Annotated in this window: 106 protein-coding genes, 1 tRNA gene and 1 riboswitch (2 of these 108 cut by a window edge); of the genes, 49 read left to right on the top strand and 58 right to left on the bottom strand. The window is 70.2% G+C overall.

What is annotated here, in order from left to right; genetic code table 11:
* Positions 1–328: the 5' end (the start) of a DNA polymerase III subunit beta gene (gene dnaN / locus ACGF3I_RS12665; protein WP_393131029.1), read on the bottom strand. 803 nt of this gene lie to the left of the window's left edge; 328 of the gene's 1,131 nt are visible here — the first part of the coding sequence; the start codon lies at positions 326–328; the stop codon falls past the left edge of the window.
* Positions 329–1,200: 872 nt separating this feature from the next.
* Positions 1,201–3,015 (bottom strand): chromosomal replication initiator protein DnaA, encoded by a 1,815-nt coding sequence (gene dnaA, locus ACGF3I_RS12660; protein ID WP_393131027.1) that lies wholly within the window; start codon positions 3,013–3,015, stop codon positions 1,201–1,203.
* Positions 3,016–3,395: 380 nt separating this feature from the next.
* Between dnaA and rpmH the strand changes: the two genes are divergently transcribed.
* From rpmH to ACGF3I_RS12615, 9 genes are all read left to right on the top strand, one after another.
* Complete coding sequence (gene rpmH, locus ACGF3I_RS12655) at positions 3,396–3,533, top strand: 50S ribosomal protein L34 (protein ID WP_006381191.1); 138 nt, start codon at positions 3,396–3,398, stop codon at positions 3,531–3,533.
* A gap of 20 nt (positions 3,534–3,553) precedes the next feature.
* Positions 3,554–3,925: a ribonuclease P protein component gene (gene rnpA, locus ACGF3I_RS12650; protein ID WP_393131025.1), complete on the top strand. Its 372-nt coding sequence runs from the start codon at positions 3,554–3,556 to the stop codon at positions 3,923–3,925.
* Positions 3,922–4,257 carry a membrane protein insertion efficiency factor YidD gene (gene yidD, locus ACGF3I_RS12645; protein WP_078966182.1) on the top strand — a complete coding sequence of 112 codons (336 nt, stop codon included), beginning with the start codon at positions 3,922–3,924 and terminating at the stop codon, positions 4,255–4,257. The genes rnpA and yidD overlap by 4 nt, the downstream gene beginning before the upstream one ends.
* A 3-nt stretch (positions 4,258–4,260) precedes the next feature.
* Positions 4,261–5,565, top strand: a complete 1,305-nt coding sequence (gene yidC / locus ACGF3I_RS12640) for a membrane protein insertase YidC (RefSeq protein WP_393131022.1) — start codon at positions 4,261–4,263, stop codon at positions 5,563–5,565.
* Positions 5,566–5,580: 15 nt separating this feature from the next.
* Positions 5,581–6,090 carry a protein jag gene (locus ACGF3I_RS12635; RefSeq protein ID WP_393131020.1) on the top strand — a complete coding sequence of 170 codons (510 nt, stop codon included), beginning with the start codon at positions 5,581–5,583 and terminating at the stop codon, positions 6,088–6,090.
* A gap of 111 nt (positions 6,091–6,201) precedes the next feature.
* Positions 6,202–6,927 carry a 16S rRNA (guanine(527)-N(7))-methyltransferase RsmG gene (rsmG, locus tag ACGF3I_RS12630; RefSeq protein ID WP_393131018.1) on the top strand — a complete coding sequence of 242 codons (726 nt, stop codon included), beginning with the start codon at positions 6,202–6,204 and terminating at the stop codon, positions 6,925–6,927.
* Positions 6,928–7,217: 290 nt separating this feature from the next.
* Positions 7,218–8,294: a ParA family protein gene (locus tag ACGF3I_RS12625; protein WP_393131016.1), complete on the top strand. Its 1,077-nt coding sequence runs from the start codon at positions 7,218–7,220 to the stop codon at positions 8,292–8,294.
* Positions 8,291–9,403 (top strand): ParB/RepB/Spo0J family partition protein, encoded by a 1,113-nt coding sequence (locus ACGF3I_RS12620; protein WP_393131014.1) that lies wholly within the window; start codon positions 8,291–8,293, stop codon positions 9,401–9,403. Before ACGF3I_RS12625 ends, ACGF3I_RS12620 begins: the two co-directional genes overlap by 4 nt.
* A gap of 305 nt (positions 9,404–9,708) precedes the next feature.
* A complete protein-coding gene (locus ACGF3I_RS12615; RefSeq protein WP_393131012.1) occupies positions 9,709–10,326 on the top strand; it encodes a GNAT family N-acetyltransferase in 618 nt (205 codons plus the stop codon).
* Positions 10,327–10,473: 147 nt separating this feature from the next.
* On the opposite strand, the gene trxA is transcribed toward ACGF3I_RS12615, so the two are convergent.
* The 7 genes from trxA to ACGF3I_RS12580 all read right to left on the bottom strand — a co-directional run bounded on the left by trxA (position 10,474) and on the right by ACGF3I_RS12580 (position 20,126).
* Entirely contained in the window at positions 10,474–10,809 is a 336-nt protein-coding gene (trxA, locus tag ACGF3I_RS12610) for a thioredoxin (RefSeq protein ID WP_393131010.1), read from the bottom strand.
* A 49-nt stretch (positions 10,810–10,858) separates the two neighbouring features.
* Positions 10,859–11,818 (bottom strand): thioredoxin-disulfide reductase, encoded by a 960-nt coding sequence (gene trxB / locus ACGF3I_RS12605; protein WP_393131008.1) that lies wholly within the window; start codon positions 11,816–11,818, stop codon positions 10,859–10,861.
* 139 nt (positions 11,819–11,957) lie between these two features.
* Entirely contained in the window at positions 11,958–12,995 is a 1,038-nt protein-coding gene (locus ACGF3I_RS12600) for a hypothetical protein (protein WP_393131006.1), read from the bottom strand.
* Positions 12,992–13,696, bottom strand: a complete 705-nt coding sequence (sigM, locus tag ACGF3I_RS12595) for an RNA polymerase sigma factor SigM (RefSeq protein ID WP_393131004.1) — start codon at positions 13,694–13,696, stop codon at positions 12,992–12,994. Before sigM ends, ACGF3I_RS12600 begins: the two co-directional genes overlap by 4 nt.
* 26 nt (positions 13,697–13,722) lie before the next feature.
* Positions 13,723–15,456 carry a protein kinase family protein gene (locus ACGF3I_RS12590; protein WP_393131002.1) on the bottom strand — a complete coding sequence of 578 codons (1,734 nt, stop codon included), beginning with the start codon at positions 15,454–15,456 and terminating at the stop codon, positions 13,723–13,725.
* A 128-nt stretch (positions 15,457–15,584) separates the two neighbouring features.
* Complete coding sequence (murJ, locus tag ACGF3I_RS12585) at positions 15,585–17,753, bottom strand: murein biosynthesis integral membrane protein MurJ (RefSeq protein WP_393131000.1); 2,169 nt, start codon at positions 17,751–17,753, stop codon at positions 15,585–15,587.
* A 45-nt stretch (positions 17,754–17,798) separates the two neighbouring features.
* Complete coding sequence (locus ACGF3I_RS12580; protein WP_393130998.1) at positions 17,799–20,126, bottom strand: DUF6049 family protein; 2,328 nt, start codon at positions 20,124–20,126, stop codon at positions 17,799–17,801.
* A gap of 193 nt (positions 20,127–20,319) precedes the next feature.
* Here ACGF3I_RS12580 and ACGF3I_RS12575 point away from each other — a divergent pair, with 193 nt between their 5' ends.
* Complete coding sequence (locus ACGF3I_RS12575) at positions 20,320–21,762, top strand: CCA tRNA nucleotidyltransferase (protein WP_393130996.1); 1,443 nt, start codon at positions 20,320–20,322, stop codon at positions 21,760–21,762.
* A 285-nt stretch (positions 21,763–22,047) separates the two neighbouring features.
* On the opposite strand, the gene ACGF3I_RS12570 is transcribed toward ACGF3I_RS12575, so the two are convergent.
* The 4 genes from ACGF3I_RS12570 to ACGF3I_RS12555 all read right to left on the bottom strand — a co-directional run bounded on the left by ACGF3I_RS12570 (position 22,048) and on the right by ACGF3I_RS12555 (position 25,792).
* Positions 22,048–22,521 carry a hypothetical protein gene (locus tag ACGF3I_RS12570; protein WP_393130994.1) on the bottom strand — a complete coding sequence of 158 codons (474 nt, stop codon included), beginning with the start codon at positions 22,519–22,521 and terminating at the stop codon, positions 22,048–22,050.
* 104 nt (positions 22,522–22,625) lie between these two features.
* The gene (locus ACGF3I_RS12565) at positions 22,626–23,894 is read right to left on the bottom strand and encodes an MFS transporter (protein ID WP_393130992.1); all 1,269 of its coding nucleotides are present in this window, start codon (positions 23,892–23,894) and stop codon (positions 22,626–22,628) included.
* Between the two features lie 81 nt (positions 23,895–23,975).
* Positions 23,976–25,058, bottom strand: a complete 1,083-nt coding sequence (locus tag ACGF3I_RS12560; protein ID WP_365438994.1) for an inositol-3-phosphate synthase — start codon at positions 25,056–25,058, stop codon at positions 23,976–23,978.
* Positions 25,059–25,108: 50 nt separating this feature from the next.
* On the bottom strand, positions 25,109–25,792 hold the full coding sequence (locus ACGF3I_RS12555) for a PadR family transcriptional regulator (RefSeq protein WP_188276669.1): 684 nt from the start codon (positions 25,790–25,792) through the stop codon (positions 25,109–25,111).
* 375 nt (positions 25,793–26,167) lie between these two features.
* On the opposite strand from ACGF3I_RS12555, the gene ACGF3I_RS12550 reads away from it, so the two are divergent.
* Positions 26,168–28,855 (top strand): transglycosylase domain-containing protein, encoded by a 2,688-nt coding sequence (locus tag ACGF3I_RS12550; protein WP_393130989.1) that lies wholly within the window; start codon positions 26,168–26,170, stop codon positions 28,853–28,855.
* 132 nt (positions 28,856–28,987) lie between these two features.
* The gene (locus ACGF3I_RS12545; protein ID WP_393130987.1) at positions 28,988–30,496 is read left to right on the top strand and encodes a glycosyltransferase family 87 protein; all 1,509 of its coding nucleotides are present in this window, start codon (positions 28,988–28,990) and stop codon (positions 30,494–30,496) included.
* 100 nt (positions 30,497–30,596) lie between these two features.
* Here the strand turns inward: ACGF3I_RS12545 and ACGF3I_RS12540 are convergent, their stop codons facing one another.
* The 3 genes from ACGF3I_RS12540 to ACGF3I_RS12530 form a co-directional block, all read right to left on the bottom strand.
* The gene (locus tag ACGF3I_RS12540) at positions 30,597–31,628 is read right to left on the bottom strand and encodes an alanine racemase (protein ID WP_393130985.1); all 1,032 of its coding nucleotides are present in this window, start codon (positions 31,626–31,628) and stop codon (positions 30,597–30,599) included.
* 66 nt (positions 31,629–31,694) lie between these two features.
* The gene (locus ACGF3I_RS12535) at positions 31,695–32,813 is read right to left on the bottom strand and encodes a lipid II:glycine glycyltransferase FemX (RefSeq protein WP_393130983.1); all 1,119 of its coding nucleotides are present in this window, start codon (positions 32,811–32,813) and stop codon (positions 31,695–31,697) included.
* A 147-nt stretch (positions 32,814–32,960) separates the two neighbouring features.
* On the bottom strand, positions 32,961–33,278 hold the full coding sequence (locus ACGF3I_RS12530; protein ID WP_393130981.1) for a hypothetical protein: 318 nt from the start codon (positions 33,276–33,278) through the stop codon (positions 32,961–32,963).
* A gap of 264 nt (positions 33,279–33,542) precedes the next feature.
* Between ACGF3I_RS12530 and rpsF the strand changes: the two genes are divergently transcribed.
* From rpsF to rplI, 4 genes are all read left to right on the top strand, one after another.
* Complete coding sequence (gene rpsF, locus ACGF3I_RS12525) at positions 33,543–33,833, top strand: 30S ribosomal protein S6 (protein ID WP_100575641.1); 291 nt, start codon at positions 33,543–33,545, stop codon at positions 33,831–33,833.
* A gap of 74 nt (positions 33,834–33,907) precedes the next feature.
* Positions 33,908–34,498, top strand: coding sequence for a single-stranded DNA-binding protein (locus tag ACGF3I_RS12520; protein WP_393130979.1), 591 nt, complete (start codon positions 33,908–33,910; stop codon positions 34,496–34,498).
* 43 nt (positions 34,499–34,541) lie between these two features.
* Positions 34,542–34,778 (top strand): 30S ribosomal protein S18, encoded by a 237-nt coding sequence (rpsR, locus tag ACGF3I_RS12515; RefSeq protein WP_005315025.1) that lies wholly within the window; start codon positions 34,542–34,544, stop codon positions 34,776–34,778.
* A gap of 18 nt (positions 34,779–34,796) precedes the next feature.
* Positions 34,797–35,243, top strand: a complete 447-nt coding sequence (gene rplI / locus ACGF3I_RS12510; protein WP_393130977.1) for a 50S ribosomal protein L9 — start codon at positions 34,797–34,799, stop codon at positions 35,241–35,243.
* A 165-nt stretch (positions 35,244–35,408) separates the two neighbouring features.
* Here the strand turns inward: rplI and ACGF3I_RS12505 are convergent, their stop codons facing one another.
* Positions 35,409–36,758: an MATE family efflux transporter gene (locus tag ACGF3I_RS12505; RefSeq protein WP_393130975.1), complete on the bottom strand. Its 1,350-nt coding sequence runs from the start codon at positions 36,756–36,758 to the stop codon at positions 35,409–35,411.
* Positions 36,759–37,181: 423 nt separating this feature from the next.
* Between ACGF3I_RS12505 and dnaB the strand changes: the two genes are divergently transcribed.
* Positions 37,182–38,675, top strand: a complete 1,494-nt coding sequence (dnaB, locus tag ACGF3I_RS12500) for a replicative DNA helicase (RefSeq protein ID WP_359966057.1) — start codon at positions 37,182–37,184, stop codon at positions 38,673–38,675.
* Positions 38,676–38,842: 167 nt separating this feature from the next.
* Positions 38,843–40,243 carry a serine hydrolase domain-containing protein gene (locus tag ACGF3I_RS12495; protein WP_393130972.1) on the top strand — a complete coding sequence of 467 codons (1,401 nt, stop codon included), beginning with the start codon at positions 38,843–38,845 and terminating at the stop codon, positions 40,241–40,243.
* Between the two features lie 163 nt (positions 40,244–40,406).
* On the opposite strand, the gene ACGF3I_RS12490 is transcribed toward ACGF3I_RS12495, so the two are convergent.
* Positions 40,407–40,859 carry a GNAT family N-acetyltransferase gene (locus ACGF3I_RS12490; RefSeq protein WP_393130970.1) on the bottom strand — a complete coding sequence of 151 codons (453 nt, stop codon included), beginning with the start codon at positions 40,857–40,859 and terminating at the stop codon, positions 40,407–40,409.
* Between the two features lie 25 nt (positions 40,860–40,884).
* Complete coding sequence (locus ACGF3I_RS12485) at positions 40,885–41,343, bottom strand: MarR family winged helix-turn-helix transcriptional regulator (RefSeq protein ID WP_393130968.1); 459 nt, start codon at positions 41,341–41,343, stop codon at positions 40,885–40,887.
* 136 nt (positions 41,344–41,479) lie between these two features.
* Here ACGF3I_RS12485 and ACGF3I_RS12480 point away from each other — a divergent pair, with 136 nt between their 5' ends.
* Together ACGF3I_RS12480 and ACGF3I_RS12475 are read left to right on the top strand one after the other, a co-directional pair.
* Entirely contained in the window at positions 41,480–42,694 is a 1,215-nt protein-coding gene (locus ACGF3I_RS12480; protein ID WP_393130966.1) for an MFS transporter, read from the top strand.
* Between the two features lie 48 nt (positions 42,695–42,742).
* Positions 42,743–43,174 carry a heme-binding protein gene (locus ACGF3I_RS12475; protein ID WP_393130964.1) on the top strand — a complete coding sequence of 144 codons (432 nt, stop codon included), beginning with the start codon at positions 42,743–42,745 and terminating at the stop codon, positions 43,172–43,174.
* Positions 43,175–43,263: 89 nt separating this feature from the next.
* Here the strand turns inward: ACGF3I_RS12475 and ACGF3I_RS12470 are convergent, their stop codons facing one another.
* From ACGF3I_RS12470 to ACGF3I_RS12445, 6 genes are all read right to left on the bottom strand, one after another.
* Entirely contained in the window at positions 43,264–44,118 is an 855-nt protein-coding gene (locus ACGF3I_RS12470) for a GNAT family N-acetyltransferase (protein ID WP_393130962.1), read from the bottom strand.
* Between the two features lie 20 nt (positions 44,119–44,138).
* The gene (locus tag ACGF3I_RS12465; RefSeq protein WP_393130960.1) at positions 44,139–44,645 is read right to left on the bottom strand and encodes a DUF2269 domain-containing protein; all 507 of its coding nucleotides are present in this window, start codon (positions 44,643–44,645) and stop codon (positions 44,139–44,141) included.
* A 182-nt stretch (positions 44,646–44,827) separates the two neighbouring features.
* Positions 44,828–45,310, bottom strand: a complete 483-nt coding sequence (locus tag ACGF3I_RS12460) for an NUDIX domain-containing protein (RefSeq protein WP_393130958.1) — start codon at positions 45,308–45,310, stop codon at positions 44,828–44,830.
* A 59-nt stretch (positions 45,311–45,369) separates the two neighbouring features.
* Positions 45,370–46,266 carry a LysR family transcriptional regulator gene (locus ACGF3I_RS12455; protein ID WP_393130956.1) on the bottom strand — a complete coding sequence of 299 codons (897 nt, stop codon included), beginning with the start codon at positions 46,264–46,266 and terminating at the stop codon, positions 45,370–45,372.
* 222 nt (positions 46,267–46,488) lie between these two features.
* Complete coding sequence (locus ACGF3I_RS12450; protein ID WP_393130954.1) at positions 46,489–47,631, bottom strand: cystathionine gamma-lyase; 1,143 nt, start codon at positions 47,629–47,631, stop codon at positions 46,489–46,491.
* A 121-nt stretch (positions 47,632–47,752) separates the two neighbouring features.
* On the bottom strand, positions 47,753–48,133 hold the full coding sequence (locus ACGF3I_RS12445) for a phage holin family protein (protein ID WP_393130952.1): 381 nt from the start codon (positions 48,131–48,133) through the stop codon (positions 47,753–47,755).
* 50 nt (positions 48,134–48,183) lie between these two features.
* Here ACGF3I_RS12445 and ACGF3I_RS12440 point away from each other — a divergent pair, with 50 nt between their 5' ends.
* From ACGF3I_RS12440 to ACGF3I_RS12425, 4 genes are all read left to right on the top strand, one after another.
* Positions 48,184–48,501, top strand: a complete 318-nt coding sequence (locus ACGF3I_RS12440; RefSeq protein WP_393130950.1) for a cupin domain-containing protein — start codon at positions 48,184–48,186, stop codon at positions 48,499–48,501.
* A gap of 149 nt (positions 48,502–48,650) precedes the next feature.
* Positions 48,651–48,866 carry a DUF5326 family protein gene (locus ACGF3I_RS12435; protein ID WP_393131249.1) on the top strand — a complete coding sequence of 72 codons (216 nt, stop codon included), beginning with the start codon at positions 48,651–48,653 and terminating at the stop codon, positions 48,864–48,866.
* Between the two features lie 263 nt (positions 48,867–49,129).
* On the top strand, positions 49,130–49,900 hold the full coding sequence (locus ACGF3I_RS12430) for an IclR family transcriptional regulator (protein ID WP_393130948.1): 771 nt from the start codon (positions 49,130–49,132) through the stop codon (positions 49,898–49,900).
* A gap of 102 nt (positions 49,901–50,002) precedes the next feature.
* Entirely contained in the window at positions 50,003–50,437 is a 435-nt protein-coding gene (locus ACGF3I_RS12425) for an SsgA family sporulation/cell division regulator (RefSeq protein ID WP_393130946.1), read from the top strand.
* Between the two features lie 4 nt (positions 50,438–50,441).
* On the opposite strand, the gene ACGF3I_RS12420 is transcribed toward ACGF3I_RS12425, so the two are convergent.
* A complete protein-coding gene (locus tag ACGF3I_RS12420; RefSeq protein ID WP_393130944.1) occupies positions 50,442–51,833 on the bottom strand; it encodes a YibE/F family protein in 1,392 nt (463 codons plus the stop codon).
* 71 nt (positions 51,834–51,904) lie between these two features.
* Positions 51,905–52,039, top strand: a riboswitch (TPP riboswitch).
* On the opposite strand from ACGF3I_RS12420, the gene thiC reads away from it, so the two are divergent.
* Positions 52,032–53,807 carry a phosphomethylpyrimidine synthase ThiC gene (thiC, locus tag ACGF3I_RS12415; protein WP_393130942.1) on the top strand — a complete coding sequence of 592 codons (1,776 nt, stop codon included), beginning with the start codon at positions 52,032–52,034 and terminating at the stop codon, positions 53,805–53,807. Its footprint overlaps the riboswitch before it by 8 nt.
* A 69-nt stretch (positions 53,808–53,876) precedes the next feature.
* On the opposite strand, the gene ACGF3I_RS12410 is transcribed toward thiC, so the two are convergent.
* The 3 genes from ACGF3I_RS12410 to ACGF3I_RS12400 form a co-directional block, all read right to left on the bottom strand.
* A complete protein-coding gene (locus ACGF3I_RS12410) occupies positions 53,877–54,719 on the bottom strand; it encodes a hypothetical protein (RefSeq protein ID WP_393130940.1) in 843 nt (280 codons plus the stop codon).
* Positions 54,720–54,893: 174 nt separating this feature from the next.
* On the bottom strand, positions 54,894–56,063 hold the full coding sequence (locus ACGF3I_RS12405) for a metallophosphoesterase (RefSeq protein ID WP_393130938.1): 1,170 nt from the start codon (positions 56,061–56,063) through the stop codon (positions 54,894–54,896).
* A gap of 252 nt (positions 56,064–56,315) precedes the next feature.
* A complete protein-coding gene (locus ACGF3I_RS12400) occupies positions 56,316–57,449 on the bottom strand; it encodes a LacI family DNA-binding transcriptional regulator (protein WP_393130936.1) in 1,134 nt (377 codons plus the stop codon).
* A 408-nt stretch (positions 57,450–57,857) separates the two neighbouring features.
* On the opposite strand from ACGF3I_RS12400, the gene hisC reads away from it, so the two are divergent.
* A complete protein-coding gene (gene hisC / locus ACGF3I_RS12395; protein ID WP_393130934.1) occupies positions 57,858–58,937 on the top strand; it encodes a histidinol-phosphate transaminase in 1,080 nt (359 codons plus the stop codon).
* A gap of 84 nt (positions 58,938–59,021) precedes the next feature.
* Here the strand turns inward: hisC and ACGF3I_RS12390 are convergent, their stop codons facing one another.
* Entirely contained in the window at positions 59,022–59,405 is a 384-nt protein-coding gene (locus tag ACGF3I_RS12390) for a cyclophilin-like fold protein (protein WP_393130932.1), read from the bottom strand.
* Positions 59,406–59,647: 242 nt separating this feature from the next.
* On the opposite strand from ACGF3I_RS12390, the gene ACGF3I_RS12385 reads away from it, so the two are divergent.
* From ACGF3I_RS12385 to ACGF3I_RS12370, 4 genes are all read left to right on the top strand, one after another.
* Entirely contained in the window at positions 59,648–61,156 is a 1,509-nt protein-coding gene (locus ACGF3I_RS12385; protein WP_393130929.1) for a cytochrome ubiquinol oxidase subunit I, read from the top strand.
* Between the two features lie 18 nt (positions 61,157–61,174).
* Positions 61,175–62,176: a cytochrome d ubiquinol oxidase subunit II gene (gene cydB / locus ACGF3I_RS12380; RefSeq protein ID WP_393130926.1), complete on the top strand. Its 1,002-nt coding sequence runs from the start codon at positions 61,175–61,177 to the stop codon at positions 62,174–62,176.
* Between the two features lie 91 nt (positions 62,177–62,267).
* Positions 62,268–65,789: a thiol reductant ABC exporter subunit CydD gene (gene cydD / locus ACGF3I_RS12375; protein ID WP_393130923.1), complete on the top strand. Its 3,522-nt coding sequence runs from the start codon at positions 62,268–62,270 to the stop codon at positions 65,787–65,789.
* 19 nt (positions 65,790–65,808) lie between these two features.
* A complete protein-coding gene (locus ACGF3I_RS12370; RefSeq protein ID WP_393130919.1) occupies positions 65,809–67,566 on the top strand; it encodes a GAF domain-containing sensor histidine kinase in 1,758 nt (585 codons plus the stop codon).
* Between the two features lie 124 nt (positions 67,567–67,690).
* Here the strand turns inward: ACGF3I_RS12370 and ACGF3I_RS12365 are convergent, their stop codons facing one another.
* Positions 67,691–68,560 carry a Cof-type HAD-IIB family hydrolase gene (locus ACGF3I_RS12365; protein WP_393130916.1) on the bottom strand — a complete coding sequence of 290 codons (870 nt, stop codon included), beginning with the start codon at positions 68,558–68,560 and terminating at the stop codon, positions 67,691–67,693.
* 222 nt (positions 68,561–68,782) lie between these two features.
* Between ACGF3I_RS12365 and ACGF3I_RS12360 the strand changes: the two genes are divergently transcribed.
* Positions 68,783–69,649, top strand: a complete 867-nt coding sequence (locus ACGF3I_RS12360) for a DUF72 domain-containing protein (RefSeq protein ID WP_393130913.1) — start codon at positions 68,783–68,785, stop codon at positions 69,647–69,649.
* A gap of 35 nt (positions 69,650–69,684) precedes the next feature.
* Positions 69,685–70,584 (top strand): LLM class flavin-dependent oxidoreductase, encoded by a 900-nt coding sequence (locus tag ACGF3I_RS12355; protein WP_393130911.1) that lies wholly within the window; start codon positions 69,685–69,687, stop codon positions 70,582–70,584.
* Here the strand turns inward: ACGF3I_RS12355 and ACGF3I_RS12350 are convergent.
* From ACGF3I_RS12350 to ACGF3I_RS12340, 3 genes are all read right to left on the bottom strand, one after another.
* Positions 70,581–71,045 (bottom strand): hypothetical protein, encoded by a 465-nt coding sequence (locus tag ACGF3I_RS12350; protein WP_393130908.1) that lies wholly within the window; start codon positions 71,043–71,045, stop codon positions 70,581–70,583. The genes ACGF3I_RS12355 and ACGF3I_RS12350 overlap by 4 nt on opposite strands.
* Positions 71,046–71,163: 118 nt before the next feature.
* Positions 71,164–71,754 (bottom strand): RNA 2'-phosphotransferase, encoded by a 591-nt coding sequence (locus ACGF3I_RS12345; RefSeq protein ID WP_393130905.1) that lies wholly within the window; start codon positions 71,752–71,754, stop codon positions 71,164–71,166.
* A 61-nt stretch (positions 71,755–71,815) separates the two neighbouring features.
* Entirely contained in the window at positions 71,816–72,331 is a 516-nt protein-coding gene (locus tag ACGF3I_RS12340; protein ID WP_393130902.1) for a PadR family transcriptional regulator, read from the bottom strand.
* A 116-nt stretch (positions 72,332–72,447) separates the two neighbouring features.
* Here ACGF3I_RS12340 and ACGF3I_RS12335 point away from each other — a divergent pair, with 116 nt between their 5' ends.
* The gene (locus ACGF3I_RS12335; protein WP_393130900.1) at positions 72,448–73,005 is read left to right on the top strand and encodes a hypothetical protein; all 558 of its coding nucleotides are present in this window, start codon (positions 72,448–72,450) and stop codon (positions 73,003–73,005) included.
* Positions 73,006–73,007: 2 nt separating this feature from the next.
* Positions 73,008–74,378 carry a carotenoid oxygenase family protein gene (locus ACGF3I_RS12330; protein ID WP_393130898.1) on the top strand — a complete coding sequence of 457 codons (1,371 nt, stop codon included), beginning with the start codon at positions 73,008–73,010 and terminating at the stop codon, positions 74,376–74,378.
* A 166-nt stretch (positions 74,379–74,544) separates the two neighbouring features.
* Here the strand turns inward: ACGF3I_RS12330 and ACGF3I_RS12325 are convergent, their stop codons facing one another.
* Genes ACGF3I_RS12325 through ACGF3I_RS12310 form a run of 4 tightly spaced genes read right to left on the bottom strand, consistent with a single transcriptional unit; the run spans position 74,545 to position 79,104 of the window.
* Positions 74,545–75,504: a MerR family transcriptional regulator gene (locus ACGF3I_RS12325; protein WP_393131247.1), complete on the bottom strand. Its 960-nt coding sequence runs from the start codon at positions 75,502–75,504 to the stop codon at positions 74,545–74,547.
* Between the two features lie 50 nt (positions 75,505–75,554).
* Positions 75,555–76,487 (bottom strand): metal-dependent hydrolase, encoded by a 933-nt coding sequence (locus tag ACGF3I_RS12320; protein WP_393130895.1) that lies wholly within the window; start codon positions 76,485–76,487, stop codon positions 75,555–75,557.
* Positions 76,484–78,244, bottom strand: a complete 1,761-nt coding sequence (locus ACGF3I_RS12315; RefSeq protein WP_393131245.1) for an SDR family oxidoreductase — start codon at positions 78,242–78,244, stop codon at positions 76,484–76,486. The genes ACGF3I_RS12320 and ACGF3I_RS12315 overlap by 4 nt, the downstream gene beginning before the upstream one ends.
* 11 nt (positions 78,245–78,255) lie before the next feature.
* Positions 78,256–79,104, bottom strand: coding sequence for a M24 family metallopeptidase (locus tag ACGF3I_RS12310; protein ID WP_393130892.1), 849 nt, complete (start codon positions 79,102–79,104; stop codon positions 78,256–78,258).
* Between the two features lie 256 nt (positions 79,105–79,360).
* On the opposite strand from ACGF3I_RS12310, the gene ACGF3I_RS12305 reads away from it, so the two are divergent.
* Genes ACGF3I_RS12305 through ACGF3I_RS12290 form a run of 4 tightly spaced genes read left to right on the top strand, consistent with a single transcriptional unit; the run spans position 79,361 to position 82,915 of the window.
* Positions 79,361–80,380, top strand: coding sequence for an ABC transporter ATP-binding protein (locus ACGF3I_RS12305; RefSeq protein ID WP_393131243.1), 1,020 nt, complete (start codon positions 79,361–79,363; stop codon positions 80,378–80,380).
* Entirely contained in the window at positions 80,370–81,257 is an 888-nt protein-coding gene (locus tag ACGF3I_RS12300; protein ID WP_393130889.1) for an ABC transporter permease, read from the top strand. The genes ACGF3I_RS12305 and ACGF3I_RS12300 overlap by 11 nt, the downstream gene beginning before the upstream one ends.
* On the top strand, positions 81,254–82,165 hold the full coding sequence (locus ACGF3I_RS12295) for an ABC transporter ATP-binding protein (RefSeq protein WP_393130886.1): 912 nt from the start codon (positions 81,254–81,256) through the stop codon (positions 82,163–82,165). Before ACGF3I_RS12300 ends, ACGF3I_RS12295 begins: the two co-directional genes overlap by 4 nt.
* A 30-nt stretch (positions 82,166–82,195) precedes the next feature.
* A complete protein-coding gene (locus tag ACGF3I_RS12290) occupies positions 82,196–82,915 on the top strand; it encodes an ABC transporter permease (RefSeq protein WP_393130883.1) in 720 nt (239 codons plus the stop codon).
* Between the two features lie 84 nt (positions 82,916–82,999).
* Here ACGF3I_RS12290 and ACGF3I_RS12285 read toward each other — a convergent pair whose 3' ends face one another.
* From ACGF3I_RS12285 to ACGF3I_RS12275, 3 genes are all read right to left on the bottom strand, one after another.
* Positions 83,000–83,809: a hypothetical protein gene (locus ACGF3I_RS12285; protein ID WP_393130881.1), complete on the bottom strand. Its 810-nt coding sequence runs from the start codon at positions 83,807–83,809 to the stop codon at positions 83,000–83,002.
* Positions 83,810–84,089: 280 nt separating this feature from the next.
* Complete coding sequence (locus ACGF3I_RS12280; RefSeq protein WP_393131241.1) at positions 84,090–85,451, bottom strand: CynX/NimT family MFS transporter; 1,362 nt, start codon at positions 85,449–85,451, stop codon at positions 84,090–84,092.
* Between the two features lie 238 nt (positions 85,452–85,689).
* Complete coding sequence (locus tag ACGF3I_RS12275; RefSeq protein WP_393130878.1) at positions 85,690–86,364, bottom strand: FadR/GntR family transcriptional regulator; 675 nt, start codon at positions 86,362–86,364, stop codon at positions 85,690–85,692.
* A 95-nt stretch (positions 86,365–86,459) separates the two neighbouring features.
* Here ACGF3I_RS12275 and ACGF3I_RS12270 point away from each other — a divergent pair, with 95 nt between their 5' ends.
* A complete protein-coding gene (locus ACGF3I_RS12270) occupies positions 86,460–87,146 on the top strand; it encodes a rhomboid-like protein (RefSeq protein ID WP_393130875.1) in 687 nt (228 codons plus the stop codon).
* Positions 87,147–87,469: 323 nt separating this feature from the next.
* Here ACGF3I_RS12270 and ACGF3I_RS12265 read toward each other — a convergent pair whose 3' ends face one another.
* The 9 genes from ACGF3I_RS12265 to ACGF3I_RS12225 form a co-directional block, all read right to left on the bottom strand.
* Positions 87,470–88,291 carry an HAD family hydrolase gene (locus ACGF3I_RS12265; protein ID WP_393130872.1) on the bottom strand — a complete coding sequence of 274 codons (822 nt, stop codon included), beginning with the start codon at positions 88,289–88,291 and terminating at the stop codon, positions 87,470–87,472.
* On the bottom strand, positions 88,288–89,577 hold the full coding sequence (gene serS / locus ACGF3I_RS12260) for a serine--tRNA ligase (RefSeq protein WP_393130869.1): 1,290 nt from the start codon (positions 89,575–89,577) through the stop codon (positions 88,288–88,290). Before serS ends, ACGF3I_RS12265 begins: the two co-directional genes overlap by 4 nt.
* Before the next feature lie 571 nt (positions 89,578–90,148).
* A complete protein-coding gene (gene pheA / locus ACGF3I_RS12255; protein WP_393130867.1) occupies positions 90,149–91,084 on the bottom strand; it encodes a prephenate dehydratase in 936 nt (311 codons plus the stop codon).
* Between the two features lie 92 nt (positions 91,085–91,176).
* On the bottom strand, positions 91,177–92,457 hold the full coding sequence (gene efeB, locus ACGF3I_RS12250; protein WP_393130865.1) for an iron uptake transporter deferrochelatase/peroxidase subunit: 1,281 nt from the start codon (positions 92,455–92,457) through the stop codon (positions 91,177–91,179).
* 11 nt (positions 92,458–92,468) lie between these two features.
* Complete coding sequence (locus tag ACGF3I_RS12245; RefSeq protein WP_393130862.1) at positions 92,469–94,454, bottom strand: copper resistance CopC/CopD family protein; 1,986 nt, start codon at positions 94,452–94,454, stop codon at positions 92,469–92,471.
* Between the two features lie 28 nt (positions 94,455–94,482).
* Positions 94,483–94,962, bottom strand: a complete 480-nt coding sequence (locus tag ACGF3I_RS12240) for a copper chaperone PCu(A)C (protein ID WP_393130860.1) — start codon at positions 94,960–94,962, stop codon at positions 94,483–94,485.
* Positions 94,959–95,618: an SCO family protein gene (locus tag ACGF3I_RS12235; protein ID WP_393130858.1), complete on the bottom strand. Its 660-nt coding sequence runs from the start codon at positions 95,616–95,618 to the stop codon at positions 94,959–94,961. Before ACGF3I_RS12235 ends, ACGF3I_RS12240 begins: the two co-directional genes overlap by 4 nt.
* Before the next feature lie 47 nt (positions 95,619–95,665).
* Entirely contained in the window at positions 95,666–96,385 is a 720-nt protein-coding gene (locus tag ACGF3I_RS12230) for a YcnI family protein (RefSeq protein ID WP_393130855.1), read from the bottom strand.
* Positions 96,386–96,491: 106 nt separating this feature from the next.
* Positions 96,492–97,364: a hypothetical protein gene (locus ACGF3I_RS12225; protein ID WP_393130853.1), complete on the bottom strand. Its 873-nt coding sequence runs from the start codon at positions 97,362–97,364 to the stop codon at positions 96,492–96,494.
* Between the two features lie 272 nt (positions 97,365–97,636).
* On the opposite strand from ACGF3I_RS12225, the gene ACGF3I_RS12220 reads away from it, so the two are divergent.
* Complete coding sequence (locus tag ACGF3I_RS12220; RefSeq protein ID WP_393130851.1) at positions 97,637–98,104, top strand: ATP-binding protein; 468 nt, start codon at positions 97,637–97,639, stop codon at positions 98,102–98,104.
* A 33-nt stretch (positions 98,105–98,137) separates the two neighbouring features.
* Here ACGF3I_RS12220 and ACGF3I_RS12215 read toward each other — a convergent pair whose 3' ends face one another.
* Positions 98,138–99,607 carry an aminopeptidase P family protein gene (locus tag ACGF3I_RS12215; protein ID WP_393130849.1) on the bottom strand — a complete coding sequence of 490 codons (1,470 nt, stop codon included), beginning with the start codon at positions 99,605–99,607 and terminating at the stop codon, positions 98,138–98,140.
* A gap of 93 nt (positions 99,608–99,700) precedes the next feature.
* On the bottom strand, positions 99,701–101,188 hold the full coding sequence (locus tag ACGF3I_RS12210) for a PP2C family protein-serine/threonine phosphatase (protein ID WP_393131239.1): 1,488 nt from the start codon (positions 101,186–101,188) through the stop codon (positions 99,701–99,703).
* A gap of 441 nt (positions 101,189–101,629) precedes the next feature.
* Here ACGF3I_RS12210 and ACGF3I_RS12205 point away from each other — a divergent pair, with 441 nt between their 5' ends.
* Positions 101,630–102,292: a bifunctional DNA primase/polymerase gene (locus ACGF3I_RS12205; protein WP_393130846.1), complete on the top strand. Its 663-nt coding sequence runs from the start codon at positions 101,630–101,632 to the stop codon at positions 102,290–102,292.
* Positions 102,293–102,473: 181 nt separating this feature from the next.
* Positions 102,474–103,016, top strand: a complete 543-nt coding sequence (locus tag ACGF3I_RS12200; RefSeq protein ID WP_393130844.1) for a hypothetical protein — start codon at positions 102,474–102,476, stop codon at positions 103,014–103,016.
* Between the two features lie 194 nt (positions 103,017–103,210).
* Here ACGF3I_RS12200 and ACGF3I_RS12195 read toward each other — a convergent pair whose 3' ends face one another.
* The 3 genes from ACGF3I_RS12195 to ACGF3I_RS12185 form a co-directional block, all read right to left on the bottom strand.
* Positions 103,211–104,176: a DUF5926 family protein gene (locus ACGF3I_RS12195; RefSeq protein ID WP_393130842.1), complete on the bottom strand. Its 966-nt coding sequence runs from the start codon at positions 104,174–104,176 to the stop codon at positions 103,211–103,213.
* A 118-nt stretch (positions 104,177–104,294) separates the two neighbouring features.
* Positions 104,295–104,906: an ATP-binding protein gene (locus ACGF3I_RS12190; RefSeq protein WP_393130840.1), complete on the bottom strand. Its 612-nt coding sequence runs from the start codon at positions 104,904–104,906 to the stop codon at positions 104,295–104,297.
* 53 nt (positions 104,907–104,959) lie between these two features.
* On the bottom strand, positions 104,960–105,787 hold the full coding sequence (locus tag ACGF3I_RS12185; protein ID WP_393130837.1) for a glycerophosphodiester phosphodiesterase: 828 nt from the start codon (positions 105,785–105,787) through the stop codon (positions 104,960–104,962).
* Between the two features lie 260 nt (positions 105,788–106,047).
* Between ACGF3I_RS12185 and ACGF3I_RS12180 the strand changes: the two genes are divergently transcribed.
* Together ACGF3I_RS12180 and ACGF3I_RS12175 are read left to right on the top strand one after the other, a co-directional pair.
* Positions 106,048–107,622 carry a S1C family serine protease gene (locus ACGF3I_RS12180; RefSeq protein WP_393130834.1) on the top strand — a complete coding sequence of 525 codons (1,575 nt, stop codon included), beginning with the start codon at positions 106,048–106,050 and terminating at the stop codon, positions 107,620–107,622.
* 50 nt (positions 107,623–107,672) lie between these two features.
* Positions 107,673–107,762 (top strand) — tRNA-Ser (locus ACGF3I_RS12175).
* 240 nt (positions 107,763–108,002) lie between these two features.
* On the opposite strand, the gene ACGF3I_RS12170 is transcribed toward ACGF3I_RS12175, so the two are convergent.
* Both ACGF3I_RS12170 and ACGF3I_RS12165 read right to left on the bottom strand, forming a co-directional pair.
* Positions 108,003–108,446, bottom strand: a complete 444-nt coding sequence (locus tag ACGF3I_RS12170) for a hypothetical protein (RefSeq protein ID WP_393130832.1) — start codon at positions 108,444–108,446, stop codon at positions 108,003–108,005.
* 113 nt (positions 108,447–108,559) lie between these two features.
* Positions 108,560–109,315 (bottom strand): GntR family transcriptional regulator, encoded by a 756-nt coding sequence (locus ACGF3I_RS12165; protein WP_266410280.1) that lies wholly within the window; start codon positions 109,313–109,315, stop codon positions 108,560–108,562.
* A 78-nt stretch (positions 109,316–109,393) separates the two neighbouring features.
* Between ACGF3I_RS12165 and ACGF3I_RS12160 the strand changes: the two genes are divergently transcribed.
* From ACGF3I_RS12160 to ACGF3I_RS12145, 4 genes are all read left to right on the top strand, one after another.
* Positions 109,394–109,672 (top strand): hypothetical protein, encoded by a 279-nt coding sequence (locus ACGF3I_RS12160; protein WP_358872190.1) that lies wholly within the window; start codon positions 109,394–109,396, stop codon positions 109,670–109,672.
* 526 nt (positions 109,673–110,198) lie between these two features.
* On the top strand, positions 110,199–110,423 hold the full coding sequence (locus ACGF3I_RS12155; protein WP_207564452.1) for a hypothetical protein: 225 nt from the start codon (positions 110,199–110,201) through the stop codon (positions 110,421–110,423).
* Positions 110,420–111,163: a GntR family transcriptional regulator gene (locus ACGF3I_RS12150; protein WP_393130829.1), complete on the top strand. Its 744-nt coding sequence runs from the start codon at positions 110,420–110,422 to the stop codon at positions 111,161–111,163. The genes ACGF3I_RS12155 and ACGF3I_RS12150 overlap by 4 nt, the downstream gene beginning before the upstream one ends.
* Entirely contained in the window at positions 111,160–111,468 is a 309-nt protein-coding gene (locus ACGF3I_RS12145) for a hypothetical protein (protein WP_393130827.1), read from the top strand. Before ACGF3I_RS12150 ends, ACGF3I_RS12145 begins: the two co-directional genes overlap by 4 nt.
* 279 nt (positions 111,469–111,747) lie before the next feature.
* Here the strand turns inward: ACGF3I_RS12145 and ACGF3I_RS12140 are convergent, their stop codons facing one another.
* A complete protein-coding gene (locus ACGF3I_RS12140) occupies positions 111,748–112,155 on the bottom strand; it encodes a hypothetical protein (protein WP_393130825.1) in 408 nt (135 codons plus the stop codon).
* Positions 112,156–112,829: 674 nt separating this feature from the next.
* Here ACGF3I_RS12140 and ACGF3I_RS12135 point away from each other — a divergent pair.
* A protein-coding gene (locus ACGF3I_RS12135; protein WP_393130822.1) for a hypothetical protein crosses the window boundary here: on the top strand, positions 112,830–112,977 show its 5' end (the start). Its footprint extends 980 nt past the window's final position; only the first 148 of its 1,128 coding nucleotides appear in the window; its start codon is at positions 112,830–112,832; its stop codon lies beyond the right edge, outside the window.

Raw genomic sequence — 112,977 nt, 5'->3', positions numbered from 1 at the left:
GGAGGGTGTGGAGGGTGAAGCGGGAGGATCCGCAGACCACGGTGGCCCGTACACCGTCTGTGGAAATCTCCACCGGACGGTTGGGCAGGGCGCGGCAGATGTCGGCGAGCAGGCGGCCGGAGACGAGCACCGTGCCGTCCTCGTCGACCTCGGCGTCGACCGAGACCCGCGCCGAGACCTCGTAGTCGAAGCTGGAGAAGCTGAGCGCGCCGTCCTCCGCCTTCAGGAGAAGGCCCGCGAGGACGGGAGCGGGCGGACGGGCCGGGAGGCTGCGGGCCACCCAGGCCACCGCCTCCGCGAGTACATCGCGCTCCACCCGGATCTTCACCGGAACCGCCTCCTGCTGTCGCTGGCTCGCCCTGCTGGCTTTCGTCGTCGGCTGTATCGCCGGGGACCAGTCTGACGTACGCCGCTGACAGTCGGTGCGCGTCGGGGTCAAGTCGCGTCGAGCGGTGCCGGAGGCTCCGGCGGCGAGTTGTGCACAGGCCCCACTTCGAAACGGATTCCCAGCTAACTCTAAGTGGGAGTAGTAGTAGGGGCTGTGGAAACCGTGGATAACCCCGTTTGCGCAGGTCACACCCGCTTTTTTGTCCACCGACCCTGTGGGTGGAACCCGTGGACAACTCGGGGTTTCTGTGGACACCCGAAAGTTCTGCACATCCCGTGCACAGGACAGGGGTAGTTCTCCCCAGCCCTGTCCCCAGCTTTACCCCGGTTCCCCACAGCCCAACCCGTCTCCTTCGTGTGACGGCTTTCACTCGCCCCGGTGAGCCGGGGTGTTTCGTTGCCGAACAGTGGACAGGGCTGTGGAGAAGCTGGGGACAACGGATCAAGACCTGTGGGCCGCCGGTGGACAACGTGATGCACAGGCTGTGGACAGAGGATTCGTCCACAAGCTGTGGAACGGCGATGCCCACAAATCCACAGGCTGTTGACCTGGGGTGATGGAGTATCAGGTGGCTCGCCTGTGGAAGCAATCTGGACAACTTCGCCCTCCCCAGGGTGTGGACGGAAGAAAGTCCTCAGATCTGTGGAGAACCCCCTCTGACCAGCCGGTATTCGAACACCGGCTGGTGCGGCGGACTCGCACACACGCGTCCTTGGCCCGCGTACGCACGGTTCGAAGGGGGCTCCGACAACGCCGAAGGGCGCCCGGGAGTGGCCTCCCGGGCGCCCTTCGGCCGGTCCGTACCGGTCGCGTCAGCCGTTCTTGATGCGGTTGGTGAGCTCGGTGACCTGGTTGTAGATGGAGCGGCGCTCCGCCATCAGGGCCCGGATCTTGCGGTCCGCGTGCATCACCGTCGTGTGGTCGCGGCCGCCGAACTGCGCGCCGATCTTGGGCAGCGAGAGATCCGTGAGCTCGCGGCACAGGTACATCGCGATCTGGCGGGCCGTCACCAGCACGCGGCTGCGCGAGGATCCGCAGAGGTCCTCCACCGTCAGACCGAAGTAGTCGGCCGTCGCCGCCATGATGGCGCTCGCGGTGATCTCGGGCGCCGCGTCCTCGCCGCCGGGGATCAGGTCCTTCAGGACGATCTCGGTGAGGCCGAGGTCCACCGGCTGCCGGTTGAGGGAGGCGAACGCCGTCACCCGGATCAGCGCGCCCTCCAGCTCACGGATGTTCCGCGAGATCCGGGACGCGATGAACTCCAGCACCTCCGGCGGGGCGTTGAGCTGCTCCTGCACCGCCTTCTTGCGGAGGATGGCGATGCGGGTCTCCAGCTCGGGCGGCTGCACATCGGTGGTCAGGCCCCACTCGAAGCGGTTGCGCAGCCGGTCCTCCAGGGTCACCAACTGCTTGGGCGGCCGGTCCGAGGACAGCACGATCTGCTTGTTGGCGTTGTGGAGCGTGTTGAAGGTGTGGAAGAACTCCTCCTGCGTCGACTCCTTGCTCGCCAGGAACTGGATGTCGTCGACCAGCAGGATGTCGACATCGCGGTAGCGCTTGCGGAAGGTGTCGCCCTTGCCGTCGCGGATCGAGTTGATGAACTCGTTGGTGAACTCCTCGGAGCTCACGTAGCGCACGCGGGTGCCGGGATACAGGCTCCGCGCGTAGTGCCCGATCGCGTGCAGCAGGTGCGTCTTGCCCAGGCCCGACTCCCCATAGATGAAGAGGGGGTTGTAGGCCTTGGCCGGCGCCTCGGCCACCGCGACGGCCGCGGCGTGCGCGAACCGGTTCGAGGACCCGATGACGAAGGTGTCGAAGAGGTACTTGGGGTTCAGCCGCGCGTGCGGCTCGCCGGGGCCGCCCTGCGCGGGCGCCCCGCCGGACGGCGAGGGCGCGAGGTGCCCCGAGCCGCCGCGCTGCGGAGGCTGCGCGTCCGGCAGCTCGCGCCGCTCGGAGCGCTGCTCGTGCCGCTGCTGCTCGTACGGCTGCTGCTTGGGCTGCTCGTAGGCGCCGCGCCCCTGGTCGTACTGGCCGTGGTCCTGCTCGTACTGCCCGCGCTCGGGCAGCTGGGGCGAGCGGTAGTCGTGCTGGGGCTGCTGGGGACGGGCGCCGTAGGGCTCGCGCCACTGCTCGTTCGCGCCGTCACGGTCCTGGAAGCCGCCCAGCCGGGGCTGCTGCCAGAGCTCCTCCTGGGCGCGCGGCCAGGCGCCGGGCTCGGGGCGCTGCTGGTACTCGCCGGGGTAGGCGGGGCGCACGGTCGGCAGGCCGTCGTCGGCGGGCCGGCCGTACGGATCGTCCTGGTAGCGCTGCTGCTGCGGGGAGGGCTGCTGGGGCGCGGGCGGCGCGGGTTCGCCCACCGTGTCGTCGACGGTGATCGCGATCCGGATGGTGCGGCCGCACTCGCGGCTCAGCGTCTCGCTGATCAGCGGGGCGAGCCGGCCCTCCAGGACGCGCTTGCCCCATTCATTGGGGACGGCGAGCAGCGCGGTGTCGGCGACCAGCGCGAGCGGCTGGCACCGCTCGATCCACTGCTTGTCCTTGGGCTCGATGCCCTGCTGCCCCTCCCCGAGGAGATGCTCCAGCACCCGTGGCCACACTGCGGCAAGATCGGCAGGTACATCAGCCACAGGGCACGCTCTCTCGCAGGTCCCACGAATGTGTGGTTCTCGGGACGGGATGGGATGGCACAGACAGACAGCAAGGACAGATGGGGAAAAGTTTCGGAGTTCGGCCACGGTAGTCGGGGCCACTGACGTGGTTCAAGTTGTTGTCCACAGCCTGTGCATACCGGGCCCCGCAGAAGGGCCGGTTTGACCGGATGGCGTAGCCGCGCGTACCGTAACCAGGTCGAGTTGTCGATGGCTGCTGCCGCCTGCCTCCGATGGGCAAAGATCACGATCTGTGGTCGTGAAGCGGTGCACACGGGCGTATACGCGAGCTACTCGTGGGCGCACGGTGACAGCCAGGCGATGTCCCGCCGCCAACGAATCATTTCTGGAGCCCCCGAGTGAGCAAGCGCACCTTCCAGCCGAACAACCGTCGCCGCGCCAAGACCCACGGCTTCCGCCTGCGGATGCGTACCCGCGCCGGCCGCGCGATTCTCGCGAACCGCCGTGGCAAGGGTCGCGCCAGCCTGTCCGCGTAAATCAGCTAACAGGTCATGACGTGCTGCCTACCGAGAATCGGCTGAGGCGGCGCGAGGACTTCGCGACCGCGGTACGCCGAGGACGCCGGGCCGGCCGCCCGCTCCTCGTCGTCCACCTACGCAGCGGTACAACGGACCCGCACGCGCCTGGGGAGAGCGCTCCCCCGACGCGTGCGGGTTTCGTTGTCAGCAAGGCCGTCGGCGTGGCGGTCGTCCGCAATCTGGTGAAGCGCAGGCTTCGCCACCTCGTGCGCGAACGGCTGTCCCAGTTGCCCGCCGGTAGCCTGGTGGTCGTACGGGCATTGCCCGGTGCGGGCGACGCCGACCATGCACAGCTGGCCCGAGACCTGGATGCCGCCCTGGCGCGGCTGCTGGGAGGGGGCGCGCGATGAAGTACCCGCTGCTGGCCCTGATCAAGCTGTACCAGTGGACGATCAGCCCACTTCTGGGGCCCGTCTGCCGGTACTACCCGTCGTGTTCCCACTACGGATATACGGCGATCGACCGGCACGGTGCCGTCAAAGGCACAGCCCTGACCGCCTGGCGGATCCTGCGGTGCAATCCGTGGTCGCCCGGCGGTGTGGACTACGTACCGGAGCGCAAGCGACCTCGGTGGCACGAGGCGCTGCGCGCTGCCTGGCGAGGTGACAAGGGCGGTCAGTCCGCCGCTGAGACCGAGACAAGCCCGGCCGCAGAGACCCCGCCCAATGCTCAAGGAGCCTGATTAGTGGACACGATTGCCAGTCTGTTCAGCTTCATCACCTGGCCTGTTTCCTGGGTCATCGTCCAGTTCCACAAGTTGTACGGCGCGATCTTCGGGCCGGACACGGGCTGGGCCTGGGGCCTGTCGATCGTGTCCCTCGTGGTGCTGATCCGTATCTGCCTGATCCCGCTCTTCGTGAAGCAGATCAAGTCGACCCGGAACATGCAGGCGCTCCAGCCGAAGATGAAGGCGATCCAGGAGCGCTACAAGAGCGACAAGCAGCGTCAGTCCGAAGAGATGATGAAGCTGTACAAGGAGACGGGCACCAACCCGCTCTCCTCGTGCCTTCCGATCCTGGCGCAGTCGCCGTTCTTCTTCGCGCTCTACCACGTGCTCGCCGGCATCGCCAATGGCAAGACCATCGGCGTCATCAACCAGCCGCTCCTCGAGAGCGCCCAGAAGGCGCACATCTTCGGCGCCCCGCTGGCCGCGAAGTTCATGGACAGCGCCTCCAAGGTCGAGGGCCTCGGCGCCTCGCTGACCGATGTGCGCGTCGTGACCGCGATCATGATCGTGATGATGTCGGCCTCGCAGTTCTTCACCCAGCGCCAGCTGATGACGAAGAACGTGGACCTGACGGTCAAGACGCCGTTCATGCAGCAGCAGAAGATGCTGATGTACGTCTTCCCGGTCATGTTCGCCGTGATGGGCATCAACTTCCCCGTCGGTGTCCTCGTCTACTGGCTGACCACCAACGTGTGGACCATGGGCCAGCAGATGTACGTCATCAGCCAGAACCCGACGCCGGGCTCCAAGGCGCAGGCCCACTACCTGGACCGGCTGATCAAGAACATCGGCACGCACGGCGAGGTGCGCGGCAAGAAGCGCCGCACCATCGTGCAGGCGATCGTGGCCAAGGGCCCGGACCGCAACGACAACGAGCGCAAGTTCATCACCGGGCTCTCCAAGCAGGGCTTCGCGGCCCAGGCCGACGGCACCGTGGTGAAGAGCGACGTGGCGACGCTCGAGGCGGAGGGCGCCGCGGCTCCCAGGCGCCAGCAGCCCAAGCGTCAGACCAAGGCGCAGCGCCAGGCGGGTACGGCCCAGCAGGACGACGCGGTCGCCAAGACCTCGCTGTCGAAGGACTCCTCCGAGGCCACGGACGCGGCACCCGCGGCGACGCGGGCCGAGAAGAAGGCCGAGCCGCAGGACGCCAAGCCCCAGCAGGACACCAAGCCGAAGCAGGGCAAGCCCACCGCGGGCCAGGCACGAGCCAAGTCGGGTCAGCGCAAGGGTCAGCAGCGGCCCAAGCACCCGTCCAAGAAGTAAGAAGGAGTCCATCCCGTGACGGAAGGCACCACCTCCCCGGCCGCTGAGGGCGTCGACACCCTCTCCCGCCTGGAGCAGGAAGGGGAGATCGCCGCCGATTACCTCGAGGGCCTGCTCGACATCGCCGACCTCGACGGCGACATCGACATGGACGTCGAGGCCGACCGGGCCGCGGTCTCGATCATCAGTGACAGCGACCGTGACCTGCAGAAGCTCGTCGGCCGTGACGGCGAGGTGCTGGAGGCGCTCCAGGAGCTCACGCGCCTGGCCGTGCACCGCGAGACCGGCGACCGCAGCCGTCTGATGCTGGACATCGGCGGCTACCGGGCCAAGAAGCGCACGGAGCTCGCGGAGCTGGGCGCCAAGACGGCGGACGAGGTGAAGAGCACCGGTGCGCCGGTGAAGCTGGACCCGATGACGCCGTTCGAGCGCAAGGTCGTGCACGACGCCGTCGCCGCCGCGGGCCTGCGCAGCGAGTCGGAGGGCGAGGAGCCGCAGCGCTTCGTCGTCGTGCTGCCCGCCTGAGCGGTCATTTGCTTGGTCGGCCCCGTCTGTTCGCAGGCGGGGCCGATCTTTGTCAGCCTGATAGTCAGCCACCACTGTGCGGTAACGCTTAGGTAGGGAAGGACGGTCCCCGTGACGGAGGCAGAGGCAGCAGCGGAGCTTCCCCCGGCGCCCCAGGAGGCGCGGGAGGTCTTCGGGGAGTTCTTCCCCGAGGCCGTGCGGTATGCGGAGCTGCTCGCGGATGCGGGGGTCAAGCGAGGTCTGATCGGGCCCCGTGAGGTGCCGCGTCTGTGGGAGCGGCACCTGCTCAACTGCGCGGTGCTGTCCGAGGTCGTGCCGCAGGGGGTGACCGTGTGCGACGTCGGCTCGGGCGCGGGACTGCCCGGGATCCCGCTGGCGCTGGTGCGCCCGGACCTGAAGATCACCCTGCTCGAACCCCTGCTGCGGCGCACCAACTTCCTCCAGGAGGCCGTGGAGCTCCTGGGCCTCGACCATGTGACCGTCGTGCGCGGCCGGGCCGAGGAGATGCTGGGCAAGGTCACCCCGGTCCATGTGGTGACGGCCCGCGCGGTGGCTCCGCTGGACCGGCTGGCCGGCTGGGGTGTTCCGCTGCTGCGTCCCTACGGCGAGATGCTGGCGCTCAAGGGCGACACCGCCGAGGAGGAGATCGTCGGCGCGCGCGCCGCGCTGAGCAAGCTGGGCGTGGTGGAGACCACGGTGCTGCACGTCGGCGAGGGCGTGGTGGACCCGCTTTCCACGGTCGTACGGGTGGAGGTCGGCGAGAGCCCCGGCGGAGTGCGGTTCGCGGCCAAGCGGGCCAAGGCCGCACGGACGAGCCGGACCCGGCGTCGTCGCTGAAGCCGTGCCGCAAATGGGGCATTCAGTGATGAATGCTCCATAGAAGGCGGCATAGGTACGCATTTCGGAGTGTCGTAACGGACTCCGGGGAGCGCGGATGCATCGTGTTTCACGTGAAACGTCGCTCACTGCTGCATGGAATCATCAGCCGCGGCCGTGCGGCTTCCTCTCCGCGCGACCGTAAACCGTTTGCGGGGGGCCTTGCGTCCTCCGCGGGGGTTACGGAGTTGTCCACAGAGGTGGATTCATCCACAGAAGACCGGGCCTCGCTGGTTCACGACCCCGAAGACATGGGAGGCTCTGTTCACTGCGAGCCTGAAGTCGAGGAGAGTGAATCCGTGCGGTCCGACGCCAACATCGCGGGACCGATGACCGATCCGGTCCCCGGCCCCCGTACCGAATCGGCGGGGGAGGATGTTTCACGTGAAACGCCGCCCCCGATGGACGACACCCCCATCGGTCGTGCCGCCCAGCTGGCGGTGGAGGCTTTCGGCCGTGCCGGCGATGGCCTTCCCCGGCCCGACCAGACCCGGATCATGGTCGTGGCCAACCAGAAGGGCGGCGTAGGCAAGACCACCACCACGGTCAACCTGGCCGCTTCCCTGGCGCTGCACGGCGCCCGGGTCCTGGTGGTCGACCTCGACCCGCAGGGCAACGCCTCGACGGCACTGGGTATCGACCACCATGCCGAGGTCCCCTCCATCTACGACGTCCTGGTCGAGAGCAGACCGCTCTCGGAGGTCGTCCAGCCCGTCCCGGACGTCGAGGGCCTCTTCTGCGCCCCGGCCACGATCGATCTCGCCGGTGCGGAGATCGAGCTCGTGTCCCTCGTGGCCCGGGAGAGCCGGCTGCAGCGCGCCATCCAGGCGTACGAGCAGCCGCTGGACTACATCCTGATCGACTGCCCGCCCTCGCTCGGCCTGCTGACCGTCAACGCGCTGGTCGCGGGGGCCGAGGTGCTGATCCCGATCCAGTGCGAGTACTACGCGCTGGAGGGCCTGGGTCAGCTCCTGCGGAACGTCGATCTGGTGCGCGGCCACCTCAATCCGACACTCCATGTGTCGACGATCCTGCTCACCATGTACGACGGCAGGACCCGGCTCGCCTCCCAGGTGGCCGACGAGGTGCGCAGCCACTTCGGTAAGGAGGTGCTGCGGACCAGCATTCCGCGCTCGGTCCGCATTTCCGAGGCGCCGAGCTACGGGCAGACGGTGCTCACCTATGACCCGGGCTCCAGCGGCTCGCTGTCGTATCTCGAAGCTGCCCGCGAGATCGCCCTGCGCGGTGTCGGTATGCAGTACGACCCCACGCACGCGCATGTGGTCAGCCAGAACAACCAGCACAGCATGTCGGAGGGGATCCAGTGAGTGAGCGACGCAGGGGATTGGGGCGTGGGCTCGGTGCGCTGATCCCGTCAGCGGCACAGGAGAAGCCCGGTTCCGCCGTGGGGACGGCTTCCACGTCCCCGTCGTCGGTGCCCGTACTGACCGCGGAGCGGGGGGTGGCGGCCGCGAAGGTGACGACGCTGCCGTCTGCCTCCGTTCCACGTGAAACAACCCCGGCTCCCGAGCCGGAGGCCGTCACCCCGGAGCCGGTGGGACCGGCCGGTGCGTTCTTCGCCGAGCTGCCGATCGACTCGATCACGCCCAACCCGCGCCAGCCGCGTGAGGTGTTCGACGAGGACGCGCTGTCCGAACTCATCACCTCCATCAAGGAAGTCGGCCTTCTCCAGCCCGTTGTGGTCCGCCAGACGGGGCCCGAGCGCTACGAGCTCATCATGGGCGAACGGCGCTGGAGGTCCTGCCGGGAAGCCGGCCTGGAGCGGATTCCCGCGATCGTCCGGGAGACGGACGACGAGAAGCTCCTGCTCGACGCCCTGCTGGAGAACCTGCACCGGGCCCAGCTGAACCCGCTGGAAGAGGCCGCCGCCTACGACCAGTTGCTCAGGGACTTCAAGTGCACCCATGACCAGCTGGCCGACCGCATCGGCCGCTCCCGGCCGCAGGTCTCCAACACGCTGCGTCTGCTGCGCCTTTCGGCTCCCGTGCAGCGCAGGGTGGCCGCCGGCGTCCTCTCGGCGGGCCACGCCAGGGCTCTGCTCTCCGTGGAGGACACCGGGGAGCAGGACCGCCTCGCCCACCGCATCGTGGCGGAGGGCCTGTCGGTGCGGGCGGTCGAGGAGATCGTCAGTCTGATGGGCTCGGAGCCGCAGGCCGCTCCCAAGGCCAAGGGACCGCGTGCCGGCGCGCGCGTCGCACCCGCGCTCTCCGACCTGGCGCACCGCCTCTCGGACCGCTTCGACACCAGGGTGAAGGTCGACCTCGGGCAGAAGAAGGGGAAGATCGTCGTCGAGTTCGCCTCGATGGAGGATCTGGAGCGGATCCTCAGCACCCTCGCCCCGGGCGAGGGACGGGTCCTGGAGAAGGGTCTCGCCGAGGGCGGCTCGGCGGGCGGCTCGGAGGACGACGACAGCTGAGTCGTCCGGCACCGCGTGAGGGCGGCCCGCGATCCGGTACCCACCGGATCACGGGCCGCCCCTTGCATGCGCACGGTACCCCTGCGCGAAGCGGGTGGATACGATGCGTTCTGGTATGGCAGATCCACCTTGATCCATCCTTGAGGGAGGGCGGGGGCCATGCGATCGGTGAGCCGCACTCGACTGGTGACGGCGGGGCTCGGTCTCGGGGCGGTCGGCGGATTCGTCGGCAGCCTGCTACGGGAGCGGAGCGCGCTGTCGGCCGCGCGAGGTGCGGCAGGCGAGGGAAGTGAGGAACAGCCTCCATGGGGCGACGGCTCGTACCGCTCACGCTGGACAACCTTCCGGACCTCCCCAAGCGCTGCCGCGGCTGCGTCTTCTGGGAACTCGACCCGGTCAGCGGAGAGGCCGCGGTAAAGGCCGGCAGACCCGAGCTGGAGAAGGAGGCCTGGATCTCCGGCGTCCTGCTCGAGTGGGGCTCCTGCGGCCGGGTCGTCTATGTCGACGACATCCCGGTCGGCTATGTGCTGTACGCGCCCCCGGCCTACGTCCCGCGCTCCACCGCGTTTCCCACCAGCCCGCTGTCCGCCGATGCCGCCCAGCTCATGACCGCCTGGATCATGCCGGGCTACCAGGGCCAGGGGCTCGGGAGAGTACTGGTGCAGACGGTGGCCAAGGATCTGCTGCGCCGCAGCTTCAAGGCCATCGAGGCGTTCGGGGACGCGCGCTGGAAGGAGCCCGCCTGCGTGCTGCCGGCCGATCACCTGCTCGCGGTCGGGTTCAAGACCGTACGGCAGCATCCGAGATATCCGCGGATGCGGCTGGAGCTGCGCACCACGCTGTCTTGGAAGGAAGACGTCGAGCTGGCCCTGGACCGGTTGCTGGGCGCCGTTCAGAAGGAGCCCGCGCTGCGGCCTCTGTAGTGATGTTGCCCCGTGTGGTGGGGTGCCCCCTGTAGCGGGGCGGCATGGAAAACGGGCCCGTCCCCCATCAGGGGGCCGGGCCCGTTTCACGTGAAACAGCGAGCGCGTCCCAACGGCACGGGCCTTCGGAACGCGTCGCGGTAGCGCCTACTTCTCGGTGATGAAGCCGTCGAGGTCACGCAGCAGCGCGGCCTTCGGCTTGGCGCCGACGATCGTCTTGGCGACCTCGCCGCCCTGGTAGACGTTGAGCGTCGGGATCGACATCACGCCGTACTTGGCGGCCGTCGCCGGGTTCTGGTCGATGTTGAGCTTGACGATCTCGATCTGGTCGCCGTGCTCGGCGGCGATGGCCTCCAGCGACGGGGCGATCTGGCGGCACGGGCCGCACCACTCGGCCCAGAAGTCCACGAGGACGGGCTTGTCGCTCTTGAGAACGACCTCGTCGAAGTCGGCGTCGGTCACGTGCTTCAGGGTGCCGGCCACGGCAGTCTCCTAAGGGGTGTTGGGGGGAGGGGAAGCTGGATGGGGCGGATCAGACGGCGGCTTCGGCCTTCTCGCTGTCGGCGAGAGCGGCCAGGAAGCGCTCCGCGTCGAGGGCGGCGGAGCAGCCCGTACCGGCGGCCGTGATGGCCTGGCGGTAGGTGTGGTCCACGACGTCGCCGGCGCCGAAGACACCCGTCAGGTTGGTGCGGGTCGACGGGGCGTGGACCTTCAGGTAGCCCTCGTCGTCCAGGTCGAGCTGGCCCTTGAAGAGCTCCGTGCGCGGGTCGTGGCCCACGGCGATGAAGAGGCCCGTGACCGGCAGCTCGGAGGTCTCGCCGGTCTTGGTGTTGCGCAGCGTCAGACCGGAGAGCTTCTGGTCACCGTGGATCTCGGCGACCTCGCTCTCCCAGGCGAACTTGATCTTCTCGTCGGAGAAGGCGCGCTCCTGCATGGCCTTGGAGGCACGCAGGCTGTCGCGGCGGTGGACGATCGTGACCGACTTCGCGAAGCGCGACAGGAAGGTCGCCTCCTCCATCGCGGTGTCGCCGCCGCCGACCACGGCGATGTCCTGGTCCTTGAAGAAGAACCCGTCGCAGGTGGCGCACCACGAGACACCGCGGCCCGAGAGCTTGTCCTCGTTGGGCAGGCCCAGCTTGCGGTGCTGCGAGCCGGTGGTGACGATGACGGCCTTGGCGCGGTGCACGGTGCCCGCGGTGTCCGTGACGGTCTTGATGTCGCCGGTCAGGTCGACCGCGACGACGTCGTCCGGCACCAGCTCGGCGCCGAAGCGCTCGGCCTGGCCGCGCATGTTGTCCATGAGCTCCGGGCCCATGATGCCGTCCTGGAAGCCCGGGAAGTTCTCCACCTCGGTGGTGTTCATGAGCGCACCGCCGGCGGTGACGGCGCCCTCGAACACCAGCGGCTTCAGCGACGCACGTGCGGTGTACAGCGCGGCCGTGTATCCGGCCGGCCCCGAGCCAATGATGATCACGTTACGGACGTCGCTCACGGGTTTCTTCCTCGTCTCTGCGGACTGCCTACTGCCTGTCGGGGCCCCGGTCCAGGACTCTCACCCCACCCAACGGATCCTACGGGGGTTGCATTCCCGAGCCGGACGGCAGCACGCGAACCGTGGCCCGCGCTGTCCCTCAGCCGCGCGGGTAGGAGTGCGTCAGCAGAAGCTTGCCGGGGGCCGCGAAACCGGCGTTCTCGCAGGCCGCGTCGACGATGTAGGCCTTCACGTGCGTGGCGTCCGCTTCGTCGGGCAGCACGACGAGATACACCCTGGTGCCCTCGTAGGTGCCCTGCTCGGCCGCCAGCGGCTGCTGCGCGCCGTGTCCGGTCCCGGCCTGTACACAGGCCGGGATGCTGGGCGCGGAGCGCAGGCTGTCCGAGGGGTTCTCGTTGGCGGGGGCGTTCTTGGTGGACGGCGCGATCTGTGCCGAGGGCGCCTTCCCCGGGTTCTGCCCGCCGTGCTGCGCCAGCAGTGACTGGACCTGGCCCTCAAGCGTGCCCGAGGAGTACACGGTGCCACCGGACGAGGCCGCCTGGGACGAGGCAGGGCGGGCCTGGGGCGTGGAGGAAGGGGACTGGAGGTTCTGCACGAAGAAGATTCCGGCCCCGATGGCGGCGGCGCCGATCACCGCGCTGAGCACGGCCGTCCGCCGGCGGCGCGCCCGTGCGGCCCGTCCGGGGCCCGTCGCGGCACGGGCATGGCCGGTCGGACGATCGGAGGCAGGAGACAGGGAGTCCGCGGCCTTCGCTCCGAGACCTTCAGCCCCATCGGGCGCCGTTGGCTGATCCGACTCGTCGGCGTGGCTGCCTGGCACGGCGGCGGCCTTGCCGGATGCCCCGCTCTCCGCGCCCGGTGTTTCACGTGAAACATGCGTCGTTCCACGCTCCGTTTCACGCGGGCTGTCGCCGGGAGCGGTGGCGTTCAGAAGCGCTTCGGCGGCGAGCGCCGCGTCGATGCGGCCCGCCACGTCGGCAGGCATGCGCTGGGGGCCGGGCAGAGTGCCGAGAAGATCGCGGATCTCTTCGAGCGAGGCCTGGACATCGGCGCACAGGGCGCAGCCCTGAAGGTGCCGACGGAGGTCGGCCGAGCGGGTCGGGGGCAGCAGGCCCTCGGTGAGATCCGAGATCTCCGAGACGTCCGGGTGTTGTGTCGTACCGGTCGTGGATGTCACGCGCGCCCACCTCCGCCCTTCACGGCAGCCGAATCGCTCGGTCCTGCGCTGTTCGTTCCCGACTCCGGTGGGACGGATGTCCCCGGCGTCCGGTTCCTTCCCCCACCGGACTCACCGTTACCCCCCGTATCGGCGCGCAGATGAGTGAGCAGAGGCAACAGCCGTGCCCGGCCCCGTGCGCAGCGGCTCTTCACCGTGCCGGTCGGGACGTCGAGCACCGCTGCGGCCTCGGCCACGGGGTAGCCCTGCATGTCGACGAGGACGAGCGCGGCGCGCTGGTCGGGCGGGAGCGTCCCCAGGGCCTCGATGAGCTGACGGTGCAGATCCTGGCGCTCGGCCGGCGCCTCGGCCGACTCGTGGGGCTCCAAGAGCTGCTCGAGGCGCTCGGTGTCGTCGACCGGGGACGTTTTGCGGGAGGCGGCCTTGCGGGCGCGGTCGAGGCAGGCGTTCACCGTGATGCGGTGCAGCCAGGTGGTGACGGCCGACTGGCCGCGGAAGGTGTGGGCGGCCCGGTAGGCGGAGACGAGGGCGTCCTGAACGGCGTCAGCGGCTTCCTCACGGTCCCCCAGAGTGCGCAGCGCCACCGCCCACAGCCGGTCGCGGTGGCGCCGTACGAGTTCACCGAAGGCGTCGGGGTCTCCGTCGACATGGCGTGACAGGAGGTCCTGGTCGCTGGTCTCGCCCAGTGTGGCCTCGTCCAACGGTGAGCCTCCCCCTGCCGTTTCGGTCAGCCGGCGAACTTCACGTCGGTGATGGCCTGCTTGTAGCCCGGGCCGCTGTAGTCCTCCTGAGGCGCCTTGGGCATGGCCGTCATCCAGACCAGTACGTACCGGGACGAGACGGGAGCGCTCGCCTTCAGATCCGCCTGGGTGCCGGACGTCTGAGACGTGGCGATCTTCTTCATCCCACCGACCGTCCCCGACGGGGAGAGCGAGTCGGCGGCGTACAGCGTGATCGTGGTGTGGTCGCCGGGGTAGCGCAACAGTATCGACGCCGTGGAGATGTTCTTGGCCGATCCCAGGTCGTACACGATGCCCACACCCGTCTTCACCGACGGCACCAGATCGGGGCCGTCGTCGAAGCGCTTGGTGCGCCAGTACGTCTTGCTGTTGCCGTCGTACGTCTTGCTCACGTCGTCGGCCGCCTGCGGCGAACCGTCCGGCGCGAACTCCCGCGCGTCCTGGATCTTGATCGGCAGGGGAGCCTTCGGCTTGTCGCCTTCGTCCTGGTCGGTGGTGCGGGTGTTGCCGGTCTCGTTCGAGCTGCCCTGGTCGTGGTGGAGCAGGGTGTCGGCGAGCTGCCAGCTGCCGAGGCCGAGCGCCGCGATCAGGAGGGCGGAGACGGCCCACTTCAGGGCCTTGCCGGTGCGCCCCTGGAGCGGCGGCGGAGGGGGCACCACGGGCTGGCTGACGGCCGGGCCCGGGCCCGCGGCCGGACGCCCGTACGTCCCCTGCTGGTAGGTCGTGCGCTGGTACTCGGGCGGCGCGGTGAAGGCCGGCTCCGGCGGGCGGATGCGCGGCATCTCCCCGATGGCCTTGACCAGCTCGTCCGGGGTGGTGCACGGCGGTTCCTGGCGGGACGCGGTGGCCCCGTCGTTGACCAGCGCCCGCATGGCGAGCTCCGACAGACCGCGGTGCACACCGGCCCGTACCTGGTCGGGTGCGATCAGGCCGACGCCCTTGGGCAGGCCGTGCAGCCCGTAGGCGTCGCTCTCGTACGGCCACCGCTGGGTGAGCACGGCGTACAGGAGGGCGCCGATGGCCTCGGTGTCGGCGCGCTGCGGGGTGTCGGAGCTGATGCCGCGCAGCGCGGCGGCCACCGCGAGCCCGCGGATGCGGTACTGCCCGGTGGAGGTCCGCAGCACCGCGCTGGGGGTCAGCCTGAGGTGGGCCAGGCCCTCGCGATGGGCGGCGGCCATGGCCTGCGAGATCTGCGTGACCATCTGGTAGGCGTCGTGCGCCTCCAGCGGGCCGAGCGCGAGCAGCGCGGTGAGCTCGGTGGCGTCCGGCAGCCACTCGTGGACGACGTAGACGAGGTCGTTCTCCTCGACGGCGTCCAGGACTTGCACGAAGCGCGGGTCGCCGAGCAGGGCGGAGGAGCGGGCGGCGGCCAGCACGGAGCGCGCCCGCGGGTGATCGGCGGGCAGCAGGTGGACGCCGACCGCCCGGCGGAGCTTCTCGTCGACGGCACGCCAGCTGCTGAAACCGTCCAGACGGGTGACGCACTCCTCAAGGCGGTAGCGTCTGGCCAGCTTGTGGCCGCTGTGCAGTTCGGGCGTCACGATGGACGGCTCCGTGGCCCTGCGCTCGCCGTCGCCGCCGTTCGAACTCTGCTCCGCCGCGTCTGCCGTGTCGATGGACTCCGTCACCCCGTCGGTCGTCGCCTGGTCCGCCTTGGCGGCCAGCGGGCTGTCGCCGCTGTTGTCGGCCACGTCGACGGCAGCCGTGCTACGTTCCGCCACCGTCGCTCCTGCCTCCCCATCCGTTGCGTGCTGTGGGCCAGCCATGCAAAGTCACGCCAATTGTGCCCACAGTCCAGCACTATGCACGACACGCGGTGGCCGGTGATGGTTGTGCGGGGGCTCCGGCCTCAGCGGCCGAGCCGCCCGCGCACCATTCCGACCATCGCGTTCAGTTCTTCGATGCGCATCCGCTTGGCCGCGACGAAGAAGACCCCGAGCAGCGCGGCACCGCCGACGACCAGTGCCACGACTGATCCTCCCGCACCCTCGCCCAGGAACTTCAGCAGGGCGAAACCGATGGCGCCGCCCACGACCGCGGCCGGAACCGCTGCCAGGCACAGCCGGGCGTACGTACGCAGCACGTGCGCGCCGTCCAGGTCGCCGCCCAGCCGGTTGCGCAGCCGCCGCCAGGCCACGCCGACGCCGACGGCGTAGGCGAGGCCGTACGCGGCGGCCATGCCGACGACCGCCCATCGGGCGGGCAGCACTACGTAGCAGACGGCGGAGACCGCCGCGTTGACGGCGGCCACGATGACCGTGTTGTAGAACGGCGTGCGGGTGTCTTCGTACGCGTAGAAGCCGCGCAGCACGACGTACTGCACGGAGTACGGGATCAGGCCGAGCGCGAAGGCCATGAGGATGAAGCCCATGGACTGCGCGGCCTGGAGGCCGCTCGACGCGTACAGCAGGGTGCACATCGGGACGCCGAGCGCGAGGAACGCGAAGGCCACCGGCACGATGGCGACCGCCGAGTTGCGCAGGCCCTGGGAGATGTCGTCGCGGACCGCGCCCGGGTCGTTGTCGTGGGCGGCGCGCGAGATGCGCGGCAGCAGCGCGGCCATGACCGAGACGGTGATGATGGCCTGCGGCATGCCCCAGATCAGCTGGGCGTTGGAGTAGGCGAGGAAGCCCGCCCCGGAGCGTCCGGACTCCTTGCCCGCCGCCGTGGCGAGCCGGGTCACGACGATGACGCCGGCCTGGTTGGCCAGGACGAACATGACGGTCCACTTGGCCAGCTTGACGGTCTTGCCGAGGCCGTGGCCCTTCCAGTCGAAGCGCGGCCGGAAGCGGAAGCCCGTCTCGCGCAGGTAGGGCAGCATCGCCAGGGCCTGCACGACCAGGCCGAGCAGGGTGCCGATGCCGAGGAGCCTGACGCCGTCGTGCGGAATCGTCTGGACGCCCATGTGGGACTCGGCGGAGGTGCCGTAGACCCAGATGAACAGGCCGAACGTGCAGATCATCACGATGTTGTTGAGGACCGGGGTCCACATCATCGCGCCGAACTTGCCGCGTGCGTTCAGGATCTGGCCCATCACCACGTGCACGCCCATGAAGAAGATCGTGGGCAGGCAGTAGCGGGCGAACGTGACGGCCACGCTGTTGGCGGCCGCGTCGTTGCCGATGGTGGGCGACATCAGCTGGATCAGCAGCGGAGCGCCGATGACGGCGAGCGCGACGATGGTGCCGAGCGCGACCATGACGAGCGTCAGGAGGCGGTTGGCGTAGGCCTCGCCGCCGTCCTCGTCGTCCTTCATGGAGCGCACCAGCTGCGGTACGAAGACCGAGTTCAGGCCGCCGCCGACGGTGAGGATGTAGATCATCGTCGGCAGGGTGAGCGCGATGGTGAAGGTGTCGCCGAGCAGCGCCGCACCGAGCGCCGCGGTGATCACGAGGCTGCGGACGAAGCCGGTGAGACGCGAGACCAGGGTACCCGCGGCCATGATGGCGCTGGACTTCATGAGGCTGGAGGCGCGGCCGGCCGGCTTGCGGACCGGCGCGGGGACCGGCTCCGGCGCGGCGGGGGCCGGGGGCTGGCCCGCCTGCTGCTGGTCCCGGTAGAGGTGTGCGAACGCGTCCTGCTCGGGCACCTCGTCACCCGCCTGGGTGACGAGGTCGTCGAGACCCACGAACTGCGTGGTCCGCGCGTCGTCGCCGTAGGGCAGGTGGCGCGAGGGGCCCTCGGGTTCCGGCGGCGGTGTCTGCGCCCAGATCCGAGGATCGGGGGCGTACTGCTGGGCCGCGGGCTGCTGGTAGAGCGGCGCCGGCTCGGCATAGGTGCCGGGGGGCGGCGGCGGGTGTGCCGCGCGGTCGTAGAGCGCCTCGGTCACCGGGTCCTGGGCGGAGAGGTCCTGCGACCGGTACGGGTCGTAGGCGTAGGCGTCCTGGACGTACGGGTCGGGCGCTGACTGCGGTGGCGGGATCTGGCCCGGCTGGGCGGGAGCCGGGGGCATGTCCCCGGAGGGCGCGGCACCGCTGCCACTGCCCTGCCCACGGTCACCGTCGTACGGCGCGTTCATGGTTACCCCACCTCATCGTCCCCGGCCGACCGGCCACGACATAGCTCAATGGTCCACTTTCTCACCCGGGCCGGGTGTGGCCCCGCTTTCCGGACCGGTGTCCGGTGTCGGGTCACTCGGCTGCCCGGGATCGGTGTCCGCCGAACCATTGGACGTGCCCGGACCGTCACCGTCCTCGGGCACCTCGTCGCGGGCCGTGGCGCGCTTGCGGTGGGTGTACATCCGGATGCCGGCGAGCACCAGGAGCAGGACGCCGCCAGCGATGACCAGCATCACCGTCGACGTGATCTCGGAGACCTGGACGGTGAACTCCATCGGCTCACCGTACGGCGTGCCGTCCTCGGTGTAGAGCCGCGCGGTCACCGGCACCGGGCCGTTGGCGTTGGCCGTGGCGGTGAACTTGACCGACTGGCTGCGGTCGCCGTCCACCTTCACGGGCTGCTCGCCGATCGCGGCCCCGTCCTCGCCCAGCTGGAGGCGGGTGGGACTCTTCGGCTGGATCCTCAGCACCAGGTGGTCGACGCCCTGTACCAGCTTGTTCTGCACGGTGACGGCGATGGTCGCGCTGCGGCCCGACATGGTCGCGGTCGACTTCTGGATGAGGTGGACCTGGTCGGCCAGGCCGTTCAGATACAGCTGCACGCCGGAGCGGTAGTTCTGCGCGCCGCCCGAGTTGCCGCGCCAGGACGTCGACATCTCCCGGTTGATCGCGTTGCCGAACGGCGTGACCACCCGGTCCGAGGCGGTCAGGATGACCTTGAAGCGCTCCAGGGTGCCCTGGGTGTTCTTCATGTCCTGGAAGGCGTTGAGCGGCAGTTCCTGCTGGCGCAGCGCGTCGGGGTACGCGCCGGGGCCCGGCACCCGCGTGGTGGCGAGCGGGTCGGGCTTGGCGGTGGCGGCCGCGGTGAGGTCGACCAGCGGCTGGGTCCAGCGCTGCGGGTCGAGGGCGTGCAGGGCGGCGGCCATCGACTGTGCCTGGCTGACGGTCGGCATCCGCTGGGGGGCGACCACGACGGAGCGCTGCTTGTCGGCGTCCTGAAGGGTGATCGCGAGGGTCTGCGCGAGGAACTGCTGCACCGCGAGGGTCGACGTGTTCGCCATCGACATGTCGCCCTGGAAGGCGGTGGAGAGCCGGGCGTCGGCGACCAGGGCGTTGGCTCCTGCGCCGATGGGCCTGGCCGCGGTGGGCGTGTACGACAGGGCGGTGTCGCGCAGGCTGTCGCTGCGTGCGATCACGTTGTGCGCGCCGGCCGAGGTGGCCACGTCGACGATCGAGGGGTCGACGGCGCCGTCCACGGGCCAGGAGTAGTCGACCGTCGGGGTCACGTGCAGGATCGTGTCGATGGTCTTCTGCGCGACCTCGGTGGCCGTCTGCAGATGGCCGAGCGAGCCGGGGACGTCCCGCCCGTGGTGGGCGAGCGAGGCCAGGTCGGGGTCGGCGAACGGCAGCGCGACGACCTTCTCTCCCTGCACCGCGGCTTCCAGCGCGCTCAGCCACGCCTTGGCGAGGTCCTGGCCGGTGCCGTTGACCAGGGTGTCGCCGTCCTTGACCTTGTAGTTGCGGGTCATGGCGTCGACGGTCGCCAGCAGGTCCGGATCGATCACCCAGGTCACCGGCAGCTGCTTGCCGAGCGAAACCATCTGCTCCAGCCTGCCGCCCGGGCCGATGTCCCTGGCCAGGGAGTCGTCCGCGAACACCGGCGTCTGCTGGGCGTCCGAGCCCGTCTGCGCCGTCAGATGGGACGTGGAGATCAGCGGCCACAGGAAGGTGAGCTGGCTCTTCTTGCCCTCGACGGCGTCCGGCTGCCACGGCAGCAGCGTGTGCTGGATGCCCAGCACCTGGTCGTACCGCTGGTGCCCGGTCTGGCCCGAGAGGGCCACACCGAGCTGGTACACCCCGTCGTCGCCCAGGCCGAGCTTGGCGACGGGCACGGAGAGCGTGAACTCCTGGCTGATCCCCGTGTCCAGCTTGGCGAAGGTCACCGTGGGACCGTCGCTGATCTCGGCGCCGTCATTGCCGGACGGGGAGTCGCTGTGGTTGACCGCCTCGTCGATCGCCGAGCGCCCGGACAGCTTCTGTCCCATCCGGATGCCGACATGTGCGCCGGTGACGGCCTGCTTGCCCTTGTTGGTCACCGTCCCGGAGATCGTCAGCGTGTCGCTCTTGACGGGAGCCTTGGGGGCCATCGAGTCGAGGGACACCTGGACGCTCTGGCCGCTCACCGCGTCCTCGGCCGCGTGCGCCGCGGGGGCGGCCGTGGCGGACAGCAGGCCCGCGAACAGAGGGGCGCCGACGAGCAGGGCCGCCGTGCGCCGGAACCACCGGCGGGCAGGAGAGGGAGTCATCCCCTGGGAATCTGCCGCCTCGGCCACGCGCTCGCCCGTCCCTCGCTGTCGTCGCTGTCGGTTGCTGCGTCCACGCATGGTAACGAGGCGGACTGTGGCGAAGTGCCGCGGACTGCTCCACATGATCGGAAGAGTGCCGTACCGACGGCCGGGCCCATTCACCGGGTCCCGCCTTGAACTGTGACGACCCGGTCGGCCGGGCCACGTACCCTTTTCTGTTGTGCCGAACGCCAATGAAGACAATCCCAGTGCACTGAGCCAGGTGCAGCGCCGCGCGGTGAGCGAACTGCTGCGGGTGTCCCCCGTCGCGGACGACCTCGCCCTTCGATTCGAGGACGCGGGGTTCTCGCTGGCCCTCGTCGGCGGCTCGGTCCGGGACGCTCTGCTGGGGCGGCTCGGCAACGACCTGGACTTCACCACGGACGCCCGTCCCGAGGACGTCCTGAAGATCGTGCGGCCCTGGGCCGACGCGGTCTGGGAGGTCGGGATCGCCTTCGGTACGGTCGGCTGCCAGAAGGACGGCTACCAGATCGAGGTCACGACCTACCGCTGCGAGGCCTACGACCGCACCTCCCGCAAGCCCGAGGTGTCCTACGGCGACTCCATCGAGGAAGACCTCGTCCGGCGTGACTTCACCGTCAACGCCATGGCGGTGGCCCTGCCCCGCAAGGACTTCATCGACCCGCACGGCGGTCTCGAGGACCTCGCCGCCCGGGTGCTGCGCACCCCGGGCACGCCCGAGGAGTCCTTCTCCGACGACCCGCTGCGGATGATGCGCGCCGCGCGCTTCGCCGCCCAGCTGGACTTCGAGGTCGCTCCCGAGGTCGTCTCCGCCATGACGGACATGTCGGGCCGGATCGAGATCGTCTCCGCGGAGCGCGTCCGGGACGAGCTGAACAAGCTGCTGATCTCCGCGCACCCGAAGAGCGGGCTGCGGCTCCTCGTGGAGACGGGGCTGGCCGAACACGTCCTGCCCGAGCTGCCGGCCCTGCGTCTGGAGAGTGACGAACACCACCGCCACAAGGACGTCTACGAGCACTCGCTGACCGTTCTGGACCAGGCGATCGACCTGGAGCAGGACGGGCCCGACCTGGTGCTGAGGCTCGCGGCGCTGCTGCACGACATCGGCAAGCCGAGGACGCGGCGCTTCGAGGAGGACGGGCGGGTCTCCTTCCACCACCACGAGGTGGTCGGCGCGAAGATGACCAAGAAGCGGATGACCGCCCTGAAGTACTCGAACGAGATGGTCAAGGACGTCTCGAAGCTGGTGGAACTGCATCTGCGCTTCCACGGGTACGGCACCGGGGAGTGGACCGACTCGGCGGTGCGCCGGTACGTCCGCGATGCGGGCCCGCTCCTGGAGCGGCTGCACAAGCTGACCCGCTCGGACTGCACCACACGCAACAAGCGCAAGGCGAACGCACTGTCGCGGGCCTACGACGGCCTGGAGGAGCGGATCGCGGAGCTGCAGCAGCAGGAGGAGCTCGACTCGATCCGGCCCGACCTCGACGGCAACCAGATCATGGAGATCCTGGGGATCGGCCCGGGGCCGGCCATCGGTCAGGCGTACAAGCACCTGCTGGAGCTGCGCCTGGAGAACGGCCCCATGGATCACGACGCGGCGGTCGCGGCACTCAAGGAGTGGTGGGCGGCGCAGAGCTGACGCCATGTTTCACGTGAAACACGGCGGACGGACGCGGACATGAAGCGGGGGCGGTGTTTGACGGGTAAAACCCCCCCCCCAGGCCTGGGGTTAAGTGCCGGCGCCCCCGCCCAGCGTGGAGGGGTTGGCCGTGGCGGGCCAGGTGTAGGGGGGCGTGGCGTTGGGGTTGGTGGGGGGCTGGTCTTTCTTGTCTCCTGGGGCGGGGGGGGGCGCGCGCCCGCCCCCCCCCCCGCCGCCCCGGCCCCCCCCCCCCCCCCCCCCCCCCCCCCCCCCGCTTCCGTGGCGTTACTTCACGTCGCCCAGGCAGAGCGTGAAGGAGTTGCCCTTCTCGTCCCAGGTGAAGGCGGCCGTGGTGCCCGTGACGTTCTGGCAGGTCAGCTGCGGAACACTGGCGCCGGGGCTCTTCTTGAGCACCTTGTTGGTGGCCTTGGAGTCTGTGCAGTCCACCTGCTGGATGTCGGGCTTGTCGTCGGTGCCCTTGTTGTAGAGGCAGTCGCCCACGGCCAGCTTCTTGGCGTCCTCGCTGTCGTGGTTGAAGTACCAGGCGCCGGCTATGACGACCAGGCCGACGACGATGCCGATGGCCTTGATCACCTTCTTGCCGCTGTTGCGGGTGGGGGTGCCCTGCGGGGCCATGGGGACGCCCTGGTAGGGCGCGCCCTGCGCGGGGAAGCCGGGCTGACCGGGCTGTCCGGGCTGTCCGTACGGGGCGTTCGGGTTCTGGGCGTACGGGTTCTGGCCCTGGGGCGGCGTGGTCACGGAGTGGGTCCCCCTAAAAAGATGGCGATGTATGACGCCCGTAAGTTAGCGGGCGCCTACGACAACGCCGACACCGCAGGCCACTCTGTGTCCCCGATGTGACATCAGGCGCGCGGAAAACGGGTCATAAGCGCTGCTACCGCTGCGTAGATGAGGGAGACCGTGAGGACCAGGGCGGGCGAGCGGCCGTCCTGAGGAAGCATCAGAGCGGCTACCGCGGCGGCGCCGACGAAGGCCATGTTGAACAGGACGTCGTAGAGGGAGAAGATCCGGCCCCGGTAGGAGTCGTCGACGGTGGACTGGATCACCGTGTCGGTGGTGATCTTCGCTCCTTGGGTGACGAGTCCGAGCACGAAGGCGGCGACCAGCATCGGCGCCGGGGCGAAGGGCAGTCCCAGCGCCGGTTCGAGCACGGCGGCGGTCGCCGAGCACACCACGATCCACCGGTACGGGCCGAGCCGCCCCACGGCCCACGGCGTCATGACGGCCGCCGCGAAGAAGCCCGCCCCCGAGATGCCGACGGCGAGTCCGAGGAGTGCGAGGCCGCCGGTCCCGGCGTCCCGGTCGGGGGCGGAGGCCCAGGCATAGCGGCAGAGCATCAGGAGCATGACGGTCAGCGCGCCGTAGCAGAACCGCATCAGCGTCATCGCGATGAGGACCCGGGCTGCGGGCCTGCGGTGGTTCAAGTGCCGTACACCGTCGGCGAGTCCACGGACCGTGGAGCGGATCACCGCGGCGAGCCCGGGCTGTACGGCCCCGGGGTCGGGTCCGAGGAGACCCGGCGGAAGGCGCAGTGAGGCGAGGGAGGCGCAGAGATAGAGGAAGGCGCCGAGCACGACGGTCGCCGCGTCGGCGTCGACGACCAGGCGCAGGGCGAAGGCGAGCCCGCCGCCGGCGGTGGCGGCCAGCGTTCCGGCCGTCGGGGAGAGCGAGTTGGCCATGACCAGGCGATCGGCGTCGACCACGCGGGGCAGGGAGGCGGAGAGCCCGGCCAGGACGAAGCGGTTGACGGCCGTCACGGCCAGCGCGGAGGCGTAGAAGAGCCAGTCGGGCGCGGAGGCGAGCACGAGCAGCGCCGTGCAGCCGGCGAGGACGGCGCGCAGGAGGTTGCCGTGGAGGAAGACCTGGCGTCGGCGCCAGCGGTCGAGAAGTACTCCGGCGAACGGTCCGACGAGCGAGTACGGCAGGAGCAGCACGGCCATGGCGGAGGCGATCGCGCCGGGCGAGGCCTGTTTCTCGGGGGAGAAGACGACATACGTGGCCAGTGCGACCTGGTAGACGCCGTCCGCGGCCTGGGACAACAGCCGTACGGCGAGCAGGTTCCGGAAGTGCTTCAGGCGCAGGAGCACGCGGAGGTCACGTACGACAGGCATGTGAGCAAGCGTCACATATGACGAGGGTCCCCGTACGCACCTGCGCACGGGGACCCTTGGTCGTTCTCGGGGGTGCGAGCTCTAGCGCTCGACCTCGCCCTTGATGAACTTCTCGACGTTGGCGAAGGCCTCGTCGTCGAAGTACTGCACCGGCGGGGACTTCATGAAGTAGCTGGACGCCGACAGGATCGGGCCGCCGATGCCGCGGTCCTTGGCGATCTTCGCGGCGCGCAGGGCGTCGATGATGACACCCGCCGAGTTCGGGGAGTCCCAGACCTCGAGCTTGTACTCCAGGTTCAGCGGAACGTCGCCGAAGGCACGGCCTTCGAGGCGCACGTATGCCCACTTGCGGTCGTCCAGCCAGGCCACGTAGTCCGACGGACCGATGTGGACGTTCTTCTCGCCCATGTCGCGGTCCGGGATCTGCGAGGTGACGGCCTGCGTCTTCGAGATCTTCTTGGACTCGAGGCGGTCGCGCTCGAGCATGTTCTTGAAGTCCATGTTGCCGCCGACGTTGAGCTGCATGGTGCGCTCAAGACGGACACCGCGGTCCTCGAACAGCTTCGCCATCACGCGGTGCGTGATGGTGGCGCCGACCTGCGACTTGATGTCGTCGCCGACGATCGGGACGCCCGCCTCGGTGAACTTGTCCGCCCACTCCTTGGTGCCGGCGATGAAGACCGGGAGGGCGTTGACGAACGCGACCTTGGCGTCGATGGCGCACTGCGCGTAGAACTTCGCGGCGTCCTCGGAACCGACCGGCAGGTAGCAGACCAGAACGTCGACCTGCTTGTCCTTGAGGACCTGCACGACGTCCACGGGAGCCTCGGCGGACTCCTCGATGGTCATGCGGTAGTACTTGCCGAGACCGTCCAGGGTGTGGCCGCGCTGGACCGTGACGCCCTTGTTCGGGACGTCGCAGATCTTGATGGTGTTGTTCTCGCTGGCGCCGATGGCGTCCGAGAGGTCGAGGCCGACCTTCTTGGCGTCGACGTCGAACGCGGCGACGAACTCCACGTCACCGACGTGGTAGTCGCCGAACTGGACGTGCATCAGACCCGGGACCTTGGTGGCCGGGTCGGCGTCCTTGTAGTACTCGACGCCCTGCACCAGCGAGGCGGCGCAGTTGCCCACGCCGACGATGGCTACGCGAACCGAACCCATTCCGGTTGCTCCCTGTTCGATCTCTTCGAAGTCCTGCGTACGCAGGGCCTTCAGTTGGCGGTGTCCTCGGACGGATCCGGCCGGGTGCTGTCCCGGTGCCGGGGCAGGCCGCCCGTCTCTCCTGATGTGTGGTCCTGCTGAGCGGAGCCGGTGGCGGGGCCGGATCGCTGATCCCGTCCCGCCCGCTCGCTCTCGATGAGCTCGTTCAGCCAGCGCACTTCGCGCTCCACGGATTCCATGCCGTGGCGCTGCAGCTCAAGCGTGTAGTCGTCCAGGCGCTCGCGCGTACGGGCCAGAGAGGCGCGCATCTTCTCGAGACGCTCCTCCAGCCGGCTGCGACGACCTTCCAGCACGCGCATCCGCACTTCTCGCTCCGTCTGGCCGAAGAAGGCGAAACGGGCGGCGAAGTGCTCGTCCTCCCAGGTGTCGGGGCCGGTGTGGGAGAGCAGCTCCTCGAAGTGCTCCTTACCTTCCGCCGTCAACCGATAGACGATCTTGGCGCGGCGCCCTGCGAGTGAAGCGGCGAGCGCGTCCTCGGGAGCGCTGCCCGGCTCCTCGATCAACCAGCCGCTCGCGACCAGCGTCTTGAGGCAGGGATAGAGGGTCCCGTAACTGAAGGCCCGGAAGATTCCCAGCGAGGTGTTGAGCCGCTTGCGCAGCTCGTAACCGTGCATCGGAGCCTCGCGGAGCAGCCCGAGTACGGCGAATTCGAGGATGCCGGAGCGCCTGCTCATCCTTCGCCTCCTCGGTCGTCAGGGACCTTTATGCCGTGCTGATGTATCGACTCGATACATCAGCACGATAGAGCGGAGTCGCGGCTGCGACAAGAGGAGCCGTGGTGAACGGCGTCACATCCTCGATTCACAGGCAGTAAGTTGCCTGATTTGGGGTGAACTTCGGCCCTAGGGAGGTTTTGCGCGTGCGTAGTCTGTGCGCCATGCAGATCACTGTGTGCCGAGTGACGTCAGGGGGCGTCGGCGCGTTCAGCGCCATCGGCACACGGGATGCAGCGTGGCCGTGTCCTTCGGGGGGCCGCCGCGTGCACCGGGGGGACAGGAAATCAGCTGCCGTTTCCAGGCGCTCTCGCCTGCCCGAGGAGTAGTCGTTCGATGAGCGAGCACCGTCGCAAACCGCCGCAGCCCCAGGGCGGTGGACGTGCCGCGGCCCGGCGCGCCGCGCAGCAGCCCTCCGGGCGCAGAGCGGCCCGGCCGACGGCCGGATCCCAGGATTCTCCGGCGCACTCGCCGTCCGGTTCCCACGGCTCGCCCGCGGACGAGCCCGCGTACGGCGGGCGGGCCCAGGCGCGCCGGGCCCAGCGCGGCGGTGGTCGCAGGCGCGGCCCGGACGGCGCGGGACCGCCGCCCCAGGGCCCCGGACGGCGGACGGGCCGTGGCGGTGCGGGCGGCGACCGGCCCGGCAAGAAGCGGTTCATCGACTACCCGCGGTTCGGCAAGCAGGGGTGGCGCCGCTGGATGCCGTCCTGGAAGCTCGTCAGCGCGTGCTGCCTGGGCTGCCTCGGTCTGCTGATCGCCTTCATCGGCGTGGCGTACTACATGGTGGCAGTGCCCCAGGTGGCCAAGGCCGCGCAGGCCCAGAACAACGTGTACTTCTGGGCCGACGGCACCCAGATGGTCGCCACCGGCGGTGAGGTCAACCGCCAGATCATCCCGTACGAGCAGATCCCGGCGGCGATGCGGTACGCCGTCATCTCGGCCGAGAACAAGACCTTCGAGACGGACAGCGGCGTCGATCCCCAGGGCATTGCCCGGGCGCTCCTGAACATGGCCAAGGGCGGCCAGACGCAGGGCGGTTCGACCATCACGCAGCAGTACGTGAAGAACGCCCGGCTCGACGACCAGTCGCAGACGATCACCCGTAAGTTCAAAGAGCTCTTCATCTCGATCAAGGTCGGTGCGACCAAGAAGAAGAGCGAGATCATGGCCGGGTACCTGAACACCGCCTACTACGGCCGCGGTGCCTACGGGCTGCAGGCCGCGGCTCGCACCTACTACGGCAAGGACGCCAAGGACCTCGATCCGAGCCAGTGCGCCTTCCTCGCCTCGCTGCTCAAGGGCGCGACCTATTTCGACCCGGCCGGCGCCCCCGAGATCGACCCGGCGGCCACCGCCGAGCAGAACACCAAGAACGCCACCGAGCGCTGGGGCTGGATCCTCGACCAGGAGGTCAAGGACAAGCACATGGACGCCGCCGAGCGCGCGAAGTACAAGGCGTTCCCGATGCCCGACAAGCCCAAGAAGAACGCGAACCTGGGCGGTCAGATCGGCTACCTGGTGTCCCTCGCCCAGGCGTCCGCGAAGAACAGCAACCCCGACATCGACCTGGCCAAGGGCGGCTACCAGATCTACACGACCTTCGACAAGAAGAAGGTCCAGGAGATGGAAGGCGTCATCAAGAAGGTCCGGGACAAGAACATCGACCCGAAGAAGCGGCCCGAGGACACCTTCGTCCAGTTCGGTGCCGCCTCGGTGGACGTGAAGTCCGGGGCCATCGTCGCCATCTACGGCGGCGACGACGCGACCAAGCACTTCACGAACAACGCCGATGAGACCGGTGCCCAGGTCGGCTCGACGTTCAAGCCGTTCGTCCTCGCCGCCGGCATGGAGTACGGCAAGCGCGACCCCGGCAAGCCCGCCTCACAGGGCGACTCGTCCCGCACGCCCGTCTCGCCGGACAGCATCTACAGCGGCAAGAACAAGCTGCGGATCAAGAACTACGACGGGACGGTCTGGAAGGACGAGAACGGCGGTGAGTGGCTCCAGACCAACGACGGCAACGAGTCCTACAACCCGCCGAGCTACGCCATCGACCTGCGCTACGCGATGCAGGAGTCGGTGAACACCCCCTACGTCCAGCTCGGCATGGACGTGGGCACCGACAAGGTGAAGCAGGCCGCCATGGCGGCGGGGCTGCGCGACAACAAGACCAGCATGGCCTCCTCCAGCGTGCCCTCGTTCTCGATCGGCACCTCGTCCCCCAGCGCGATCCGCATGGCCGGGGCGTACGCCACGTTCGCGGCCAGCGGCACGCAGCGCGACCCGTACTCGGTGACCGAGGTGCGCAAGGACGGGAACTCGATCTACAAGCACAAGGACGAGTCCAAGAGCGCCTTCCCCGCGGCCGTCGCCAACAACGTCACGGACGTCCTGAAGGGCGTGGTCGACAAGGGCACCGGCACGAACGCCAAGCTCAGCGGACGCCAGGTGGCCGGCAAGACCGGTACCACCGACGGCAACCGGTCGGCGTGGTTCGTCGGCTACACCCCGCAGTACTCGACGGCCGTCGGCATGTACCGCCTCGACGACAACGAGACCAGTAAGAAGCGCGAGTTCCTGAAGATGTTCGGGACGGGCGGCCAGAAGAAGATCCACGGTGCGTCGTTCCCCTCGACCATCTGGCACGACTACATGGAGCAGGCGCTCGGCAACATGGCCGCCGAGTCCTTCCCGGCGCCCGAGAAGATCGGCGACAAGGTCTACGGCGGCGGCATGTCGCCCAGCCCGACGCCGTCCCCGACGCCGAGCTCCACTCCCTCGCCCACCCCGTCCGCCAAGCCGTCGGTCACCCCCTCGCTGACCCCGTCCCCGACCCCGAGCCGCTCCTGCAGCAAGTGGGACTGGACCTGCGAGGAAACGGCCGGCAGCACCAATCAGGGCCAGACGGACGGCGCCACGGACGGCGGTCCGAGCCCGAGCCCGTCGCCCAGCAGATCGAAACCGGGCGGTGGTCCCGGCGGCGCCGGCCCCGGTGGCGGCTGGTTCGGCGGCACCGGCGGATAACGCGGTCGCACGACGACGGGGGGTGGTGTTTCACGTGAAACACCACCCCCCGTTTCACGTGAAACGGACCTTCGTTTCACGTGAAACACGGCCGCTCCCCGTATTCACAGCGCTGTACGGCAGGATGTCGGCATGACGAGCGAGACGAGCCCCCGTGTGCATGAGGACCGACGCGGAGCCTCCGCGGGAGCCGTCGTGCGCCCCACGGAACAGGACGAGGTCGCTGCGGCGGGCAGCCAGGTGATCGGCGGTCCGCTGGGACGCTGGGCCAGGCCCGGCGGTCACTGGCTCACCCCGATCAGGGTCGTGGTGCTCGTCGCGATCGGGATGTTCGCCCTGGGCATGGTCCAGAAGGTGCCCTGCTACGACTGGGCATGGTTCCAGGGCGCCAATTCGCAGTACACCCACGCCTGTTACTCGGACATCCCGCACCTCTACTCGCTGCGGGGCTTCGCCGACGACCTGGTGCCGTACTTCGACCGCCTCAACGGCGATATGAACTACCTCGAATACCCGGTGCTGACCGGGCTGTTCATGGAGGTCGCGTCCTGGCTCACCCCGGGCAGCGGCGACATGCAGCACCGCGAGCAGATGTACTGGATGGTCAACGCGGGCATGCTGATGGCCTGCACGGCCGTCATCGCCGTCTGTGTCGCACGGACCCACCGCCGACGCCCCTGGGACGCCCTTCTCGTCGCCCTGGCCCCGGCCTTCGCGCTCACCGCCACCATCAACTGGGACCTGTTCGCCGTCGCGCTCACCGCCGCGGCCCTCCTGATGTGGTCACGCGGCCGGGCCCTGGCCTTCGGCATCCTGATCGGCCTCGCGACGGCCGCCAAGCTCTACCCCGTACTGATCCTTGGGCCGCTGCTCGTCCTGTGCTGGCGGGCCGGGAAATGGCGGGAGTTCGGGGCGGCGGCGCTGGGGGCCGCCGGTGCCTGGCTGGTGGTGAACCTGCCGGTGATGATGCTGGCGCCCGAGGGGTGGAAGAAGTTCTACACCTTCAGCCAGGAGCGGTCCGTCGACTTCGGCTCGTTCTGGCTGATCATTTCGCAGCGTACGGGCAAGGGCCTGGACACCGACATGGTGAACACCCTGGCGATGATCCTCATGGTCCTCGCCTGCGCCGGCATCGCGGTCCTCACCCTCACCGCTCCGCGGCGCCCCCGCCTCGCGCAGCTGGCCTTCCTCGTCGTCGCGGCGTTCATCCTCACCAACAAGGTCTACTCGCCGCAGTACGTCCTGTGGCTGATCCCGCTGGCCGCGCTCGCCAGGCCGCGCTGGCGGGACTTCCTGATCTGGCAGGCGGGCGAGGTCGTCTACTTCCTGGGGATCTGGCTGTACCTCGCCTACACGATGAGCGGGGAGAAGCACCAGGGCCTGCCGACCGAGGGCTACCAACTGGCCATCGCGGCGCATCTGTTGACCACGCTCTACCTGTGCGCCGTCGTGGTGCGCGACATCATGCTCCCGGACCGGGACGTCGTGCGCCGGGACGGCTCCGACGACCCCTCGGGCGGAGTCCTCGACGGGGCCCGGGACGTGTTCGTCCTGGGGCACGCGGCACATCCGCCGAAGCACGCCGCCCAGCTGGAACAGGGAGCGCGGGTCGACTGGGGTGCCAGGACTCCGGCCTCCTGACAGGCCCCCGGCCGAGGCCTGCCAAAGCTCGGGCCCCTGACCGACGGCGGCTGTCGTCGGTCAGGGGCCCGATGTCGTCGGCGGCCCGCGCGAGGCGGTGCTAGCGCTCGATGAGGCGGTCGTACTGCGTGGTGGTGTGCCGCAGGTGGGCCACCAACTCGTCGCCCACGTGCGGCTCCTGGGAGTCCGACGGCACGAACAGGATCGACACCTGCATGTGCGGGGGCTCCGCGAACCAGCGCTGCTTGCCCGCCCAGACGAACGGGGACAGGTTGCGGTTCACGGTGGCCAGCCCGGCGCGGGCCACACCCTTGGCGCGCGGCATCACGCCGTGCAGGGCCTTCGGGGCCTCAAGGCCCACTCCGTGCGACGTGCCGCCGGCGACCACGACCAGCCAGCCGTCGGAGGCGACCTTCTGCTGGCGGTAGCCGAACCGGTCGCCCTTGGTGACCCGGGTGACGTCCAGGACGGCGCCCCGGTACTCGGTCGCCTCGTGGTCACCGAGCCACAGCCGGGTGCCGATGCGGGCCCGGAAGCGGGTCTGCGGGAACTGCTGCTGCAGCCGGGCCTGCTCCTCGGCACGCAGATGGCTGACGAACATGGTGTGCAGCGGAAGACGGGCCGCGCGCAGCCGGTCCATCCACGCGATGACCTCCTCGACCGCGTCCGAGCCGTCGGTGCGGTCCAGCGGGAGGTGCAGCGCGAAGCCTTCGAGCCGTACGTCCTCGATGGCGGAGCGGAGCATGCCGAGCTCCTCCTCCTTCACACCGTGGCGCTTCATCGAGCTCATGCACTCGATGACCACGCGTGCCCCCACCAGGGCGTGCACGCCGTCCACCGAGGAGACCGAGCGGATGACGCGGTCGGGCAGCGGCACCGGCTCCTCGCCGCGCCGGAACGGTGTCAGGACCAGCAGATCGCCGCTGAACCAGTCCTTGATGCTGGCGGCTTCGTAGGTGGTGCCGACCGCGAGGATGTCCGAGCCGAAGCGGGACACCTCGTCCGACAACCGCTCGTGGCCGAAGCCGTAGCCGTTGCCCTTGCAGACCGGGACGATGCCCGGGAACTGGTCGATCACGGACTTCTGGTGCGCCCGCCAGCGAGCGGAGTCGACATAGAGGGTGAGCGCCATGGCCGTCCGGACCTTTCTGATGGCTGCGATGTGTCGGAGGTACGAGGAACGAGGTTACGCAACCGCTCAGCGGCGCGACATATACATGTCCAGCGCCTTGTGCAGGAGCTTGTTCAGCGGGAAGTCCCACTCGCCGAGGTACTCGGCCGCCTCACCACCGGTGCCCACCTTGAACTGGATGAGACCGAAGAGGTGGTCGGTCTCGTCCAGGGAGTCGGAGATGCCGCGCAGGTCGTAGACCGTCGCACCCATCGCGTAGGCGTCGCGGAGCATCCGCCACTGCATTGCGTTGGAGGGGCGCACCTCGCGGCCGATGTTGTCGGAGGCGCCGTAGGAGTACCAGACGTGACCGCCGACGACGAGCATGGTCGCGGCCGAGAGGTTCACGCCGTTGTGACGCGCGAAGTAGAGGCGCATCCGGTTGGGGTCCTCGGAGTTGAGGACCGTCCACATGCGCTGGAAGTACGACAGCGGACGCGGCCGGAAGTGGTCGCGCACGGCGGTGATCTCGTACAGGCGCTGCCACTCGGCGAGGTCCTCGTAGCCGCCCTGGACGACCTCGACGCCGGCCTTCTCGGCCTTCTTGATGTTGCGACGCCACAGCTGGTTGAAGCCCTTGAGGACGTCGTCGAGCGAGCGGTTGGCGAGCGGGACCTGGAAGACGTAGCGCGGCTGGACGTCGCCGAACCCGGCGCCGCCGTCCTCACCCTGCTGCCAGCCCATCTTGCGCAGCCGGTCGGCCACTTCGAAGGCGCGCGGCTCGATGTGCGTCGCCTCGACGTCGCGCAGGCGCTTCACGTCCGGGTCCTGGATACCGGACTTGATGGCCGTCGAGTCCCAGCGGCGGATGACGACCGGGGGGCCCATCTTCACCGAGAACGCGCCCTGCTGCTTGAGGTGCGCGAGCATCGGCTTCAGCCACTCGTCGAGGTTGGGCGCGTACCAGTTGATGACCGGGCCCTCGGGCAGGTACGCCAAGTAGCGCTTGACCTTGGGGAGCTGGCGGTAGAGAACCAGGCCCGCGCCGACGAGCTGGCCGTTCTTGTCGAACCACCCGAGGCTCTCCGAGCGCCATTCCGTCTTGACGTCAGCCCACGCCGGGACCTGGCAGTGGCTCGCCGCGGGCAGGCTCTGGATGTACGCCAGATGCTGCTCACGACTGATGGTCCTCAGGGTCAGGCTCATGCGGGGCGCTCCTCGGCAGGTGTGTCCCCATGGGTACAGGGGCTCCGGCTCTCGTGCCGAAGCCTACTGGGCCACAGGAGCGCCGCCGATGGCCGTACGGCCCTGTGCCGTACGGCATTACCCGGAGGTCGGGGGTCCGCGCGGCCGTCAGCCGCCGACGACGCCGCCGAAGAGGCCGCCGTGCGCCATGCCGAGGAAGAAGCCGACGCCGGATGCGCCGAGCCCCAGGATCAGCAGGAACCGCTCGCGCGTCGTCGCCGAGACGAACTGGCCGTACGCGCCGGTGACGATGCCGATGAGCCCGGCCCACGAGCTGATCAGGTGGAGGTTGTAGAACCACGCGGTGGTGAAGGCCAGCACACCCAGGACGACCGTGACGGCCGCGAGCGTGTCCTGCAGGGGATGGGGCTTGCCGTCGGTGGCGAAGAGGGAGACAGAGGCATTCGGTCGCGCTGCTTGTGCCATGGGGTACCTCCTGGCGGAAGGCGGCGAGGGTGACGCCGCACACACCCGATCTGTACAGACTGCGTCCCCCACCCACTGGATTTCAACCGGAAGCGGGTCAACAGGTACTCTGGTGGGTCTGCACCGGTGTCAGCCGTGCCCGCACGCCCTCCCGCTCCTCTCGGAGGGGGATTGTCAGTGGGGGCCGATACCGTTGCTTACGCATCACGACCCTCCTGCCACGGAACGACCGTGGCCGCTGAGTCCAAAGGAGGTGGGTTCCACATGCGTCACTACGAGGTGATGGTCATCCTCGATCCCGATCTGGAGGAGCGCGCTGTCTCTCCCCTGATCGAGAACTTCCTCTCCGTCGTCCGCGAGGGCAACGGAAAGGTCGAGAAGGTCGACACCTGGGGCCGTCGGCGTCTCGCCTACGAGATCAAGAAGAAGCCCGAGGGCATCTACACGGTCCTCGACCTGCAGGCCGAGCCTGCGGTCGTCAAGGAGCTCGACCGTCAGATGAACCTGAACGAGTCGGTCCTCCGGACCAAGGTCCTCCGCCCCGAGACCCACTGAGCTTCCGCTCAGAGGTCATCGGGTCCGAGTAGCAACACAGCAGCCAGCAGCAATCCCCGCCGAGAGGTTCATCCATGGCAGGCGAGACCGTCATCACGGTCGTCGGCAATCTCGTCGACGACCCCGAGCTGCGCTTCACCCCCTCCGGTGCGGCCGTCGCGAAGTTCCGTGTCGCGTCCACTCCCCGCACCTTCGACAGGCAGACCAATGAGTGGAAGGACGGCGAAAGCCTGTTCCTGACCTGCTCGGTCTGGCGTCAGGCGGCGGAGAACGTCGCGGAGTCGCTTCAGCGAGGCATGCGCGTCGTCGTGCAGGGCCGGCTGAGGCAGCGGTCCTACGAGGACCGCGAGGGCGTCAAGCGCACGGTCTACGAGCTGGACGTCGAGGAAGTCGGCCCCAGCCTCAAGAACGCCACGGCCAAGGTCACCAAGACCACCGGTCGGGGCGGCCAGGGTGGCTACGGCGGCGGCGGGCAGCAGCAGGGCGGCGGCAGCTGGGGCGGAGCCCCCAGCGGTGGCCAGCAGAGCGGCGGCGGGGCTCCCGCCGACGACCCCTGGGCCTCCAGCGCGCCGGCCGGCGGCAGCCAGCCGCAGAGCGGCGGCGGCGGCGGTGGCGGCTGGGGCGGAAGCTCCGGCGGCGGCTACTCGGACGAGCCGCCCTTCTAGGGCAGCTCGAATCCCCACTTCTTGATCACACAGGAGAAACACCATGGCGAAGCCGCCTGTGCGCAAGCCTAAGAAAAAGGTCTGCGCTTTCTGCAAGGACAAGACCGCTTACGTGGACTACAAGGACACGAACATGCTGCGGAAGTTCATTTCCGACCGTGGCAAGATCCGTGCCCGCCGCGTGACCGGCAACTGCACGCAGCACCAGCGTGACGTCGCCACGGCCGTCAAGAACAGCCGTGAGATGGCGCTGCTGCCCTACACGTCCACCGCGCGATAAGGGAAGGGTGACCGAAAAATGAAGATCATCCTCACCCACGAGGTCTCTGGCCTCGGCACTGCCGGCGACGTCGTTGACGTCAAGGACGGCTACGCTCGCAACTACCTGGTCCCGCGTGGTTTCGCGATCCGCTGGACCAAGGGTGGCGAGAAGGACGTCGCGCAGATTCGTCGTGCGCGCAAGATCCACGAGATCGCGACCATCGAGCAGGCCAATGAGGTCAAGGCCCGCCTCGAGGGCGTGAAGGTGCGTCTGGCTGTTCGCTCCGGCGACGCCGGCCGTCTCTTCGGCTCCGTCACCCAGGCCGACGTCGCCACGGCGATCAAGGCTGCCGGTGGCCCGGACGTGGACAAGCGCCGCGTCGAGCTCGGTGCGCCGATCAAGACCCTGGGTGCCCACCAGGTGTCCGTGCGTCTGCACGCCGACGTTGTCGCGAAGCTTGGCGTCGAGGTCATCGCCGCCTAAGCGCAGCACAGCACAGCACAGCAGGAAGGGCCGCACCTCCGGGTGCGGCCCTTCTTCGTGTCGGGGGTTCGCAGCGCACGTTCCGCTTCGACGATCGCGTTTCACGTGAAACACGAGACGGCGAGCGTGAACGTGCCCGGCGGTTGGGACTCCCGGATCCGCTGGTCAGCGCGCCGCGCCCGTGACGACCCAGCGTCCCGAACGGGCCCGCCGGCCGAGGGTCGCCATGCGGACCGCCATCATCAGCGCCATGGCCCACCACAGAGCCGTGAGGCCGCCTCCCAGGGTCGGCACCAACAGCGCGACCGGGGCGAAGACGATCAGGGTGACCAGCATGGCCCAGGCCAGATAGGGGCCGTCGCCCGCGCCCATCAGGACGCCGTCGAGTACGAAGACGACTCCGGCGATCGGCTGCGTGAGGGCGACCACCAACAGCGTCGGCAGCAGGGTGTGCTGGACGGTGGGGTCGCTGGTGAAGAGCGGCACGAAGAGCGGCCGGGCGGCCACCACGATCAGGCCGAGCACGATGCCGAAGGCGATGCCCCACTCCACCATGCGACGACAGGCCTGCCGTGCCCCCGTGGCGTCGCCCGCGCCCAGACAGCGGCCGATGATGGCCTGTCCGGCGATGGCTATCGCGTCGAGGGCGAAGGCCATCAGGCTCCACAAGGACAGGATGATCTGGTGGGCGGCGATGTCGGCGTCGCCGAGGCGGGCGGCGACCGCTGTGGCGATCATGAGGACGGCCCGCAAGGAGAGCGTGCGTACCAGCAGGGGAACGCCCGCCCGGGCGCTGTTCCGGATGCCCGCCACATCGGGCCGCAGGGAGGCGTCGTGCCGCCGGGCTCCGCGGACGACCACGACGAGATAGACGGCGGCCATGCCGAACTGGGCGATCACGGTGCCCCAGGCGGACCCGGCGATGCCGAGCCTGGCGCCGTAGACGAGCCCGAGGTTGAGCAGACCGTTGGCCGCGAAGCCCGCGATGGCGACGTACAGCGGTGTCCGGGTGTTCTGAAGCCCACGCAGAACGCCGGTCGAGGCGAGCACCACGAGCATGGCGGGAATGCCGAGGGCGGAGATGCGCAGGTACGTGATGGCGTACGGGCCCGCTGTGTCCGAGGCACCGAAGACGTCCACGAGCCACGGCGCGGAGGGGAGCACCGCGGCGACGACCGCGGCGCCCAGGATCAGGGCGAGCCAGATGCCGTCCATCCCCTGACGGATGGCGGCGCGGAGATCGCCGGCGCCGACCCGGCGGGACACGGCGGCGGTGGTGGCGTACGCGAGGAAGACGAAGATGCTCACGGCGGTGGTGAGCAGGGGCGCGGCAATACCCAAACCGGCCAGTTGCGGGGTGCCCAGGTGGCCCACGATCGCGCTGTCGGCCAGGACGAACAGCGGCTCGGCGACGAGGGCGCCGAAGGCGGGTACGGCGAGGGCCACGATCTCGCGGTCGTGCCGGCGCCGTGAGGTCCGCCGATCGTTCTCGGGTGCCGTGGGGGCCTGTTTCATGGGGTCAATCTAATCTTCCACAGGTAATAGATGCAATGGCCTAGGGATCCTTACGGAAGAGACCGTGTCCGGGTTCTGCCCGCGCGGTTCACCGGGATCTTGAGCCAGTCGGGAAAGTTTTTCTCCCCCACAGCCGGTGGACGGAGAAACTGCAGGTCAGATGGGTCACCGCTCAGGTGCTATGACTTTGTCCACAGTGCTGTCCCCCGGTCCGTGCACAGGTTCCGGAGACTTCTCCACAGCATCCGGTCCTTCGTCCACATGCCCTGTGGATAACCAGATTGGCTGACGCCGCTCGCGGGCCTAACGTGGTCCGGCGCCCGACGCGCCGGAACCGGAGTCGGGCTTCTCGTTTTGTCAGTGTCGTGCCGTAGAAAGAGTGGCACGGCTAGGTCCGCGGTGCGGACGGGAGGAGGTGGCCCGGTGAGCATTCCCGAGCCGTTGGACGAGCCCTGGGCCGAGACCGGTCCCAGTGACCGTCTGCCTGTTTCCCGCCAGCGCGGCGACAGCGAGGTCCGCGGCCGCGGTCGGGGCCGTGGCCGTGACGACCAGCACGACCGGGGCCAGGACGACTGGGACGGCGGGTCCTCCGGCTTCGAGCGGGTGCCCCCTCAGGACATCGACGCCGAGCAGTCCGTTCTCGGCGGCATGCTCCTCTCCAAGGACGCCATCGCGGACGTCGTGGAGATCATCAAGGGCCACGACTTCTACAAGCCCGCCCACGAGACGGTCTACACCGCGATCCTCGACCTCTACGCCAAGGGTGAGCCGGCCGACCCCATCACGGTCGCCGCCGAGCTGGTCAAGCGCGGTGAGATCACCCGGGTCGGCGGCGCGTCCTATCTGCACACCCTGGTGCAGTCGGTGCCGACGGCGGCCAACGCCTCCTACTACGCGGAGATCGTCCACGAGCGGGCTGTCCTGCGACGGCTCGTCGAGGCGGGCACCAAGATCACGCAGATGGGATACGCGGCGGACGGCGACGTCGACGACATCGTCAACTCCGCCCAGGCCGAGATCTACGCGGTCACCGAGCAGAGAACCAGCGAGGACTACCTGCCGCTCGGCGACATCATGGAGGGCGCGCTCGACGAGATCGAGGCGATCGGTTCGCGCAGCGGCGAGATGACCGGCGTGCCCACCGGGTTCACCGACTTCGACTCGCTCACCAACGGCCTGCACCCCGGCCAGATGGTCGTCATCGCGGCCCGCCCCGCCATGGGTAAGTCCACGCTGGCGCTGGACTTCGCACGGGCCTGCTCGATCAAGCACAACCTGCCGAGCGTGATCTTCTCGCTCGAAATGGGCCGCAACGAGATCGCGATGCGTCTCCTGTCGGCCGAGGCCCGGGTCGCGCTCCACCACATGCGCTCCGGCACGATGACCGACGACGACTGGACGCGGCTGGCACGGCGCATGCCGGACGTTTCCCAGGCGCCCTTGTACATCGATGACTCGCCCAACCTTTCGATGATGGAAATCCGCGCCAAGTGCCGTCGTCTGAAACAGCGCAACGACCTCCGCCTCGTCGTCATCGACTATCTGCAGCTGATGCAGTCGGGTGGCTCCAAGCGCGCCGAGAGCCGCCAGCAGGAAGTCTCGGACATGTCGCGAAACCTGAAGCTGCTCGCCAAGGAGCTCCAGCTGCCGGTGATCGCGCTGTCCCAGCTGAACCGTGGCCCCGAGCAGCGCACGGACAAGAAGCCGATGGTCTCCGACCTGCGTGAATCCGGATCCATCGAGCAGGACGCCGACATGGTCATCCTGCTCCACCGAGAGGACGCCTACGAGAAGGAGTCCCCGCGCGCGGGCGAGGCGGACCTGATCGTGGCCAAGCACCGTAACGGCCCGACCGCGACCATCACCGTGGCCTTCCAGGGCCACTACTCGCGCTTCGTGGACATGGCCGCGACCTGAGGTCTGCACCGGGTGCGCGCGGTGCGTGCACTGCGCCGCAGGGTGTGCCATGAGCCTGGTGCCCGGAGCGGTGCGGGAGGCCGCCGACGACCTCGCCGATCCGCTCATCCGTCGACACCTGGGAAAAGAGATCGACTGGGCGCTGGTGTGCGGCTAGACCTGAGGGCATGACCTCACCCCATGCGTCCGTATCGACCCCGCCCTTCGACGAGTTGCTGCCCGGAACCCGTCGGGCCCTGCTCCACCGCATCGCCGTCGCCCAGTCCGAAGGGCGGGCCCCCTCGCTGGTCGCGGGCGTGGTGCGGGACGGACGGATGGTCTGGTCGGGGTCGCGCACCTCGGTCGACGGGCACGGCCCCGACGCCGATGTGCAGTACCGCATCGGGTCGATCACCAAGACCTTCACCGCCGTGCTCGTTCTGCGGCTGCGTGACGAAGGGCTCCTGGATCTCGGGGACCCGCTGGAGAAGCACGTTCCCGGCACCGCGGCCGGATCGGCCACCATCGCTCAACTCCTGTGCCACACGGCCGGGTTGGCGGCCGAGACACCCGCGCCGTGGTGGGAGAGGACGCCGGGGGATTCCCGTCCCGAGCTGACCGATGTGCTGGGCGAGCAGCCGTACCTGCATCCCGCGGGCCGGCTGCACCACTACTCCAACCCGGGTTACACCTTGCTCGGTTCTCTGGTCGAGGCGCTGCGCGGAGTCTCCTGGGAAGAGGCGCTGCGCAGAGAGATCCTGGAACCGCTGGGGCTGGACCGCACGACCACCCGGCCCGTGGCCCCGCACGCGGGCGGCTGGGCCGTACATCCGTGGGCGGACGTCCTGCTGCCGGAGCCGTCCCAGGACCTCGGCCTGATGGCGCCCGCCGGACAGCTCTGGTCCACGGTCTCCGACCTCTGCCGCTTCGCCGTCTTCCTGGCGCAGGGCGATGAGCGGGTGCTGAGCGCCGAGTCGGTGGCGGAGATGCGTGCCCCCGCTGTGGCTCCGGAGGCCGGCGGCTGGGACGGCGGTTACGGGCTCGGTCTCCAGCTCGCCCGGAGCGAGGGACGCGAACTCGCCGGACACACCGGCTCGTTGCCCGGGTTCGTCGCGAGCCTTTGGGTGAGCGTGGTCGACGGGGTGGCCGCCGTGGCGCTCGTCAACGCGACCTCGGCGCCGATGGGCATGCTGGCCGCCGATCTCGTACGGATCGTGGCGGAGGCCGAGCCACGCCTCCCGGAGCCCTGGCGCCCCCTTCCCGAGGTGGACAACGAGCTCCTGGCGCTCACCGGTCCCTGGTACTGGGGCACCCAGTCCTATGGGCTGCGGCTCACCGCCGACCGAGGAGTGGCGCTGGCGCCGCTGCGGGGCAACGGCCGGGCTGCCCGGTTCACCGCGACCGGCGATGGCACCTGGATCGGCCTCGACGGCTACTACCGGGGCGAGACGCTCCGTGTGGTGCGTCGGCCGGACGGATCCGTGAGCCATCTCGATCTCGGATCGTTCGTCTTCACCCGCGAGCCCTACGGTCCCGACGCGACCGCGGTACCCGGCGGCGTGGACCCCGAGGGCTGGCGCGGCGTCTGACGGCGATGTCGTTTCACGTGAAACGTGCACGGGCTCTGTAACCGCAGGCGCCCGGTGCCGTCTGTTGCACACGAACCAGTGCGGTCTGTTTCACGTGAAACAGACCGCACACGGCGGCCGGGGTTCGCCCGCCCCATGCCGAGGCCCGCTGCCCGGCTGTCCGCTACAGCGGCTTCTTGAAGCCGACGTGGGAAGCCTCGAACCCCAGACGCTCATAGAACCGGTGGGCATCGGTGCGGGTGGCGTCCGATGTCAGCTGGACCAGCTGGCAGCCCTGCCGCTCCGATTCGGAGACGGCCCATTCGATGAGCCGGGTCCCGAGCCCGCTTCCGCGTTCCGCCGCATGAATGCGTACGCCCTCGATGATCGAGCGGGTCGAGCCGCGGCGGGAGAGTCCCGGGATGACGGTGAGCTGAAGGGTGCCCACCACCTCGCCACGACGGACCGCGACCACCAGGAGCTGATGGGGGTCGGACGCAAGCCGGTCGAAGGCGGTGCGGTAGGGCGCGAGGTCGTCCGGGGATTCGCGCTGGGCGCCCAGGGGGTCGTCCGCCAGCATCGCCACGATCGCCGGGATGTCCTCGGACGCCGCGGGCCTGATCTCAAGATCGCTCATGGCCCGGAGCGTACGCCCGGTTCTTTCAGGCGGGTACGTGCAGTGCTTCCACCGTGCGCACCAGGGGCGCGAGTTGGGGGTTTTCGGCAGCGTCGTCCAGCGCCTCGCGCAGAGCCTTGTCGTTGGTGGGCCGCGCCTCGGCGAGCAGGGCCAGCCCGGACTCGGTGACGTCGGTGTAGATGCCGCGCCGGTCGGTGTCGCAGAGGTATCGGGTCAGCAGCCCGCGGGCTTCCAGCCGGGTGACGAGCCGGGTCGTGGCCGACTGACTGAGTACTACCGCGTCGGCGACCTGCTTCATCTGGAGATGCCCGCCGGGGCCGCTGTGCTGGCGGCTGAGGACGTCGAGCAGCGAGTACTCGCGCACGCTGAGGTCGTGCCCGGACTGCAGGGCGCGCTCGATGTGCGCGTCGATCTTGCCGTGCAGCAGGGAGAGCGCGCACCAGCCCTGGGCGAGGGCGGTGAGTGCGGGGTCCGTCGCGGTCATGCGTGTCCTCCGTCCGGAGCGGCTTGTCCTCAGGATAGTCCACGAGCGCAATAGCCCGCGTTTGCGATTAGTCGGCGTCTGCAATTATTGTGGACGCTCGTAAAGGGCTCACGCAATCTCCCTGGAAGGTCATCCCATGCCACTCGCCCTCCTAGCCCTCGCCATCGGGGCGTTCGGTATCGGCACCACAGAATTCGTGATCATGGGGCTGCTGCCCGAGGTCGCCGGCACCTTCGCCGTCTCCATCCCGACCGCCGGATTCCTGGTCAGCGGGTACGCGGTCGGGGTGGTGCTCGGTGCACCGCTGATGACCGTCCTGGGCACGAAGATCAGCCGCAAGCGGATGCTGATGCTGCTCATGGGCTTCTTCATCGTCGGCAACGTGCTGTCCGCCGTCGCGCCCGCCTTCGGGCTGATGCTGACCGGCCGCATCGTGGCGTCCCTGGCCCACGGGGCGTTCTTCGGTATCGGCTCGGTCGTCGCCGCGGACCTGGTCGCACCGCAGAAGAAGGCCGGGGCCATCGCGATGATGTTCACGGGTCTGACCGTCGCCAACGTCGTGGGCGTCCCGGCCGGCACGCTGATAGGCCAGCAGGTCGGCTGGCGCGCGACGTTCTTCGTGGTCGCGGCGCTCGGAGTGCTGGGACTGTTCGGCGTCGCCAAGCTCGTTCCGAACATGCCGAAGGCCGAGGGCGTGCGGCTGCGGCACGAGATCGCCGCGTTCCGCAATGTGCAGGTGCTGCTCGCCATGGCGATGACCGTGCTCGGCTTCGGCGGAGTCTTCGCCGCGATCACCTACATCACACCGATGATGACGAACGTCGCCGGCTACGCCGACACCTCGGTCACCTGGCTGCTCGTGCTCTTCGGCCTGGGCATGGTCGCCGGAAACCTCATCGGCGGCCGGTTCGCCGACCGTGCCCTGATGCCCATGCTGTACGTGTCGCTGACTGGCCTCGCCGTGGTGCTGGCCCTGTTCACGTTGGCCGCCCACGACAAGATCGCCTCTGCCGTCATGATCTTCCTGATCGGCGCGCTCGGCTTCGCGACCGTGCCTCCACTGCAAAAGCGCGTCCTCGACCAGGCCGCCGGAGCGCCCACGCTGGCCTCCGCCGTCAACATCGGCGCCTTCAACCTCGGCAACGCGCTCTCCGCCTGGCTCGGCGGCATCGTCATCGCCGCGGGCCTCGGCTACACCGCCCCCAACTGGGTGGGCGCCGCTCTCGCCGCGTCCGCCGTCGTCCTCGCCCTGATCTCCAGCGCGCTGGAGCGGCGGGCCCATGCAGGAGGACGCATCGTCGCGAGCGCCGCTCCCGACGCGGCCCAGGCCCCCGTGGCCGTCCACCACTGACCATTCACCACTGATCAACTGGCAAGTACCACCGAGGAGTTCCTCTTCATGAGCACCCACACCGTCGCCGCTGCCCCGCTGTCCACCCAGGACGCGGAAGCCCTCGTCGAAGCCGCACGCTCCGCTGCCGAGGCGGCCGGCGTCTTCGCCGCGGTCACCGTCCTCGACGCGGGCGGCCATCTGCTCGCCTTCCGCCGGGACGACCGGGCCGTACTGATCGCCGGGGAGACCAGCACCCGCAAGGCCTACACGGCGCTCCAGCTGAACGCGCCGACCGCCGACCTGGTGGACGCGGTTCAGCCGGGCGGTCTGTTCCACACCCTGCCCACTGCCCTCGACCGGCCCCTGCTGTTCATCGCGGGCGGTGTTCCGGTCCACCGTGAGGGCCGGCTGATCGGCGCGATCGGTGTGGGTGGCGGCGCCCCCGACCAGGACCACGGGTTCGCGACCCGTGCGGTGGAGGCGCTGGCAGCCCACTGAGCGCCTGGATACCACGAGGCCGCCCCAACTGAGCCCGCTGGCGCGGTGGTTGGGGCGGCCTTCGAGGCCTCTGGGTGTTCCGCTCTCGGCTAGCCGGCCGCCACTGTCAGGGGGGCGAATCGGCGCGTCCAGTCGCCGGGGAGTGCCGGAATGCCGTACGTCATCACCGCGTTGAAGGCGATCGGCTCCAGACCGGACGCCTTCAGCCAGCACAGCAGCTCCTCATGGCGGACGTCCACGTCCGTACGCAGTGGACGGTCGGTGCCCGCCGCCAGCGAGGCGACCAGTGCCTTCGCGGTCTCCGTGTCGCGGGCGATCAGCGGACCCACGACATGGGTGGCCATATTGGGCCAGGCCGCCGCGAAGCCGGTCAGGCCGGTGGAGTCCTCCGCGACCCGCAGCTGGTCGCAGAAGGCCGGAAGGCGCGTGATCATATGGGTGCGGTCCTCCCCGAACACCTCGGCGTCCAGCCGGAGCACGGCCGGCAGATCCTCTGCGGTGGCGGGCCGGGTGGCCACCGTCGGAGCGGGGCCCGACGGCTGGAAGCGGCCCATGACCATCTCGGCGCGGCCGGTCACCTCGAAGCCGAGCTCCTCGTACAGCGGGCGGCCGTTCGGGGTCGCGTGCAGGGTGACCGGGGTGCCTTCCAGCTCCCGCAGGACGTCCTTCATCAGACGGCGGCCGACGCCCTGCCGGGCGAAGCGCTCGGCGACCAGCACCATGCCGATGGCCGCGAGGCCCGGGCCGTACGAGGTGACGACGCAGGCGGTGACCAGCCCCTTGCCGTCAGGATCGTCGATCCCGAACCCCGTTCCCGCGGTGAGCAGGAGCCCCCATTTGTGCTCCTCGCGTGGCCAGCCCCGGTCCTCCGAGAGGTCGGCACAGGCGGTGAGGTCGTCGATGGTCAGGCGGCGCAGGGGAAGCTCGGCGAGCGGTGAGGGCATGAGGGTCAGGTTGTCCGACGCTACGGCGTGGCGTCCACCGCTTTGCGGCCTGCGGCACGGTGCTCTCGGCCACGCTTGGTCAGCCCCCACGGCTTCAGCACCGAGATGGCCGTCATGAAGAAGTACGCACTGGACGAGACCACGGGGGCTGCCACCAGGCTGATGTCGGGGACGTCGGCCGCGGTGGCGCTGTTGATCTCGGGGCGCAGGAGGAAGGCGGACAGGCACAGCGTGATCAGGGTCAGCCAGAACTTGATCCAGACCCAGCGGTGGCGCGCGAGCCCCCACGGTGTGCCCAGGGACAGGACCACGCCACTCACGAGCGTCGTGAGCGCGATGGGCAGCACCAACCAGTCGCCGAAGACCTTCATGGCGCTGTAGGCCGCCCCGGTCATGGTCGGCGAGTCCGTCGTACAGGCGGTGATGCCGAGGGCGAGCAGGCCGAAGGTGAGGCCCAGCCAGCTCACCGAGACGGCCACATGGGCGACCAGCCATCCCCGTCGGGCCGTCCGCCGGAGATGTTTCACGTGAAACGGCGGCCGGACCGTGCGCGGGACCGTGCGGTCGGATGTCGGGAGCGAAGGATGTTTCACGTGAAACAGCGTGCCGCCGCGTGGCCCCGCAGGCGTCCGACCGAGGGAGTAACCCCGTCTACTGGCGTCGGCGTACGGGACGGGCGGCGGCTGCGGGCGCGCCCGATGGGTGGGGGTCAGCCCAGATCGGGAGCGTGCATGGCGCGGACACCCTCGATGTTGCCGTCGAGGTAGTGCCGCAGGGACAGCGGGACGAGGTGGACCGAGGCAATGCCCACGCGGGTGAACGGGATGCGGACGATTTCGTACTCCCCGCACGGTTCCTCGATCTCGGGACCGTGGCGCAGCGAGGGGTCCATCGAATCGAGGCGGCAGACGAAGAAGTGCTGCACCTTCACTCCGGTGGCGCCTCCGTCGGCGCCGATGTGCTCGATGGTGTCGACGAAGCAGGGCACCACATCGGTGATCTTCGCGCCGAGTTCCTCGTGCACTTCGCGGTGCAGGGCCTGGACGACGGTGGAGTCCTCGGGTTCGACCCCGCCGCCGGGAGTGACCCAGTAGGGATCCACGCCGGGCTTGGTTCGCTTGATCAGAATCAGGTCGTCACCGTCAAGCAGGACGGCTCGTGCGGTGCGCTTGACCACTGGACGTACGGTCATGGGAGAAATGTGGCCCGAAGGGAGAGCCGCGAAACTCTCCGGCTCCGTCGGCCGCGGCCTCAGCCCCACTCGCTCGCGGCGCGCAGCAGCCACTCCTGCGCCCGCGCGATGTGGGTGAGCCCCAGCGTGCCGGTGCGGGCCGCGAGGAAATAGGTGCGCAGCGGTGGCACCGGGGGATCCAGGAGCGCCACCAGTTCGCCCTGTTCCAGGGCCGTCTCGCACAGGTAGCGCGGCAGCACCGCGAGACCGGCTCCGGCGGTCACCGAGGCCAGCACCGCCCTCAGGTCGGGGGCCACCACCGCGCCGCTGGCCGCCGGCTTGGCATCGAACACCGAGGCCCAGTAACGCGTCACCAGCGGCAGGGACTCGTGGACCTCCACCACCGGGATGGGCGCGAGGACGGCGGGCCCGCCGTGGCGCACCGCCCCGGGACCGAGGCGTGCCGCCCAGCGCACCCCGGCGACCAGGACGTGCTCCTCGTCGCACAGCGGGGTCGAGGTCAGCAGATCGCCGCGCGGCCGGGCGGTGGTGATGGCCAGATCGTGATGCCCGGCGGCGAGGCCCTCCAGGGTCTCTTCGGCGCTGCCGAACGAGGCCCGCAGAGTGAGGCCCTGGGGGATGAGCCGGGTGAGCGCGGGCAGGGCGCGCAGCGCCGTGAACTCGGGCGGCCCGGCCAGGTGCAGGGTCCGCCCGCCCGGCTCCTCGCCGATGCCGGACTCGGTGATCTGCACGAGCGCGTCCAGATGCGGCGCGGCCCGCTGGGCCAGCTCGTCGCCGATGGTCGTCGGGGTCACCCCGCGCGCCTGGCGGAGGAAGAGGGGACGGCCCAACTGCCGCTCCAGCGTGCGTATCTGCCCGGTCACCGCGGGCTGGGAGAGCCCGAGCAGGGCGGCGGCCCGGGTGAAGGAGCCCGCCCGGTGCACCGTGACGAACGTACGCAGCAGGGCAAGGTCCATGCGGTGCCCTCCCGTCCTGAACTGCCCCCACGACGCCCCGGCAAGCCACCACTATAAATATGTCGATAGGTCCCTGTCGCCAGGGTGATTGGACACTGACGCAGAGTCAACTAGCCTTGTCCGGACGGTTCCCAGCGCGCGGGAACCGGGACGGTCCGAGCCATGAGGGGGGAGGCTCGGACCGTCCGTCCTAGGTGGCTGACGTGCTCCACGTCGAGGTCATCAGGCCGAAGCCGCCTGGTCGAGAGCACGTTCCACGTCCGCGATCAGGTCGGGGGCGTCCTCCGCGCCGACCGAGAAGCGGATGAAGCCCTCCGCCACCGCGTCGCCGCCCCAGCGCCCGCGGCGCTCGGCCGTGGAGCGCACGCTGCCGAAACTGGTGGCGTCGTCGACCAGGCGCAGCGACGCGAGGAACCGCTCCGCGAAGCCCCGGTCGGGCAGGTCGAAGGAGACCACACAGCCGAAGCGGCGCATCTGGGCCGCGGCGAGACGGTACGACGGGTCCGTGGGCAGACCGGGATAGCGCAGGGCGGTCACCTCGGGCCGCTTCGACAGCGCCTCGGCGAGCGCCAGGGCGTTGGCGGCCTGGCGGTCCGCGCGCAGGTGCAGGGTGGCCAGGGAACGGTGCGCCAGCCAAGCCTCCATCGGGCCCGGGATCGCGCCGACGACCTTGCGCCACTTGCGGACCCGTGCGGCGAGGTCGGGGTCGCGGCACACCACATAGCCGAGCAGGAGATCTCCGTGCCCGGTCAGGCCCTTGGTGCCGCTGGCCACCGCGAAGTCCGCGCCGAGTTCGAGGGGGCGCTGCCCGAGCGGGGTGGCCAGGGTGTTGTCGACCGCCACCAGCGCGCCCGCCTCGTGGGCGGCCCGGGCCAGCCGGCGTACGTCGCACACATCGAGACCGGGGTTGGACGGTGTCTCGATCCACAGCAGCTTCGCGCCGTCCAGGTGCGCCAGTTGCGCGTCGGCGGCGGTCGGCGCGGTGCGCACCTCGATGCCGTACGCCTCCAGCTGTTCGCGCACCAGGGGCAGCGCCTGGTAGCCGTCGTCCGGCAGCACCACGGTGTCCCCGGAGCGGGCCTGGGAGAGCAGCACGGCCGAGATCGCCGCCATCCCGGAGGCGAAGACGATCGCCTCGGCGCCCTCGTCGGGCGACTCGAGTTCGGCTATCGCCCGCTCCAGGTGGGTCCACGTCGGATTGGTGTCGCGGCCGTAGGTGTAGGGCCCGGAGGCCTCGCCGGGCAGATGGAAGTGGGCGGCGAACACCGGCCCCGGCAGGGTGGGCTCATAGGCCACCGGTTCGGGCAGTCCCGCGCGGACCGATCGGGTTCCGTCCCCCGTCGTGCCACGAGCGTCAGCTGTCATGCCACAGGCTCCATTTCCGTACGCGCGGCGCCGAGGAGTCCCTCACGGGCCGCCTCCGCCGTCCCAGGACAGTCGTCGAAACCCTCGTGCCCGCCGTCGGCGGAACAGGGGATGGCCACCTTCAGTCCTTGTCGTCGGGCAGGACGATGTGCATCGCCCAGGACACGATCGAGATGATCAGGGCACCGATCACGGCGGTCCAGAATCCCTCGACGTGGAAGCTCAGGTCGAGCTTGTCGGCGAGCCAGGAGGTCAGCAGCAGCATCAGCGCGTTGACCACCAGGGTGATCAGGCCGAGCGTGAGGATGAAGAGGGGGAACGACAGGAGCTTGACCACGGGCTTCACGACGAAGTTCACCACGCCGAAGAGCAGCGCGACCAGAATCAGCGTCAGGGCCTTCTTGCCGGTGCTGTCACCGGTCAGGGTGATGTCCTTCACCAGCCAGATGGCCACCGCCAGGGCGGCCGCATTGGCGATCGTCTTGACTACGAAATTCTTCATGGGTCTGATCGTGGCAGACGTGATCGGCACGAGCGCAGGGGCAGAGGGCGATGAAAGAATTCCGACTCGATGAGCTGGAGGCGGAGCGGGCCGCCAATGACGGTGCGTATCTGCAGTTCCTGCGGGAGCGGAACATGTCGGCCGGCCTCTACGCGCTCGACGCGGGCGCGCACGACCCCCAGTCCCCGCACGCCCAGGACGAGATCTACTTCGTGGCCAGCGGCCGCGCTTCCATCACCGTGGGCCTGGAGACGACGCAGGTCGCCCGGGGCAGCGTGGTCTACGTGCCGGCCGGAGTGGCGCACAAGTTCCATCACATCACCGAGGACCTGAGGGTTCTGGTCGTCTTCTCTCCCCCGGAGAGGTGAGGGCCACCCCCGGTTCTCCCTAGGGGTTCGGTCAGGGGAGTTCAAGGGGTGCGAGGGCCCCGCCCGCCACCCCCTCGCGCCTAGCATCGGGAGTGTCGAAGGCACACAACTCGTGGGCCGACACCAACGAGCGGAAAGAGGTAGGGACGATGGCGCGGATCTTCGCGGGGATGCCCTGGTGGGTCAAGTGGGTCGCCGTGCCCGTCATCGCCCTGGTGGTGTTCGGCGGGCTCATCGCGAGCGTGGTCGGTTTCCTTTTCGGGCTGCTGTTCAAGCTCCTGGTCTTCGTGGCCCTGGTCGGCGGTCTGATCTATCTGGTGCGCAGGTTCATGTCGTCCTCGTCCTCCTCGCGCGGCGACTGGTGACCGGGCCGCGCGCCGGTACGCGGGTCGCGTCCGGGAGGCCGGGGCATTAGCCCGGCCGGGGGAACGGACCCGATCGGACCCCCTTGGCCCGGCAGGACCGCCATTAGAGTGGCCAGTCTCTGCCGCCCCTGGGAAGCACGGGTCTGACGGCCCCTCACCACTGGTCCGGCCGGCTCGTGGCCCGGCCCCGGGGTCACGGCGGGCGCGCGGGGGCGGCCCCCGCGGGTGGGCGCGTCGCCCGTCAGCACGCCTGGGGGTGACCTGTGGCCACGGCTCCGAACGCCGCCGTCCCTACCCTGATCGGCTCGGTCCAGCGGGCCCTGCGCCTCCTGGAGGCGGTCGGCTCCCACCTGGACGGCGCCCCCGCCAAACAGCTGGCGAGAGAGGCGGGGCTGCCGCTGCCGACCGCGTACCACCTGCTGCGCACCCTGACGCATGAGGGCTATCTGCGGCGCGAGCACGGGGTGTTCCTGTTCGGCCCGGCGGTCGAGCGGCTGGCTCGGGGCGGAGTGCTGCAGAATCGTCGCAGCAAGATCAATGAATCGCTGGCGCGCTGGCGGGACTCCCTCGGGGTGCCCGTCTACTTCGCTGTTTATCGCGAGGGGGAGATCGAGGTCGCCGGCCTCGCCGAGACCCCTGCGGCGCCCGCCGTCGAGGAGTGGGCCGACTTCCGCGAGACCGGGCACGCCCACGCGATCGGCCAGTGCCTGCTCAGCCAGCTCGACGAGCGCTCCCGCGAGGATCATCTGGACCGGCACCCGGTCGCAGCCATCACGCCGTACACCGTGCGGGACCGCCGAGCCCTCGTGGAGCGGCTCGCGGCTACGGAACGTAGCCGACTCGCGGTCGAACGACAGGAATACGTCCTCGGTTCCGTCTGTGCCGCGATCCCCGTCGAGGCCGGTTCCGACCCTGCCGCGCTGGCCATTTCCGTACCCCTTCACCAGCAAGAACGACTGATTCCGGCCATTGAGCGACTGCGGGCGGAAATGGGCGGTCTGCTCGGCTCCCTGGCCTTCTCTATCAGTATCTGAAATATCACTCCTTGTGATCTGCTAGCCGTTCCACCACGATGGCGTCAAGAGGGCCATGGGGGATGATTCCTGGCCAGTTCCGGCTAGAGCGGGGTACGTGCGATGCGTGATTCGGTTCAGGCAGAAGTGATGATGAGTTTCCTCGTGTCCGAGGAGCTCTCCTTCCGGATCCCGGTGGAGCTGGCATACGAGGCCACGGATCCCTACGCGGTGCGCATGACCTTCCACCTCCCCGGCGACGCGCCGGTCACCTGGGCCTTCGGGCGTGAACTGCTCCTCGACGGGCTCAACAAGCCGATCGGGGACGGCGACGTGCGGATCGAGCCCGCCGAACCCGACCTGCTGAGCGATGTGCACATCAGGCTCCGCGTCGGCGCCGACGCCGCCCTGTTCCGGGCCGGCGCCGCGCCCCTGGTGGCGTTCCTCGACCGCACCGACAAGCTCGTCCCGCTCGGGCAGGAGTGGACGCTGGGCGACTTCGACGAGCACCTGGAGGACGCGCTCGGCCGCATCCTGGCCGAGGAGAACGCCGGCTGAGCCGCTACTTGCGGCGTCGGTGACCGCCACCGGAGCGCGCACCCGCCGGACGCGGAACCGGGCGGTCCGCGGACGGGGCGCCGGGTCGGCCCGCCGGGCGGGCGCCGGTACGGCCGGCGGGCCGGTCGGCGGAGACCACCAGGGCCGCCAGCGCCGTGGTCAGCGGTACCGAGGCCACCAGGCCGATCGAGCCGACCAGTGTCCGCACGATCTCCTCGGCGACCAGCTCGCTGTTGGCCACGGTGCCCACGCTGCTCTGCGCGATCGAGAACAGCAGCAGCAGGGGCAGCGCGGCGCCCGCGTAGGCGAGCACCAGGGTGTTCACCACGGACGCGATGTGGTCGCGGCCGATCCGGATACCTGCCCGGTACAAGCCGCGCGGGCCCATCGTGGGGTTCGCCTCGTGCAGCTCCCAGACCGCCGACGTCTGGGTGACCGTCACGTCGTCCAGTACGCCCAGGGAGCCGATGATGACGCCGGCCAGCAAAAGGCCGGACATGTCGATGTTCGGGTAGAGGCCGTGGATCAGGCCGGTGTTGTCGTCGGTGTTGCCGGTGAGGGAGGCCCAGCCGATGAACAGCGAGCCGAGCAGCCCGATCAGCATCAGCGAGACGAGCGTGCCGAGCACCGCGACGGAGGTGCGCGCGGACAGGCCGTGGCACAGGTAGAGCGCGATCAGCATGATGGCGCTCGCCCCGACCACCGCTACCAGCAGCGGGTTGGAGCCCTGCAACACCGCCGGAAGGATGAACAGGGTCAGCACGGCGAACGAGATCACGAGCGCGACCAGGGCCATCACCCCGCGCAGCCGCCCGACGACCACCACCGCGAGCGCGAAGATCCCGGCGAGCAGCGCCATCGGGAACCGCCGGTTCACATCGGACACCGAGTACTGCAGGTCCCGGGGTGCGTCGGGGGCGTAGGAGACGATCACGCCCTGGCCCGTGTGGAGTTGGCGCGGCGCGTCCGGCTGGACGATCTCGGTGAAGGTGCGCCCCTCCTCGGGGCCCGACGTCACCTTGACCGTGGCCTTCTCGCAGATCCTGCGCGGGGCGGCGTCCCGGTCGCGCCGGCTCTCGGCGGTGGAGGTGTCGCCGTTGGACGGGGTCTGCGCGGCATGGACCGACGCGCAGTCGACCTTGTCCACGGCGGTGACCTCGGCCTGCTGGGTCTGGCGGTCGAAGCCGACGCCGGTGCGCTGGTGCGGCGGCGCGCCGCCCGGCCAGAGCACCACGAGCCCCACAAGGACCGCTGCGGAGAAGGGGATCAGCACCGCGGCGATGACCTTCCGCAGGTGCTTGGACACCGGGGCGGCGGGCCCGTGGGCGTGCGAGTGGCCGTGTCCGTGGCCGTGTCCGCCGTGCTGGTGCGCAGGGCGCGGTTCTGGTGAGGTCACCGACCGATCATCGCAAGAACACCGGGGGCCCTCTGTTCAGCGCGCCAGTGAGGACGCTAGCGTGGTGACACCTTTGCACACGCGGGAGCTCGGAGCACCGGGCTGAGAGGGCGCTGAACACCGTACGAACCGTACGGAAACGGCTGCGCCGACCGCCGAACCTGTTACCGGGTAATGCCGGCGTAGGGAGTAGGTCTCATGACCATTCAGGACGCACGCACGCCTGCCTCCAGCACGGAGAGCGGGAAGTCCATCGGCTGGCACAAGGGGTACGTGGAGGGTTCGCGCCCCGACCTCAAGGTGCCGGTGCGCCAGGTGCACCTCACCAACGGCAAGGCCGTCACGCTGTACGACACCTCGGGCCCGTACACCGATCCGACCGTCGAGACCGACGTCCGCCGCGGGCTCGCCCCGCTCCGGGAGAACTGGATCATCGGGCGCGGCGACACCGAGGAGTACGCCGGGCGCCCGGTCCGGCCCGAGGACGACGGCATCAAGCACACCTCGCCGCGCGGCGGCCTCAAGAACCTCGACGCGGTCTTCCCCGGCCGCCCGCGCCAGCCCCGCCGGGGCCGGGGCGGCCAGGCGGTGACCCAGCTCGCCTACGCCCGGCGCGGCGAGATCACCCCGGAGATGGAGTACGTCGCGATCCGCGAGAACGTCTCCCCCGAGGTCGTCCGGGAGGAGATCGCGGCGGGCCGCGCGGTGCTGCCCGCCAACATCAACCACCCCGAGATCGAACCGATGATCATCGGCAAGCGGTTCCTGGTGAAGGTCAACGCCAACATCGGCAACTCGGCGGTCACTTCCTCCATCGAGGAGGAGGTCGACAAGATGACGTGGGCCACGCAGTGGGGCGCGGACACCGTCATGGACCTCTCCACCGGCCGCAACATCCACACCACGCGCGAGTGGGTGCTGCGCAACTCCCCCGTCCCGATCGGCACGGTGCCGCTGTACCAGGCCCTGGAGAAGGTCGACGGCCGTGCCGAGGACCTGACCTGGGAGATCTACAAGGACACCGTCATCGAGCAGGCCGAGCAGGGCGTCGACTACATGACGGTCCACGCCGGCGTGCTGCTGCGCTACGTGCCGCTGACCGCCCGCCGCAAGACCGGCATCGTCTCGCGCGGCGGCTCGATCATGGCGGCCTGGTGCCTGGCGCACCACAAGGAATCGTTCCTGTACGAGAACTTCGAGGAACTCTGCGACATCCTCGCGGCGTACGACGTGACGTACTCGCTCGGCGACGGTCTGCGCCCCGGCTCCATCGCGGACGCCAATGACGAGGCGCAGTTCGCGGAGCTCCGCACGCTCGGGGAACTCAACACGATCGCCAAGCGTCACAACGTACAGACGATGATCGAGGGCCCGGGACACGTCCCGATGCACAAGATCAAGGAGAACATCGACCTCCAGCAGGAGATCTGCGAAGAGGCCCCGTTCTACACCCTGGGGCCGCTGACCACCGATGTGGCGCCCGCCTACGACCACATCACCTCCGGCATCGGCGCGGCGATGATCGCCTGGTGGGGCACCGCGATGCTCTGCTACGTCACGCCCAAGGAGCACCTCGGCCTGCCCAACCGTGACGACGTGAAGACCGGCGTCATCACGTACAAGATCGCCGCGCACGCGGCGGACCTGGCCAAGGGGCACCCGGGCGCGCAGGAGTGGGACGACGCGCTCTCGGACGCCCGGTTCGAGTTCCGCTGGGAGGACCAGTTCAACCTGGCCCTCGACCCGGTCACCGCCCGGGAGTTCCACGACGAGACGCTGCCCGCGGAGCCGGCCAAGACCGCGCACTTCTGCTCGATGTGCGGTCCGAAGTTCTGCTCGATGAAGATCTCCCAGGACATCCGCCGCGAGCACGGCGGCGACCTGGGGTCCGACGAGATCGCGGCCGGAATGGCGGAGAAGTCCAAGGAGTTCGCGGACGCGGGCAACCGGGTCTATCTGCCGATCGCCGACTGAGTCCGTGCGGCCTTCGCGCTGCCCCGGGAGCGGCCGGCTCCCGGGGTCGGTGCCGGCCGGGCCCCCGGTTCAGTCCGGCTGGTGCTCGGGGCCGCCGAAGTCGGGGCTCGTGAAGTCCGGGCTGGTGAAGCCCGCGTGGCGGCTGGGGGAGGCGCCCTCGTCAGGGCTGTCGAAGCCCGGGCGGTCGTATCCGAGGGTGGGTATGCGGCCCAGGGGACGGCGCTGCGCGGGGGCCCCGGGGTCGATGCTCGGGTCGGCGAGCGCGTCGCGCAGGAAAGGGTAGATGCCCCGTTCCACCAGGGCGTGGCGCCAGGCCTCGCGGGCGCGGGCCAGTTCCTGGGTGCGCTCGTCGGGGGCGTCCGCCTCACTGTTCTCGTCCAGGGCGACCACCTGCGTGGCGCCGTTGCGCACCGCGGTGATGAGCAGCCCGACGGCGGCGGCCAGGATCGCGGCGGCGGTCAGGGCGCCGAAGAACCAGCCGGCCGTCAGCATGGTGTCGGCGAAGGCGGGCTGCGGTTTGAGCATCTTCAGGATGTAGCCGACCAGCAGGAATATCGCGGCGGCGGTGCCCGCGAGCACCGGTGCCAGGACGGTGACCACGACGCCCACCCCGGCCCCGGAGGGTTCGAGCGGACTGCTGTCGTGGGTGGACGCGGGGTCGTTCGCGGCGGAGTCGGTGTGCTCGCGCAGCTCTTGGCGCGTCCTGACGTAGTGCTCGTACTCGGCGGCCGCCCGCTCGGTGACGAACGTGCCGGCGGCGAGGACCATGGTGCGCAGCTGCACCGCGTTGAGGCGGTCGCCGATTCCGGAGAGACCGGGCCGTTCGTGCGCGGTGCGCAGTGCCTCGTCGAGGATCCGCTCGAACTCCGGGCGGTCCTCGGTGAGCAGGTGCGGAGCGCTGTTCATGTGCATCCCCCGATGCTCCGTAGGGCCGGGATGCCCGCCTGGTGAACGGGCAGTTGGGCGGAAACGGAGGAGAGCCTGCTACGGATAACCCGATGGTAGAGCCGCTACGGCACGGGGTGACAGGGGGTTTCCGTAAATGGCATACCCCGGCGCTGTGCCGAAGCCTTTCCCGGTCAACCGTCAGCCATGCAGCGGGAGTTGCTGGACCAGCAGCTTTCCGGCCATGGTCACGCCGCCGTCCATGGCGATGGCCAGCCCGTCGGCGTACACGTGCGGACCTTCGACGACGGGCCGCGAGTCCTCCTCGCCGTCCTCGGTGCCGACCTCGCCGAGCAGATACGGAATGGGGCTGTGGCCGTGCACCACGCGCTGTCCGCCGTAGGCCGACAGCAGTTCGCGGGCGGCCTGCGGGCCCGATTCGTCGCGGAAGGCGAAGCGCTTGGTGAACTTGCGGAACAGGTCCCAGCACTCGTCGGCGTCGTTGCGGTTGAGGATGGCGTGGACGGTGTCGTTGACGGCCTCGATGGAGTCGCCGTACTCCAGATAGGCGGTCGTGTCGGAGTGCATGAGCAGGTGGTCGTCCTCCTGCTCGATCGCGTCCAGGCGGGACATCCACTGGAGGTGGACGTCCTGGAGCCGGTCCATGTCGGCCTTCTGGCCGCCGTTGAGCAGCCAGGCGGCCTGGAAGGTGGCCGTGCCCGCGCCGGAGTTGACCGGCGTGTCGGCGAATCTCTTGGCCCCGATGAGCAGCAGCTCGTGGTTGCCCATGAGGGCCTTGCAGTAACCGCCGGCCGCCGCCGCCTCGGCGGACAGCCGCATGACCAGGTCGATGACGCCGATGCCGTCGGGGCCGCGGTCGGTGAAGTCGCCGAGGAACCACAGCCGGGCGGTGCCCGCTGCCCAGTTGCCGGCGTCGTCGACGAGGCCCTGTGCGCGCAGCGCGGCCAGGAGTTCGTCGAGGTAGCCGTGGACGTCGCCCACGACGTACAGCGGCCCGGGGCCGTCGGGTGCCGCGGGCGCGACGGGCTCGACCGTCGGCAGCTTCACCGTGTCGCCGCGCTGTATCACCGGCAGGTCGCGCGCCGTCGGCGTGTAGCCGTCCGGCGGCTCCTCGTCCTGGTAGGCGGCCGGGCCGGGGGGCGCGGGCGGGGCGGGGGGCACGTCCGGCTGCTGCCCGGGGGCGGGCTCCTGCTGGAACACCGGCGCGACCGGCTGCGGCGGCATCACGGGGTCCGGCCCGGCGGCCGGCTCCTCCGGTGGTGGCACGGGGGTCTGTTGCGCGTACGGCGGCACCCGGAAGTCACGCAACGTCTCCGTCCGCACGGGTCCCTGACCGGCCCCCTGAGTCATCGACCCCTCCACCACCGTCGCACCGCCGTACACCGTGGGAGCCGCCAGGTCGGGCGGAGATCCGTGGTGTCGTGCGCCCATCATAGGAATGCGCCTCATGCTGTGTGACGCACCAGGGGTGGTCAATCCGGGTGCGAGCGGTGTTCGCGGGTGGTTATGTCCCCAATGTGGTGGTCAGGGCCGGGCTGATCCCCGCCGTTCTGACCGATCGGGGACCGGGGTTGGCCGGCCGGGCCGCCGCCCGGCCGGAATTCACTCCTTGCCCGGGCCCGTCTGGTTGTCCTTGGCGGGCGATCGGGGCGGGCTGACCGTGGTGCGCGGCGGACGGCGCTGCGATGAGGTGCGCACGATCAGTTCGGTCGGTATCACCTGCTCGATCGGCTGGCCGTTGTCGATCCCCTCGATCGCGTCGATGAGCAACTGCACGACGGCCGTGCCGATTCGCCGCGGTTTGAGCGAGAGCGTGGTGATGGGCGGTTCGGTGGTGGCGTACACGGTGGACTCGCTGCAGCACACGAGCAGCAGGTCCTCCGGTACGCGCAGGCCGTAGCGCCGGGCGGCGGCCAGCAGATCGGTGCCGTTGGGGTCGAAGAGTCCGTAGACGGCGTCGGGCCGGTCCGGGCGGGCGAGCAGCCGGTCGGCTGCGACGGCGCCCGCGCACGGGTCGTGGGCCGGGTAGGACTCGTACACCGGGTCCTGGCCGACCCGTTCGCACCAGGTCAGATAGGCCTCGGTGGAAAGGCGCGTGTAGGTGTCGGTGGTGGTTCCGGTGAGCAGGCCGATCCGGCGGGCGCCGGCGGCGGCGAGATGGTCGAGCAGATCGAGGACGGCGGCCTCGTGGTCGTTGTCCACCCAGGCCGTGACGGGCAGGCTGCCCGCCGGACGGCCGTCCGAGACTACGGGCAGCCCCTGGCGCACGAGTTCGCTGACGACGGGGTCCTGGTCGGAGGGGTCGATGACGACGGTGCCGTCGAGGGCGACGTTCGACCAGACGTCCGCCGGGCTGCGGCGTGAGGTGGCGGGCAGGATGACGAGGGCGTAGCCGCGCGCCAGCGCGGCGGAGGTGGCGGCCCTGGCCATCTCGGCGAAGTAGGCGAATTCGGTGAAGGTGAAAGGTTCATCCCCGTAGGTCGTCACGGTCAGGCCGATGAGGCCCGACTTGCCGGTACGGAGCGTGCGGGCCGCTGCGGATGGGCGGTAGCCCAGCCGGTCTGCGACCTCGCGGACGTGGCGGCGGGTGGCGTCGGGGAGCCGGCCCTTGCCGTTGAGCGCGTCGGAGACGGTCGTGATGGAGACCCCGGCGGCGGCGGCTACGTCCCGAATACCTGCCCGCCCCAGCCGGCGACCGGTCGACCGGCTCACCTGATGCTTCCCTGCTGCTGTCATGGCGAGCCGATAGTAGGGCGATGACGGATGGTTGGCCCGGGTGCATATGCACGCGTTGACAGGCACGTTTTTGCATGATCAAGATTCGTCAATCGCCTTGCTATGCAAGGGAGTTGTGGGGTCTTGCGTTACGGTGCCGCTTGTCGACCGGCAGACCGCTGCCCACTGCCCGGTGGTGCGGAGTGGTCTCAACTCACCTTCATGGGTGATGCGCGCCACGGCGCAGGCCACCGGCGCACGCCAGGCACACGAGCGCTCCCCCCTTGCCGTAAGCCCGCCGGCAACCGTTCTCCGTCGGCTATTCGCAGGGCCGCCGAATCCTCATAAGGTGAGGAGTATTGGATGTGTACGGAGCCGCCCGCGCCGGCGAGCACGGGATTCGTACGGAATGGTCGAGGAGGACCTGCGGTGAGCGAGACGAGCCCCAAGCTGCGCGCCGAGCTGGACGGCATCCCCACCTACAAGCCCGGCAGGCCCGCGGCCTCCGACGGTCCGGTCGCCTACAAGCTGTCCTCGAACGAGAACCCCTACCCGCCGCTCCCCGGTGTGATGGAGAGCGCGGTCGCCGCCGCGGGGAACTTCAACCGCTACCCGGACATGGCGTGCACCGGCCTGATGAACGAACTGTCCGACCGGTTCGGGGTGCCCCTGACGCACCTGGCCACCGGCACCGGCTCGGTCGGGGTCGCCCAGTCGCTGATCCAGTCCACCTCGGGCCCCGGTGACGAGGTCATGTACGCCTGGCGCTCCTTCGAGGCGTACCCGATCATCACCCAGATCAGTGGAGCGACCTCGGTCCGGGTGCCGCTGACCCCGGGTGATGTGCACGACCTGGACGCGATGGCGGACGCGATCACCGACCGGACCCGGCTGATCTTCGTCTGCAACCCCAACAACCCGACCGGCACCGTGGTGCGCCGGGCCGAGCTGGAACGGTTCCTCGACCGGGTGCCCTCCGACGTCCTGGTGGTCCTCGACGAGGCCTACCGGGAGTTCATCCGCGACACCGAGGTGCCGGACGGCATCGAGATCTACCGGGACCGCCCGAACGTGGCCGTCCTGCGCACCTTCTCCAAGGCGTACGGGCTCGCCGGGCTGCGGGTCGGCTTCGCGGTGGCGCACGAGCCGGTCGCGGCGGCCCTGCGCAAGACGGCCGTGCCCTTCGGCGTCAGTCAGCTGGCCCAGGACGCGGCGGTCGCCTCGCTGCGCGCCGAGGACGAGCTGATGGGCCGGGTCGGCGCGCTGGTCGGCGAGCGGGACCGGGTGTACGCGGGGCTGGTGCAGCAGGGCTGGACCGTGCCCGAGACGCAGGCGAACTTCGTGTGGCTGCGCCTCGGGGAGCGCACGGTCGAGTTCGCCGCCGCGTGCGAGGCGGCGGGTGTCGTGGTGCGGCCGTTCGCCGGCGAGGGCGTGCGCGTCACGATCGGCGAGTGCGAGGCCAACGACCTGTTCCTCAAGGTCGCCGAGGGCTTCCGCAAGCAGGCCTGAGCCGGGCCGCGCGGCGGCCACCCGCTCGGGCGGCTGCCTTCGCGCGGCGGCCGGCGGTCCGCGCGGCTGCCTTCGCTCGGCCGCCTACGGGAGGGCGTCGACCCGGATCGGGTCACCGGAGCGCACCGTCGCGAGCTGCCGCGGGTCGCCGTCGACGCGGCCGAGGATGTTGCACGGGCTCGCGAGCCGGCACTCCTCGCCGCGCGAGATGGGCGTGGGGCCGTACGGCAGCGCGAGCGCGTCGCCGTCGGTCCAGAAGGCGACGGTGCCCGGCTCCACCACCTGGCGGGCGTCGGCCTCCTGGGCGGGCGAGACCGGGGTGTCGAAATAGACCTCCTCGCCCCAGGTGTGGGCGGTGGAGGTGATCGGAAGGGCCCCGGCGAGCGCCGCGCTCGTGGGGGTTTCTTCGAGGGTCGCGGTGAGGCTGCCCGCGGGCCATGAGATGCGTATGCGCAGCTGGTTCTCCATGGCGCCGAATTCAACAATATGTTGAAACTCTTGGGAAGAGGGTGTCCACGGGCGCGGTGTGCCCCGTTCCGGGCCGGTGCGGATTGGTAGGGGGACCCCCCTGGAGGTCTCGACAGCCAGTACGACATAATGCTTGTGAATGTGAACGCGTTCACAAGCGTGTCCCGCTTTCTCCCGTGATCACCGGGATTAAAGGGACAGGCCTGCGGCTGTGACCACGGCGATGTAAGGAGAGTGCCGACGTGGACCTGGCTCTGGCGCCGGAAACCCTGGCGCGATGGCAGTTCGGCATCACCACCGTCTACCACTTCCTCTTCGTCCCGCTGACGATCTCGCTCGCCGCGCTCGTCGCGGGCCTGGAGACCGCCTGGGTGCGAACGGGCAAGGACAAGTACCTCAAGGCGACCAAGTTCTGGGGCAAGCTCTTCCTGATCAACATCGCGATGGGTGTGGTCACGGGCATCGTCCAGGAATTCCAGTTCGGCATGAACTGGTCGGACTACTCGCGGTTCGTCGGTGACGTCTTCGGTGCCCCGCTCGCCTTCGAAGCACTGATCGCCTTCTTCTTCGAGTCCACCTTCATCGGACTGTGGATCTTCGGCTGGGACAAGCTGCCGAAGAAGATCCACTGCGCCTGCATCTGGATGGTCTCCCTCGGCACCATCCTGTCCGCCTACTTCATCCTGGCGGCCAACTCCTGGATGCAGCACCCGGTCGGCTTCAAGCTCAACAAGGCCACGGGGCGCGCCGAACTCACCGACTTCTGGCACGTCCTGACCCAGGACACCACGCTGGTCGTGGTCTTCCACACGCTGACCGCGGCGTTCTTGACCGGTGGCGCGTTCATGGTCGGCGTCGCCGCCATCCACCTGCGCCGCAAGAAGCACGTCCCGGTGATGCGCACCTCGCTGCGGCTCGGCCTGGTGACGCTGGTGATCGGCGGACTGCTCACGGCCGTCAGCGGCGACTCGCTCGGCAAGGTCATGTTCAAGCAGCAGCCGATGAAGATGGCCGCCGCCGAAGCCCTGTGGGACGGCGAGAAGTCCGCGCCCTTCTCGATCTTCGCCGTGGGCGATGTGGCCAAGGGACACAACGACGTCGAGATCTCGGTGCCCGGTGTGCTGTCCTTCCTCGCCGACAACAACTTCACCTCGTACGTCCCGGGCATCAACGATGTGAACAAGGCGGAGCAGCAGAAGTTCGGGCTCGGGGACTACCGGCCCAACATCCCGGTCACGTTCTGGGGCTTCCGCTGGATGATCGGCTTCGGCATGACGTCCTTCGTGATCGGGCTGGCCGGACTCTGGCTCACCCGGAAGAAGTTCATGCTGGCACCGGCCATGCGGACCGGTGAGGACGAGGTGCCGAACCTCGTGCTCTTCAAGAGCAGGGCACTCGGCTCCCGCCTGACCAAGTGGTACTGGTTCGCCGCCGTCTGGACGCTCGGCTTCCCGCTGATCGCCAATTCGTGGGGCTGGATCTTCACCGAGATGGGCCGCCAGCCCTGGGCCGTGTACGGCGTGCTGCGCACCCAGGACGCGGTCTCCCCCAGCGTCTCGCAGGGCGAGGTCCTCACCTCGATGATCGTCTTCACCCTGCTGTACGCCGTACTGGCGGTGGTCGAGGTCAAGCTGCTCGTGAAGTACGTCAAGGCCGGACCGCCCGAACTCACCGAGGCCGACCTCAATCCGCCCACCAAGATCGGCGGGGACGACCGCGACCCCGACCGGCCGATGGCCTTCTCGTACTGAGGCCGAGGAGAACGAGGCATGGAACTCCACGACGTCTGGTTCGTACTCATCGCCGTTCTGTGGATCGGCTACTTCTTCCTGGAGGGATTCGACTTCGGAATCGGCATCCTGACGAAGCTGCTGGCCCGGGACCGCACCGAGAAGCGCGTACTGATCAACACGATCGGTCCCGTCTGGGACGGCAACGAGGTGTGGCTGCTCACGGCCGGCGGCGCGACCTTCGCCGCCTTCCCCGAGTGGTACGCGACGCTCTTCTCCGGCTTCTACCTGCCGTTGCTCGTCATCCTGGTCTGTCTGATCGTGCGCGGTGTCGCCTTCGAGTACCGGGCCAAGCGGCCCGAGGAGAAGTGGCAGCGCAACTGGGAGCAGGCCATCTTCTGGACGTCGCTCATCCCGGCGTTCCTGTGGGGCGTGGCCTTCGCCAACATCGTGCGCGGAGTGAAGATCGACGCGCACATGGAGTACGTGGGCAGCTTCTGGGACCTGCTCAACCCGTTCGCGATCCTGGGCGGCCTGGTCACGCTGTCGCTCTTCACCTTCCACGGGGCGGTGTTCGCCTCGCTCAAGACGCTCGGCGACATCCGTGAGCGGGCCAGGGCGCTCGCGTTCAAGCTCGGGCTCGTGACGGCCGCGCTCGCGCTCGGCTTCCTGATCTGGACCCAGGCCACGCAGGGCGACACCAAGAGCCTGGTCGCGACGGTCATCGCCGTACTCGCCCTGATCGGGGCCATCACGACCATCGCCATCGGACGTGAGGGATGGTCGTTCGCCCTGTCGGGCATCACGATCGCGGCGGCGGTGGCGATGCTCTTCCTGACGCTCTTCCCGAACGTCATGCCGTCCTCGCTGAACGATGCCTGGAACCTCACGGTCTCCAACGCCTCGTCCAGCCCGTACACCCTGAAGATCATGACCTGGTGCGCCGGGGTGGCGACCCCGCTGGTGCTGCTCTACCAGGGCTGGACCTACTGGGTGTTCCGCAAGCGGATCGGCACCAAGAACATCGCCGACGCGCACTGACCACTGAGGTCCGCACGGTGCGGCGGGGTGTGTTTCACGTGAAACACACCCTCCGGGCCGACTCTGCATCCTTCCCGTTGAGGTGTTTCACGTGAAACCGATCGACCCGCGTCTGCTCCGGTACGCCCGCGCCACCCGCCTCTTCCTGGCTGCGGTGGTGGCCCTCGGCCTGGTCGGCGCGGGCCTGATCGTCGCCCAGGCGATGCTCATCGCCGAGATCGTGGTCGGAGCCTTCCAGGACGGCCACGGTGCCGCCGGGCTGCGGACACCGCTGTTGCTCCTCGCGGCGGTCGCGGCCGGGCGGGCTCTGGTGTCCTGGCTGACGGAGCTGGCCGCCCACCGGGCGAGCGCGGCGGTGAAGTCGGAGCTGAGGGGACGACTCCTGGAGCGGGCGGCCGGGCTCGGCCCCGAGTGGCTGAGCGGTCAGCGGACAGGCTCGCTCGTCGCCCTGGCCACGCGCGGGGTCGACGCCCTCGACGACTACTTCGCGCGCTATCTGCCGCAGCTGGGTCTCGCCGTCGTCGTACCGGCGGCGGTGCTCGCACGGATCGTCACCGAGGACTGGGTGTCCGCGGCCACCATCGTGGTGACGCTTCCGCTCATCCCCCTGTTCATGATGCTCATCGGCTGGGCGACCCAGTCGCAGATGGACCGTCAGTGGCGGCTGCTCTCGCGTCTTTCGGGGCACTTCCTCGACGTCGTCGCGGGGCTGCCGACGCTGAAGGTGTTCGGGCGGGCGAAGGCGCAGGCCGAGTCGATCAGGGCGATCACCTCGGACTACCGCCGGGCCACGCTGAAGACCCTGCGCATCGCCTTCATCTCGTCCTTCGCCCTCGAACTCCTCGCCACGATCTCGGTGGCGCTCGTCGCGGTCGGCATCGGCATGCGCCTGGTCCACGGCGACCTCGACCTCTACACGGGCCTGGTGATCCTGGTCCTGGCCCCCGAGGCCTACCTCCCGCTGCGCCAGGTGGGAGCCCAGTACCACGCCGCCGCGGAGGGGCTCTCGGCCGCGGAGGAGATCTTCGAGGTCCTGGAGACCCCACTGCCCGAGGGCGGCACGGACGCGGTGCCCGCGGGCCCGGTCCGTATCGAGGTGGACGGTGTGACCGTACGCCACCCCGGACGCACCGAACCCTCGCTCGCGGACGCCTCCCTGGTGGTGGAGCCGGGCGAGACGGTGGCCCTGACGGGGCCGAGCGGCGTGGGCAAGTCGACGCTGCTCAACGCCGTGCTGGGCTTCGTGGCACCGCAGGACGGCGGCCGTGTCCTGGTCTCCGGAACGGACCTCCGGTCGCTGTCCCCCACCCAGTGGCGCGAACACGTCGCCTGGGTGCCGCAGCGCCCCCACCTCTTCGCCGGGACGATCGCGGAGAACGTCCGCCTCGCCCGGCCGGACGCGGACGACGCGGCCGTGCTCGACGCACTGCGGGACGCCGGCGCGCAGGACTTCGTGGCGGCACTGCCGGACGGCACGGACACGGTGCTGGGGGAGGGCGGCGCGGGGCTCTCGGCCGGCCAGCGCCAACGGCTGGCACTGGCCCGTGCCTTCCTCGCGGACCGGCCGGTGCTGCTTCTGGACGAGCCGACGGCAGCGCTCGACGGGGAGACCGAGGCGGCCGTGGTCGACGCGGTGCGACGGCTCGCGGTGGGGCGCACCGTCCTGCTCGTCGTGCACCGCCCGGCCCTGCTCGCCGTCGCGGACCGGGTGGTGGAGCTGCGCCCCGCCGAGGCGCGCCCGCTCGACGCCGTGCCCGTACCGGTGGCATCGGCTCCTGCCTCAACTGCCGTGGCCCGGGCGGCGGTTGAGGACGCTGTCGTGGGCGCGCCCGTATCGGCGGCTCCGGGCGTGCGGAGCCCGCTCGCCCGGGTCCGTGCCGCGGCCCGTGGCCTGCGCGGGCGCCTGGCGCTCGCGCTGCTGCTCGGTGCGCTGGCGCTCGGCTCCGCCGTAGGCCTCATGGCCACGTCGGGCTGGCTCATCTCGCGGGCCGCGCAGCAGCCGCCCGTGCTCTATCTGATGGTGGCCGTCACGGCCACCCGGGCCTTCGGTATCGGCCGCGCCGTGTTCCGCTACGCCGAGCGCCTCGTCTCGCACGACGCGGTACTGCGGATGCTCGCCGAGCTGCGGGTCGCGGTCTACCGGCGACTGGAGCGGATCGCGCCCGCCGGGCTGCGGGCGGCGCGGCGCGGGGACCTGCTGTCCCGGCTCGTCGCCGATGTCGACGAACTGCAGGACTACTGGCTGCGCTGGGCCCTCCCGGCCGGGGTCGCCGTGGTGGTGTCGGTACTGAGCGCCGGGTTCACGGCGTGGCTGCTGCCCGAGGCGGGCGCCGTGCTCGCGGTGGGCCTGTTCGCCGCCGGTGTCCTCGTCCCGGGCGTCAGTGGCGCCCTGGCGAGGCGGGCCGAGCGGCAGCTGGCCCCGGCCCGCGGGGTGCTCGCCACCCGGGTGGCCGATCTGCTCACCGGCACCGGCGAGCTGACGGTGGCGGGGGCGCTCGGCCGCCGGACCCGCGAGGTGCGGGACGCCGATGCGGCGCTGACCCGGATCGCCGCCCGCGGTTCCGCCGCCACCGCGCTCGGCGGCGGCCTGTCCGCGCTGGTCTGCGGGCTCACCGTGGCGGCGGCGGCGCTGGTAGGCGTGCGGGCCGTGGCCGCGGGCCGCCTCGACGGGGTCCTGCTCGCGGTGGTCGTGCTGGTTCCCCTGGCCGCCTTCGAGGCGGTGAACGGGCTGCCGCTCGCCGTGCAGGCGCGCCAGCGGGTGCGGCGCAGCGCGGAGCGCGTCCAGGAAGTCCTCGACGCACCCGCGCCGGTACGGGAACCCGAGGTGCCCGCCGCCGCGCCCGCGTCGCCCTTCCCGCTGGAACTGCGCGGTCTGGGCGCCCGGTACGCAGGACAGGAGCGGGACGCGCTGCACGACTTCGGACTGCGCCTCACCGAGGGCATGCGGGTGGCGGTCGTCGGTACCTCGGGCTCCGGCAAGACCACCCTGGCCCAGGTGCTGCTCCGCTTCCTGGACCCGAGGGCCGGCACCTACGAGGTCGGGGGCAGCGACGCGTGCCTGCTCGACGGCGACGACGTACGCCGCCTCGTCGGACTGTGCGCCCAGGACGCCCACCTCTTCGACAGCTCGGTGCGGGAGAACCTGCGCCTCGCCCGCACCGACGCCACCGACGAGGACTTGCGGACCGTCCTGGAGCGGGCCCGGCTGCTCGGCTGGGTCGACGGCCTGCCCGACGGTCTCGGCACCCTCGTGGGCGAACACGGCGCACGGCTGTCCGGCGGACAGCGCCAGCGGCTCGCCCTGGCCCGGGCGCTGCTCGCCGACTTCCCGGTGCTCGTCCTGGACGAACCCGCGGAACACCTGGACCTGGCAACGGCCGACGCGCTCACCGCCGACCTCCTGGCGGCCACCGAAGGCCGTACGACCGTGCTGATCACGCACCGGCTGCGCGGTCTGGACGCCGTGGACGAGGTGATCGTCCTGGACGAGGGGCGGACCGTGCAGCGCGGCGCGTACCAGGATCTCGCCCTGGTCGAAGGACCGCTGCGGAGCATGCTGGAACGCGAGCGCGAGACCGATGCGCGGCAGCAGCCGACTTTCCTCGCCAAATAGGACTAACTAGTCTCAAGACATGCCAGTCCCGCCAGACCCCACGAGGCCCACCGGCCACCCGGACGTCAAGGACCTGGACCGCCACGAACCGGATCCGCTCGACGCGGCGACCCGGGCCACCCGCAGCCTCCAGGGACTCTCCACCGAGCTCACCGCCCGGGTGCCGCAATTGCTGGAGGCGATGCGTTCGGTCGGCACGGGCCTTGAGCTGCACTCCACACTGGACCGGATCTGTGAGACGGCGGCCGAGCTGGCCGACGCCCGGTACGCGGCGATCGGCGTCGTCAACGAAGAGGGCCGGGGGCTGTCCGACTTCGTCACCTACGGGGTCACCGACGAGGAGGCCCGCGCCATCGGGCACCGGCCCGACGGACACCGCGGCCTGCTGGGGTGGCTCATCCACCACCCGGAGCCGCTGAAGCTCGCCGAGATCTCGGCGGATCCGCGCTCGGCGGGCCTGCCTCCCCACCATCCGCCGATGCGCACCTTCCTCGGCGTCCCCATCCGCGTCCAGGGCGAGATCTTCGGCAATCTCTATCTGACCGACAAGCACAACGGGAGCGAGTTCAACGACTACGACCTCCACATGGTGCGGGTGCTCGCCACCGAGGCGGGGATCGCGATCGGCAACGCACGGCTCTACGAGGCGGCCCGCCAGCGCGAGCGGTGGATTGACGGTTCGGTCGCCGTCACCACGGCCCTGCTGTCGGGCGGCGACGCGGACGACGCCCTGGAGGTCGTCGCCGAACAGGCCCGCCATCTGGCCGTGGCGGACGCGGGCATCGTGCTGCTGCCCGCCGAGGAGGGCGGCTTGGAGATCGTCGCGGTCTCCACCGCCAACCCGCGCGTCTCGCTCGGCGTGGTCATCCCGCCGGAGAGCCCCGTCGTGTCGACCCTCCTTGACGGCGAGGCCGTCTTCGTCGACGACGCCGCCAGCGATCCGCGCATGATCACCAGGCTGTCGGAGCACTACGGACCCAGCATGCTGCTGCCCCTGCAGAGCGGCGGCCGGGTCCTGGGCGCCCTCGCCACGCCCCGGGTGCGGGGCGGGCGGCCCTTCACCGAGGCCGAGCGGACCCTGGCCGGCCAGTTCGCCTCGCAGGCCGCGCTCGCCCTGATGATGGCCGAGGCCCAGCGGGACCGGGAGCGGCTCGCGGTGTACGAGGACCGTGACCGGATCGCCCGCGATCTGCACGATCTCGTCATCCAGCGCCTCTTCGCCACCGGGATGATGCTGGAGGGCGCCCAGCGCAAGTCCGTCGTGCCCGAGGTGCAGGGCGGCATCGGCAAGGCGGTCGACGAACTCGACGTCACCATTCAGGAGATCCGCACCGCGATCTTCGCGCTCCAGCAGGGTCCCGCGGAGGCCCCGTCCGGTCTGCGCACCCGCGTCCTGCGGGAGATCAACATGGCCGCCGTCCCGCTGGGCTTCAAGCCGGCCCATCGCTTCCTCGGCGCCGTGGACACCCTGGTCGGTGAGCTGACCGGCAAGAACCTGATCGCCGCCCTGCGCGAAGCCCTCTCGAACGCCTTCCGGCACGCCGAGGCCTCGCGCATCGAGGTCATCGTCGACGCCACCGCCCAACTGCCGGACGGCAGTTCGGGGGTCCGGCTCTCCGTCGCGGACAACGGGGTCGGCATCCCGCCGGGCGGACGCCGCAGCGGTCTGCGCAACCTTCAGCGCCGGGCCGAGGCGCTGGGCGGATCGAGTTCGTACGGCCCCGGACTCGGGGACGACGGCGGCGGCACGACCGTCGTCTGGGAAGCCCCGCTCTGAGGACCGCGCCGCCGTCCGGGCGGCATGAGGGCGGTGGGTGTTTCACGTGAAACACCCACCGCCCACACGCCGTTTCACGTGAAACATGACGCGGCTGTGGGCCGACCGGGGCTCTGTGGCGGGCTCAGAGCGCCTTGAGGATCTGCTCGATCACAACGGCCACGCCGTCCTGGTTGTTGGCGGCGGTGCGCGCGGAAGCGGTGGCCAGGACGTCGGGGTGGGCGTTGCCCATCGCGTACGAGGTGCCCGCCCAGCTCAGCATCTCCATGTCGTTCGGCATGTCGCCGAAGGCCACCACCTCGGTGGCGGAGATGCCCCGCTCGGCACAGCACTGCGCCAGCGTGGAGGCCTTCGAGACGCCCGCCCCGCTGATCTCGAGCAGCGCGGTGGGACTGGACCGGGTGATCTCGGCACGCGCTCCGACCGCTGTGCGGGCCAGTGCGAGGAAGTCGTCGGGGGCGAGTTCGGAGTGGTGGGCGAGCACCTTGAGCACCGGCTGGTCCGCCGTGTCGGCGTCCTCGGCGAGGAGCTTCTCGGCGGGCGCGATGCTCGCCGCCGGGTCCATGTGCAGTGGCGGGTAGGCGAGTTCGTGGTGGAAGCCGCCGGTGCGCTCGACCGCGAAGGACGTACCCGGTACCGCCGCGCGCAGCAGGCTGACGACATCGAGCGCGGCGGCCCGCTCCAGGGGTCGTACCTTGACGAAGCGGGGCCCGTCGACATCACCGTGCAGATCGACGACCGCCGCGCCGTTCCCGCAGATGGCCAGGCCGTGACCGTGCACATGGGCCCGGACGACGTCCATCCAACGGGCCGGGCGGCCGGTGACGAAGAAGACCTCGATGCCGGCCTCCTCGGCGGCGGCCAGGGCCGCGACCGTACGGTCCGACACGGACTTGTCGTCGCGCAGCAGGGTGCCGTCCAGGTCGGTCGCGATGAGCCGCGGTGCGGTGGGCACGGGGCGGAGGGCCGGGGCGGGATCCGTAGCTGAGGTCACGTGCTCATTGTTCCGTATGCAGGCGCACGGGCGTGCGAGCAGCCGCACAGATGAGAGCGCTCAGCGGTGCGCCTGGGGCACGAGGGGGCGTACATCCCCCGCGCGGAGCCCCAGTTCAGCCCTGTGGCGCGGCCCGAGCGACCCCGGGCCGCCGCAAATCCGACTCTGCCGTCCCTCATGCGCCGCCCGCATTCGTCGGCGGGTCGGGGGAAGGCGGGCGGGATGGGAGAGATCCGGGTCGGCACCTGTTCATGGACGGACCGGGCGCTGGTGTCCAGCGGCTGGTATCCCCCCGGCCGACGCGATGCGGAGGGCAGGCTGCGCCACTATGCGGAGCAGTTCCCGGTGGCCGAGGTGGACTCGGCCTACTACGGCCTGCCCAGCACCCGCAACAGCCTGCTGTGGGCCGACCGCACCCCCGCCGGATTCCGCTTCGACGTGAAGGCGTTCTCCCTGCTCACCGGGCACCCGACCCGGCCGCAGGCGCTCCCCGCCGACCTGCGACCCGCCCTGGCACGCCGGCGGACAGGAGTCGATCCGGGCCTGCTGGACGAGGTGTGGGCCCGGTACAGCGCGGCCGTCGAGCCCCTGCGTGCACAAGGACGGCTGGGCACGCTGGTCTTCCAGTTCCCCCCGCGGCTCATACCGGGCAGGCCCGCGGTGGAGTTCCTGCGCCGCTGCCGTGAGCGGGCCGCAGGCTGGCCGATGGCCGTGGAGTTCCGCCATCCCGACTGGTGGCGCGAAGACCAGGCCGATGCGACGGCCGCCCTTCTGACCGAGCTGGAGGCGACGGCGGTGGCCGTCGACATGGTGCAGAGCCTGCCGTCGTCCATCCCGCCGACCGTGCGGGTCACCACCGCGGACCTCGCCCTCGTGCGCTTCCACGGCCGCAATACGGCCTGGGGGACCGGCACCAAGGAGGAGCGGTTCCGCCATGCCTACACACCCGCCGAACTCGCCGAGTGGGTGCCGCGTGTCCACGCGATGGCTGAGCAGGCCAAGGAGGTCCACGTCCTGTTCAACAACTGCTGCGGCGATGCCGCCGTACGCGCCGCCGAGTCGATGCGGGAGCTGCTCGAGCTCCCGTAGGGCCGCCGCCCCCGGATCTCTCGTAGGGTCGACCCATGCGATTGAGCACTGTGATTCTCCCGCTACGCCGCTGGCACGACGGCGGTCGCGACGAGTGGCTGCGCGCCGAGGAGCTGGGTTTCCACACCGCGTACACGTACGACCACCTGTCCTGGCGGACGTTCCGCGACGGGCCCTGGTTCGGTGCGGTTCCCACCCTCACGGCGGCCGCTGCCGCCACCACCCGGATGCGGCTCGGCACCCTCGTCACCTCGCCGAACTTCCGGCACCCGGTGACCCTCGCCAAGGATCTGATCACGCTCGACGACGTGTCGGACGGCCGGATCACGCTCGGCATCGGCGCCGGCGGCAACGGCTTCGACGCCACCGCGCTCGGTCAGCAGGCCTGGACGCCGCGCGAACGGGCCGACCGCTTCGGCGAGTTCGTACCGCTGCTCGACCGGCTGCTCACCGAGGACTCGGTGACGTACGACGGCACCTTCTACTCCGCCGTCGAAGCGCGCAACCTGCCGGGCTGTGTCCAGCGGCCCAGGATCCCCTTCGCGGTGGCCGGGACCGGCCCGCGCGGCATGCGGCTCGCCGCGAAGCACGGGCAGGCGTGGGTGACGACCGGCGACCCCAAGCTCTTCGAGTCCGGCACCCCCGAGGAGTCCGTCGAGGCGATTCGCGGCCAGCTCACGAAGCTGGGAGCCGCCTGCGAGGAGTCCGGGCGCGACGTGGCGCAGCTCGACAAGATCCTGCTCACCGGCTTCACCCCGCAGCCCGGTCGTCCCCTGGAGTCCCTCGACGCCTTCGTGGACTTCGCCGGGCGCCACTTCGCGCTCGGCATCACCGAGATCGTGCTGCACGCGCCGATCCCGGAATCCGAGTTCGCGGCCGACCAGAAGGTCTTCGAGCGCATCGCGACCGAGGGTCTCGCCCAGCTCGGCCGTTAGCCCTTGCGGCCGCGGACGTGTGCGCTCATCCACGGGGTGAGCGCACCGAGCAGCACCAGCTCCTTGTAGGTCTCGTCGCCGGGCAGTGGCACCACGAGCCACCAGCCGGGCGGGAAGAACCGGCCCCTGACGTGGGCGAGTCCCCCGTAGACCGAGCGCAGGAAGGCGGGCACCGCGGCGCGCGGCAGGTCGTCGAACTGCACGCCGTCGACGGTGACTTGGGCGTCGTCCTCCGGATAGACCCGTACGGACACGGAGGGCGAGCCGCCGAGCTCGACGTAGGCCTCGTGCGGCAGGGAACCGTCCGCGTCGACCACCGCGAACGCTCCGGCAGAGGTGCGGCGGGAGGTGCGGTCGGCCCCGATGTCGTCGGTGACTTCGACCGCGAGCCGGTATTCGTCGGCGACCGCACGGATCGCCGCGACCACGGACTCGGTGGTGGGCAGAGGGGGATGGGTCATGGCACCGATCATGCCAAGTGCGGTGCGGTGCGGTGCGGTGCGGTGCGGTGCGGTGCCGCCGTCCGGCGAGTGCGGTGCGGGCGGCTGAATCGGCGCGGTGTCGTGATGTACCGCGCGCTCAGTTGGGCAGTCGCAGGAATTCCGGCGGTACGGCAGCGGTGAGCCAGACCCCGTTGGCGCTGACGTAGAAGACGTGGCCGACGCGGTGCATGGCGCCGGCATCGACGCTCAGGACCACCGGTCGGCCGCGCCGGGCGCCCACCCGCGTGGCGGTCTCGCGGTCGGGCGAGAGATGCACGTGCCGGCGGTTCATGGGGCGCAGGCCCTCGGCGCGGATCGCGTCCAGGCCGCGGGCCACCGTGCCGTGGTAGAGGTACGCGGGCGGTTCGGCCGGCGGCAGGGCGAGGTCGACGGCCACGGTGTGCCCCTGGCTGGCGCGGATCCGGTCGCCTTCCACCGCGAAGCGCCGCTTGTCGTTGGTGGCGACGACGTGGTCGAGCTCGGCGCGGGTGAAGGGGAAACGGTGGGCGGCCGCGGCGCGCAACAACGCGTCGATCTCCACCCAGCCGTGGGCGTCGAGGGTCAGGCCGATGCGTTCCGGCTGGTGACGCAGGTGCTTCGACAGGTACTTGGACACCTTGACGGTGCGTCTGTCGTCCGGGGCGGCCGGCGCGGACGCGCTCGGCCGGTCCGGCGGGGTGTGTGTCATGCCCTCAGCGTGCCGGTAACGGGGTGCGCGGGGCACCTCCATTTCCCGGGTGACCCGGCCGTCAGGGCGTGAGCTGCTCCGCGGCCCAGCGTGCCCACTCCTCGTACATGGCGCTGTGCCGCTTCCCGTACTCGAGGGCGAGGCGGCCGTGGACCGAGAGCGCGTCGTCCCCCCAGTCGATGGCGGCCTCCGCCTCCTTGAGCCCGTTCAGCTGGTGCGCCGAGCGCTCGGCCTCGCTGAGCAGGTACGTCCGCGCTTCGAGCCGGGTGAGCTCACCGAGGAAGAAGACCCGGAGCAGGGAGTCGCTGCGGCGGGTGCGGATGGGCTCCACTTCGGTGAGCCAGTGGTGCAGTTCGGCCTTGCCCGTCGCGGTGATCGCGTATTCCTTGCGCCCGCGCGGCCCCTCTGCGGACACCTCGACATGACCGGCGTCGGCGAGCTTGCCCAGTTCTCCGTAGACCTGGCTCTGCGTCGCCGTCCAGACGTGGGCGAGCGAGGTCTCGAACCGCTTCATGAGGTCGTATCCGCTGGCCGGACGGTCGGCAAGCAGACCCAGGACTGCGTGGCGAAGGCTCATGACGACCACTCTACCTTCCACTCTTGACACGTCAAAGGCAGAACCTCTACATTCGACATGTCGAAGTTGGAATGTGGCACCGGGTGGAAGCTCTCGCTCGGACAGTAGGGGGACTCATGAACTACCTGCGCGGTTTCATCCCGTGGATCGTCTTCGCCGCCGTCGGCAGCGCGCACTGGCAGTGGGGCGCTCTCGCCGCCCTGGTGATGGGTGGCTACCTCTTCGCGATGGACCGCAAACGCGGGACGAGCGCCGACTCCCTGATTCTGGAACAGTCCACCATCGCCTTCTTCGCGGTGCTGAGCGTCATAGCCTTCGCCGCTCCCGAAAGCGGGCTCCGCGAGTACGGCGGCGCTCTGGCCACTGGCTGGCTCGGCCTGACCGCCTGGGCCACGCTGGCCGTGCGCAGGCCCTTCACCACCGGGATCGCCAAGCGGCAGGCGCCGCGCGAGGTGTGGACCAACCCGGTCTTCCTGCGGATCAACGTCGTCCTGACCTCCGTGTGGGCGCTCGCCTTCACCCTCACTGCCGCGGCCCTCGCCGTCATCGACGCCGAGTCGCTGAGCAGCACCGCCTCGATAGCCGTGCAGGTCGCGGGTTTCGCCCTGCCGGCCGTCTTCACCGCTCAGTACCCCGAGCGCGCCCGTCGCGCCGCCGTCCAGAAGGGAGCCTGATCATGACCGTCACGCCTGGTGCCTCCGGGGCGGCCACGCCCCCGGCCGCACACCTCGCGGGCAACTACGCCCCCGTCACCGAAGAGCTGACCACGCACGAACTGGCGGTGACCGGCGCGATACCGCCCGAGCTGACCGGCTGGTACCTGCGCAACGGTCCCAACCCGCAGGACGCGGCCTCCGCCCACTGGTTCTTCGGGGACGGCATGGTGCACGGCGTCCGGCTGGAAGGAGGCAGGGCCCGCTCCTACCGCAACCGCTGGGTGCGCACCTCGACCCTCACCGACGGCGCACGGGTCCACGACCGGCAGGGGAGGACGGATCTGACCGCGGGGGCGGCCAACACCCACGTGGTCCGGCACGCGGGTCGCACCCTGGCGCTGGTGGAGTCGTCCTTCCCCTACGAACTGGACTGCCGGCCGGGGAGGGAGCTGGAGACGCTGGGGTCCTACGACTTCGACGGCCGCCTCACCACCGCCATGACCGCCCACCCCAAGACCTGCCCGACCACCGGTGAGCTCCACTTCTTCGGATACGGGGTGCTTGACGAGCCGTTCCTCACCTACCACCGGGCCGATGCCAAGGGCGAGTTGGTGGTGAGCCGTCCGGTGGAGGTGGGGGCGGCCACGATGATGCACGACTTCCACCTCACCGCCGCCCACGTCGTGTTCATGGACCTCCCGGCCGTTTTCGACCTGGAGACCGCCACGCGGCCCGGCGGCGGCCTCCCCTACCGCTGGGACGAGGAGTACGGGGCACGGCTCGGCGTGCTGCGCAGGGACGACCCCTACGGCGAGGTGCGCTGGCTGACCATCGATCCCTGCTACGTCTTCCACGCCCTGAACGCGTACGACGAGCCGGGTGAGGGGGACGGGCGCGGGGGGCGGATCGTGCTCCACGTGGTGCGGTACGAGCACCTCGGCGCGAAGCGGCCCACCCTGTGGAAGTGGACGCTCGACCTGTCCGCCGGCACCGTGCGGGAGGAACAGCTCGACGACCAGGTGTGCGAGTTCCCCCGCATCGATGATCGGCTGGCAGGGCTCGACGCCCGGTTCGGGCACGTCACGGTGGCCCCGACACCGTCATCGGGGCCGATACCGGGGGCGCTGGTCCGGTACGACCTGCGGACGGGGCACGCGGAGCGGCACGAGTTCGGGGCGGGCCGAGTCCCGGCCGAGGCGGCCTTCGCTCCGGCGGACGACCGGCCGGGCGGGCCGGGGTGGCTGCTCAGCTATGTCTACGACGCGGCGAAGGACGCCAGCGATCTGGTCATCCTGGACGCGGACGACCTCTCGGCTCCGCCGGTCGCGACGATCCATCTCCCCCAGCGTGTTCCGTTCGGCTTCCACGGAAACTGGCTGGCCGATCAGTAGGCGTGTGCGTGACCTCAATCACCCTATGGATACGCGTAGTTGGGTTTGTTCCACAGCGAAGTCGAGTTATCCACAGGCTATTTGACAGCGCTGTGGACAAGTAGCGTGCCGATATGGGCAATTCGTCAACTTCACCCAGAGATGGGTGACATGCCCGCTTAGCTGGCTACGGGCTGTCGCGAGTTGAGTGCGTCAGGGCGTCCAGCGTGCGTGCCTGCAGCTCGCGTTCGGTGGCCGCGGCGATGAACGCGGCGACGTTGTCGGGGCCCACCAGGTCGCGGACGGCGCGAACTGTGGGAGCCGGAAGCGGCACCGGGCCCGGGTCGGGGGCGCTGGGGAGGGCTGCCGGGGCGCCGAGGTGCTGCTGGAGGTGACGGGTGGCGAACAGGCGCATGGCGCGGGCCAGTTCGGCGTCCACCGTCTGCTGGGCCAGTGGGCGCAGACGGCGTACGAGGTCGGCTGCTTCGGCGGCTTCGGTGTCGGTCGGGGGGTGGTGGTCGAGATAGCGGGCGAAGACATGTTCCGTGGTGAAGTCGAGGAAGCGGGCCGCGATGTGTTCGACCTGACCGCGCAGTTCGCGCAGGTGCCCGGAGATGGCGTGCAGCGGGACGCCGGCTGCGTGCAACTCCGCTGCTACGGCCAGCTCTTGGGGACTGGGGACGAGGAACTCGGTGTCGTTGTCCGGGATGCGTTCCAGGATGCCGAGGTCCACCGCCTCGGCGACGGCGTCGTCGTCGGGGATGCCTCCGAAGGTCGCGTCGAGGTCGGCGCGGGAGATCCTGGCGGCCTCCTCGTCCGTCCAGGGCCCGTTGACCTCGGCGACCAGGCCGAGCACTCCGCCCAGGCCCCGGCCGGCGTCCCAGGCCTCCAGGAGTTCCTTGATGGAGGCCAGGGTGTAGCCCCGGTCCAGGAGGTCGGCGATCTGGTGCAGGCGGGCCAGGTGGGTGTCGCCGTACACGTTGGAGCGGCCGCGGCGTTCGGGGCGGGGCAGCAGGCCGCGGTCCTGGTAGGCGCGGATGGTGCGGACCGTGGCGCCGCTGGCGTGCGCCAGGTCCTCGATCCGATACTCGGCCGAAGCCGAAGCCGAAGCCGAAGCCGAAGCCGAAGCCGAAGCCGAAGCCGGCACCGGTGGCGCTGCCTGCTGGACCGCTGACTGCCCGGACAAAACCACTCCCTCTACCCCAGTGCGGCGCGGCCCACCGCGCCCGCCGCCGCGCGGGCCGCCGGCGAGGTCGCCAGATAGTCGACGGCCTTGCGCAGGGAGCCCTCCTGCGAGGGATGGTACGACCGGCGGAAGTAGCGGGGTATGGCCGAGCCCAGGTCCTTCCAGGAGGGCAGTAGTCCGCGCCGTACCGCGCGGTTGTGCTCGCGCAGCGAGTAGCGCAGACGGCCCGCCAACCGTGGATCGTGGCGGATCAGATAGGAGGCGCCCCACGCCCACAGCCACAGCAGCACCGGAGCGACCACCACCATGCCCTCGACCCGTCGGGCGTACCGGGGCAGGCCATGGCCGCCACAGTGCTGGTACATGTCGAAGGCGACCGCCCGGTGTTCGACCTCCTCCGCGCCGTGCCAGCGCAGCAAGTCGAGCATGACCGCATCCGAGCCGGCCCGGTCGAGGGCCTCCGCGTGCAGCACCCAGTTGCCGAGCACGGCGGTGAACTGCTCGATCGCGGCGATCAAGGACAGCCGGAAGCGCAGCCACTCCCGGGCCGGGACCGGCGCTCCGAGCGGGGGCGTTTCGCCGAGGAGCTTTTCGAAGAGGAAGTCGACGTGCCGGGTGTAGGACTCGGTGTCGAGCCGCTGGTGCGCCAAGTGGTCCAGGACGTAGGCATGTTGGACGCTGTGGGTGGCCTCCTGACCCATGAAGCCCTTGACGTCCTTGAGCAGCACCGGGTCCTCGACCAGCGGCAGGGCCTCCTTGAACACCTTGACGAACCAGCGTTCGCCCGCCGGGAGCAGCAGGTGCAGCACATTGATGACATGGGTGGCGGTGGGCTCGCCCGGTATCCAGTGCAGCGGCGTCTCGCGCCAGTCGAACAAGACGCGGCGCGGGGATATCCGGTAGTGCTCCTCGCCCGGAAGGCCGTCGCGGCGCTCGGTGCTCACAGCGGAGGCTCCAGACGGGCGATCGCGCGCAGCGCCCTCGGTGTGAAGCGGGACATGAGGTGGGCGCCGCGGGCCTCGGGAGTCACCGGCACCACGGCCTGGTTCTTCACCACGGCGCGCAGGACCGCCGAAGCCACCTTCTCCGGGGGGAAGTTGCGCAGGCCGTACAGGCGCGACGTCCTCTTCTGGAGGCGCTTCTCCTCCTGGGCGTCCGCCCCGGCGAAGTGCGTGGTGGAGGTGATGTTGGTGTTGACCAGGCCCGGGCAGATCGCCGAGACCCCGATGCCCTTGCCCGCCAGCTCGGCCCGCAGACACTCGCTGAGCATCAGCACCGCGGCCTTCGAGGTGCTGTACGCGGGCAGCGCGCGGGAGGGCTGGTAGGCGGCGGCGGACGCGGTGTTGACGATGTGGCCGCCCTGGCCGCGGTCGGCCATCTGCTTGCCGAAGACGCGGCAGCCGTGGATGACGCCCCACAGGTTGACGTCGAGGACCTTCTTCCAGTCCTCGGCCGTGGTGTCGAAGAAGGAGCCGGAGAGGCCGATTCCCGCGTTGTTGACCAGGACGTCGACGACGCCGTACTCGGTGGCGACCTTCTCGGCGAGCTTCTCCATCGCCTGCTCGTCGCTGACGTCGACCACCTCGCCCCAGGCCTCGGGGGCGCCGATCAGCCGGGACATCTCCGCGGTCCTGGTCGCTCCCTCGGCGTCGCGGTCCACGGCGACGATGCGCGCGCCGGCCTCGGCGAAGGCGAAGGCGGTGGCCCGCCCGATGCCACTGGCCGCGCCGGTCACCAGGACCAGCTGGCCGCCGAACCGGTCGGCGTACGGGCCGGTGGCGACGGTGTCCTTGGGCGGGGTGCCGTCCTCGTTGGCGCGGACGAACTCGCTGATCCAGGTGGCGAGTTGGTCGGGCCTGGTGCGCGGCACCCAGTGCTTGGCCCGCAGGGTGCGGCGGATCAGCCGGGGCGCCCAGTGCTCGAGGTCGGCATACAGCTTCGGGGAGAGGAACACGTCGTCGAGCGGCGTGATCAGCTGGACGGGTGCGTGCGCGTAGGCGTCGGCGCGGGGGCGGCGCAGCCGGGCGCGGACGTTGTCGCGGTAGAGCCAGGCGCCGTGCGCGGCGTCCTGTGCGAGGGAGGAGGTGGGGTAGCCGTCGGACGGCACGTCCTCCAGGCGCTGGAGCATGCCGGGCCAGCGTTTGCCGAGCGGGCCCCGCCAGGCGAGCTCGGGCAGGACCGGCGTGTGCAGCATGTACACGTACCAGGACTTGGCGCCCTGGCCGAGGAGCTGGCCCACCTTGCGCGGGGTGGGGCGGCTCATCCGGCTCTTGATCCAGTGCCCGAAGTGGTCGAGGGAGGGGCCGGACATCGAGGTGAAGGAGGCTATGCGGCCCTCGGTGCGCTCGGCCGTCGCGAACTCCCAGCCCTGCACCGACCCCCAGTCGTGGCCGACCAGGTGCACCGGGCGGTCGGGACTCACCGCGTCCGCGACCGCGAGGAAGTCGTCCGTCAGTTTCTCCAGGGTGAAGCCGCCGCGCAGCGGGACGGGAGCCGTGGAGCGGCCGTGGCCGCGGACGTCGTACAGGACCACATGGAAGCGGTCGGCCAGTCGCGCGGCGACCTCGGACCACACCTCCTTGCTGTCCGGATAGCCGTGCACCAGGATCACGGTGGGCCGGGACGCGTCGCCCAGCTCGGCCACGCACAGCTCCACGCCTCCGGTGCGCACCCGGCGTTCGCGGGCTCCCTCGATGGTCACGCTCGTCACGCTCACGCCGCCTTCTCCTCCGCCCAGCGCCGCACGTGCGGCAGGTCGTCGTCCAGCCAGAACGCGCTCTGCTCGGGGTCCCGGGAGTCGGTGACGACCAGGATCTCCTCGAACTTCGCGCCCGTACCCCGGAATCCGAGGTGCGGCTCGACCGCCCACAGCCCCGGCCGGGGCGGGTGGTCGGAAAACTTGTAGGGCGACCAGAGCGGCGACCAGCCGTCCCGGTGGCCGTGCAGTGCGTCGCTCGCCAGGCCCTTGAGGGCCTGGGTGCCGAATCCGAAGACGGTCGGCGACCAGCGCCGCTCCCGCACCTCGTCGATCTTGTGGGCGATCACGCCGAAGGGATAGGCGCGGTGCCGGTTGGCGTACCCCTGGCGGACCATGAGCCGGTCCACGTCCTCGTAGATCTCGCGCAGCGGGCGTTTTTCGCGCACCTCGCGCAGGATCAGCGCGCGGTGCGCCTCCAGATCCGCGAGCAGCCGGTCGTGCACCGGGTTGAGGCCGAGACAGCCCGAGTAGCCGATGTCGGCGGTGAAACCCTTGTGGACGGGAGCCATGTCGAGGATGAAGGGCATCCCCGCCTCCAGGCGCCGGCCGGTGGGGAAGAACTGCAGCGGGACACGGAAGTTCGTGAACGCCGTACGGTCCCCGAACCAGGCGAACGGCAGGTGGAACCAGTCCCGCACGCCGTGCTCGCGCAGCCAGTCCCGCTGCATCCGCGCGGCCTCCCGCTCGGTCACCCCCGGCTTGAGCTGGGCGGCCACCGCCTCCGCACACGCGTAGGCGAGGCTCTGCACTTCCCTGAACCCGCGCAGCCGCGCGTCGAGCCCGGCCTTCACTGCCGATGGCATCCATCCACCCCTGTCGCCGTACGCGTGCGTAACTTGACACTGATGAATGTGACAATGCCCGGCGGCTGCGTCAAGGGCCCCGCATCACCCTGTGGACAACGGCCGTCCTGTGGACAACCTCGCCGCCCGGGAGCGTGGCCCATCCACCTCACGTACGGGTTCCCCTACGGGGCCGTACCTCTGGAGTCGGACATCGATCCAGCCGTCTGGTCTGACGATTCGTGTGTCCTGCGCCACTACCGTCGATGACGTGACTGTGATCGCGACCGAAAGCCTGAGCAAGCGGTTCCCCCGGGTGACCGCGCTTGACCGGCTCTCGTTGGACATCGGCCCCGGCGTGACCGGGCTCGTGGGCGCCAACGGAGCCGGCAAGTCCACGTTGATCAAGATCCTTCTTGGTCTCTCGCCCGCCACGGAGGGCACCGCCACCGTGCTCGGCCTCGACGTGGCGACCAGCGGCAGCGCCATCCGCGAGCGGGTGGGCTACATGCCGGAGCACGACTGCCTGCCGCCCGACGTCTCGGCCACCGAGTTCGTCGTGCACATGGCGCGCATGTCGGGCCTGCCGGCCACCGCCGCCCGCGAGCGCACCGCCGACACCCTGCGCCACGTGGGGCTCTACGAGGAGCGCTACCGGCCCATCGGCGGCTACTCGACCGGCATGAAGCAGCGGGTCAAGCTCGCCCAGGCGCTCGTCCACGACCCCCGGCTCGTCCTCCTGGACGAGCCGACCAACGGGCTCGACCCGGTGGGCCGCGACGAGATGCTCGGCCTGATCCGCCGCATCCACACCGACTTCGGCATCTCGGTCCTGGTCACCTCGCACCTGCTGGGCGAGCTGGAGCGCACCTGCGACCACGTCGTGGTCGTCGACGGCGGCCGGCTGCTGCGCTCCAGCTCCACCAGCGACTTCACGCAGACCACCGCCACCCTGGCGGTCGAGGTCACCGACTCCGACAGCCACCCCGACGGCACGGAGGCGGTACGCGCGGCGCTCGTCGCGGCGGGGCTCACCCTGCACGCCGGGGTCGAGGACGGGCTGCCGGGCGCCGGTCACATCCTCCTGGTCGAGGCCACCGGGGACCACGTCTACGACACGGTCCGCGACACCGTGGCCCACCTGGGCCTCGGCCTCGTACGCATGGAACAGCGCCGCCACCACATCGCCGAGGTGTTCCAGACCCCGGCGCCCGAGCCGGTCTCCGAGCGCGCCGCCGCGTGGGCAGCCACCGCGGCCGGCGCCGAGCAGAAGGGAGACGGCCGCGATGGCAACTGACAGCGCCCAGACCCAGATCCACAACATCGGCTACCGCAACTACGACGGGCCGCGGCTCGGCCGGGCCTATGCCCGCCGCTCGCTGTTCTCGCAGTCGCTGCGCGGTGCGTACGGGCTCGGCCGCAGCGCCAAGTCCAAGGTGCTGCCGATGCTGCTGTTCGCGGTGATGTGCGTCCCGGCGGCCATCATGGTCGCGGTCGCCGTCGCCACGAAGGCCAACGACCTGCCGGTGGCGTACACGCGGTACGCGATCCTGCTGCAGGCCGTCATCGGCCTGTTCATCGCGGCCCAGGCACCCCAGACCGTCTCGCGCGACCTGCGGTTCAAGACGGTGCCGCTGTATTTCTCGCGGCCGATCGAGCACGTCGACTACGTCCTGGCCAAGTTCGCGGCCATGGCATCGGCCCTGTTCATCATCACCGGCGCACCCCTGGTGATCCTGTACATCGGCTCCCTGCTCGCCAAACTCGACTTCGCGGACCAGACCAAGGGGTTCGCCCAGGGGCTGGTCTCGGTGGCGCTGCTCTCCCTCCTCTTCGCCGGCCTCGGCCTGGTCATCGCCGCTCTGACGCCGCGCCGGGGCTTCGGAGTGGCCGCCGTCATCGCCGTCCTGACGGTCTCCTACGGCGCCGTGTCCGCGGTGCAGGCCATCGCCTTCAACCAGGGCTCGCCCGGAGCGGTCCAGTGGCTGGGCCTGTTCTCCCCCATCACGCTCATCGACGGCGTACAGACCGCGTTCCTCGGAGCGAGTTCCCAGTTCCCCGGTGGCAGCGGCCCGGGATCCGGCACCGGGGTGGTCTACCTGCTCGTCGTCCTCGCGCTGATCTACGGCTCGTACGCCGTCCTGATGCGCCGCTACCGGAAGGTCGGGCTGTGACCACCATCGACATCGACCACACCTCGCGCTGGTTCGGCAACGTGGTGGCGGTCAACGACGTCACCATGACGATCGGCCCCGGCGTGACCGGGCTGCTCGGCCCCAACGGCGCCGGGAAGTCCACGCTCATCAACATGATGGGCGGCTTCCTCGCCCCCTCCAGGGGCACGGTCACGCTCGACGGGGAGCAGATCTGGCGCAACGAATCCGTCTACCGGAAGGTCGGCATCGTCCCCGAACGGGAGGCCATGTACGACTTCCTGACGGGGCGTGAATTCGTGGTCGCCAACGCGGAGTTGCACGGCCTCGGTGCCCGCGAGGCCGGCCGGGCGCTGGCCACCGTCGAGATGGAGTACGCCCAGGACCGCAAGATCCAGACGTACAGCAAGGGCATGCGTCAGCGCGTCAAGATGGCGTCCGCCCTGGTGCACGAGCCGTCGGTGCTGCTGCTCGACGAACCGTTCAACGGGATGGACCCGCGCCAGCGCATGCAGTTGATGGACCTGCTGCGGCGGATGGGGGCCGAGGGCCGCACGGTGCTGTTCTCCTCCCACATCCTCGAAGAGGTCGAGCAGCTGGCCTCCCACATCGAGGTCATCGTCGCCGGACGGCACGCGGCCAGCGGTGACTTCCGCAAGATCCGCCGCCTCATGACGGACCGACCGCACCGCTATCTGATCCGCTCCAGCGACGACCGGGCGCTGGCCGCGGCACTGATCGCCGACCCCTCCACCGCCGGGATCGAGGTGGACCTCAAGGAGGGCGCCCTGCGCGTCCAGGCCGTCGACTTCGGCCGGTTCACCACGCTGCTGCCGCAGGTGGCCCGGGCGAACGACATCCGTCTGCTGACGGTCTCGCCCTCCGACGAGTCCCTCGAATCCGTCTTCTCCTACCTCGTAGCGGCCTGAGCGCCTCCAGAAAGGAGCGGTGACGTTCCCATGTACAACCCGACCGTCGCCCGGCTCACCTACCGGGCTCTGCTCGGCCGCCGCCGGGCCGCCATCCTCTTCGTCCTGCCGGCCCTGCTGATCGTGATCTCGGTGGCCGTCCGTTCCTTCAGCGGAGCCGACGACCAGGTCACCGCCGACCTGCTCGGCAGTTTCGCGCTCGCCACGATGGTGCCGCTGATCGGCGTCATCGCCGGCACCGGCGCGATCGGCCCCGAGATCGACGACGGCTCGATCGTCTATCTGCTGGCCAAGCCCGTGAAGCGGTCGACGATCATCTTCACCAAGCTGATCGTCGCCATCGCCGTCACCATGGCGTTCTCCGCCATCCCGACGCTGATCGCAGGGTTCGTCCTCAATGGCAACGGCCAGCAGATCGCCATCGCCTACACCGTGGCGGCCCTCGTCGCCTCCATCGCCTACGCCGCGGTCTTCCTGCTGCTCGGCACCGTCACCCGGCACGCGGTCGTCTTCGGGCTGGTGTACGCGCTGGTCTGGGAGTCGCTGTTCGGCAGCCTGGTGCCGGGGGCGCGCACGCTGAGCGTGCAGCAGTGGTCGCTCGCCCTGGCCCAGCGCATCGGCCAGAACGACGTGATCTCCTCGGACGTCGGCCTGCCGCTCGCGGTCGTCCTGCTGGTGGGCGTGACCGCGCTGGCCACCTGGTACGCGGGCCAGAAGCTGCGCACCCTGAAGCTGGCCGGGGAGGAGTGACGGGGGTGTCCTTCCCGGACGGGGGCGGGGCCCGGCAACCGCGGTGCGGTCGCCGGGCCCCGCCTTTCGTGCGCCCGGGGTTCCTTACCTGCGGCGCTTACGGCGCGGGTGCGGGGGGTGCGGGAGCCGACGCTTGAGGTCGACGACGTCCTCGGATACGTCCGTGAGGCGGACGCTCATCGCGCCGACCACGCGGTTGGTGGCGTCGAGCCGGCGGTCCAGTCCGTCGAGGCGGACCTCGACGCCTTCGAGCCGGCGGTCCATCGTCCCCATCCGCTGGTCCATCGCGGCCATCCGCTGGTCCATGGAGGACATCCGCCGGTCCAGGGAGTCCAGCCGCGTCGACATCCGGCTCAGCACCGGACCGAGCTCCTGGAGGGCGGGGCCGATCCGGGCCATGGAACTCTCCAGATCGGTGACCCGGTGGTCGAGCCCGTCGTAGCGGGGGTCGCTGGTGATGACGGTGCGGGGGCGGGCGGACTCCTCGGTGTCGAGGAGGTACGTCCGGACGCAGCGCGCTACTTCGCTGTCGCGAAGGAGCATGGCTATGTTGAGGACGGTTCGGCGGGTGAAGAGGCGGAGGTGCGAGCGCCCCTGTGGATAACTTTCCGGGGTGGCGCAGGGTGGCGTGGTCAACTTGACCACGCCATCGACGCGCAGGTCATCGCCGTTGAGGGTGGTCATTCCGTTGGTGATGAGCTCCTCGCGGTGCCGCCGGACGATGCTGTGGACAGCATCCTTGTGGACAGCGAAGTACTGGGCGACGCCTTCCGTGGTCACATGCAGACCATCGGGTAGCAGCTGCAATGCTTTGACCTTCTCCAGGACGTCGACACGTCCCAGGTGGTCGGCGCGCAGGGTGCGCGATTCGAGTAGGGCGACTTCGGACGGCATGGTCGGGCCTTCCGTTCATGGTCGTTGGTTGCTGATGATCTGGATGCCCTGACCCCGGGCTGCAGGGGTGGAGGTCCGCTCATCTACGCCACTGACTCAATGACCGGTTCTTGTACCGCGACCGGCAATCCCCAAATTCACGAAAGGTACGACGCCACTCACTCCAATTGCCTCCACGCACGGTGGACAACGAGCGGACTTTCGTACAAGTCACGCGTCCGGGGAACGTCTGTTGGGAACAAACGTTTCGGCTCAACCCGACCTCGCCCCGTCCCGCCCCCTACACCGTCCGGTCGCGGGCCGCGAAGAGCCCCACGGCCAGGGCCGCCGCGCACACGCCGAGGACCAGGGCGATCGGTACCGTCCAGCCGCCCGTCGCCTGGTGCACCGCGCCCGCCGCGAGCGGGCCGACGGCGGCCAGCAGGTAGCCGACCGTCTGAGCCATGCCCGAGAGGCGGGCCGCCGTGCGGGCGTCGCCCGAGCGCAGCACGATCATCGTGAGGGCCAGGCCCACCGCGCCGCCCTGGCCGATGCCGAGGATCCCCGCCCACAGCCAGGCGCCGCTCACCGGGGCCACCATCAGACCCGCGTAACCGGCCGCCACCAGCGACGTGACCAGCACGATCAGCGGGCGCTGGCTGCGCATCCGGCCCGCCAGGAGCGGCACCGCGAACGCGCCCGCCACCTGGATTAGGTTGTTGAACGCGAAGATCACGCCCGCCGTGGAGCGGCTCATCCCGTGGTCCGTGAAGATCGTCGGCATCCAGGCGATCAGGACGTACGACCAGAGCGACTGGAGCCCCATGAAGAGGGTGACCTGCCACGCCAGCGCTGACCGCCACACACTCCTCTCGGCGGAGGCGGAGGCGGAGGCGGAGGCGGAGGCGGAGGCGGAGGCGGAGGCGGAAGTGGAAGCGGCATCGGCAGCGGAACGGGCGACGGCGCCGGCCGGGGCCGCAGAAGCGCCGCGCCCGGAACCCGCTCGCCCGGGGCCTCCGACCCGCACCTCGTGCCCCGTACGCCCGCGCGCGATCAGCACCTGCGGCAGCCAGGCCACCGCGGCCAGGACCGCGAGCAGTGACCAGACCGCGAGCGAGCCCTGCCAGCTGTCGCCGAACGCCTTCTCCAGGGGCACCGAGGACGCCGCCACCAGGGTCGCTCCCGCGATCATCGAGCCGGTGTACACGGACGTCATGGACGCGGCCCGGTCCGGGAAGTCCCGCTTGATCAGGCCGGGCATCAGCACGTTGAGCAGGGCTATCGCGGTGCCGACCAGCACGCCGCCGCCGTACAGCGCGACCGTGGACGGGGCCACGCGCACCAGGATGCCGGCGGCCAGGAGCAGCAGCGCGAAGAGCAGCACCGGCTCGCTCCCGAAGCGCCGGGCGAGCCAGGGGGCCACCAGCGCGCCGAGGCCGAGGAAGAGCACGGGAACGGAAGTCACCAGGCTGCTCGCCGTCGAGGACAGGCCGAACGTCGTGCTGATGTCGCCCACCAGCGGGGACACGCTGGCCAGCGCGGCCCGCATGTTGACCGACGCCAGGATGATGCCGATCAGGAGCACCACCGGATGGGCGAGCAGCGCCCGCCGTGCGGCGAGGCCCTCCGGCGACGGCCGTACGTCGGCCTCGGCATCCGGCAACAGCAATTGATCAACATCGGGGCGTGACAAGACGAGCGCCTTTCCGGGGGTGGTGAGGGGTCTTCCGAACGGGGTGTCCGGGGGTTGTTCTCCGAGGGCGTCTCCTGGACGGCGCGGTACTGGACGGCGCGGTACTGGACTACGTGGTCCTGGACTATGTGGGTCCTGGACTGCGCGTCCCGGGCCGCGTGCCCCGACCACGCGCCTCGGCGGCCCAGGCCGCCGGCCGGCGCGGGGTTCAGCGGGCCGCGAGCGCCCGCACCGTCTCCAGAGGTTTGCGCAGCAGTTCGCGCACGGCGCCTTCCGCCGCGGCCGGGTCGCCGCTCTCGATCGCGTCCACCAGCGCCTCATGGGTATCGAGGTCGATCGGGGGCATCTCCTCGTCGCGCAGCGAGGTGATCAGGCTTTCGTGCACCTGGACCGAGAAGAAGCGGTAGACCTCGATGAACGCCGGGTTGTGGGTGGCCTGCACCACGCCCAGGTGGAACGACATGTCGGCGTCGGCGGCGCGGTCGCCGTGTTCGCGCAGGGTCTGCAGGGCGCCGCGCAGCGCCACCATGTCGGCGGTGTCGCGGCGCGCGGCGGCCAGCCGGGCGGCCTCGGCCTCCAGGGCGACGCGGAGTTCGAGCACGTCGAGGGCGTCGGCGGCGCGAATCTCCCGCAGCGCGGCCGAGGGGTCGGCCGTGGAGCGGACGAAGGTGCCGTTGCCCTGGCGGGACTCGAGCAGCCCCGCGTGCACCAGGACGCGTACCGCCTCGCGGACCGTATTGCGGCCGACACCCAGCTGTTCGGCGAGGTCGTGCTCGGTCGGAATGCGGGCGTCGACCGCCCATTCGCCGTTGGTCAGCTGGGCCTTCAGCTGATCGACCACGGTGTCCACCAGGGACTGCCGTCCCGCCGTTCGCAGCGCCACGCCGTCACTCCATTCACCCGGTTGCCCAGTCATCCTACAACTGATGATCCCTGTGTCCTCACGTGATGCACAGCGTTCCGGGCCATCATCTAGGGATGGCGACCTTGCTCCATCGCGGCACCGCGCCCTCAAGGGCGGTCCGTTCCTGGGTGCGTTCCACGCCCGGGACGCACGTCTGGCTGCTGACCATCGCGGTGACCAGCCTCGTCATCCAGCTCTCCACCCAGGGCCTGCAGCGCTTTCTGCTGCACCGCAACAGCAGCAACATCCACGAGCTGACCCGCCACCCGGTGCAGTCCCTGTTCACCAGCGCGTTCTGGATCGAGAACCCGTCCTCGCTCCTGCTCTACCTCGTGCTCTTCGAGGTCGTCCACGGTTCGGTGGAGCGCTGGCTCGGCACCCTGCGCTGGCTGTGCACGGTCGTCGTCGGCCATGTGGTGGCGACCCTGATCAGCCAGGAGTACGTCCTGTGGTCCATCCAGAACCAGCATCTGCCGCGGCGGCTCGCGCACGCGATGTCGCACGTCGTGGACATCGGCGTCAGTTACGGGCTCGCCGCGTCGGCGGGCATCCTCGTGTACCGGCTGCCGAACCCCTGGCGCTGGCTCTACCTGGTGGGCGTGGTCACCTTCTTCGGGCTGCCGCTCGCCTCCGGGGGCACGTTCACCGACCTCGGTCATGTGACCGCGCTGCTCATCGGCTTCGCCTGCTGGCCCCTGACGCGCGGGGTGCCGCCGCGAAAACCGGTGGCGGCCAACAGGCCTGCCGGGCACAGTGGTTGAGGCAATCGCACACGGAGGACGCGGACCCGTCGCACGGGGGAGATGAGCGCGCCGAGGACGGTCGCGCGCCGGTCGGAACACGACCGTACGCGGGCGTTCCGCGCGCTCGGGCGGGTCGGCGGGGCAGGCGGCGGAGCAGCACTCACGGCTTCGCAGGCCGCCCCCCGTGCGCGGTTGTCCGGGGCGGCCGCTTCGAGCGCGCGTCAGCGCGAGGCCGCCCCTCCCACATGGGTAAGGGGCGCCCGCAATGGCGGACGCCCCTTACCCATGTCCTCTGGTTGCCCAGCGGGCCGGGCCCCTGTGCACCGTGCCCCGGCGGACGCTCAGCCCGCGAGGAGCTGCTCCAGGACCACCGCGATGCCGTCGTCGTCATGGGACGCCGTGATCTCGTGGGCGACGGCCTTCAGCGCGTCATGCGCGTTGGCCATCGCCACGCCGTGCTGCGCCCAGCCGAACATCGGGATGTCGTTGGGCATGTCCCCGAACGCGATCGTCTCCGCGGCCTTGCAGCCGAGGCGGCGCGCCGCCAGGGAGAGCCCGGTCGCCTTGCTGAGGCCGAGCGGCAGCAGCTCCACCACGCCCGCGCCCGCCATGACCACGTCCACCAGACTGCCGACCACCTGCCGGGTGATCTGCGCCAGGGCGTCGTCGTCGTACGCGGGGTGCTGGATGTACACCTTGTTCAGGGGCGCGGCCCACAGCGCGGCGGGGTCCTCGAAGGCCGTGACCGGAAGCGGGCCCTCCTGGACCTGGTAGCCGGGCCCGACCAGGACCTCGCCGTCGATGCCGTCGCGGCTCGCGGCGAGCGCGAGCGGCCCGATCTCCGCCTCGACCTTGGACAGGGCGAGCCCCGCGAGCTGGCGGTCGAGGGTGACCGAGGTCAGCAGCCGGTGCTCGCCGGCGTGGTAGACCTGCGCGCCCTGCCCGCACACCGCGAGACCGTCGTAGCCGAGGTCGTCGAGGATGTGCCGGGTCCAGGCCACCGACCGTCCGGTCACCACGATGTGCGCGGCGCCCGCCGCGGTGGCCGCGGCCAGGGCGTCACGCGTGCGCTGCGAGACGGACTCGTCGGAACGCAGCAGCGTCCCGTCCAGATCGGTCGCGACCAGCTTGTACGGGAACGGGCGCCCCTCGGTGGTGCTCACTTGGAGATCGGCTCCAGGACCTCGCGGCCGCCGAGGTAGGGGCGGAGTACGGGCGGGACGCGCACCGAGCCGTCGGGCTGCTGGTGGTTCTCCAGGATCGCCACGATGGTGCGGGGGACCGCGCACAGCGTGCCGTTCAGGGTGGACAGCGGCGCGACCTTGCTCTTGCCCTCGCTGGTGTCGCGCATCCGGACCGACAGGCGGCGGGCCTGGAAGCCGTCGCAGTTGGAGGCCGAGGTGAGCTCGCGGTACTTGCCCTGGGTGGGGATCCAGGCCTCGCAGTCGAACTTGCGCGAGGCCGAGGCGCCGAGGTCACCGGTGGCGACGTCGATCACCTGGAAGGGCAGTTCGAGGGCGGTCAGCCACTGCTTCTCCCAGTCCAGGAGGCGCTTGTGCTCGCTCTCGGCGTCGTCCGGGTGGACGTAGGAGAACATCTCGACCTTGTCGAACTGGTGCACCCGGAAGATGCCGCGGGTGTCCTTGCCGTACGTGCCGGCCTCGCGGCGGAAGCAGGGCGAGAAGCCGGCGTAGCGCAGCGGAAGCTTGTCCGCGTCGATGATCTCGTCCATGTGGTAGGCCGCGAGCGGGACCTCGGAGGTGCCGACCAGGTAGTAGTCGTCCTTCTCCAGGTGGTACACGTTCTCGGCGGCCTGGCCGAGGAAGCCGGTGCCCTCCATGGCGCGCGGGCGGACCAGGGCCGGGGTGAGCATAGGGATGAACCCGGCCTCGGTGGCCTGGGCGATCGCCGCGTTGACCAGGGCGAGTTCGAGGAGCGCGCCGACACCGGTCAGGTAGTAGAAGCGCGAGCCGGAGACCTTCGCGCCGCGCTCGACGTCGATGGCGCCCAGCGCCTCGCCGAGCTCCAGGTGGTCCTTGGGCTCGAAGCCCTCGGCGCCGAAGTCGCGGATGGTGCCGTGCGTCTCCAGGACGACGAAGTCCTCCTCGCCGCCTACCGGCACGTCCGTGTGGACGATGTTGCCGAGCTGGAGGAGCAGCTGCTTGGCCTGTTCGTCGGCGTCGTTCTGCGCGGCCTCGGCGGCCTTGACGTCGGTCTTGAGCTGCTCGGCCTTCTTCAGCAGCTCGGCACGCTCGTCCGGCGTGGCCTTGGGGATGAGCTTGCCGAGCGACTTCTGCTCACTGCGCAGCTCGTCGAAGCGGAGGCCCGAGGACCTGCGCAGCTCGTCGGCGGAGAGCAGGGCGTCGACGAGGGCGACGTCCTCTCCACGGGCGCGCTGGGAGGCGCGAACACGGTCGGGGTCCTCACGGAGCAGGCGAAGGTCAATCACCCCTCCAGGCTACCGGTGCTCACTCGCGGCACCCCACCGGATATCCCGTGCCACACCGGCCCGCGTGTCACTTTGTCCGTATTGACCGGATTGGGGAATCTGGTCGTGAAATTGCGCGCGGAGGGCCCGGGCGACCGTCAAGAAAAGTCCCCCTTCCCCCGGAAAGAGGCGCTTTCCGGACCGCCGTTGACCGACTCCCTTGCGGGACAACGGACTTGTCCACAGAAGTGCGCGGCGCCGGATACTTATCCACAGGCTGTGTGGAGTATCTGTGGACTGCGGAAGAGATCGTTCCGAAAGCCGCATGCGGGGCCGAGGATTCCCGTCCCAAACCCGTCCCACACACTCATTCGGGTGGGAATTGCTCGCTCTAAAGAGTTGATCAATGGAATTGAGGTGACAGGGGCTGACGTGACGGCCTGTGGACCGATGTGTCGTCACTAGAGGGATTTGTCGACTGTGTCCGGTTGTGTTGTCGACTTACCCACAGGTCGAGATGCCAGCCTGTGGATAACTTTGTGGACAACGAAAATCAGCAGGTAGGACCGGCTGTCAGTCGCTCCCGGTCGGGCTACGCGCGCCCGTCCTGGCAGCGGGCCAGCCACTCCGCCGCCTCGACGAACTCCGCGTCCGACGTGCCGGCCCGCAGTGCCCGTACGTCGTCGAGCGTCACCTCGGCCCTCGGGTACGAACCGAGGAAGCGCACCTCGGGGCAGATCCGCCGCAGACCCATCAGGGCCTCCCCCACCCGGCGCTCGGAGATGTGGCCCTCGGCGTCGATGGCGAAGCAGTAGTTGCCGATGCCCTGGCCGGTCGGCCGGGACTGGAGGAGCATCAGGTTGACCCCGCGCACCGAGAACTCCTGGAGCAGTTCGAGCAGGGCGCCCGGATGGTCCTCGCGCTGCCACAGGACCACCGAGGTCTTGTCCGCACCGGTCGGGGCGGCGGGCCGGGCCGGGCGGCCGACGAGCACGAACCGGGTCTGGGCGTTGACCGCGTCGTGGATCTCGGTGATCAGCGGCTCAAGGCCGTACGTCGCCGCCGCGAACTCGCCCGCGAACGCCGCGTCGTAGCGACCCTCCTGGACCAGGCGCGCGCCGTCGGCGTTGGAGGCGGACGACTCCCAGAGCGCCTCGGGCAGATGGGCCTTCAGCCAGTTGCGCACCTGGGGCTGGGCCGCCGGGTGCGCGGTGACGGTCTTGATGTCGGCCAGCGTGGTGCCCGGGCGCACCAGCAGCGCGAAGGTGATGGAGAGCAGCACTTCGCGGTAGATCATCAGCGGCTCGCCCGAGACCAGCTCGTCAAGGGTGGTGGTGATGCCGCCCTCCACCGAGTTCTCGATGGGGACCAGGGCCGCGGCGGCCTCTCCGTTGCGCACCGCGTCCAGGGCGGCCGGCACGGACACCATCGGGACCAGCTCGCGGGTGGCGGCCTCGGGGAGCGTGCGCAGGGCGGCCTCGGTGAACGTGCCCTCGGGACCCAGATAGGTGTATCGCGTGGCGGACATGCACGTCACACTAATGGCCCGCGGTGACCGGAACCCACCGCTCCCGGCGAACGTCTCGCGGGCCGGGCGCGGCCCTCGCGCACCGCGCGCGGTCACGACTCCAGGAGCCGCTGGCCCACGTACTCGCCGGCCCGCGGCCCGCCGGGAACCGCGAACAGGCCGCTCGCCTCGTGCCGCAGGAACGGGGACAGCGCGTCCCCCCGGTCGAGCTTGCGCTGCACCGGCACGAAGCCCCTGATCGGGTCGGCCTGCCAGCACACGAAGAGCAGCCCGGCGTCCGGGGAGCCGTCCGCGGCGATGCCGTCGTGGAAGGAGAACGCGCGCCGCAGCATGGCCGCGCCGCCGTTCTGCTCGGGGGCGGCGATGCGGGCGTGGGCGTTCTGGGGGATGACGAGCTTGCCGTCCGGGCCGAACTGGTCGAGCCGCATCTCGGTGTTCTCATCACCGCCCGAAAGAGGGGCGCCGTTCGACTTCTTGCGGCCGATCACCTTCTCCTGTTCCGGCTGCGCCAGCTTCTCCCAGGAGTCCAGGAGCATCCGGATCCGCCGCACGACCGCGTACGAGCCGCCCGCCATCCAGTCCGGCTGTCCGCCGTCCGGCACGAAGATCCGCTGCTCGAAATCGGCGTCCGAGGGCTTGGGGTTGCCGGTGCCGTCGATCTGGCCCATCAGGTTGCGGGCGGTCATCGGCTTTCCGGTGGCGCCCGGGGTGCGGTTGAAGCCGTTCATCTGCCAGCGCACCCCGGCCGCGGCGCCGGCGTCCCGCTGGATCGCGCGCAGCGCGTGGAAGGCGACCAGCGCGTCGTCGGCGCCGATCTGCACCCACAGGTCGCCGCCCGAGCGCCGGGGGTCGAGCTGGTCGGAGGAGAAGTCGGGCAGCGGGTCCAGCTGTCCGGGGCGCCGGTCGGTGAGCCGCGTACGGTCGAAGAAGCTGTGGCCGAAGCCGAAGGTGATGCTCAGCGAGGAGGGGCCGGCGTCCAGCGCGACGCCGGTGTCACCGCCGCCCGCCGGTTTGCCCGCCATCAGCGACTCGGCCGTGGCCGACCAGCGCCGCATCAGGGCGGCGGCCTCCTTGCGCCCGGCGCCGGGGGCCAGGTCGAAGGCGATCAGATGGCCGGTGGACTGAAGCGGAGTGGTGATCCCCGCTTGATGTTTCCCGTGAAACATCACCTCCGTGGCGCCGACCGACGTCAGGGGGGTGGTGTCGTCGGGGGGCTGGACGGCCGCGTACGCACCGGCACCGCCCGCGGCCCCCAGGGCCAGACCGGCCGCGCCCACCGCGCCCACGGTGCCGAGCAGCTTGCGCCGGGAGATGTCCAGGGCGGGCTCGGCGGGAGCGGCCTGGGGCCGCTCGGAGTTCTTGGTCTCGCTCATCTCAGTTCAACTCAGCCGATCTTGACGTTCTTGTCCACGGTGGTCTCGTCGATCTCGGAGGTGCGTACGGTCACCGAGACCTGCCAGTCGCCCGCCATCGGGATCTGTACGCCGCTCGCGCTCCAGTGTCCGGCGGTGATGTGGTCGGGCACGACGGGCAGCGGCCCCACCGACTTGGCGGCCAGCGTGAAGGCGACCTTCACCTCGGGGGCGTCCTTGGGCTTGCCCGCCGGGTCCTGGAGGTAGACGTGCAGGTCGTTGGCGCCGGTGCGGCCCGGGTCGAGGGTGAGCTCGATCGTGCCCCTGCCGTTCTGGCCGCCGGTGTCGAACGGGAGCCTGATGTCCACGGGCCGGTCGGCGACGGCGATCTGGGAGCCGGCCTTCGCGCGGTCCACGGCCTGCTGGGTGCGGGCGGGCTCGGTCTGGGTGAGCACGGTGGTGACGGCGAGCAGCACCACCGCGACCCCGGCCTCCGCGAGGACGGTGCGGCGCAGGCCGGTCCGCTCGGGGTCTGCGTCGCGGATCCGCCGCTCGCGGGCGGTGCTCATCGCGGCCTGCTGGCGGGCGAGTTGAGCGGCCCGCCGGGAGTCCTTGCCGTCGGCCGTGCCGTCGGTCTCGCCGTCCCCCTTCCCGGCGTCGGGGACGGTGACAGTGACGGGGGCTGGGGCGGTGACGGGCGCGGGTTCGCCGGCCCGCTGCTCGACGATCGCGGCGGCCTCGGCCTCCGGCGCGGTGCGCTCCGACAGGCGCGCGGTCCAGCGGCGCGAGAGCGACGCGGTCGCCACCAGCACGGCCACCAGGGCGACCTTGACGATCAACAGCTGCCCATAGGCGGTGTCGACGAGCGCCGACCAGGTGCCGACCTGCCGCCAGGACTGGTAGACGCCGGTCGCGGCGAGCGTGACCACGCTCCAGAACGCGACCCGCGAGAAGCGCTGCACCGCCGCGCGCTCGATGCCCGGGGCGCGGTACAGGGCGACGAGCAGGGTGGTGAGCCCGCCGAGCCAGGCCGCGACGGCCAGCAGGTGCAAGACGTCGACGGGCATCGCGATGCCGGGCTGCAGCCCGGTCGAGGCGTGCTCGGCGAGTGCCCAGGTCGCGGCGAGACCGGCGGCGACCACGGTGCCGCCGATGGCGAGGCCGAAGGTGAGGTCCTGCTTCTCGGCCTTCTCGTTCTCCTCGTCGCGCCTGGCGTACGCGCCGAACAGGACGGAGACGAACAAGGCCGCGGCGCCGAGCAGCAGCAGCCGGGAGATGAGGGCCGCGCCGGGCTTGGTCTCCAGGACCGCCCGCAGCCCGTTGAGGTCGAAGGCGTCGGAGAGCTTTCCGGAGCCGGTGTAGGGGGTGCGGAGCAGCAGCATCGCGAGGGTGGCCGCGGTCATCGCGAGCCAGCCGCCGACGACGACCCGCTGGACCGGGCCCACCGTGGCCCCGCGCCGCCAGCAGGCCAGCACGAAGGCAGCGCCGCCGACGAGCAGCACGAACCCGGCGTAGGCCGCGTACCGCGCGATGCCGTAGAGGACGCCGACCACACCGCCGCCGACCTCCTGGCTCGGCACGACCGCGGCGGTCGCGGAGGACGCGCCGATGGAGAAGGTGAAGGCGCCGGAGACGGGGTGGCTGTCGGCGGAGATCGCCTGCCAGGCCACCGTGTAGGTGCCGTTGGGGATGCCGGTGCGCAGCCGGACGCCGTACTTGACGACGTCGCCGCTGCACAGATTGATGAGCTCGGCTGTGTCGGAGCGCCCACCGGCCGGGTCGAGGACCCGGATGGAGTTGGCGTCCAGGGCGACGCCCTCGGAGAAGGTGAGGGCGACCTGGGCCGGGGCGGTGGCGACCACCGCCCCCTCCTTCGGATCGCTGCCGGTCAGTGCGGCGTGCGCGGACGCGGGCGCGGCGCCCGCGAAGAGCGCGCCGAGCAGCGCCACCGTGACGAGCAGCAGCCGGGTCAGGGCTCTGTCCGGGGTGGTGCGAAGGCGTGGGGCGGTGGCCGTCATGTCAGTCCCTCAAGTCCTTCTGGACGCCTCAGTGGTGCTGCGCGTTGTAGGTGGCTTCCTTCACCGAGAGGTCGACCTTGATGGGGCCCGCCTTCTCGAAGTGCAGCTCGACGGTGACGTTCTCGCCCAGCTTCGGCTTCTTCTTGAGGCCCATGAACATGATGTGGTTGCCACCGCGTTCGAGGTCGAGCTCGCCGTTGGCCGGGACGTCGAAGGACTTCACCTCCTGCATCTTCTGGTTCTTGGTCTCGTGGATCGTGATGTCGTCCGACAGGTCGCTGGTGACCTTGGTGAGCTTGTCGGCGGTCTTGCTGTCGTTCTTGACGACGAGGAAGCCACCGGCCATGTCGCCGTTGGGCACCGGCATGAACGCGTCGCTCACCTGGAGCTTCGGCTTGGCGTCGGCGCTGTCGGAGCAGCCCGCGAGGGCCAGGCCGGCGGCCAGGGCTATGACGGCGGCGAGGGTCGAGCGGGCGGTGCGGGTGGTGCGGGTGGTGCGGCGGTTCACGGGTTCTCCCCCTTGATGATCTTCGGCAGGTCCTTGGAGTAGTCGGCGACGGTCGCGTCCTCGCCGTACAGCACATAGCCCTGGTCGGTCTTGGGGGAGAAGGCGATGACCTGTGCCCCGTGCATCGAGACGACCTTGCCGTCCTTGTCCTTGGTGGCCGGGTCGATGCCGATGCCGATGGAGCGGGCCCCCTTCTGGATGGTGGCGAAGTCGCCGGTCAGGCCGATGAAGGACGGGTCCTGGCCCTTGAGCCACTTGCCGAGCGAGGCGGGGGTGTCGCGCTCGGGGTCGGTCGTCACGAAGACGACCCGGAGCTTGTCCTGGTCCGCCTTGGGCAGCGCCTTCTTGGCGACGGCGATGTTGCCCATGGTCAGCGGGCAGACGTCCGGGCAGTTGGTGTAGCCGAAGTAGATGAGCGTCGGCCTGCCCTTGGTCTCGGCGCGGAAGTCGAACTTCTTGCCGTTGGTGTCGGTGAGGACGAAGTCGGGCTTGGTGAACGGCCGGTCGAGCAGTGTCGCGGCCTTGGTCTTCGCCGAGGCGGAGACATCGGCGACGGGACGGTCGGAGCCGCCGTCACCGCTGCTGCCGCACGCGGTCAGGGTGAGCGCCGCTGCCGCCGCCAGGGCGGCGGCAGTCAGCGCGGTCTTGTTGCGCATGGGGTGATTTTCCGGTCTTTTCCGGTCGAAGGGGTGCAGGAGGCGGGTTACGCGGTGCGGCGGCGGCCGGCGAACACGCCGAAGGCCACACCGGCGATGCCGGCGACGATGCCCACGACGCCCAGCACACGGGCCGTGGTGTCGGTGTCCGAGGAGGACGAGGCCTCGGCCGGCTTGTCGGCCGCGCCCTTGTCGGCGGCGGGGGCCGCGCCCCCGTGGCCCGCGGCGGCGGCCGTCAGCTGGAGGGTGGGCGCCGGGTTCGCGGGCTCGGCCGCGCCCTGCTTGGGCTCCTCGATCCAGCGCACGACCTCGTTGTTGTCGTACGTCTGCAGCGCCTTGAAGACGAGGTGGTCGGTGTCGGTGGGCAGCGAGCCCACGGACAGCGGGAACTTCTGGAACTGGCCGCTCTCGATGGCGCCGCCGCTCCAGGTCACCTTGGTGACGGCCTCGTTGATCTGCTTGCCGTGCACGGTCAGCGGCTTGTCCAGCTTGGACTTGGTGACCTCGACGTTCCAGCCCGGCACCGGCTGCGGCATGACGGAGGCCAGCGGGTGGTCGGCCGGGAAGTTGACCTCGACCTTGACCGTCTTGGCGTTGTCGCGCTCGTTGGGGACCTTGAAGTCGACGACCGCGTAACCGCCCTTGGCCGCCGCGCCCTCGGGCTGCACGGTGACGTGGGCGAAGGCCGTGCCCGAGAGCAGCAGGACGGATCCGGCGGCGAGCGAGGAGACGACGGCGATGCGGGTGCGCGAACGGGCAGCGTTCATGGCAGTGACACTCCAGTGAGCAGGAAGGGTGGGGACGTCCACCGCGCACGGGTGCACGGGGACCCGCGACACCACTCCTGCGGTACGTGAGGGGAGTGGGCCGCGTTCAGGCTGCGAGGGCGTACGCCCTGGGCGGGCCGCGCCTGATCACCGAGTGCTGGAGTTCGGCCCCGGACGGCAGGGGCGCGCGGCCGGGGTCGGCGGGCAGGATCCGCGGGCCCTGCCCGGCGGCCGCGAGGAGGCCGGTGCACAGCGCGCCGACCAGGGCCAGGGCCCGCCGCAGCGAGCGCACCGAGGCGGCCTCGGCCGCGGCCGTGACGGACTCGGTGGCCAGGCGCACCGCCCCGAAGAGGGCGACTTCGCCGCGCCGCAGCAGCCAGCCCGTGGCGAGTGCCGCGAGCAGGTGGCAGAGCAGCATCGGCAGGGTGGGCAGCAGCGAGAGGGCGAGCGACGCCGACTCCGTGCCGCTCGTCATGCCGGGCATCCCGGGCATGCCCGCCATGCCGGTCATCGCGCCGTGCGCATGGGTCAGGCCGGCCACCGTCGCGTGGCCGGTGCCGGTGATCCTGGCCGGGTCGATGCCCGCGTCCGTGACGATGCGCTGGGCTTCGGCCGTGGTGAGCGGGGCGGCGCCGCTGCCGCAGATGAGCTTCGCGGCGAACTGGACCAGCGGGAGGTCCCCGGTGGACCCGCCGCCGGACGCGGCCGCGGTGTGCTGGCCGACGCCGAAGAGCGTGTGCAGACCGAGCTGTCCCGCGGCGAGCGCACCCGCGATGGAGGCCAGGGACCTCTCGCGCCCGGCGAGCGGCGTCACCACCGCGAACACCCCGAGGAAACCGGCGAGCAGCGTCCACCAGGGGACGCTCGCACAGGCCGCCATGACGTGCCCCATCGCGGACAGCACGACACAGACCGCGGCGAACACCGCGGCCCGGAGCAGCCGGAGACCGGCGCCTGCGAGGGCGTGGGGGGCAGACATGGCGGGGCCATCATCGCACTGCGCTTACCCGTCCCATACGGCAGGTCCGGAAGGTCGTCTTTGCATACGGGGCGGGGGTTCCACCGGCCCGGGCCGGGTCTGCGCCGCGGCGGACCACGGGATTCCGGGGCGCTCTACACCGGCGCGCGGGGCGCGTACATCCGCCGAATGGGCGCCATCACGTCAAGAGCGCGCTTACGGAAGGGGACTTGCGGCAATACTGCGCCCGTAGAGAGAAGGGCCTCGTCGAGCCGCAGCCAGGAGGCTGGAGCATGAGCATCTGGTGGTCCCTCCACTTGCGGCGCGAGGCCGCGAGCGTTCCGCTCGCCCGGCGTCTGCTGCTCGGCACGATGGAGACCGCAGGGGTCGACCCCGACATCTCCTACGACCTGTCCGTCGCGCTCAGCGAGGCCTGTGCCAACGCCGTCGAGCACGGCGGCGCCGCGGGCCCGGGCAGCGCGTCCGCCGACTATCGGGTCACCGCCTACCTCGACGGCGAGAAGTGCCGCATCGAGGTCGCGGACTCGGGCCCGGGGTTTCCCGCGCGGCGCGGACGGCGCGCCACGGCGCCGGCCGCGCCAACCAGGACCGGCGTGCTCGCCGAGCACGGCAGGGGCCTCGGGCTCATCGAACAGCTCGCCGACCACGTGCACTTCAGGAACCGGCCCGGCCACGGCGCGGTCGTCAGCTTCGACAAGATCCTCAAATGGCGCGAGGGCGCGCTGCTCAAGGTGTCCTGAGCGGCGCGCCCCCGGCGCGTGCGGAACGTGCGGTCAGGCCTGCTTGACCTGCGCCATCCACGCCTCGACCTCGTCCGAGCGGCGCGGCAGCGCAGCGGACAGGTTGGTGTGGCCGTCCTCGGTGACCAGGATGTCGTCCTCGATCCGGACGCCGATGCCGCGGTACTCCTCGGGCACCGTCAGGTCGTCCGCCTGGAAGTACAGGCCGGGCTCGACCGTGAGGCACATGCCGGGCTCCAGGTCGCCGCCGACGTACGTCTCGGTGCGCGCGGCGGCGCAGTCGTGGACGTCCATGCCGAGCATGTGACCGGTGCCGTGCAGGGTCCAGCGGCGCTGGAGGCCGAGTTCCAGGACCTTGTCGACGTCCAGGTCGCCGCACAGACCCCACTCGACGAGCTTCTCGGCGAGCACCCGCTGGGCGGCGTCGTGGAAGTCGCGGTAGGCGGCGCCCGGCTTCACGGCCGCGATGCCCGCCTCCTGGGCCTCGTACACCGCGTCGTAGATCTTGCGCTGGAGCGGCGAGAAGGTGCCGTTGATCGGCAGGGTGCGGGTGATGTCGGCGGTGTAGAGCTCGTTGGTCTCCACGCCCGCGTCCAGGAGCAGCAGGTCGCCGGAGCGGACCTCGCCGTTGTTGCGCACCCAGTGCAGCGTCGTGGCGTGCGGGCCGGCCGCGCAGATCGAGCCGTAGCCGATGTCGTTGCCCTCGACGCGGGCGCGCAGGAAGAACGTCCCCTCGATGTAGCGCTCGCTGGTCGCCTCGGCCTTGTCGAGGACCTTCACGACGTCCTCGAAACCGCGGGCCGTCGCATCGCACGCCTTCTGCAGCTCGGCGATTTCAAACGCGTCCTTCACCAGGCGCGCCTCGGACAGGTACACCCGCAGCTCTTCGTCGCGCTCGGCCGTGACCTTGTCGGCGAGCGCGGCCTCGATGGACGCGTCGTGACCCCGCACGCACCGGACCGGGCCGGTGGCCTCGGCGAGGGCGGCGGCCAGCTCGCGGACGTCCTTGGCGGGCAGCCCGAGCAGCTGCTCGGCCTCGGCCAGGGAGTGGCGGCGGCCGACCCACAGCTCGCCGGTGCCCGAGAGCCAGAACTCGCCGTTCTCGCGGTTGGAGCGCGGCAGGAGGTAGACCGTCGCCTCGTGGCCGTCACCCTTCGGCTCCAGGACCAGGACGCCGTCCTCGGTCTGGTCACCGGTCAGGTAGGCGTACTCGGTGGAGGCGCGGAAGCTGTACTCGGTGTCGTTGGAGCGGGTCTTCAGGTTGCCCGCGGGGATCACCAGACGCTCGCCCGGGAAGCGCTTCGAGAGCGCGGCGCGGCGGTCGGCGGTGTGGCCGGCCTGCGCGATCGGCTCCAGGCCGCGCAGCTCGGTGTCCGCCCAGCCGGTCTTCATGTTCTCGGCCAGCTCGTCGGAGACGCCCGGGTACAGGCCGTTCTTCCGCTGCTGGATCGGCTTCTCGTCGGTGGTCTCTTCCGGGATCGCCGGGGCGAGCTCCTCTGACACGTCTGCTCCTTGGTACGACACTGGGCCGTCTTCCATCGTACGGGCGTACGGACGGGGGTCCAGGGTCCTGGTGCCCGGCGGCGCTCGCCTCCGTCAGGCGAAGCGGGCCGCGAGCAGCACCACGTCCTCGGTGCCGTCCGTCTTGTCGAGGCCGTCGGGCAGCACGGTGCGCAGCACGTGGTCGAGCACGGCGTCCGGGTCCTCGCGCACCGCCCTGGGCACGCTCGCCGCCGCCGCGTGCAGCCGGGCGAAGGCACGGTCCATCGGGTCGCCGGTGCGGTGCAGCAGCCCGTCGGTGTAGAGCAGCACCGTTTCTCCTGGCTCGGGCGAGATCTCCACGCTCGGCGCCTCCCAGCACGCCAGCATGCCGAGCGGTGCCGAGAGCGTGGTCTCCACGAACTCGGTGCGCCGGTCCCCGACGATCAGCGGCGGGGCGTGCCCGGCGCCGGCCAGCACGATCGTGCGCCGGGCCGGCTCGCAGTAGGCGAACAGCGCGGTCGCCGAGCGGGCGGGCTCGGTCAGGCGCAGCAGCAGTTCGAGGTCGGAGAGGACCGCGACGGGGTCCTCGCCCTCCATCACGGCGTACGCCCGCAGGCTCGCGCGCAGCCGTCCCATCGCGGCCACGGCGCTCGGCCCCGAGCCGGTGACGGAGCCGACGGCGAGCCCGAGCGCGCCCTCGGGCAGCGGCAGCGCGTCGTACCAGTCGCCGCCGCCGCGCGGCCCGGTGCGGTGCCGGGCGGCGAGCTGGACGCGGGCGACCCGGGGCAGCCGGCTGGGCAGCAGCTCCTCGGCGACGGTCGCCACATGGCTGCGGGCCCGCTCCAGCTCGACGAGCCGGGCCAGGTGCTCGGCCGCGTGGCGCACATAGAGGCCCACCAGGTGCCGCTGGCGCTCCACGGGCTCCGCGCTCTCGTCGTAGAGCCAGACCGCGGCGCCGAGCCGGCCGCCGGCCGCGGCGGCCAGGGGCAGCGCGTAACTGGCGGCGTAGCCGAGGCGGGCGGCGACCTCGCGGTGGCGGGGGTCGAGGCCGTCCGGGTCGGACATCAGGTCCGAGCCGCCGTCCGCGTCCGGCAGCCCGTCGAGGATGCGGCCGTACGCGGTGGCGCTGCGCGGGACGGTCTCGATGTGGCCGAGGTCGGCGTGGGCGAGCCCGAGACCGGTGGTGACGGCCGGGCCGAGCCCGTCGGACGGCTCCAGGACGACCAGGCCGCGGCGGGCGCCGACCAGCGCGGCGCCGGCCTTCAGGAGCTCGTTCAGGGCCTCGTCCAGCGTGGTGGTGCGGGTGAGCCGCTCGGTGAGTTCGTGCAGCGTGGTGAGATCGGACACCCAGCCGGCCAGGCGGTCCTGGAGCACCGCGCCGGGCGGGGTGTGAGCGGCGGGAGAGGGCAGAGGCGCGTGAGTGTGCGCGGGCGGCGGAACGGCTGGATCGATTCCAGCCACTTTCGGCAGGTGAGGGGCGCTCATGTCAGCCGGCTTTCCGACTGGTCGATTGTGCGCAATAGCATCGCAAACCCCCATGTCATTCTGCGCCGCTATCAATGCATCCACATGTACACGCACAAGTGAGGGGATGTCCAGCATTGTCATGGCGGGACTATTGGTGTCCGTGGGGCGTGGAAGTTGGCCAAAAAATGATCCCCGAGGCGCCGTGCTGGGGTCGACTGAGGCCGTTCAACTGTGCGTCGTTTCAACCGCGTTGGGTACGTAATCGGTGTGGTCCGGGGCAGTTGGCAGTGCTCCGGAACCTTGCGGGCGGCCCGAGCGTCTTAAGAGCCGACCGGCCCGGCCTCATCCCCGAGCGGCGGGGTTTTTGTACGCAGGACGACAAGCGCCATGCACGCGCCACCCTTCGCCATGCTTTAAATGGTTACGGGCAGTGGCCGTGGCAGCCGGCGGTGACCGCCCGCGTTCGGTCCTGGCGGTCCCCCCGAACCGCAGGCTCACAGAGCAAGTACGCGCAGCGAAGAGAAGCACACATGACGTGATGTGGACTCGGCGTTCAACGGAAAGGAACGAGCGCCCATGCGCGAGATCCTCGGAAGGCGACGCAGGTTCCGGTTGTGGCGCAGTGAAAGGGCTGCTCAGCTCGGCGCCGCGCTGACCTGTGCGACCCAGTGGAATTGGCCCGTGCTCCCCGGTGTGGGACTGGCCGCGGGCGGGCGCGGCTGTGCCTGCCCCGACCCCGAGTGTGTGGTGCCCGGGGCGCACCCCTTCGACCCCGTACTGCTCGCGGCGACCACCGACGAGCGCATGATCCGCTGGTGGTGGACGAACCGGCCGGACGCGCCGGTCCTGCTCGCCACCGGCACCGGCGCGCCCTGTGCGATCAGCCTGCCGGCCGTCGCCGGAGCCCGGGCGCTCGCCGCCCTCGACTCCATGGGCGTACGGCTCGGCCCGGTCGTGGCGACCCCCACCCGGTGGTCGCTCCTGGTGGCTCCGTACTCGATGGAGCGCCTGGGCGAGCTGCTCTACTCCAAGGACTGGGTGCCCAGTTCGCTGCGGTTCCACAGCGAGGGCGGCTATCTGGTGCTGCCCCCGTCGCAGACCGGCAAGGGGCAGATCCGCTGGGAACGTCCGCCTCTGGGGGCCACCGGCCCCTGGCTGCCGGACGTCGAGGCGGTGGTGGACGCGCTGGTGGAGGCGAGCACCAGCGCACCGGACGGCGGGAGCCGGCTGGCGTACTGAGAGCGGGCGGGTCCGCCCGCCGGCGAGTGGAGGCGGTCCGGATTCCCGGGCCGCCTTCACTCTTTCGGGTGTGAGCGGGCCCTGGTTGTACGGGAATTGGGCGCGCGCATCGCGGGGCGCCCGGCTGCCGTGGATATCTTCGGCCCACCATCAGGAATTCCAGGGCAGACGGGTCCCCTCCATGAATCTCCAGCACCTCCGCATGGCCGGGCTCACCGCCGTCGTGATGGGCGCCGTGCTGCTGCCGCTGGCCGCCTCCGCCGGGCCCGCCGGGGGTCCCGAGAGGAAGAACGCCGCGGATGACGCAAAAAGCCCCCTCGCGGGGACCCCGGTGCGGCTGAACAAGCCACTGGTGCGGGCCGTGCGGGAGGCCACCTCGCACTGCGGGCCCGAACTGGTCTCCCCCGAGGGCGTCGAGGCGCAGACCTGCGTACTGCGCCGGGGGCGCGAGACGTGGGGGCGTACCTACTACCGCAACGCCACCGGCCACGAGCTGCGGGCGGTCCTGACGCTGATGGGCCCCGGCGGCCGGACGATCGAGACGAACTGCCAGGTCGTGGCCGACGACCGGCCCGACTCCTGCGAGACCCCGCACCTGGGCGCGCGGGAGGGCGCACCCCGCGACGGGGCGTACACGGCGGTCTCGGAGTTCTCTGCGGCGGACGAGGACGCGCCGCTCCTGTTGCGTTCCGGAAGCAACTCCACGGAACCCACGGCCGGTTGAGCCGAGCCGCACATGGAAGGGCCCGGTCGCTGGCGACGGGGGATGCACCAGCGACCGGGCTATTAGAACGGTAACAAGAGATCTGTCGTTCGCAAATTCGATCTCGGTAATTCGGACACCGATTTACCTGTGGGTACGGGGAGTTGTGACCGGGGTCACCCCTCGGCGCCCCGGTCCGTCCTCCCTCGTCACTCTCAGCTGAGCGTCACCTGGCGGTTGGTGAGCCCGCCGCGCGCCCGGCGCTCCTCCGCGGTGAGCGGCTCCTCGTTCGCGAGGGCCCCGGCGAGCCGCTCGGCGAACGCGGCGGCCGGCTTCTCGCACTCCTCGGCGCCCATGTCGCCCGGCAGGTCCCACACCGGCACGGTCAGGCCGTGGGCCCGGAAGGAGCCGACGAGCCGGGTGCCCTCGCCGAGCGAGGACGTGCCGGCCGCGTGCAGCCGGGCCAGCGCGTCGAGCAGCTTCTCCTCGGGGTGCGGCATGACCCAGCGCAGGTGGTTCTTCTCGGGCGTCTCGCACCAGTACGAGGAGTCGACCGAGCTGAGCCGTACGGTCGGGATCGCGGCGGCGTTGGCCCGCTCCAGGGAGGCGGCCACCTCGCTCGCGGCACTCTCCGCGTCCGGCACCCAGAACTCGAAGCCGCTGTGCACCTCCGGCTCGAACGCGGCGTCCGCGTCCAGCAGGTCCTGCAGGCGCGGCCCGTCGGACTCGGCGCGCTGCGCGGCGACCGGCGAGCCGGGCTCGGCGACGAGCGCGCGCCCGAGGGTGTCGGCCAGGTCGCGGCTGAGGTCGCCGGAAGGGGTGTCGTTCTGCAGGCCGAGCAGCACCGAGCCGTCCTCGCGGCGCAGCGCGGGCCACGCCATCGGCAGCACGGTCGCGAGCGTCACCGACGGCACGCCCTCGGGCAGCCCGTCCTTGAGGGTCAGCGGGACGGTCGCGGCCGGGACCAGCTCGCGCAGCGCGACCCAGTCGCACTCGCCGGCCAGGCCCTCGAAGGGGCGCTGGACCAGCTCGGTCACGGCGTGGGACGCGGCCCGCCCGTGACAGGCCTTGTATCGGCGGCCGGAGCCGCACGGGCAGGGCTCACGGGCCCCGACGACCGGGATCTCCCCGTCGCTGATCTGCGGCTTGCCGGCCTTCGCCTGGGGACGCTTCTTGGCCATGGTGGGGCTCTCTCCCGACTGCGGTGGTGCGGTGTCGGCGCGAGCCTAGCCGCACGGGCCCGCCCCGGGCGGCCGAGCCGCCCTCACGGCCTTCCCCGGGGGGTGCCGCGGCCCCGGCTCAGTCCAGGTCGTCGAACGCGTCCGCGAAGCCAAGTCCCGCCGCCGCGGAGGGACTTGCGACGCGCGTAGCGAAATCGTCGCGGCGGTGCCCCGCCATGATGATCACCCACACGGTGACCTCACCGGACGCGCTGTCCCGCACCCCCCAGTCCTGCGCGAGGGCGCTGATGATGTTCAGACCCCGGCCGCCGCGCGCGGTCACCGAGGGCGTCGCCGGGACCGGCCGCGTGGGACCGCCCCCGTCCGTGACCTCGACGGTCAGCCGGCCCGCCTTGTCGATCCGCCAGGCCGCCCGGACGTCGCCGTCGCCTATGTCGGACCGGCCCAGTGGCCTGCCGTGCCGGCAGGCATTGCTGAGCAGTTCGGACAGGACCAGTACGGCATCGTCCACGACCGGTTCGGACACCCCGCTGCCGAGCAGCTGCTCGCGCATCGTGTGCCGCGCCTTGCCCACGCCCGCAGGGCCATGGGGTACGGCCATGCACGACGACGTGGGCACCTCCTGTGCCACCACCAACGCCACCCCCGAGACCTCCTTCGCCCCACGCCACGGTGTGGATGCCCCAATGGACTGGACCGGAAACCGGCCAACCGGCGACGGCAGACGCATTCGTCACGGTCGAACACGGAGCGAACGCGCCGGTGCACTCCTTGTGCAGTCCGTTATGCGCGGCCTAGTTGGGACAGCACCTGCTTCGGGCGGTTGGTGATGATTGCCTCCACTCCGAGGCTTACGCACAGGTCCACGTCCTCGGGTTCGTTCACCGTCCAGACGTGCACGCGGTGCCCCGCCCGGTGCAGCCGCTCGATGTACGCGGGGTGGTTGCGCACGATCCGCATGCCGGGCCCCGCGATCCGGGCGCCCGCGGGGAGCCGCCCGTCGCGCAGGCGGGGCGAGAGGAACTGCATCAGGTAGACGGTGGGGATGTCGGGGGCGGCCGCGGCGACGCGGTGCAGGGAGCGCGCCGAGAAGCTCATGATGCGCACCGGCGAGGTCTCCCCGGCCGGCGACGGCTCGGTCAGGCCGAACCTCTTGAGGAGGTGCAGCAGCCGTTCCTCGACCTGGCCGGCCCAGCGCGTGGGGTGCTTGGTCTCGATGGCCAGCTCGACCCGGCGCCCGGCGTCCGCGACGAGTTCGAGCAGCCGCTCCAGGGTCAGTACGGAGGTGAAGTCGCGGTCGCCCCAGTCCGGGCTCTCCTCGCTGTCCTTCCAGGACCCGAAGTCGAGCGCGGCGAGCTCGGACAGCTCCAGGGCGGACACGGCGCCCCGGCCGTTGGAGGTGCGGTTCACCCGCCGGTCGTGGACGCAGACGAGCTGCCCGTCGGCGGTCAGGCGGACATCGCACTCCAGGGCGTCCGCCCCGTCCTCGATCGCCTTCACATACGCGGCGAGCGTGTGCTCCGGAGCGTCCTCGGAGGCGCCGCGGTGGGCCACCACCTGGACGGGGGCGCGGTCTGGGCTGTGCGGGGAGGGCTGCCGTGCTTGGGTCACCGCGCCATCGTGCCACCGCTGGGCCACAGGTTGGCGCACGAATACACAGCTCCTGCTTACAGTGGCCTGACGTGCGGTGGGAAAAGCTGAGCGGAGTCACATCCGCACGGTGCGGGGCCGGATGTCCGGCCCCGGGCGCACCATGGATGTCGCCGAGCCCCACGCCGGTGCCCGGCGGCGACGCGGGGCACCGACCGCACCGGCACCGCCCACCCGCCGGACCGTCCCCAAGACCGAGTGGAAACCGAGGAGAGCAAGCTGTGAGCACCGAGAACGAGGGCACCGCGGTCCCGGCCGTCCCGCCTGCCCCGTCGTCTGCACCTGCTGCACCTCCCGCGCCCGCCGAGGCCCCCGCCACTCCCGCTGCCGCCCCGGCCCCCGCTCCGGCGGACGCCGCGCCCGGCGAGGCGGAGCACACCCTGGTCCACGGGGCGGTCCCGCCGTCCGGCGCCGAGGCCCCGCGGCCCGGCCACGACCCGGCGACCGAACCGCTGCCCGCGACCCACGGCGCCCCGCAGACCGCGGCCCCCGCGTACGCGGCCCACGAGTCGGCGCCCCCGCAGAGCGGCGGGGCCGGCTGGCCGCCCCCGCCGCCGGTGCTCCCCTCGTACGGAGGCGGCGGAGGCGACGGCCACGGCGGCGACCCCTGGGGCGCGCCGCAGCACCCGGCACCGCGCAAGAAGCGCGCCGGCGGCCTGATCGCCGCGGTCGTCGTGGCGGCCCTGGTGGCCGGCGGCGTCGGCGGCGCCATCGGCTACTTCGCGGCCGACCACGAGGACGGCAACGGCTCGGGTTCGACCACGGTCTCCTCCTCGGACACCCCCAAGGACTTCAAGCGCGACCCGGGCACGGTGGCGGGCGTCGCCGCCAACTCGCTGCCCAGCGTGGTGACGATCGAGGCCCAGGGCAACGACGGCGAGGGCGGCACCGGCACCGGCTTCATCTACGACAAGGAAGGCCACATCCTCACGAACAACCACGTGGTGGCCTCGGCGGCGAGCGGCGGCGGCAAGCTGTCGGCGACGTTCTCCAACGGCAAGAAGTACGACGCCGAGGTGGTCGGCCGCGCCCAGGGTTACGACGTGGCCGTCATCAAGCTGAAGAACGCGCCCGCGAACCTGAAGCCGCTCTCGCTCGGCGACTCCGACAAGGTCGCGGTCGGCGACTCGACGATCGCCATCGGCGCCCCCTTCGGCCTGTCCAACACGGTCACCACCGGCATCATCAGCGCCAAGAACCGTCCGGTGGCCTCCAGCGACGGCCAGAACTCCAAGGCCTCGTACATGAGCGCCCTGCAGACCGACGCGTCCATCAACCCGGGCAACTCGGGCGGCCCGCTGATCAATTCGGCCGGCGCGGTCATCGGCATCAACTCGGCGATCCAGTCGGCGGGCACCGGCGGCATGGGCCAGTCCCAGGCGGGCTCGATCGGCCTCGGCTTCGCCATCCCGATCAACCAGGCGAAGAACGTCGCGGAGCAGCTCATCAAGACCGGCCAGCCGGTCTACCCGGTGATCGGTGCCTCGGTCGGCATCCAGCAGGGCGGCGGGGGCGGGGCCGCCCCGGGCGGCGGCACCGACGGCGCCCAGATCTCCGCGCAGGGCAGCGGAAGCCAGCAGCCGATCACCCCGGGCGGCCCGGCGGACAAGGCCGGCCTGAAGCCGGGCGACGTCATCACCAAGTTCGGCGACATGCCCATCGACAGCGGTCCGACCCTGATCAGCGAGATCTGGACGCACAAGCCGGGCGACCAGGTCCCCCTCACCTTCAAGCGCAACGGCAAGGAGACCACGGTCACGATCACCCTGGGCGAACGCAGGGGCGACAGCAACTGACCGGTTGCCGGTAGGCTGTAGCCGCTTCCGCCGCTGGTCGGCGGGGCGTGGGTGGGTTGCCCGAGCGGCCTAAGGGAACGGTCTTGAAAACCGTCGTGGCAGCGATGTCACCGTGGGTTCAAATCCCACACCCACCGCCAGGTGAGAGGCCCCTGACCAGTACGTATGGTCGGGGGCCTTTGCCATGCCTGCTCCCTGCCGGTGACCGCTGTTCCCCCTGGTTTCCCGCTCTGTCGGGCACGGAAGGGGCACGCGGGGGGCACGGCTCCGGAAGATCAAAAGCTGAAGGGGCTCCGTCGCGGCCATACCGCCACGACACATGCTTGTTGTGTGCCCTTCTCCTGGGAAGGACGAGCCTGGCACTGCTCTGAGGACGGGAATCAGATGGCGAACTCGTGCGTGATCCCGACGCAGATGTCGTCTTCGAAAAGCAGCGCGATGTGGTAAACGTCGCTTTGCCACTGCAGGAGCACCTGGTGGGGGCCTGCCACGCTAAAGCTGGAGTAGGGGCCAACTGCAGCAACGATCTCAACCTTGCTGCGGCCTGCCAAGTTACCGAGCGCAGCAAAGCCCTGAGCTAGGGCCCGTCCCCCGGGCACCAGTCCAGAGTCTTCACTCGTGATGCCCGCGAACTGGCCTTGATCGAACAGGACTCCGATGTGGTAGCCCTCGCTTTGCCATTGGAGCAGGGTTTGCCCTGGCCCCACCATGCTCTGGCTGATTGGCGCACCGACTGAAGAGATGATCTCGTCCGCTGTGCGGCCGGTCAGGTCCCCTAGTTCGGCGAAGCTCTGTTGCAGTCTGTGCGCCGACAAGCCAAACATGGCCCCTCCTCCACGTGATGACGGCCGCACTCTACGGGCCTCAAGTGGTGGGGCGAAGTGGAAAGGCTAAAAGTCCGTGAAGGGCTGTGATGTCGGGTGAGTAGCGGCAGGCGCTAGCGCTGCGTGGGGATCTCGTAGACGATCTCGCAGTGCGCTGCGGGCACCACGATGTCCGCTGTCTCCACGGGACGGCTTTGGTCGCTGTAGTACGTCCTCCGGATATGCGTCACGAGTGCGGCCTTCTGGATGCCGAGTAGTGACGCCTCCTCGGCGGTCGCGTGCCGTGGTTCGGGCTGCTCCACCGCATGGCTGACGGTCACTCCGATCGCCGCCATGCGGTTCACGACCCCGGCCCCTGCGTGGGGCCCTCCCTCGGGGAGAACGACGAGGGTTCCGCCAGTGACGGCGTACGGCTCCCAACTCGTCGACAGCTGGACCGGCTTCCCGTCCGCAAGGAACTCGTACGTCGTACGGACGCACAGCTCGCCCTCGGCGATCCCGAGCCGCGTCGCGATCTCCGCCGGGGCCGGCACCTTCGCGTCGGTCCGGCTTTCCCAGTCGCTCTGTAGGCGAAGGGCCTTCATGTCCTGGCGGAACGGGGATCCACTGGGCTGCTCACGTGCCGACGACCGGACGACTCTCACGCGCTCCCGTGGCTCGGCGACGTAGGTCCCCGATCCAGCCCGGCCTTCCAGCACGCCTTGGGAGATCAGCAACTCCTGTGCCCTGCGCACCACGTTCTCGCCCACGCCGCACTCCTGGCCGATCTGGGCGCGGGATGGGAGTCGGTCACCCGGTTCCCAGACGTGCTCCGCGATGCGCTGCCGGAGTTCGTCGGCGATGCGGAGGTACGGCGGTTGCTCAGACATATGGAAAATCTAGTCCACTAGCTCTAATCTAGTTAACTAGCTTCACTGAAAGTGATTGCTGGCAACGGAGGGTGCACTGTGTCCGCTTCGGGAGTGACCGCGGCGGCTATCGCCGCCCGCTTGTCTGCCGCTGGCCTCCGCCCGCGCGTGGAGGAGCACACCCAGTTCACGACGGTCGAGGCAGAAGTACCGGACACGCTCTCCGCCGACTCATGGCGGGAGGTCCTGGACGCGGTGGCCGATGCCGATCGATTCGGGCTCGTGGCCACCTGCTTGAACGGCCGCACCTTATGGGCGGTCGTACGCAAAACGGTCCCCACGACAGGCGACGTCGGGGGACCGGGCTATCAGCGATAGGAGCTGAACAGCATGCTCAACCGTATCCGCCAAGCCATCGCGCGCACCAGAGCGCGGTGCCACCCCAACGGCCGGCACCGCCGCCCCTTAACGCCCTTCCAGTCACTGGCCTCCTCCACCTGCCCCACGCCCGCTGACGCTTCGAACGTCACCCTGGGGCGGGCTCCGGCCGGCACGGTCCACCGTTACCCGCTGAGGGGAGAGGAAGTCGCGCTTGTCCGTCCGTACCTGCTGGCGTGGGAAGAGCAGCGTGCACGGACGCGCACGGTGCTCGTCGCCCCGCATCTGCCAACCGACGCATGGTCGGTTCTCGCGGGGGCCCACTGATGCCTCCTCGCCGAGAACCGCACCCGACGGGCACGGCTTCCGTCCCCTACCGCTCTATCGCCTGCTGGATTGGCACGCACCACTCCTGCATCGAGCCGACCCCGCCTGCGGCGACGGACGACGTACCGGTGATCTACGAGGTGTGCGTCTGCCCGTGCCACTCAACCGCGGACCCGTCGGTGCCCGTGAAGGTGATGGCATGAGGGCCCCGGCCCCCGGCGGTGCACTGGTCTCTTCCGTCGAGGTCACTGCGGCCACCGTGCAGCGCGGCGACATCATCGAACTCGGCGGACAGGCATGCCGAGTGAGTGACCTCTTCCAGCTTCCCCAGGGGGCCAAACAACTGGTCTTCGAGTCGGGCGAACTGCTGGCCATACACGCCCGCACCCGGCTCACCGCCCTGCGACTGCTGAGAAGGCGGTGACCCGCTCCGTGCACCGACGCCATCACGACATCGCAGACGACCTACGCAACCAGATCACAACGGGCAGCATCAAGCCTGGCGAGCGCCTCCCGTCCGAAGCCGGCCTGGCCGCTCGGTACAGGGTCAGTACCGTGACCTTGCGACGTGCTCTCGCCGTGCTCCAGGGCGAAGGACTCGTCGAGAAGATCCACGGCAAGGGCAACTACGTCCGTCACCCTCACCGCAAGATCATGTACGTCGGCGGCTGGGGCACCCTGGACCCCCGGACCGCCGCTGAGCCAACATTGCGCATCACGATTCGCAGCACCACGGTTCCCGCCTCCGTGCACCTGACGACGTTGCTGAAGGTGCCAACGGGCAGCCCCCTCGCGGAGTACACCTGCCTCAGCCTCGAACAAGGCTCGCCGCACGGCCTGGCCCGCATCTACATCCCGCGCGACCTGGCCCCGGCCGGAGTCCTCGACGACGACTCCGCGTGCCAGGAGGCAGCCACACGATTCGCTGTCCTCGGCCCGTCACCAGCCACCATCCGAGAGACGGTCTCCGCCCGCTCTCCCACCCCAGACGAAGCGTCGGCCCTCCGCATCGGAAACAACATGGCCGTCCTCTCGATCACGCGCATCGCCACCGACGCCACCGGTCGCGTCGTTGAAGCCGCGCTCCTGGCCTTCCCAGGAGACCGAGTCGACGCCGTCTTCACCGCCCACCAAGTGCTCAACGAGAGGCCCACCCAAGGATGACCACACCGAACGAACTTCGGCTCCTCCCATGGTCAGGCCCCGGGGACAAGGCCTGCTACCTGAGCACTGACGACCCGGACGGCTACATGTCCCGCCTTGCGGACAGCATCGAAGCGATCCAACTCGGGACGGCAGGGGAACTGTTGGAAGAGGCCGCAGAAGCTCTCGATGACCGGGGCACGTCGCTCGACGAGATGCAGTGCCTGATCACAGAGCTGACCGGGGCTCTGCGAGACGTCGTCCGCATCGCAACGAGCCGCGGTCGCCTCCTGGCAACGAGCGATCCGCGTGAGTCCGCCTATTGATCTACGGCCCGCCGACCTGCAGGGCAAGAGAGGCCCATGGCTCTGACCAGATCAGGTGCTATGGGCCTCTGGCTTTGCCGACTGACTTCCGTCAACCTTGGACGGCCTGAAGACTGCTTTGTCCCGAAGCAACTTCGGTTGCTCGCTGCCCTCGGGACGATGCGCTCGCCGCCAGCGCTGATGGTTCGCTGACGTCCACCGTTGTTCGCGGCTGCGCGTGGCGGTTGTCACTCAGTTAGGCACTCAGGGTGCCTACTCGCTGCGTGCCCGGCTGACCGGCTAAGCCCCTGCTTTGGGCTCGTGCAGTGCGGCAAGTTCTCCCAGGTCGTTGCCAACCATGACTTGAGCGAGCCGTCCGGCGATGTCCACGACCTCTGGCCAAGCGGCCGCCTGGAGGTACTCCGCGTTGGTGTCGTTGGGCACTTCATCTGCGGCGGCGTTGAGCGCTGCACCAAGCTCCCTCATGAGGGCGACCTCCTCCTCTGTCCTCAGGCTCGTGCCGAGGTAGCCCTCGGGTTTGTCGGCGTCACAGAAGTCGTCGAAGAGCGTGTGGAAGACGTGGTCCAGGTTCTCGAACGTTGACGAGTCGAGCCACACATCCCGTTGCCATGGCGGATTGGCCAGAGCCAGGACCGCCGGCACGAGGTGGACTCGGAAGTTCGCCAAGCGTCGCGAATCCTCGTTCATGGACCGAGCCTAGCGCCCGGATTGAAGCGGCCCCTGTGTAGAGCACCGCTTTAGGAGTTCGATCTCAGCGCGACCCGGCAGGGCCCCCACTCGATCGGAGCGTACGTGCTGGGCCGCGCATGGGTGCCTACGGCCGGCGCTGTTGATGTCACCTGTGGATGTCAGCCGCAGCTGGCGCTGCTAGTGCAGGATCCGCACCTTGGCGTCCCGCTTCCTTGCGCTGGGCTACAGCGAACGCGGACCACGCTCCCTGATGAACAGGGGCACCGGAAGGTGCCTGACACCCCTCCGGTAACACGACCCTCCGATCCTGGCCGCCGTACTGCACTTCGTCACGTTGCTTCCCACCCCGGTCGCGTCAAGCAGTAAGTGAAGCTCTTCTAGGCACAGCCGCTCGGGTTCTGTCGGCGGTGAGGGCTCGGCGGGTCAGTGTCACCTGGGCCCAGGAGTTGGCGGCTCGATCCGGCCTCGATTGCGGTGCGACATGCGAGGCATCGATGGTGGGTCGCTCTCCAGGGCGTTCATGCCGAAGTGCTTGCACCACATCCCCCGGAACCCGTCCCAAGCTGGCGCAACAACACCTACCATCGGTTGACATCTGGCACTTGGGAACTTCTGGCCTCAAAGTGTGACCCCCGTGCCTCAGTTAATCGAGCCGTCGATGGAGCCGGACTGTGAATCACCCCGCCGCGAAGAAGGAGCGAGATGGCGGGTACCACGCTATCAAGGGCTTCGCATATCAGTTCGACGCGTCTCTTCTGCGACTATTCGAGAATCCCGGCATGGTGGCGGAACTCGAAGGTAAGCAAGACCTGACTGTCG

Origin of the sequence: Streptomyces sp. NPDC048111, assembly GCF_043202815.1 — a bacterium.
Lineage (GTDB): Bacteria > Actinomycetota > Actinomycetes > Streptomycetales > Streptomycetaceae > Streptomyces.
Note: the sequence above shows the minus strand (reverse complement) of the source record. Positions and strands in the feature narration are given on the sequence as shown.

Coding starts and splice junctions, on each gene's coding strand:
- ACGF3I_RS12565 (WP_393130992.1), bottom strand. CDS start 23,894: ATGCCTGTCGTACGTGACCTCCGCGTGCTCCTGCGCCTGAAGCACTTC.
- ACGF3I_RS12165 (WP_266410280.1), bottom strand. CDS start 109,315: ATGTCTGAGCAACCGCCGTACCTCCGCATCGCCGACGAACTCCGGCAG.
- ACGF3I_RS12520 (WP_393130979.1), top strand. CDS start 33,908: ATGGCAGGCGAGACCGTCATCACGGTCGTCGGCAATCTCGTCGACGAC.
- ACGF3I_RS12545 (WP_393130987.1), top strand. CDS start 28,988: ATGACGAGCGAGACGAGCCCCCGTGTGCATGAGGACCGACGCGGAGCC.
- ACGF3I_RS12340 (WP_393130902.1), bottom strand. CDS start 72,331: ATGAGCCTTCGCCACGCAGTCCTGGGTCTGCTTGCCGACCGTCCGGCC.
- murJ (WP_393131000.1), bottom strand. CDS start 17,753: ATGAACGCGCCGTACGACGGTGACCGTGGGCAGGGCAGTGGCAGCGGT.
- ACGF3I_RS12170 (WP_393130832.1), bottom strand. CDS start 108,446: ATGTTTGGCTTGTCGGCGCACAGACTGCAACAGAGCTTCGCCGAACTA.
- ACGF3I_RS12355 (WP_393130911.1), top strand. CDS start 69,685: ATGCGATTGAGCACTGTGATTCTCCCGCTACGCCGCTGGCACGACGGC.
- ACGF3I_RS12535 (WP_393130983.1), bottom strand. CDS start 32,813: ATGAGCCTGACCCTGAGGACCATCAGTCGTGAGCAGCATCTGGCGTAC.
- ACGF3I_RS12350 (WP_393130908.1), bottom strand. CDS start 71,045: ATGACCCATCCCCCTCTGCCCACCACCGAGTCCGTGGTCGCGGCGATC.
- ACGF3I_RS12470 (WP_393130962.1), bottom strand. CDS start 44,118: ATGCCCTCACCGCTCGCCGAGCTTCCCCTGCGCCGCCTGACCATCGAC.
- ACGF3I_RS12540 (WP_393130985.1), bottom strand. CDS start 31,628: ATGGCGCTCACCCTCTATGTCGACTCCGCTCGCTGGCGGGCGCACCAG.
- ACGF3I_RS12400 (WP_393130936.1), bottom strand. CDS start 57,449: ATGACAGCAGCAGGGAAGCATCAGGTGAGCCGGTCGACCGGTCGCCGG.
- ACGF3I_RS12335 (WP_393130900.1), top strand. CDS start 72,448: ATGAACTACCTGCGCGGTTTCATCCCGTGGATCGTCTTCGCCGCCGTC.
- ACGF3I_RS12455 (WP_393130956.1), bottom strand. CDS start 46,266: ATGGACCTTGCCCTGCTGCGTACGTTCGTCACGGTGCACCGGGCGGGC.
- ACGF3I_RS12300 (WP_393130889.1), top strand. CDS start 80,370: ATGGCAACTGACAGCGCCCAGACCCAGATCCACAACATCGGCTACCGC.
- ACGF3I_RS12410 (WP_393130940.1), bottom strand. CDS start 54,719: ATGCACATGAACAGCGCTCCGCACCTGCTCACCGAGGACCGCCCGGAG.
- ACGF3I_RS12270 (WP_393130875.1), top strand. CDS start 86,460: ATGGCGACCTTGCTCCATCGCGGCACCGCGCCCTCAAGGGCGGTCCGT.
- ACGF3I_RS12200 (WP_393130844.1), top strand. CDS start 102,474: ATGAATCTCCAGCACCTCCGCATGGCCGGGCTCACCGCCGTCGTGATG.
- ACGF3I_RS12210 (WP_393131239.1), bottom strand. CDS start 101,188: ATGCTGGACATCCCCTCACTTGTGCGTGTACATGTGGATGCATTGATA.
- ACGF3I_RS12550 (WP_393130989.1), top strand. CDS start 26,168: ATGAGCGAGCACCGTCGCAAACCGCCGCAGCCCCAGGGCGGTGGACGT.
- ACGF3I_RS12220 (WP_393130851.1), top strand. CDS start 97,637: ATGAGCATCTGGTGGTCCCTCCACTTGCGGCGCGAGGCCGCGAGCGTT.
- ACGF3I_RS12310 (WP_393130892.1), bottom strand. CDS start 79,104: ATGCCATCGGCAGTGAAGGCCGGGCTCGACGCGCGGCTGCGCGGGTTC.
- ACGF3I_RS12330 (WP_393130898.1), top strand. CDS start 73,008: ATGACCGTCACGCCTGGTGCCTCCGGGGCGGCCACGCCCCCGGCCGCA.
- ACGF3I_RS12205 (WP_393130846.1), top strand. CDS start 101,630: ATGCGCGAGATCCTCGGAAGGCGACGCAGGTTCCGGTTGTGGCGCAGT.
- ACGF3I_RS12560 (WP_365438994.1), bottom strand. CDS start 25,058: ATGGGTTCGGTTCGCGTAGCCATCGTCGGCGTGGGCAACTGCGCCGCC.
- ACGF3I_RS12460 (WP_393130958.1), bottom strand. CDS start 45,310: ATGACCGTACGTCCAGTGGTCAAGCGCACCGCACGAGCCGTCCTGCTT.
- rpsR (WP_005315025.1), top strand. CDS start 34,542: ATGGCGAAGCCGCCTGTGCGCAAGCCTAAGAAAAAGGTCTGCGCTTTC.
- ACGF3I_RS12475 (WP_393130964.1), top strand. CDS start 42,743: ATGAGCACCCACACCGTCGCCGCTGCCCCGCTGTCCACCCAGGACGCG.
- ACGF3I_RS12615 (WP_393131012.1), top strand. CDS start 9,709: ATGGGGCGACGGCTCGTACCGCTCACGCTGGACAACCTTCCGGACCTC.
- ACGF3I_RS12495 (WP_393130972.1), top strand. CDS start 38,843: ATGACCTCACCCCATGCGTCCGTATCGACCCCGCCCTTCGACGAGTTG.
- ACGF3I_RS12145 (WP_393130827.1), top strand. CDS start 111,160: ATGACCACACCGAACGAACTTCGGCTCCTCCCATGGTCAGGCCCCGGG.
- efeB (WP_393130865.1), bottom strand. CDS start 92,457: ATGAGCGAGACCAAGAACTCCGAGCGGCCCCAGGCCGCTCCCGCCGAG.
- pheA (WP_393130867.1), bottom strand. CDS start 91,084: ATGTCCGCCACGCGATACACCTATCTGGGTCCCGAGGGCACGTTCACC.
- ACGF3I_RS12405 (WP_393130938.1), bottom strand. CDS start 56,063: ATGACTCAGGGGGCCGGTCAGGGACCCGTGCGGACGGAGACGTTGCGT.
- ACGF3I_RS12530 (WP_393130981.1), bottom strand. CDS start 33,278: ATGGCACAAGCAGCGCGACCGAATGCCTCTGTCTCCCTCTTCGCCACC.
- yidD (WP_078966182.1), top strand. CDS start 3,922: ATGAAGTACCCGCTGCTGGCCCTGATCAAGCTGTACCAGTGGACGATC.
- ACGF3I_RS12555 (WP_188276669.1), bottom strand. CDS start 25,792: ATGAGCAGGCGCTCCGGCATCCTCGAATTCGCCGTACTCGGGCTGCTC.
- thiC (WP_393130942.1), top strand. CDS start 52,032: ATGACCATTCAGGACGCACGCACGCCTGCCTCCAGCACGGAGAGCGGG.
- ACGF3I_RS12345 (WP_393130905.1), bottom strand. CDS start 71,754: ATGACACACACCCCGCCGGACCGGCCGAGCGCGTCCGCGCCGGCCGCC.
- ACGF3I_RS12235 (WP_393130858.1), bottom strand. CDS start 95,618: ATGCGCAACAAGACCGCGCTGACTGCCGCCGCCCTGGCGGCGGCAGCG.
- ACGF3I_RS12245 (WP_393130862.1), bottom strand. CDS start 94,454: ATGACGGCCACCGCCCCACGCCTTCGCACCACCCCGGACAGAGCCCTG.
- cydB (WP_393130926.1), top strand. CDS start 61,175: ATGGAACTCCACGACGTCTGGTTCGTACTCATCGCCGTTCTGTGGATC.
- ACGF3I_RS12370 (WP_393130919.1), top strand. CDS start 65,809: ATGCCAGTCCCGCCAGACCCCACGAGGCCCACCGGCCACCCGGACGTC.
- ACGF3I_RS12625 (WP_393131016.1), top strand. CDS start 7,218: ATGGGAGGCTCTGTTCACTGCGAGCCTGAAGTCGAGGAGAGTGAATCC.
- ACGF3I_RS12505 (WP_393130975.1), bottom strand. CDS start 36,758: ATGAAACAGGCCCCCACGGCACCCGAGAACGATCGGCGGACCTCACGG.
- ACGF3I_RS12195 (WP_393130842.1), bottom strand. CDS start 104,176: ATGGCCAAGAAGCGTCCCCAGGCGAAGGCCGGCAAGCCGCAGATCAGC.
- ACGF3I_RS12155 (WP_207564452.1), top strand. CDS start 110,199: ATGAGGGCCCCGGCCCCCGGCGGTGCACTGGTCTCTTCCGTCGAGGTC.
- ACGF3I_RS12490 (WP_393130970.1), bottom strand. CDS start 40,859: ATGAGCGATCTTGAGATCAGGCCCGCGGCGTCCGAGGACATCCCGGCG.
- ACGF3I_RS12435 (WP_393131249.1), top strand. CDS start 48,651: ATGGCGCGGATCTTCGCGGGGATGCCCTGGTGGGTCAAGTGGGTCGCC.
- ACGF3I_RS12480 (WP_393130966.1), top strand. CDS start 41,480: ATGCCACTCGCCCTCCTAGCCCTCGCCATCGGGGCGTTCGGTATCGGC.
- ACGF3I_RS12485 (WP_393130968.1), bottom strand. CDS start 41,343: ATGACCGCGACGGACCCCGCACTCACCGCCCTCGCCCAGGGCTGGTGC.
- ACGF3I_RS12360 (WP_393130913.1), top strand. CDS start 68,783: ATGGGAGAGATCCGGGTCGGCACCTGTTCATGGACGGACCGGGCGCTG.
- ACGF3I_RS12390 (WP_393130932.1), bottom strand. CDS start 59,405: ATGGAGAACCAGCTGCGCATACGCATCTCATGGCCCGCGGGCAGCCTC.
- ACGF3I_RS12225 (WP_393130853.1), bottom strand. CDS start 97,364: ATGTCTGCCCCCCACGCCCTCGCAGGCGCCGGTCTCCGGCTGCTCCGG.
- ACGF3I_RS12290 (WP_393130883.1), top strand. CDS start 82,196: ATGTACAACCCGACCGTCGCCCGGCTCACCTACCGGGCTCTGCTCGGC.
- ACGF3I_RS12285 (WP_393130881.1), bottom strand. CDS start 83,809: ATGCCGTCCGAAGTCGCCCTACTCGAATCGCGCACCCTGCGCGCCGAC.
- ACGF3I_RS12445 (WP_393130952.1), bottom strand. CDS start 48,133: ATGAAGAATTTCGTAGTCAAGACGATCGCCAATGCGGCCGCCCTGGCG.
- ACGF3I_RS12190 (WP_393130840.1), bottom strand. CDS start 104,906: ATGCGTCTGCCGTCGCCGGTTGGCCGGTTTCCGGTCCAGTCCATTGGG.
- ACGF3I_RS12440 (WP_393130950.1), top strand. CDS start 48,184: ATGAAAGAATTCCGACTCGATGAGCTGGAGGCGGAGCGGGCCGCCAAT.
- ACGF3I_RS12140 (WP_393130825.1), bottom strand. CDS start 112,155: ATGAACGAGGATTCGCGACGCTTGGCGAACTTCCGAGTCCACCTCGTG.
- ACGF3I_RS12425 (WP_393130946.1), top strand. CDS start 50,003: ATGCGTGATTCGGTTCAGGCAGAAGTGATGATGAGTTTCCTCGTGTCC.
- ACGF3I_RS12230 (WP_393130855.1), bottom strand. CDS start 96,385: ATGAACGCTGCCCGTTCGCGCACCCGCATCGCCGTCGTCTCCTCGCTC.
- rplI (WP_393130977.1), top strand. CDS start 34,797: ATGAAGATCATCCTCACCCACGAGGTCTCTGGCCTCGGCACTGCCGGC.
- ACGF3I_RS12450 (WP_393130954.1), bottom strand. CDS start 47,631: ATGACAGCTGACGCTCGTGGCACGACGGGGGACGGAACCCGATCGGTC.
- rpsF (WP_100575641.1), top strand. CDS start 33,543: ATGCGTCACTACGAGGTGATGGTCATCCTCGATCCCGATCTGGAGGAG.